At 48.9% G+C, this 115,343-nt stretch carries 111 protein-coding genes, 1 pseudogene and 2 riboswitches (2 of these 114 only partly in view); of the genes and pseudogenes, 46 read left to right on the plus strand and 66 right to left on the minus strand.

The window, feature by feature from the left end; translation table 11 throughout:
* Both P397_RS0115590 and P397_RS17465 read left to right on the plus strand, forming a co-directional pair.
* Positions 1-1,107 carry the 3' portion of a sensor histidine kinase gene (locus P397_RS0115590; RefSeq protein WP_028107115.1) on the plus strand. 258 nt of this gene lie to the left of the window's left edge, so the window shows 1,107 of its 1,365 coding nt (coding positions 259-1,365); its start codon lies beyond the left edge, outside the window; the stop codon is at positions 1,105-1,107.
* A gap of 134 nt (positions 1,108-1,241) precedes the next feature.
* Positions 1,242-3,032 (plus strand): acyltransferase family protein, encoded by a 1,791-nt coding sequence (locus tag P397_RS17465; protein WP_035414273.1) that lies wholly within the window; start codon positions 1,242-1,244, stop codon positions 3,030-3,032.
* A 44-nt stretch (positions 3,033-3,076) separates the two neighbouring features.
* Here P397_RS17465 and P397_RS0115605 read toward each other — a convergent pair whose 3' ends face one another.
* The 7 genes from P397_RS0115605 to P397_RS0115635 all read right to left on the minus strand — a co-directional run bounded on the left by P397_RS0115605 (position 3,077) and on the right by P397_RS0115635 (position 10,079).
* Positions 3,077-4,093 carry a CopD family protein gene (locus P397_RS0115605; protein WP_028107116.1) on the minus strand — a complete coding sequence of 339 codons (1,017 nt, stop codon included), beginning with the start codon at positions 4,091-4,093 and terminating at the stop codon, positions 3,077-3,079.
* Complete coding sequence (locus P397_RS0115610) at positions 4,090-4,665, minus strand: copper resistance CopC family protein (RefSeq protein WP_028107117.1); 576 nt, start codon at positions 4,663-4,665, stop codon at positions 4,090-4,092. The genes P397_RS0115605 and P397_RS0115610 overlap by 4 nt, the downstream gene beginning before the upstream one ends.
* Before the next feature lie 74 nt (positions 4,666-4,739).
* On the minus strand, positions 4,740-6,113 hold the full coding sequence (locus tag P397_RS0115615) for a hypothetical protein (RefSeq protein ID WP_028107118.1): 1,374 nt from the start codon (positions 6,111-6,113) through the stop codon (positions 4,740-4,742).
* Positions 6,114-6,283: 170 nt separating this feature from the next.
* Positions 6,284-6,772, minus strand: a complete 489-nt coding sequence (locus tag P397_RS0115620; RefSeq protein ID WP_028107119.1) for a FixH family protein — start codon at positions 6,770-6,772, stop codon at positions 6,284-6,286.
* Complete coding sequence (locus P397_RS0115625; RefSeq protein WP_035414428.1) at positions 6,765-8,141, minus strand: PepSY-associated TM helix domain-containing protein; 1,377 nt, start codon at positions 8,139-8,141, stop codon at positions 6,765-6,767. Before P397_RS0115625 ends, P397_RS0115620 begins: the two co-directional genes overlap by 8 nt.
* 118 nt (positions 8,142-8,259) lie before the next feature.
* A complete protein-coding gene (locus tag P397_RS0115630) occupies positions 8,260-8,709 on the minus strand; it encodes a hypothetical protein (RefSeq protein ID WP_028107121.1) in 450 nt (149 codons plus the stop codon).
* Positions 8,706-10,079 (minus strand): PepSY-associated TM helix domain-containing protein, encoded by a 1,374-nt coding sequence (locus P397_RS0115635; RefSeq protein ID WP_028107122.1) that lies wholly within the window; start codon positions 10,077-10,079, stop codon positions 8,706-8,708. Before P397_RS0115635 ends, P397_RS0115630 begins: the two co-directional genes overlap by 4 nt.
* 356 nt (positions 10,080-10,435) lie before the next feature.
* Here P397_RS0115635 and P397_RS0115640 point away from each other — a divergent pair, with 356 nt between their 5' ends.
* Positions 10,436-11,806 (plus strand): copper amine oxidase, encoded by a 1,371-nt coding sequence (locus P397_RS0115640; RefSeq protein WP_028107123.1) that lies wholly within the window; start codon positions 10,436-10,438, stop codon positions 11,804-11,806.
* A gap of 99 nt (positions 11,807-11,905) precedes the next feature.
* On the opposite strand, the gene P397_RS0115645 is transcribed toward P397_RS0115640, so the two are convergent.
* Positions 11,906-12,493, minus strand: a complete 588-nt coding sequence (locus P397_RS0115645) for a DedA family protein (RefSeq protein WP_035414275.1) — start codon at positions 12,491-12,493, stop codon at positions 11,906-11,908.
* Between the two features lie 304 nt (positions 12,494-12,797).
* Between P397_RS0115645 and P397_RS0115650 the strand changes: the two genes are divergently transcribed.
* Together P397_RS0115650 and P397_RS17660 are read left to right on the plus strand one after the other, a co-directional pair.
* Positions 12,798-14,009, plus strand: coding sequence for a dicarboxylate/amino acid:cation symporter (locus P397_RS0115650; protein WP_028107125.1), 1,212 nt, complete (start codon positions 12,798-12,800; stop codon positions 14,007-14,009).
* A gap of 177 nt (positions 14,010-14,186) precedes the next feature.
* Positions 14,187-14,972, plus strand: a complete 786-nt coding sequence (locus P397_RS17660) for an NUDIX domain-containing protein (protein WP_051524065.1) — start codon at positions 14,187-14,189, stop codon at positions 14,970-14,972.
* A 98-nt stretch (positions 14,973-15,070) separates the two neighbouring features.
* Here P397_RS17660 and P397_RS0115660 read toward each other — a convergent pair whose 3' ends face one another.
* The gene (locus P397_RS0115660; protein WP_028107127.1) at positions 15,071-15,673 is read right to left on the minus strand and encodes a CPBP family intramembrane glutamic endopeptidase; all 603 of its coding nucleotides are present in this window, start codon (positions 15,671-15,673) and stop codon (positions 15,071-15,073) included.
* 179 nt (positions 15,674-15,852) lie between these two features.
* Here P397_RS0115660 and P397_RS0115665 point away from each other — a divergent pair, with 179 nt between their 5' ends.
* Complete coding sequence (locus P397_RS0115665; protein ID WP_035414277.1) at positions 15,853-16,773, plus strand: Rgg/GadR/MutR family transcriptional regulator; 921 nt, start codon at positions 15,853-15,855, stop codon at positions 16,771-16,773.
* A gap of 324 nt (positions 16,774-17,097) precedes the next feature.
* Here the strand turns inward: P397_RS0115665 and P397_RS0115675 are convergent, their stop codons facing one another.
* Complete coding sequence (locus P397_RS0115675; RefSeq protein WP_028107129.1) at positions 17,098-17,958, minus strand: VOC family protein; 861 nt, start codon at positions 17,956-17,958, stop codon at positions 17,098-17,100.
* A 120-nt stretch (positions 17,959-18,078) separates the two neighbouring features.
* Between P397_RS0115675 and P397_RS17470 the strand changes: the two genes are divergently transcribed.
* From P397_RS17470 to P397_RS18140, 3 genes and pseudogenes are all read left to right on the plus strand, one after another.
* Positions 18,079-18,450 carry a winged helix-turn-helix transcriptional regulator gene (locus P397_RS17470; protein WP_035414279.1) on the plus strand — a complete coding sequence of 124 codons (372 nt, stop codon included), beginning with the start codon at positions 18,079-18,081 and terminating at the stop codon, positions 18,448-18,450.
* An 80-nt stretch (positions 18,451-18,530) separates the two neighbouring features.
* The gene (locus tag P397_RS0115685; protein ID WP_028107130.1) at positions 18,531-19,301 is read left to right on the plus strand and encodes a nucleotidyltransferase domain-containing protein; all 771 of its coding nucleotides are present in this window, start codon (positions 18,531-18,533) and stop codon (positions 19,299-19,301) included.
* 103 nt (positions 19,302-19,404) lie between these two features.
* Positions 19,405-19,612: pseudogene (locus P397_RS18140) on the plus strand (hypothetical protein); the annotation flags it as partial.
* Here P397_RS18140 and P397_RS0115690 read toward each other — a convergent pair.
* Together P397_RS0115690 and P397_RS0115695 are read right to left on the minus strand one after the other, a co-directional pair.
* Positions 19,576-20,505 (minus strand): NADP-dependent oxidoreductase, encoded by a 930-nt coding sequence (locus P397_RS0115690; RefSeq protein ID WP_028107131.1) that lies wholly within the window; start codon positions 20,503-20,505, stop codon positions 19,576-19,578. The pseudogene P397_RS18140 and the gene P397_RS0115690 sit on opposite strands and share 37 nt — an antisense overlap.
* A 101-nt stretch (positions 20,506-20,606) precedes the next feature.
* Positions 20,607-22,079, minus strand: coding sequence for a methyl-accepting chemotaxis protein (locus tag P397_RS0115695; protein ID WP_028107132.1), 1,473 nt, complete (start codon positions 22,077-22,079; stop codon positions 20,607-20,609).
* A gap of 147 nt (positions 22,080-22,226) precedes the next feature.
* Between P397_RS0115695 and crcB (P397_RS0115700) the strand changes: the two genes are divergently transcribed.
* On the plus strand, positions 22,227-22,628 hold the full coding sequence (gene crcB / locus P397_RS0115700; RefSeq protein ID WP_028107133.1) for a fluoride efflux transporter CrcB: 402 nt from the start codon (positions 22,227-22,229) through the stop codon (positions 22,626-22,628).
* On the plus strand, positions 22,625-22,972 hold the full coding sequence (crcB, locus tag P397_RS0115705; RefSeq protein WP_028107134.1) for a fluoride efflux transporter CrcB: 348 nt from the start codon (positions 22,625-22,627) through the stop codon (positions 22,970-22,972). The genes crcB (P397_RS0115700) and crcB (P397_RS0115705) overlap by 4 nt, the downstream gene beginning before the upstream one ends.
* A 65-nt stretch (positions 22,973-23,037) precedes the next feature.
* Here crcB (P397_RS0115705) and P397_RS0115710 read toward each other — a convergent pair whose 3' ends face one another.
* The 12 genes from P397_RS0115710 to P397_RS0115765 all read right to left on the minus strand — a co-directional run bounded on the left by P397_RS0115710 (position 23,038) and on the right by P397_RS0115765 (position 37,070).
* Positions 23,038-23,892 carry a DegV family protein gene (locus tag P397_RS0115710; protein ID WP_028107135.1) on the minus strand — a complete coding sequence of 285 codons (855 nt, stop codon included), beginning with the start codon at positions 23,890-23,892 and terminating at the stop codon, positions 23,038-23,040.
* A gap of 71 nt (positions 23,893-23,963) precedes the next feature.
* Positions 23,964-24,992 carry an aldose epimerase family protein gene (locus P397_RS0115715; protein WP_028107136.1) on the minus strand — a complete coding sequence of 343 codons (1,029 nt, stop codon included), beginning with the start codon at positions 24,990-24,992 and terminating at the stop codon, positions 23,964-23,966.
* Between the two features lie 103 nt (positions 24,993-25,095).
* A complete protein-coding gene (locus P397_RS0115720; protein WP_028107137.1) occupies positions 25,096-26,781 on the minus strand; it encodes a LytS/YhcK type 5TM receptor domain-containing protein in 1,686 nt (561 codons plus the stop codon).
* A 173-nt stretch (positions 26,782-26,954) separates the two neighbouring features.
* Positions 26,955-28,268, minus strand: coding sequence for a hemolysin family protein (locus P397_RS0115725; protein WP_026834150.1), 1,314 nt, complete (start codon positions 28,266-28,268; stop codon positions 26,955-26,957).
* 34 nt (positions 28,269-28,302) lie between these two features.
* On the minus strand, positions 28,303-28,701 hold the full coding sequence (locus P397_RS0115730) for a MerR family transcriptional regulator (RefSeq protein ID WP_028107138.1): 399 nt from the start codon (positions 28,699-28,701) through the stop codon (positions 28,303-28,305).
* A 137-nt stretch (positions 28,702-28,838) separates the two neighbouring features.
* The gene (locus P397_RS0115735; RefSeq protein WP_028107139.1) at positions 28,839-30,971 is read right to left on the minus strand and encodes a (Fe-S)-binding protein; all 2,133 of its coding nucleotides are present in this window, start codon (positions 30,969-30,971) and stop codon (positions 28,839-28,841) included.
* Between the two features lie 187 nt (positions 30,972-31,158).
* Positions 31,159-32,202 (minus strand): zinc-binding dehydrogenase, encoded by a 1,044-nt coding sequence (locus P397_RS0115740; RefSeq protein ID WP_028107140.1) that lies wholly within the window; start codon positions 32,200-32,202, stop codon positions 31,159-31,161.
* Positions 32,203-32,460: 258 nt separating this feature from the next.
* The gene (locus tag P397_RS0115745; RefSeq protein WP_035414283.1) at positions 32,461-33,798 is read right to left on the minus strand and encodes an alkaline phosphatase; all 1,338 of its coding nucleotides are present in this window, start codon (positions 33,796-33,798) and stop codon (positions 32,461-32,463) included.
* A gap of 104 nt (positions 33,799-33,902) precedes the next feature.
* The gene (locus tag P397_RS17475) at positions 33,903-34,343 is read right to left on the minus strand and encodes an NUDIX domain-containing protein (RefSeq protein WP_051524067.1); all 441 of its coding nucleotides are present in this window, start codon (positions 34,341-34,343) and stop codon (positions 33,903-33,905) included.
* Between the two features lie 79 nt (positions 34,344-34,422).
* Positions 34,423-34,842 (minus strand): hypothetical protein, encoded by a 420-nt coding sequence (locus tag P397_RS0115755; RefSeq protein WP_026834156.1) that lies wholly within the window; start codon positions 34,840-34,842, stop codon positions 34,423-34,425.
* On the minus strand, positions 34,832-35,254 hold the full coding sequence (locus tag P397_RS17480; protein WP_233550706.1) for a DUF1934 domain-containing protein: 423 nt from the start codon (positions 35,252-35,254) through the stop codon (positions 34,832-34,834). The genes P397_RS0115755 and P397_RS17480 overlap by 11 nt, the downstream gene beginning before the upstream one ends.
* A 115-nt stretch (positions 35,255-35,369) precedes the next feature.
* Positions 35,370-37,070, minus strand: coding sequence for a glycoside hydrolase family 13 protein (locus tag P397_RS0115765; protein ID WP_051524068.1), 1,701 nt, complete (start codon positions 37,068-37,070; stop codon positions 35,370-35,372).
* A 370-nt stretch (positions 37,071-37,440) separates the two neighbouring features.
* Here P397_RS0115765 and P397_RS0115770 point away from each other — a divergent pair, with 370 nt between their 5' ends.
* The 9 genes from P397_RS0115770 (at position 37,441) to P397_RS0115810 (ending at position 47,201) form a co-directional block, all read left to right on the plus strand.
* Complete coding sequence (locus tag P397_RS0115770; protein WP_028107143.1) at positions 37,441-38,880, plus strand: NAD-dependent succinate-semialdehyde dehydrogenase; 1,440 nt, start codon at positions 37,441-37,443, stop codon at positions 38,878-38,880.
* Complete coding sequence (locus tag P397_RS0115775; RefSeq protein ID WP_028107144.1) at positions 38,877-40,502, plus strand: acetolactate synthase large subunit; 1,626 nt, start codon at positions 38,877-38,879, stop codon at positions 40,500-40,502. Before P397_RS0115770 ends, P397_RS0115775 begins: the two co-directional genes overlap by 4 nt.
* A 4-nt stretch (positions 40,503-40,506) precedes the next feature.
* Entirely contained in the window at positions 40,507-40,833 is a 327-nt protein-coding gene (gene ytxJ, locus P397_RS0115780) for a bacillithiol system redox-active protein YtxJ (protein ID WP_028107145.1), read from the plus strand.
* Between the two features lie 230 nt (positions 40,834-41,063).
* Positions 41,064-42,596, plus strand: coding sequence for a DHA2 family efflux MFS transporter permease subunit (locus tag P397_RS0115785; RefSeq protein ID WP_028107146.1), 1,533 nt, complete (start codon positions 41,064-41,066; stop codon positions 42,594-42,596).
* Between the two features lie 135 nt (positions 42,597-42,731).
* Complete coding sequence (locus P397_RS0115790; RefSeq protein WP_028107147.1) at positions 42,732-43,028, plus strand: metal-sensitive transcriptional regulator; 297 nt, start codon at positions 42,732-42,734, stop codon at positions 43,026-43,028.
* Between the two features lie 12 nt (positions 43,029-43,040).
* Positions 43,041-45,173 carry a heavy metal translocating P-type ATPase gene (locus P397_RS0115795; RefSeq protein ID WP_028107148.1) on the plus strand — a complete coding sequence of 711 codons (2,133 nt, stop codon included), beginning with the start codon at positions 43,041-43,043 and terminating at the stop codon, positions 45,171-45,173.
* On the plus strand, positions 45,170-45,376 hold the full coding sequence (locus P397_RS0115800; protein ID WP_028107149.1) for a cation transporter: 207 nt from the start codon (positions 45,170-45,172) through the stop codon (positions 45,374-45,376). The genes P397_RS0115795 and P397_RS0115800 overlap by 4 nt, the downstream gene beginning before the upstream one ends.
* 86 nt (positions 45,377-45,462) lie before the next feature.
* Positions 45,463-45,687 (plus strand): hypothetical protein, encoded by a 225-nt coding sequence (locus P397_RS0115805; protein WP_026834165.1) that lies wholly within the window; start codon positions 45,463-45,465, stop codon positions 45,685-45,687.
* Between the two features lie 206 nt (positions 45,688-45,893).
* Positions 45,894-47,201: a globin-coupled sensor protein gene (locus tag P397_RS0115810; RefSeq protein WP_026834166.1), complete on the plus strand. Its 1,308-nt coding sequence runs from the start codon at positions 45,894-45,896 to the stop codon at positions 47,199-47,201.
* A gap of 74 nt (positions 47,202-47,275) precedes the next feature.
* Here P397_RS0115810 and P397_RS0115815 read toward each other — a convergent pair whose 3' ends face one another.
* Both P397_RS0115815 and P397_RS0115820 read right to left on the minus strand, forming a co-directional pair.
* Complete coding sequence (locus P397_RS0115815) at positions 47,276-47,899, minus strand: class F sortase (RefSeq protein WP_235184009.1); 624 nt, start codon at positions 47,897-47,899, stop codon at positions 47,276-47,278.
* Positions 47,859-48,656, minus strand: coding sequence for a DUF4397 domain-containing protein (locus P397_RS0115820; RefSeq protein WP_026834168.1), 798 nt, complete (start codon positions 48,654-48,656; stop codon positions 47,859-47,861). The genes P397_RS0115815 and P397_RS0115820 overlap by 41 nt, the downstream gene beginning before the upstream one ends.
* 219 nt (positions 48,657-48,875) lie before the next feature.
* Between P397_RS0115820 and P397_RS0115825 the strand changes: the two genes are divergently transcribed.
* Both P397_RS0115825 and P397_RS0115830 read left to right on the plus strand, forming a co-directional pair.
* Positions 48,876-49,334 (plus strand): Lrp/AsnC family transcriptional regulator, encoded by a 459-nt coding sequence (locus P397_RS0115825; RefSeq protein WP_028107150.1) that lies wholly within the window; start codon positions 48,876-48,878, stop codon positions 49,332-49,334.
* A 3-nt stretch (positions 49,335-49,337) separates the two neighbouring features.
* Positions 49,338-49,922, plus strand: coding sequence for a LysE family translocator (locus tag P397_RS0115830; RefSeq protein ID WP_028107151.1), 585 nt, complete (start codon positions 49,338-49,340; stop codon positions 49,920-49,922).
* Positions 49,923-49,967: 45 nt separating this feature from the next.
* On the opposite strand, the gene speB is transcribed toward P397_RS0115830, so the two are convergent.
* The 3 genes from speB to P397_RS0115845 form a co-directional block, all read right to left on the minus strand.
* The gene (speB, locus tag P397_RS0115835; protein ID WP_028107152.1) at positions 49,968-50,840 is read right to left on the minus strand and encodes an agmatinase; all 873 of its coding nucleotides are present in this window, start codon (positions 50,838-50,840) and stop codon (positions 49,968-49,970) included.
* A gap of 60 nt (positions 50,841-50,900) precedes the next feature.
* Positions 50,901-51,740, minus strand: a complete 840-nt coding sequence (gene speE, locus P397_RS0115840) for a polyamine aminopropyltransferase (RefSeq protein WP_014969274.1) — start codon at positions 51,738-51,740, stop codon at positions 50,901-50,903.
* Positions 51,741-51,882: 142 nt separating this feature from the next.
* On the minus strand, positions 51,883-52,557 hold the full coding sequence (locus tag P397_RS0115845) for an NAD(P)H-dependent oxidoreductase (protein WP_028107153.1): 675 nt from the start codon (positions 52,555-52,557) through the stop codon (positions 51,883-51,885).
* 380 nt (positions 52,558-52,937) lie between these two features.
* On the opposite strand from P397_RS0115845, the gene P397_RS0115850 reads away from it, so the two are divergent.
* Positions 52,938-54,494: a BCCT family transporter gene (locus P397_RS0115850; protein WP_028107154.1), complete on the plus strand. Its 1,557-nt coding sequence runs from the start codon at positions 52,938-52,940 to the stop codon at positions 54,492-54,494.
* A gap of 78 nt (positions 54,495-54,572) precedes the next feature.
* Positions 54,573-55,415 carry a metallophosphoesterase gene (locus P397_RS0115855; protein ID WP_028107155.1) on the plus strand — a complete coding sequence of 281 codons (843 nt, stop codon included), beginning with the start codon at positions 54,573-54,575 and terminating at the stop codon, positions 55,413-55,415.
* A gap of 95 nt (positions 55,416-55,510) precedes the next feature.
* Here the strand turns inward: P397_RS0115855 and P397_RS0115860 are convergent, their stop codons facing one another.
* Both P397_RS0115860 and P397_RS0115865 read right to left on the minus strand, forming a co-directional pair.
* Positions 55,511-56,005 carry a YwhD family protein gene (locus tag P397_RS0115860; protein ID WP_028107156.1) on the minus strand — a complete coding sequence of 165 codons (495 nt, stop codon included), beginning with the start codon at positions 56,003-56,005 and terminating at the stop codon, positions 55,511-55,513.
* A 70-nt stretch (positions 56,006-56,075) separates the two neighbouring features.
* A complete protein-coding gene (locus P397_RS0115865; RefSeq protein ID WP_028107157.1) occupies positions 56,076-56,603 on the minus strand; it encodes a hypothetical protein in 528 nt (175 codons plus the stop codon).
* 168 nt (positions 56,604-56,771) lie between these two features.
* On the opposite strand from P397_RS0115865, the gene P397_RS0115870 reads away from it, so the two are divergent.
* Positions 56,772-56,957, plus strand: a complete 186-nt coding sequence (locus P397_RS0115870) for a 2-hydroxymuconate tautomerase (RefSeq protein ID WP_014969267.1) — start codon at positions 56,772-56,774, stop codon at positions 56,955-56,957.
* A gap of 76 nt (positions 56,958-57,033) precedes the next feature.
* A complete protein-coding gene (locus P397_RS0115875) occupies positions 57,034-57,663 on the plus strand; it encodes an NAD(P)-dependent oxidoreductase (RefSeq protein WP_028107158.1) in 630 nt (209 codons plus the stop codon).
* Between the two features lie 94 nt (positions 57,664-57,757).
* Here the strand turns inward: P397_RS0115875 and P397_RS0115880 are convergent, their stop codons facing one another.
* From P397_RS0115880 to P397_RS0115890, 3 genes are all read right to left on the minus strand, one after another.
* The gene (locus tag P397_RS0115880; RefSeq protein ID WP_028107159.1) at positions 57,758-58,936 is read right to left on the minus strand and encodes a NupC/NupG family nucleoside CNT transporter; all 1,179 of its coding nucleotides are present in this window, start codon (positions 58,934-58,936) and stop codon (positions 57,758-57,760) included.
* Between the two features lie 124 nt (positions 58,937-59,060).
* The gene (locus P397_RS0115885) at positions 59,061-59,912 is read right to left on the minus strand and encodes a phosphotransferase family protein (protein ID WP_028107160.1); all 852 of its coding nucleotides are present in this window, start codon (positions 59,910-59,912) and stop codon (positions 59,061-59,063) included.
* Complete coding sequence (locus tag P397_RS0115890) at positions 59,909-61,213, minus strand: HD domain-containing protein (protein ID WP_028107161.1); 1,305 nt, start codon at positions 61,211-61,213, stop codon at positions 59,909-59,911. Before P397_RS0115890 ends, P397_RS0115885 begins: the two co-directional genes overlap by 4 nt.
* Before the next feature lie 147 nt (positions 61,214-61,360).
* Here P397_RS0115890 and P397_RS0115895 point away from each other — a divergent pair, with 147 nt between their 5' ends.
* Together P397_RS0115895 and P397_RS0115900 are read left to right on the plus strand one after the other, a co-directional pair.
* Entirely contained in the window at positions 61,361-62,185 is an 825-nt protein-coding gene (locus P397_RS0115895; RefSeq protein WP_026834181.1) for a lipoate--protein ligase family protein, read from the plus strand.
* Positions 62,186-62,199: 14 nt separating this feature from the next.
* Positions 62,200-63,048, plus strand: a complete 849-nt coding sequence (locus P397_RS0115900) for a DegV family protein (RefSeq protein ID WP_026834182.1) — start codon at positions 62,200-62,202, stop codon at positions 63,046-63,048.
* Positions 63,049-63,161: 113 nt separating this feature from the next.
* Here P397_RS0115900 and P397_RS0115905 read toward each other — a convergent pair whose 3' ends face one another.
* The 8 genes from P397_RS0115905 to P397_RS0115940 all read right to left on the minus strand — a co-directional run bounded on the left by P397_RS0115905 (position 63,162) and on the right by P397_RS0115940 (position 70,190).
* Entirely contained in the window at positions 63,162-63,572 is a 411-nt protein-coding gene (locus tag P397_RS0115905) for a hypothetical protein (RefSeq protein ID WP_028107162.1), read from the minus strand.
* A complete protein-coding gene (locus tag P397_RS0115910; protein WP_028107163.1) occupies positions 63,569-65,092 on the minus strand; it encodes a flotillin family protein in 1,524 nt (507 codons plus the stop codon). The genes P397_RS0115905 and P397_RS0115910 overlap by 4 nt, the downstream gene beginning before the upstream one ends.
* Complete coding sequence (locus P397_RS0115915) at positions 65,089-65,610, minus strand: NfeD family protein (RefSeq protein WP_026834185.1); 522 nt, start codon at positions 65,608-65,610, stop codon at positions 65,089-65,091. The genes P397_RS0115910 and P397_RS0115915 overlap by 4 nt, the downstream gene beginning before the upstream one ends.
* Positions 65,600-65,851 (minus strand): hypothetical protein, encoded by a 252-nt coding sequence (locus P397_RS0115920; protein ID WP_026834186.1) that lies wholly within the window; start codon positions 65,849-65,851, stop codon positions 65,600-65,602. The genes P397_RS0115915 and P397_RS0115920 overlap by 11 nt, the downstream gene beginning before the upstream one ends.
* 164 nt (positions 65,852-66,015) lie before the next feature.
* A complete protein-coding gene (locus P397_RS0115925; protein ID WP_026834187.1) occupies positions 66,016-67,215 on the minus strand; it encodes a Bcr/CflA family multidrug efflux MFS transporter in 1,200 nt (399 codons plus the stop codon).
* Positions 67,216-67,228: 13 nt separating this feature from the next.
* Positions 67,229-68,362 (minus strand): YfbR-like 5'-deoxynucleotidase, encoded by a 1,134-nt coding sequence (locus P397_RS0115930; RefSeq protein ID WP_028107164.1) that lies wholly within the window; start codon positions 68,360-68,362, stop codon positions 67,229-67,231.
* 58 nt (positions 68,363-68,420) lie between these two features.
* Positions 68,421-69,179 carry a TerC family protein gene (locus P397_RS0115935; protein WP_026834189.1) on the minus strand — a complete coding sequence of 253 codons (759 nt, stop codon included), beginning with the start codon at positions 69,177-69,179 and terminating at the stop codon, positions 68,421-68,423.
* A 153-nt stretch (positions 69,180-69,332) separates the two neighbouring features.
* Entirely contained in the window at positions 69,333-70,190 is an 858-nt protein-coding gene (locus P397_RS0115940; protein ID WP_028107165.1) for a TerC family protein, read from the minus strand.
* Positions 70,191-70,496: 306 nt separating this feature from the next.
* On the opposite strand from P397_RS0115940, the gene folE2 reads away from it, so the two are divergent.
* From folE2 to P397_RS0115965, 4 genes are all read left to right on the plus strand, one after another.
* Entirely contained in the window at positions 70,497-71,402 is a 906-nt protein-coding gene (gene folE2 / locus P397_RS0115945; RefSeq protein WP_028107166.1) for a GTP cyclohydrolase FolE2, read from the plus strand.
* Between the two features lie 134 nt (positions 71,403-71,536).
* Positions 71,537-73,303: a LytS/YhcK type 5TM receptor domain-containing protein gene (locus P397_RS0115950; protein ID WP_026834192.1), complete on the plus strand. Its 1,767-nt coding sequence runs from the start codon at positions 71,537-71,539 to the stop codon at positions 73,301-73,303.
* Entirely contained in the window at positions 73,284-73,979 is a 696-nt protein-coding gene (locus P397_RS0115955; RefSeq protein ID WP_026834193.1) for a LytR/AlgR family response regulator transcription factor, read from the plus strand. The genes P397_RS0115950 and P397_RS0115955 overlap by 20 nt, the downstream gene beginning before the upstream one ends.
* 134 nt (positions 73,980-74,113) lie before the next feature.
* Positions 74,114-75,907 (plus strand): carbon starvation CstA family protein, encoded by a 1,794-nt coding sequence (locus P397_RS0115965; RefSeq protein WP_026834194.1) that lies wholly within the window; start codon positions 74,114-74,116, stop codon positions 75,905-75,907.
* A gap of 76 nt (positions 75,908-75,983) precedes the next feature.
* On the opposite strand, the gene P397_RS0115970 is transcribed toward P397_RS0115965, so the two are convergent.
* From P397_RS0115970 to pta, 8 genes are all read right to left on the minus strand, one after another.
* On the minus strand, positions 75,984-76,427 hold the full coding sequence (locus P397_RS0115970) for a GDYXXLXY domain-containing protein (protein ID WP_026834195.1): 444 nt from the start codon (positions 76,425-76,427) through the stop codon (positions 75,984-75,986).
* Positions 76,424-77,617, minus strand: coding sequence for a DUF2157 domain-containing protein (locus P397_RS0115975; protein WP_028107167.1), 1,194 nt, complete (start codon positions 77,615-77,617; stop codon positions 76,424-76,426). Before P397_RS0115975 ends, P397_RS0115970 begins: the two co-directional genes overlap by 4 nt.
* A 156-nt stretch (positions 77,618-77,773) precedes the next feature.
* Positions 77,774-79,753, minus strand: a complete 1,980-nt coding sequence (locus P397_RS0115980; protein ID WP_028107168.1) for a methyl-accepting chemotaxis protein — start codon at positions 79,751-79,753, stop codon at positions 77,774-77,776.
* Between the two features lie 137 nt (positions 79,754-79,890).
* Positions 79,891-80,190: a rhodanese-like domain-containing protein gene (locus P397_RS0115985; protein ID WP_028107169.1), complete on the minus strand. Its 300-nt coding sequence runs from the start codon at positions 80,188-80,190 to the stop codon at positions 79,891-79,893.
* A gap of 92 nt (positions 80,191-80,282) precedes the next feature.
* Positions 80,283-81,659, minus strand: coding sequence for an amino acid permease (locus P397_RS0115990; RefSeq protein WP_028107170.1), 1,377 nt, complete (start codon positions 81,657-81,659; stop codon positions 80,283-80,285).
* Between the two features lie 223 nt (positions 81,660-81,882).
* The gene (locus tag P397_RS0115995) at positions 81,883-83,190 is read right to left on the minus strand and encodes a nucleobase:cation symporter-2 family protein (RefSeq protein WP_028107171.1); all 1,308 of its coding nucleotides are present in this window, start codon (positions 83,188-83,190) and stop codon (positions 81,883-81,885) included.
* A complete protein-coding gene (locus P397_RS0116000) occupies positions 83,187-83,771 on the minus strand; it encodes a xanthine phosphoribosyltransferase (RefSeq protein WP_026834201.1) in 585 nt (194 codons plus the stop codon). Before P397_RS0116000 ends, P397_RS0115995 begins: the two co-directional genes overlap by 4 nt.
* Positions 83,772-83,844: 73 nt before the next feature.
* Positions 83,845-83,944, minus strand: a riboswitch (purine riboswitch).
* A gap of 66 nt (positions 83,945-84,010) precedes the next feature.
* Positions 84,011-84,997, minus strand: a complete 987-nt coding sequence (gene pta, locus P397_RS0116005) for a phosphate acetyltransferase (RefSeq protein WP_028107172.1) — start codon at positions 84,995-84,997, stop codon at positions 84,011-84,013.
* 343 nt (positions 84,998-85,340) lie between these two features.
* Between pta and hemQ the strand changes: the two genes are divergently transcribed.
* Entirely contained in the window at positions 85,341-86,117 is a 777-nt protein-coding gene (gene hemQ, locus P397_RS0116010) for a hydrogen peroxide-dependent heme synthase (RefSeq protein WP_026834203.1), read from the plus strand.
* Positions 86,118-86,501: 384 nt separating this feature from the next.
* Here hemQ and P397_RS0116020 read toward each other — a convergent pair whose 3' ends face one another.
* A complete protein-coding gene (locus P397_RS0116020; RefSeq protein WP_026830583.1) occupies positions 86,502-86,870 on the minus strand; it encodes a DUF423 domain-containing protein in 369 nt (122 codons plus the stop codon).
* Complete coding sequence (locus P397_RS0116025; RefSeq protein WP_014969240.1) at positions 86,867-87,478, minus strand: trimeric intracellular cation channel family protein; 612 nt, start codon at positions 87,476-87,478, stop codon at positions 86,867-86,869. Before P397_RS0116025 ends, P397_RS0116020 begins: the two co-directional genes overlap by 4 nt.
* 165 nt (positions 87,479-87,643) lie before the next feature.
* Between P397_RS0116025 and P397_RS0116030 the strand changes: the two genes are divergently transcribed.
* From P397_RS0116030 to P397_RS0116045, 4 genes are all read left to right on the plus strand, one after another.
* Entirely contained in the window at positions 87,644-89,272 is a 1,629-nt protein-coding gene (locus P397_RS0116030; RefSeq protein WP_028107173.1) for an ABC1 kinase family protein, read from the plus strand.
* A 136-nt stretch (positions 89,273-89,408) separates the two neighbouring features.
* Positions 89,409-90,260 (plus strand): GRP family sugar transporter, encoded by an 852-nt coding sequence (locus P397_RS0116035; protein WP_028107174.1) that lies wholly within the window; start codon positions 89,409-89,411, stop codon positions 90,258-90,260.
* An 18-nt stretch (positions 90,261-90,278) separates the two neighbouring features.
* Positions 90,279-91,064, plus strand: a complete 786-nt coding sequence (locus P397_RS0116040) for an SDR family oxidoreductase (RefSeq protein ID WP_026834206.1) — start codon at positions 90,279-90,281, stop codon at positions 91,062-91,064.
* Between the two features lie 37 nt (positions 91,065-91,101).
* Positions 91,102-92,073, plus strand: coding sequence for a cation diffusion facilitator family transporter (locus P397_RS0116045; RefSeq protein ID WP_028107175.1), 972 nt, complete (start codon positions 91,102-91,104; stop codon positions 92,071-92,073).
* Between the two features lie 72 nt (positions 92,074-92,145).
* On the opposite strand, the gene P397_RS0116050 is transcribed toward P397_RS0116045, so the two are convergent.
* The 4 genes from P397_RS0116050 to P397_RS0116065 all read right to left on the minus strand — a co-directional run bounded on the left by P397_RS0116050 (position 92,146) and on the right by P397_RS0116065 (position 94,286).
* Complete coding sequence (locus tag P397_RS0116050; protein WP_028107176.1) at positions 92,146-92,886, minus strand: thermonuclease family protein; 741 nt, start codon at positions 92,884-92,886, stop codon at positions 92,146-92,148.
* Positions 92,887-92,958: 72 nt separating this feature from the next.
* Positions 92,959-93,312: a thiol-disulfide oxidoreductase DCC family protein gene (locus P397_RS0116055; protein ID WP_028107177.1), complete on the minus strand. Its 354-nt coding sequence runs from the start codon at positions 93,310-93,312 to the stop codon at positions 92,959-92,961.
* Positions 93,309-93,959, minus strand: a complete 651-nt coding sequence (locus P397_RS0116060) for an SDR family NAD(P)-dependent oxidoreductase (RefSeq protein ID WP_028107178.1) — start codon at positions 93,957-93,959, stop codon at positions 93,309-93,311. The genes P397_RS0116055 and P397_RS0116060 overlap by 4 nt, the downstream gene beginning before the upstream one ends.
* A 57-nt stretch (positions 93,960-94,016) precedes the next feature.
* Entirely contained in the window at positions 94,017-94,286 is a 270-nt protein-coding gene (locus tag P397_RS0116065) for a DUF5327 family protein (RefSeq protein WP_026834211.1), read from the minus strand.
* A 54-nt stretch (positions 94,287-94,340) separates the two neighbouring features.
* Between P397_RS0116065 and P397_RS0116070 the strand changes: the two genes are divergently transcribed.
* Together P397_RS0116070 and P397_RS0116075 are read left to right on the plus strand one after the other, a co-directional pair.
* Positions 94,341-95,309: a Gfo/Idh/MocA family oxidoreductase gene (locus P397_RS0116070; RefSeq protein WP_028107179.1), complete on the plus strand. Its 969-nt coding sequence runs from the start codon at positions 94,341-94,343 to the stop codon at positions 95,307-95,309.
* Between the two features lie 35 nt (positions 95,310-95,344).
* On the plus strand, positions 95,345-97,006 hold the full coding sequence (locus tag P397_RS0116075; protein ID WP_028107180.1) for a glycerol-3-phosphate dehydrogenase/oxidase: 1,662 nt from the start codon (positions 95,345-95,347) through the stop codon (positions 97,004-97,006).
* A gap of 75 nt (positions 97,007-97,081) precedes the next feature.
* On the opposite strand, the gene P397_RS0116080 is transcribed toward P397_RS0116075, so the two are convergent.
* From P397_RS0116080 to P397_RS0116105, 6 genes are all read right to left on the minus strand, one after another.
* Complete coding sequence (locus tag P397_RS0116080) at positions 97,082-98,515, minus strand: amino acid permease (RefSeq protein WP_026834214.1); 1,434 nt, start codon at positions 98,513-98,515, stop codon at positions 97,082-97,084.
* A 243-nt stretch (positions 98,516-98,758) separates the two neighbouring features.
* Positions 98,759-100,048: a DUF2252 domain-containing protein gene (locus P397_RS0116085; protein WP_028107181.1), complete on the minus strand. Its 1,290-nt coding sequence runs from the start codon at positions 100,046-100,048 to the stop codon at positions 98,759-98,761.
* Positions 100,049-100,118: 70 nt separating this feature from the next.
* Positions 100,119-101,066, minus strand: coding sequence for a peptide-methionine (S)-S-oxide reductase MsrA (msrA, locus tag P397_RS0116090; RefSeq protein WP_028107182.1), 948 nt, complete (start codon positions 101,064-101,066; stop codon positions 100,119-100,121).
* Between the two features lie 69 nt (positions 101,067-101,135).
* Complete coding sequence (locus P397_RS0116095; RefSeq protein ID WP_028107183.1) at positions 101,136-101,318, minus strand: hypothetical protein; 183 nt, start codon at positions 101,316-101,318, stop codon at positions 101,136-101,138.
* A gap of 57 nt (positions 101,319-101,375) precedes the next feature.
* A complete protein-coding gene (locus tag P397_RS17485) occupies positions 101,376-103,133 on the minus strand; it encodes a solute:sodium symporter family transporter (protein WP_035414290.1) in 1,758 nt (585 codons plus the stop codon).
* Positions 103,134-103,284: 151 nt separating this feature from the next.
* Positions 103,285-104,763: an amino acid permease gene (locus P397_RS0116105; protein WP_028107184.1), complete on the minus strand. Its 1,479-nt coding sequence runs from the start codon at positions 104,761-104,763 to the stop codon at positions 103,285-103,287.
* Positions 104,764-104,890: 127 nt separating this feature from the next.
* Positions 104,891-105,075: riboswitch (Lysine riboswitch) on the minus strand.
* Between the two features lie 175 nt (positions 105,076-105,250).
* Here P397_RS0116105 and P397_RS0116110 point away from each other — a divergent pair.
* Positions 105,251-105,700 carry a MarR family winged helix-turn-helix transcriptional regulator gene (locus P397_RS0116110; protein WP_028107185.1) on the plus strand — a complete coding sequence of 150 codons (450 nt, stop codon included), beginning with the start codon at positions 105,251-105,253 and terminating at the stop codon, positions 105,698-105,700.
* 189 nt (positions 105,701-105,889) lie between these two features.
* Positions 105,890-106,981 carry a GGDEF domain-containing protein gene (locus P397_RS0116115; RefSeq protein ID WP_235184011.1) on the plus strand — a complete coding sequence of 364 codons (1,092 nt, stop codon included), beginning with the start codon at positions 105,890-105,892 and terminating at the stop codon, positions 106,979-106,981.
* A 132-nt stretch (positions 106,982-107,113) separates the two neighbouring features.
* Here P397_RS0116115 and P397_RS0116120 read toward each other — a convergent pair whose 3' ends face one another.
* Positions 107,114-107,731: a TetR/AcrR family transcriptional regulator gene (locus tag P397_RS0116120; RefSeq protein ID WP_028107187.1), complete on the minus strand. Its 618-nt coding sequence runs from the start codon at positions 107,729-107,731 to the stop codon at positions 107,114-107,116.
* A 194-nt stretch (positions 107,732-107,925) separates the two neighbouring features.
* Between P397_RS0116120 and P397_RS0116125 the strand changes: the two genes are divergently transcribed.
* From P397_RS0116125 to P397_RS0116140, 4 genes are all read left to right on the plus strand, one after another.
* Positions 107,926-108,582, plus strand: a complete 657-nt coding sequence (locus P397_RS0116125; protein ID WP_028107188.1) for an HlyD family secretion protein — start codon at positions 107,926-107,928, stop codon at positions 108,580-108,582.
* Positions 108,583-108,594: 12 nt separating this feature from the next.
* Complete coding sequence (locus P397_RS0116130) at positions 108,595-110,274, plus strand: DHA2 family efflux MFS transporter permease subunit (RefSeq protein WP_028107189.1); 1,680 nt, start codon at positions 108,595-108,597, stop codon at positions 110,272-110,274.
* Positions 110,275-110,396: 122 nt separating this feature from the next.
* Positions 110,397-110,918: a hypothetical protein gene (locus P397_RS0116135; RefSeq protein WP_026834224.1), complete on the plus strand. Its 522-nt coding sequence runs from the start codon at positions 110,397-110,399 to the stop codon at positions 110,916-110,918.
* 105 nt (positions 110,919-111,023) lie between these two features.
* Positions 111,024-111,581, plus strand: a complete 558-nt coding sequence (locus tag P397_RS0116140) for a nitroreductase family protein (protein WP_026834225.1) — start codon at positions 111,024-111,026, stop codon at positions 111,579-111,581.
* Positions 111,582-111,879: 298 nt separating this feature from the next.
* Here P397_RS0116140 and P397_RS0116145 read toward each other — a convergent pair whose 3' ends face one another.
* From P397_RS0116145 to P397_RS0116155, 3 genes are read right to left on the minus strand one after another with little or no spacing between them, the layout of a single operon-like run.
* Positions 111,880-113,085, minus strand: a complete 1,206-nt coding sequence (locus P397_RS0116145) for a CDP-glycerol--glycerophosphate glycerophosphotransferase (protein ID WP_026834226.1) — start codon at positions 113,083-113,085, stop codon at positions 111,880-111,882.
* A gap of 31 nt (positions 113,086-113,116) precedes the next feature.
* On the minus strand, positions 113,117-114,142 hold the full coding sequence (locus P397_RS0116150; protein WP_026834227.1) for a ribitol-5-phosphate dehydrogenase: 1,026 nt from the start codon (positions 114,140-114,142) through the stop codon (positions 113,117-113,119).
* A complete protein-coding gene (locus P397_RS0116155; RefSeq protein ID WP_028107190.1) occupies positions 114,139-114,852 on the minus strand; it encodes an IspD/TarI family cytidylyltransferase in 714 nt (237 codons plus the stop codon). The genes P397_RS0116150 and P397_RS0116155 overlap by 4 nt, the downstream gene beginning before the upstream one ends.
* Before the next feature lie 307 nt (positions 114,853-115,159).
* Here P397_RS0116155 and P397_RS0116160 point away from each other — a divergent pair, with 307 nt between their 5' ends.
* Positions 115,160-115,343, plus strand: partial view of a CDP-glycerol glycerophosphotransferase family protein gene (locus P397_RS0116160; RefSeq protein ID WP_233550710.1) — the 5' portion only. Its footprint extends 1,583 nt past the window's final position; 184 of the gene's 1,767 nt are visible here — the first part of the coding sequence; its start codon is at positions 115,160-115,162; the stop codon falls past the right edge of the window.

A 115,343-nucleotide genomic window follows, 5' to 3' on the forward strand; every position in this document is an offset into this window, starting at 1 on the left:
GCCTCACCCGACTTTCCGCGGACGATGACCCCGAGTCGCTTATTAGCCGCGCAAACGCCGGGTGAACGGGACCCGTCTGACGAATCGGACGTGCGGACGTTGCATCATATGCAGGCGATTAACCTCGGTGAAAGCTCACCCGGTTATTTTCTTTCCATCGAAACGGTCACGCCCCGCCTGAATCAATACCAGGTCGGCAATTCAACAGCGTTTTTCTTTCTACAATTAGGTTTGTTCATCTTATTTTTATTTGGCATGACCCGCTGGATCGCCGGTCTATTCCGCCAACTCGAGACGCGGCTCGAACGGCTCGTCGAACCGGACCACGCTGTCAGCCCGCTGAGTCCGGTCAAAGGGCCGCGTGAGTTCAAAACCTTTGCCCATTCGATTGAACGGGTCGGCGACGAACTGGATGTCCTCCGACGAAACGAGCAGGAACGTTTTACGGAACAACTCCGCCTGATCACCAGTCTGTCGCACGATCTGCGAACCCCCCTGACATCGATTCAAGGATTCGTTCAGTGGTTGTCTGAACATCACACGACATTATCCGATCAGGAACGGACCGATGTGCTGGCAATCGTCAGCCGGCAATCGGAGACGCTTGCGTCACGAATCGATGAGCTGTTCATGCTCGCAAAATTGTCGAATAAAGATTATCCGGTGCACATGACGTCACTGGATTTCGTGACGCTCCTGCATCAGGTCGCTGAACAACATCCGGAAACGACTTATCAGTACACGGGACCGGCTCATCTGACTGTTCAGGCTGATCCCAACCTGTTGCGGCGCTTGATCGAAAATCTTGTACGCAATGCGACACTTCACGGAACAGGTGATTTGTCGTTCGAAGTGCTCCAAGAAAGCGGTCACTTGACCTTCCGTTGCTCCAATGCCATCCCGGAGACCTTAACGCCGCATCAACTCACGGAACTGGCAACCCCTTTCGTCACGTCCGACATGTCACGGTCCAATGGTGGATCCGGCATCGGTCTGTCGATCATCGAACAAATCGTTGCCCGGCACAACGGGACGATGCAACTAACGTCGGACCAAAACCGGTTTATCGTCTCGATTGTCTTGCCGGATGCTTTTAAAGAGGGATGACGGTACAGGATGAACTCAAAAAAATTGAGTTCATCTTTTTTCGTTGTTACTGGTTCGACACTCCTTCGGAAATGGAATTCGATACACTAGAGAATGTCATTCTTTAGGCACAGCCATGAAGGAGCTCCTTACTTATGAAATCATTCAACCGTTCGACCACATATATGCCCGGACTCGATGGTCTGCGTGCGTTCGCTGTCATCGCTGTCATTTTGTACCATCTGTCAGTACCGATGCTGACCGGCGGGTTTCTCGGCGTGGATGTGTTTTTTGTCCTGTCGGGTTATTTGATTACCGGCTTGTTGCTCAGTGAGTGGCAACAGACCGGTCGCATCGACTTAAAACGGTTTTGGGTGCACCGGTTCCGTCGGTTGTTCCCGCCTCTGTTCGTCCTGCTTGTGCTTGTCCTCAGTTATGTCACGTTGTTTGAACGGGACTTGTTGCATTCGCTTCGCCAGGACAGCGTGGCGGCTCTGTTGTATACGACGAACTGGTGGTATATCGTCCATGACGTCTCTTATTTCGAATCGTTCGGCAAACCGTCGCCGATTCAAAACCTGTGGTCGCTTGCAATCGAGGAACAGTTTTACTTGATATTTCCGATCGTACTCAGTTTTGGACTCGGATCAAAACGGCTGTTGCTCCGGGGAATCGGACTCCTTGCCCTGCTGTCCGCACTCCTGATGGCGATTCTGTTTACGCCGGGTGCGGATCCAAGCCGTGTCTACTACGGGACCGATACCCGGTTGTTTGCCCTGTTGATCGGCAGTCTGCTTGCCTTTGCCTGGCGACCGGAACGGTTTAAGAAAGAGATTCCGTCACGGGGTGTCCGCTTATTGAACGTGACCGGTGCCGTGATTGTCCCGGTGCTTGTTGTACTGATGCTCGTGACGAGCGAGTACGGTCGTTTTCTGTATTATGGCGGGTTTGTATTCGTCGCTGTCCTTGCGGCGTTACTGATTGCCGTCGTTGCTCATCCGGCGTCCTTGTGGAGCCGGTTGTTCGCAGCCCAGTGGCTGATTGCCGTCGGGAAACGGTCATACGGTCTGTATTTATGGCATTTCCCGCTGATCACCTTGATGACGCCCGTTGAACAAACCGGAACATTTTCCTGGCTCCGGAGTCTCGGGATTCTCATCATCCTGATCGTCGTGACAGAACTGTCCTATCAGTTCGTCGAACGTCCGGTCCGCCGGCTTGGTCTGCTTGGATACATCCGGCAATTTCAGATTCATCCGCGGACCTTCCGGCAGTTTTCCCGGACGAAGTGGGTCTCTGTTTCCCTTGCCAGTCTGCTTCTCCTCAGCTTCATCGGGAATTTATCGATTCTTGCCGTCTCGGACGAACCGGCTCAACAATCGATTCCGACAGTCGCGGCGCCGCATTCCAAACCGGCACTTCTCAAAAAGCCGGCAACCCCGGTGCCGGAGAAACGTACACGGTCGATGTGCCGCCCGACGCTCGCCATCGGCGACTCGGTGCTGCTCGGGGTTGAAGATTACCTTGGCAGTACGCTTCAGCAAGTGACGATTGACGCCAAGCTCGGACGTCAGCTCCGGGAAGCCATACCGCTCAGCACGAAGTATGCGGCGTACAATCACACCGACCATCAAGTCCTCCTCCACCTCGGGACAAACGGCAGTTTCCGTCCCGAACAGTTAGAGGAATTACTCGACCGGTTCGCCAATGCCGATCAGGTGTACCTGGTGACGACACGGGTGCCGCGTCCGTGGGAACGAGAGGTCAACACGATGCTGAAGCAAGCCGCTGAACGCAAACGGGTGTCGCTCATTGATTGGCATGCCGTTGCCGTCAAACATCCGTCCTACTTCGAACAGGACGGCGTCCACTTGAACATCAAAGGTGCCCGCGCCTATTCGAAGCTGCTCGCCAAAGCGACAGGGTGTGCGACCACAACAAAATGACACAACACAGCCACCATTCTCCGTCAGTCGAGAAGGTGGCTGTTTTAGAGCGTATAAACGAGTCCGATGTAGAGCAGGCTGACACCGAGCAGACTGAACAGGCAGCCGAGCACCAGCGGCAATCGCTTTTGGTACGTGAACACCAACAGAAGGACAGAGCTGATTCCAAGAGCAAGGACAAGCCCGTTTGACCACAACCACGTTTCCGCTTCAATCAGTGGTAAGACCGGCTGCTCTAAATTACTGAGTGTTGCACTGGCCAAAAATACGCCGAAAATCATGACACTTTCGAAGCGCAGACCGAGCCGCGGATCAAACGGTTCTGTTTTCTGAAGACGTCGCTTGACGAGCGTTCCGTTGATAAAGGCATAACCGAGCAACGGGATGAGCAAGAGGTGTTTCAGCAACAACGCTTGCCCGTATGGCAGATTCCATACATTGCGGTATTCGCTGATTGGTATGCTCGGACGCATCAAAAAGAAGCCCGTCACGACAACACCGACAAAGAGCACTTGCGCCAATGGACTGAACCAGCGTAAAAAGGCCGACCAATGTGCCGCATCCCGGGCACCCCATCCCACAACGAGCACCACTCCAATCCAGAGCGCCATCAGACTAAAATGACCGGTCTGCAGCATCAGACCCGGTACGCCGTGTTTGGCTGCCGCATGACTGGTGCCGGCAATTCCGAAAAACAACGGAATCGTTAAGCCAACAAGCAGCCACCGTTTGATGAAGGCAAATCGTTTTATACATACGATGATGATTGCCATCAGCACTGAAAAATACACCAGTAAAAAATAGTGTCCGACCCGGACGTCAAACAGACTGGCCCGCAAGGCGTCTCGCACCGGCAAGTCGAGTTCGTGACGGAAATAGTCAAACACCCGTCCGAGCGGCAGACTGGTTCCGATGACGACGCTGATCAAGGCGACGAGTGCCAGTCCGTCGAGTGCCCCCAGGGATGGTTTTTTATCCGGTGCAACAAATAGAAGCACGAGTCGTCCCGCCCACAGCGCCCCGCCCAGGTAGACGAGCAGTTCACTGACGATGCCGATCATGACCGTTTGCGGCGACGAAGTAATAACAGGGTCGCGACGATTGCCAGGACGAGTCCTGCAACGACCCACGGTAAGACGGTCGGGACGAGACCCGGTTTAACGGATTCCGTCGATTCCGTTGATTCCGTTGATTCCGTCGGGACGATGCTCGCCTGTTCGGTGTCGACGGTTGGTGCAGCTTCTTCGACCGCTTCCGGTTGAACGGTTTCTTCCGTTGCCGGCATCGCTTCAAAACGAATCGTCCCTTCGACCGGATGACCATCTTCGGAAATCAACTTCCAGATAATCAAGTAGGTGCCTTGCTCAAGTTCCTGCTTCAAGACCGCGCTTAACTCATTTCCGATGATCAACGGTTTTTCCAAGGGAACGGTTTCTCCTTCGGCTGTCTTCAGTTCGAGTGTGCTTGTTTTTTCAATCGGTGCATCAAATGTCAGGCGGATCCGTTCCACGTTTTCTTTTAAGACGGCTCCCTCTTCCGGATTGGAATTCGTCAGACTCGTGTGAGCTGAAACCGAAAACGGTTGAACGACGAACAAGACGAGAACGAACAACACAAACCATTTGATTTTCATCCTAAACTCCTCCTTTAACTAACAGAAAATGTGTAGAAAAAGACCCGCTGTTTCCAGCGGGTTCGGTTGTCCGATTAGTGTTGTGAACGACGTCCGCGAAGTCCGAAGAATCCGAGGATGGACGCAGCGGCGATTCCGAGTAAGGACCAGAGGATGCCGGCTGAAGATTGTGCTTCAGCTGCTCCACCAAGACCCGTATTCGGCATACCGGCTGGTGCGCCTTTGAATTTATCCGGGAACTGATCGACGATTGCGGTTGCTGTTCCTTCACCGACACCGTACATATGACCGTAGGCTTCACGGATTGCCGGGTACGTTTTGTCGTAATCTTTTTCATTGTAGCTGTTGAACGCCAGTAACAGTTGATCGATGTGAACCTTGAGTCCTTCTTCCAAGTCTTTCGACTTCAGGCGTCCTTCTGTTGCGGCATCCAGGAAGGCCGCTTGTTCGACACGGTACTCATCCAGTTCTTGAACGGCCATGTCGCGTGCTTCGTCGTCTTTTGCACCGGTCGCTTTGACATAATCGACGAAGTAACCGATATGGCTCGACCAAATTTTCTTGAACTCTTGGGCCGCTTCGCTGCCGTAAACAGAACCGATCGACGCTGTCAGATCATCCGTGTTCTCACCAAGCGCTCCTGCTGCTGCATCAAAGTCTTTTGCTCCATCAATCCCTTTTTGCATCGCCAGAACGGCCAGTGCGGCGTGTTCCGAGAAGTTTCGATTTAAGCCGGCACGAAGGTCAGCCGCTGGTGTATCGACTTTCGTATTTTTGAATTTGTCCGGGTATTGATCGACGATGGCACCGGATAAGCCTTCTCCTACCATGTACATGTGCTCGATGGCGATACGGAGATTGCTGTAGGCGGCGTCATAATCACCGGCGACATAGCTGTCAAATGACGTCAGCAATTGCGTGATGTGAACTTTTAATCCCCCTTCTAAATCCGCTGCTTTCAGGCGGCCTTCCGTTGCCTTGTCGAGGAAAGCGGCTTGTTCGACGCGGTATTCATCGAGTTCTTTTAACGCTTTTTGTTTGGCGTCTTCATCCTTGGCACCAGTCGCTTTGACGTAATCGACGAAGTAACCGATGTGGCTCGCCCAAATTTCTTTGAAGGCTTCGCCTGCTTCATCCCCGTAGACGGATCCGACAGCCGCGGATAAGTCATCCGTGTTTTGGTTTAAAGCACCTGCTGCTTGTTCGAAGTCTTCTTTTCCGTCGATACCTTTTTGCATCGCGACGACCGCTAAAAACGCGTGTTCAGATAAAAGCTGATCAAGCGTCGCTCGCAAATCCGATGCGGGAGAAGAGACATCCAGAGAGACTTTACCCGAGCTGTGTGACATCTTGCTGTGATCTTCATGACCATGGGCACTGACGCCTGCTGCTGGAATCAATAATGCGGCACTGAGTGGGACGGCGAGATACGACTTTTTCATCTTCATCTTGTGAACACCCCTTTATTTTTTTGGACTACACACAGATAACGTAAGAAGTTCACTAATAGTTTTATATTTTTACATTTTTTATTATAAATATTTTTTATATCAAACTATTCACGAGATCGAACTAAAAAAAGCATCTTTTTGCATGAGCGCAGCAAGATGCTTTTTCCTTAATGATGATGACCGCTGTTCCCGTTTTCCGGTTGCGCACCGTCTTGTAACATTTTAAGATCTGCCTTGGAAAGTTCACCGATGATAAACTGTTTCGTCGGCATGATCATCGTACTGTTAACACCCGCATGAACCTTCACATAATACAGTCCTGATTTTGGCAACGTCTTTTGAATGGAGTAAACCCCATTTTGTTCTGTTTCAGCCGGTTCCATACTGTATGTCAGCGTCCCGTCCGCCTTCCAAATCTCGAAGTGAACAAAGTCGACCTGACTGAGTTGTTTTTCATTTTGCCAGACCGTCGCTTTGAACGTATGACTTTCCCCTTCTTGATCCGGTTGCTTGTTTTTCGGCAGTTCCAGCTGTACCGACAGCGGCTTGGCGACCGCGTATTGATCTGCCGCATCCGATGCCACCGTACATCCTGTTAAAGCACTGCCCGATATGATACTGATGAATATGCCCAGTCCAATTACGTGTTTACGCATTTAAAAACCTCCTAACAGCCGGAATCCGTCGAATGATCAGGAAATCAACCAGCCAAACGATGATCAACGACAGACCGACGAGCGGGAACAAAATCCCCAGCAGAATCAACACGAGGATAAACCACTTGATTGACTTCGCCGGCGGTCCTTTCGGTGCGCCCATCCCTTTGCCCGGTTTTCGTTTAAACCACAGATAAAAGCCGCTGACGGCGACTAAGATGATTCCAAGACAAATCAGCAAACTGATCAACTGATTGATCAAACCAAATTCCGTTCCTTTGTGCAAGGTAATCCCGAGCGCAACGGCTTTACCGACAAGACCATAGTTATCAAAACGATAGTCTGCCAAAACGGCACCCGAGTATTGATCGAGATGGATCGTTGCTTCGTCCTCCGCTTTCGCCGGATAAGCCGACAATGTATACACCCCTGTCGGATCGCTTGGAATACTGATCGCATAGCTCGGGTCCATCCCTTGTTGTTTCGCAATCGACACGATATCGTCCATCGACGCCGGCACCAACCCTTCGACGTTTGATTTCGGCACGTCGAGCGTTTCCGCCGCCCAAGGAACTTCCGCCACATCTTTTGTTTGAACGGCTGACACCGGTGCCTCGCCTCCCCAGATCGATGGTGGATAACCAAGCCCTTGGTTGGTCGCAAGCGACTGGAAGTTAGTACCCCAAAAACCGGACCACGGAAGACCCGTCAAGATCAGGAACAACATTCCGGCCGTCATCCAAAACGCCGGGACAGCATGCAAATCACGCCGGAAGATCTTTTTCCCTTGCCGTACGCGTGGAATGAAGACCCCTGACCAACCGGTTGTTTTGTTGCGCGGGAACCACAAGAACAATCCTGTCACAATCAAGACGATTGCCCAACACGCAACCAGTTCGACGATGCGGTCACCAATCGTCCCGGCCATCAGCTCACCGTGAATCTCTTCAATTTTATTCATGATTCGGTCGTCATCCGCCAATTCACCGATGATTTTCCCAGTGTAGGGATTGACGAACACAGTCGCTGACGCAGCAGCTGTCGCAATTTTCACTTCGCTGGACCGGTCGTCGGATTCCCCCGGCCGGTATTTCGTGATGCTTGCGTCCGGATATTTCGCTTTGACGGCATTGATTTGTTCTGTCGCCGACATCCGTTCGTCTTGCGGTGTAACCTCATAATAGTGTTGATATAAGTTCTGTTCGATTTGCGGTTTGAATAAATAAACCGATCCGGTCACAGCCAGCATGACAAGGAACGGTGCAAAGATAATACCAGCATAGAAATGCCACCGCCAAACCGTTCGGTAGAAGGAAGACGCTGTCTGTTTCGCCGACTTGGCTTGCGTCGATGATTCCGTAGATTCCATTTGATTCATATATTCCCCTCGATTCCTGACATTAATATTTCAGTAACTTACCTAGTTTAGCGCACGCGATGACGAAACAAAAGAACATGAGGCGGAATCTACCGCCCCATGCTGCTTCTTAATGATGTCCACCATGTCCGTCATGCGCTGCCGGTGCTTGCGACTGGTACATCGCTTGCGCTTTTTCAAGCTCTGCTTCTGAAACGTCACCCACCTGAACGAGTGACTTCGGTGTATAGACTTTTTCACCCACATGGACCATCCCGTTCACGACGTAGACGCCTGATTTTTTAAACGGAATGCTGCTTACGTAATGCCCCTCTTTATTTTCCGTTTCAAACGTCTCCGTGTCCTCACTTCCAATCGGCGTGACTTGTACATGGACGACATCAATATCTTGCGGATTCTCAATTTCGACAGCGACCGTCGTGCGTGTATCGGCTGCGATTTTTTCAGGTGCGTACAGTCCAACCTTCATTATCGGCGGTGCTGCTTTCGTTTCAAACTGGCATCCGGCGAGTAAAAGGACACTGCCGATCAATGCTCCTGTCATGAACAGTCGTTTCATGCAGCTACCCCCTGACTTTTGTTGCGACGACGGCTAAAGATCAACAAATCGAGCACGATGATGGCAATGACCGACAAGGCGGCAAGCGGCATCGTCAAGCTGATCAGTAAAATTAAACCGGCCACGATTTTTTTGACACGTTGGTCGACGGCACGTTTCGGAGCAGTTAACTTTCCGGCTCCGTTCCGGCGTTTCCACCACAAGACGACTGAGCTGATAACGATGAAAATCAAGCCGAGACAAAGTGCCAGCCCCACCAGTTGATTCAACAGACCAAACAGCTTCCCTTCATGGAAACCGATCCCCATCGAAATCATTTTCGCAAGCAGTCCATAATCACCAAACGTCACGCTCGATAACACCGTCCCTGAATATTGATCCAGGTGCATCGTCTTTTCGTTCATCGGATTACTGTGTAAGGATGAGATTGTATACACGCCTTGTTCCCCTTGTGGGAGCGTGATTTGATACGGTTTGACGATGCCCAGTTGTTTCGCCTCGGCATCGGCTTCCGATACGCTCATCGTCAGGGGCTTCGCCGGTCCGGAAGTCGGCACGACATCATTTTGTGTCGCCCATGGTATGTCTGTCGCAATGTCTTTTGTGACGATTTGTGACGTCAAGGTCTCATCCGGTCCAAACGCATATTGCGGAAAGTTCGAGTTGGTTTTCGTCGCGACGGTATTGATCCATTCTCCGGCAACACCCGACCAAGCGAGACCGGAACCGATGATGAGGATAAGACCAAGCGTCGACCAGACGGCAACCGAACCGTGAAGGCCTTTCCAAAAATTACGCGATCCGTCCTTCTTTTTGAAAGACGGGAAAAACACCCGTTTGAAGCTTCCCTGTTCGCCGCGCGGCCAAAAGAGATATGTACCGGTAATCAATAAAATGATAGCCCAACTTGCTGCGAGCTCGACGAGCAGATTGCCGGCTTTCCCGGCAAACAACTCACCGTGAATCGTTTTGATGAAGCCAAGCGGACCTTCCCCCACCCGCTTACCCGTTACTTCTGCCGTATACGGATCCACATAGACGAATCCGGCTTCTTCACCAAACATCGCCCCCATCCGTGTTGTTCGGTCAGCTTCTTCAAATTGCCCGATGGACGAAACCGTTGCTTCCGGATACTTCTCTGTCACGGCCTGCACTTGTTTTTCTAAAGCAACACGTTCCCCGGATCCTTTGGTAAAGACCATTTCGCTGTAAAGCCTGTCTTCAATCTGTGGTTTAAATAAGTAAATCGACCCCGTGACGGCAAGAATAATAAAAATAGGTGCAAAAATAATGCCTGCATAAAAATGCCACCGCCACATCGATTGGTACCAACTCCGCTGTTGTTTCGGAGTTTGATTCCGTCCCTTCATCATGAATCCCCCTTATCCCCTAAAAAATATGTCCACCTTGTGAACACAGGATAAGTATAAGCGTTTACATGACACGCAGACCGATGCCACTATGGCGATTTTTTGCCAATCCGGTGATATCTCTGCGTATTAATTAAGTAAGATTATGAGTTCTTTCTCCACAATTACTTCATAGCTTTCATATGATAGTACTTACTTTTTCTACAAGTTCCCTAAATGATTTTGAAATCTTTTCATATTTTTTAATCTTTTTTAAATCCAAACGAAATCCGGGTGCGTATGCTGTTCAGAACGATGAGGAAATGAATTACCAAATTGGTTAAAATACACACCCAAATTTGAGAGGATGAGACAAAATGAAAAACACGAAAAAATTCGCAGCAACAGCAATGGCAGCAGCACTCGTATTACCAGGAACAGCAGCATTCGCTTCTGGTGGCGGAGATGAGATGAAACATGAGGACGGCGCGAAAAACGTCACGGTCAAAACAAAAGCCGCTGATCTTCGTGCAACACTTGATCAACTACTCTCTGAGCACTTCGTGCTTGCCGTCATGGACATGAAAAAACAATATGACGGATCAAAAGACGCAAAATATTACGAAGCGGCTCTCAAACAGAACGCACTCGACATGACACCAGCGATCGCATCGGTCTACGGTGAAGAAGGCGCGAAACAGTTCGAGAAAATCTTCGTCGACCATAACAAATACACAACAGATCTCGTCAAAGCCGTCAAAGCCGACGACCAAGACGGCATCAACGCTTCAAAAGCGGAAACGGAAGAGTTCGTCCAAGACCTCTCGAGCTTCCTTGATACAGCAACAGAAGGTAAACTGCCGAAGGCAGCAGCAGAAGAAGTGCTCCGTGCCCATGAAGCGGACGTCTATAAAACATTCCAACAATATGCAGCCGGTGACTACGAAGGATCGTACAACACGTTCCGCGAAGGATACAGCCGCATGTATGACATCTCGAAAGCACTCTCAGTCGCAATCACAACACAAATGCCTGAGAAGTTCGACAACACAAAAGCGGATACAAAAGCAGCTGACCTCCGGTCAACACTCAACAGTCTGGCAGCAGAGCACGTCGCACTGGCTAACATCAGCATGACAGCAGGCGTCGATCAAGCGAAAGACTACGATGCAGCAAACTGGGCAGAAGACATGCACACAGCTGACTTCAAAGCGGCAATGAAATCGGTTTACGGTCAAGCAGGCGCGGATCAGTTCGAGCAAGTTTGGACGAAAAACCACATCGAAGCACAAGCAAACCTCGTCACAGCAGCAATCAATGACGACAAGAAATTGATGGGTGACGCACAAGAGATGCTCAAAATGTTCTCAAATGACTTCGGTGCGTTCCTTGGCGCAGCAACGGAAGAAAACCTTCCGACAAAAGCAGCACAAGAAGCCGTATCTGGCCACGAGACGTACATCCAAGATACATTCATGCAGTACACGGAAGGCGACTACAAAGGATCAGTTGATACGTTCCGTGAGTCTTACGCTTACATGTACGGCGTGGGGGCAAACCTTGGTGACGCAATCGTCAAACAATCACCAGAGAAGTTCATGGACGGTACACCAGGCTCAATGCCAAACACAGGTAACGGCGGCATGAGCGACAACAACACAGCAGCAACGACTGGTGCGATCGCACTCTTCGGTCTCGCACTCGGTGCAGCCGGAATCGTCCTCGCTCGCAAACGTCAAAACGCATAAGACTAATGGATGAACAAAGACCCCTTCAGAATTCGTTTCTGAAGGGGTCTTTTTATGTAAATAAGACAACACCTGTCCACTTCTCAGTGTTCAGTTGTCTTATTCCGTCACGTAACTTTCTTCTTTTTTAATACGTTGCCGACGTTTCGCATGCACGAGACTTGAAACAACTACCGTTAACAAAACAGCTAAAATTAGCAGCACCATACTCGGGTTTTGAGTTAACCACATCCAAAGCTCGGACCATGTGACCGCCTCCCCGATTCGAACAATCAAAAACGTCCATAACCCGGTGTAGAGACCTGCCGCTGCGAATGTCATCGCCAAATAGCGCGGTAACGGATAACCGAGCAACCCGGCGACGTAATGAATCGGGTGTCGGACACCCGGTAAAAAGAACGATAACCCGATTGCCCACAACCCGCGGCGTTCCAAAATCGATTCGGCCTGCTCCAGAAATTTGGATTTCATGAAACGTTTCACGAGCGGAATCTCCCGGAAAAAACGTGCGAGCAGATAAAACCAAGTAAACGCAATAAAAAAGACCGGCCATGCCGCAAGCCAAATCAAAATCGGATGAATGCCTTCCCGTAACCGTAATGCAACGTGTCCCATCATCAGCACATCATCCGATAAAGGGGTAAACATAATGCCGCCCGCTAACCGGACCAACGCCATAAAATCCATGATTCTCTCACTTCCCTCTTTTTTCTCTCTATAGTTCAAGTATGCCCTTTTTTTCTATAGTTGAGCCCTTTTCTTTTCTTAACTAGTTCTTATATTTTCACGATGCACTTAAAAAATATGATTTTGAATCCGTACATTGTCGCGATTACAAGTGTCTGTACTAAAGTAATCAAGCATTTTTTCGGGAAATCCTGCAATCGGTTTCTGTTTTCGGAATAATCGGAATGATTCAAACACGGTGGTAATACCATTTTGAATGTGCGAAAATAGCACCTATTCAGATTTACTACTCTTTTGAGAAAGGATGATTGGTTTGAAGTTTAACATTGGTCTACTGGGACGTATCGTGATCGCCATCGCATTTGGAATTATAGTAGGTAGTCTCGTCACCGAACGCTTCGATTGGATCGTCCGTTCTTTTGTAACGTTTAACGGCATATTTGGTCAATTCTTATCGTTCGCCATCCCACTCATCATCCTCGGCTTTATCGTTCCCGGGATCGGAGAACTTGGGAAAGGTGCCGGAAAGCTGGTTGGCATCACCGCCCTCATTGCTTACCTGTCAACGGTTACCGCCGGACTCCTCGCTTATGGAACGGCCGTCAGCCTCTTCCCTAAAATGTTAAGCGGCTCATTCGGCAAGATGGAAAACCCGGAAGAAGCGTTGCTGAAAGGCTTCATGGAAATCGAAATCCCGCCGGTCTTCGGCGTCATGACAGCTCTTGTCATGGCATTCGTGTTCGGCATCGGGATCGCTGCCGTCAAGAGTGATCGCCTCTTGGAACTGGCGGTTGATTTCCGCAGCATCATTGAACTCGTAATTGCGAAAGTCATCATTCCGTTACTTCCATTCCATATCGCGGGAATTTTCATGAACATGACGTATGCCGGTCAAGTCGCAGAAATCCTTTCTGTTTTTGCCCTTGTCTTCGTCGTCATCATCATCTTGCATTTTGTCATGTTGACACTTCAATATGTCATCGCAGGCATCGTCAATAAAGAAAATCCGTTTCGCCTCCTCAAGACGATGATGCCGGCTTACTTCACTGCCATCGGGACACAGTCTTCGGCAGCAGCGATTCCGGTTACGCTGCGTCAAACGAAGGCGAACGATACCGATGAGGAAGTCGCCAATTTCGTCGTCCCGCTCTGTGCGACGATCCACCTCGCCGGTTCAACGATTACATTGACCTCTGTCGTCATTGCGATTCTTTACTTGAACAATCTGCCGGTGACATTTGGTCAAATCTTCCCGTTCATTCTCGCTCTCGGCGTCACGATGATTGCTGCACCGGGCGTTCCGGGCGGAGCAGTCATGGCTGCGACCGGACTGTTTGTGTCGATGCTCGGATTTGATCAAACGATGGTCAGTCTGGCGATTGCCCTGTATATCGCCCAAGACAGCTTCGGCACAGCCGCTAACGTCGCAGGTGATGGTGCCATCGCGAAAATCGTGCATGCCGTCAAACGCAACACATCCATTCTCGACGAAAAAAAGCCGCGTGAAATTGCTTGATGCGGATCTCAGCGGTGCCTCAAAAAAAGATTAATTGAACGGAATATTCCAAACGACTTCGCATGACGCGGAGTCGTTTTTTCGTGAACGGATTCCGGCGAAAAGCAGGGATTTCGTTTCGCGTCCGAGAAGGTAGTCTAAGAACATAACTGCTGAAACGATAGAGGAGGAATTTCCATGTTACATCGCCGGAAGACCTATACGATTCGCCCGGAACGACTGCAGGAATTTACCGAGTTCTTTCACACGTATCTCTACCCGTTACAAATCAGCCACGGCGCCCGTCTTGTCGGTCGCTGGGTAAACGAAGCAGAAGATGAAGTCATTGCAATCTGGGAATACCGTGATCGTGAACATTACGAACAAGTCGACCGGGACGTCCGTGGCAGCACGCTGCGCCGCGAAGCGATGAAAAAACGCGCCCGTCTCGGAAAAAACCTTTATATTAAATCAACGGAAGACTTTTTGACAGCGACCGGTGTTTATGCCCCGCCGCGTGCCATCGTCAGCGTCACCGCTTATATCACGAACGAAGCCGGAGAAGTTCTGCTTGTCCGCAACCTCCATCGTGGGGACACGTATGAAATGCCGGGTGGTCAGGTCGAAAATCATGAATCGATTCTTGATGCCATCAAGCGTGAAGTTAAAGAGGAAACCGGCGCAGATGTCACAATCGACGGCATCACGGGGATTTATCAAAACATCTCAAGCCACGTCCTCTGCGTTGCTTTCCGCGGCACGTACACAAGCGGAGAACTCCGTCCGCAAGAAGGGGAAACGGCGGAAGTCGGCTTCTTCCCGCTGACGCGCGACACTATCGACACGTATATCAAGCGGGAACACTTCCAATTGCGGACACTCGACGCGATGGAACCTCATTACTTCCCGCATGCCTTATATAAAGTCAGACCGTATGAACTGATCAGCCGTTATGACGGAAATGCAACGTCATCTTTCCGTTAATTAACGTGTAATTCATTCGTACTCAACAAAAAAATCCAGTAGTAGACTCTATACGTCTACTGCTGGATTTTTGAATTTAGGTTCAGACATGCATTTTGTTAGAGGGAGAGTGCAATCAGGTCGACAATCACGTGCGCAATCCAGGAACCCCAAATACTACGACCTGTTTTAATATAGAGGTAGTTGAAGATTACTCGAGCCACACCTTGCAGAAGAAGAACATGCAAGAGTGTCGATACGAATGAACCATCCCAGTATGACGGAATATGCATGAGACCGAAGACGACAGCACTTAACAGCGTACTCGTCCACATTGATAATCCTTTACTCCGTGCGCCTTCAAGAATACCGATCCCGAGCAATTCTTCACCCATCAACATGAACGGCATGATAAAAATGATTTGTCCCAGATGACCGGATACCGGGTTCGCCGCCCATTCCATTCCTGCCATGCCCGATAATACCCCGATCAGCAGACCCACGACAAAGTAAAGGATGACGCTAAGGGGAATCATCCAAATCTTTTTCGGAAACGAAAGTACTTGAAGACTATCCTTTTTAAAAGCTACTGCCCATGCGATAAGCCCACAAACAAATAACGCTGACCATGCTGACTCCCACTGTACTAATGCTCCAAAACCAATTAATAATAAGATTGCTCCTATTAATAAGCCACTGTTTGTCGTCCGCATCGTTTTCATGACATGTTCCTCCTTGAGTAGTTACACGATGTCTAAATCGTGTTTGATTTGATACTTGAAGTATAAGACGTACATTCGGGAATAATTCCAATAGTCTCCTATTTAGTACCTGTCCTTTTTAGGAACGTTTATTCTTTTGTCTTGTTCTTTTCTCATTGGGAAACAGCAGTCCATTGACTATGAACACAGGAGGGATTTTTATCTTATCTCACGGAGAATTACTGAGGGAATTGCGGATCAAAAAAGGCGTCACACAAAAAGAACTGTACAGTGACGTCATGTCCAAATCCTATGCGATTCGATTCGAACAGGGAAAACATGAGATTTCGTTTCATCTCATTCAATTACTCCTCGAACGGCTTGGTATAGAACTTGATGAATTCCTGTACATTCAACATGAATACAAGGAATCGCTCGTCGAACAATTTTATGATGAGTATGGATTAAAGGGAAATGCGAATGATATTAAAGGATTGATGGCGTTACGGGAGACCTATCGCGATTTTCCTGATTCCTACCAAAATGATTTACGGATTGCCGAACTGAATGCTCGTATCGAGCAACTTTCCTATTTCAATCAATACGGTGTGCTGTCGAAAGAAGCGGTCTCACAAGAGACGCGTGATACGATTCATGACTACTTGGACCAGATTCAAACTTGGACGATTGGCGAACTACGTTTTTTTGCGAACACGCTTGATTTCATTGACTATGAGCGGAAAACAGAATACTTCCGCAGCATTCTCCCCTCCCTGCATCGTTACAAGCACTTTAAGCGCGGACGGACCGTCATCTGTACTTTGCTGATTAATGAAATCCATGAATTGATCATGAGTTCTGAGCTGAATATGGCGCAGACTTTACTCATCCAACTCGATGAATTTTCACAAGGGATCGAAACGATGTTTTATCGAAATACTCATCTCTTTTATACAGGCCTCCTCCTGATTGCCCAAGGTGAGCACAACACCGGGAAACAGGACGTCGAGCGGGCGTTGATGATCTACAACGTACTCGGCTACCATCACCAAGAAGAACTCTCCCGTTCTTTTTTTGTCACCCTTCTCGGAGAAGAAGGACCGGATTCAGGTATCAAATAAGCGACTTTTTACGTTCGTTCCTCTTGATGTCGATAAAGTAAAGCTATATCAAATAAGAGGACGGTGACTTTTTTGAAAAAAACACGTTATTCGGGAAAGATGCTGCTAGAACGCGTTCTGATTTCCGTTATTTTACTTTGGCTCGCTTACATGTACATGCAGACGCATTTATTCGGATCAAAGCTAATGATACCGTTATCCGGATTCCTATCGGTTCAACTGTTTTTGCTTTAAAATCAGTCTCCCCTTATCTTTCAACCCAAACATCCCCCGCGACACGACATCGTCATGTGGCGGGGGATATTGTTTTATCTGCAGTGTCGATCACTCAGACGGAGCCAGAGCCAATCGAACGGTGATCCCGGCGTCATCCGTCACGTAAATAGCGTCGCCCGTCCGGTTCATCTCATACGACGTCTGTTCGATTGCCGAAACTGCTGCTTCACGTGATGCTTCAGTCGGATAAATCAGTGTCCAGTATGAAAGTCCAACGGCGTCCGATGGTGTTTCCGGCGCATCAACACCTGCCCAGACGTTTGTTCCGATATGGTGATGATAACCACCGGCAGCAAGGAATAATGCCCGCATCCGGGAAGCATCCGCCGCGACATCAAAGCCGAGCGTCTCGACATAAAACTTCCGCGCCGCTTCCAGCGATTTGACGTGGAAATGAACGTGTCCCATGACCGTATCCGCCGGCATTCCGTACCACTCTTCCTCACCCGCTTCCACGAGCATGCTTTGCCAATCAACCGGATCGGTCGTCATCTTGACGTCACCGTTCGCTTCGTAGGTCCACGTCTCGCGTGGACGATCGGCATAAATTTCAATGCCGTTCCCGTCCGGATCCGACAAATAAAATGCTTCGCTGACAAGATGATCGCCTTGTCCGAGTTCAACTCCTTGGGCAATCAGATTACGGATGACAAATCCGAGCTCTTTTCGGTTCGGCAATAAAATTGCGAAATGATACAAGCCGGCCACCGAATTGTTCGGCAGTTGTTTTGCCGTACTGTGCTGGTCGAGCACTACGAGCGGTGTCGTTTTGGCACCGAGTGTGGCCGTCTGTTCGTCTTGTGCCAAGACCGTCAAGCCGAGTGAATCACGGTAAAAGGTAATCGATTGAGCTAAATTCGTAATCCGTAAACGGACGGGTCCGAGTGTAATGTTTGGGTCAATGTTCATCTTTTTTCCTCCTCATGGATTCGCTTCGTGTGTTCATTATCCATCAGGAGCGACCGGAACGGAAGTAGGCACTAAAAGGTGGTATAGTATCCTAAACGATACCACGAAGGAGGCACCATGATGGAACAGACACCCAGCTGTCGTGTCGAGACCGCACTAGAAATTCTGACTGGAAAATGGAAACCGTCGATTTTGCTCGAATTAATTACCCATGACACCCTTCGCTTCAGCGAGCTGAAACGGCATCTGCCGAACATCACGCAAAAAATGCTGACGGCCCAGCTCCGGGAACTGGAACTGAACGATATTGTCCACCGGGAAATTTATCAGGTTGTCCCGCCCCGTGTCGAGTATTCACTGACTGATTATGGCAAGACGCTCATTCCAGTCCTCCACGCCATCAACGCGTGGGGTGAAAAACACGTCGACCATTTGGCGCAGAAAGAAATGCTACAAGAAACCACTGCTTCTAGTGCAAGCGATTCATTTTAATCGAATCGCTCTTTTTTATGGAATAATATCCCTAATTTCACGTATACTGACGGAATAGACTACTTAAGGGAGCGAAACCAATGCGTCAACTTTATGCGATTGAACAGTTGCTTGAAAGCTTAAAACAAGATCCGGCCGTCGAAGCCGTCTTTCTGAAAGGATCATTTGGCCGTGGAGAGGAAGATGTCTATTCAGATATTGACCTTTATTGCCTAGTCGCCGGTAACACAATGCCCGATTTTTTGACACGCCGGATGGATCATCTGTCTGCTTACCGCCCCATCATCTGGAAAGACGACATCTTCATCGTCGCCCCGCAGTTGATTGCCGTCTATGACGACCTCTTACATATTGATTTGTTTACGGTGACACTCGATTCCTTGAATCACCACGATACGATCCGTGTTCTGTACGATCCGGCCGGACAACTCGAGCGCTATACCGACACGTCCTCTTTAGCACTGAGTACACAAGAAGCAGAAGACGAAGCGATTGATGCGATCTGGTTCCTGTTCCAGTACCAAAAAGCGGCCGGACGCGGCAATGCCTTATGGGCGGTTGAAATGTTGCGGAGTGCCTTGACGAAATTCGCCAAAGTGTTGCTGCACCGTTACGTCCCCGACCGGGCCCAACTCGGTTTAAAGACGATTCCTGATTATTTACCGGACGCTCCACGCCTGCGCCTGGAAGCGATTTATGCGGTCCTCGTTCCGTCCACGCATGGCGAAGCAGCTCGTCTCTACCGGGAATTTCTGCAGGCAGAATTACCACACCTGCAACAGATGCTGGTCCGTCAGCCGGATACGTTACAGTTACTCGACCGACTGTTGGCATCCGAACAGGTCTATTGAGACCATTAAATCCAGCTTCGTGCAAAAAGCCGATCCCTCCTCTTTAAAAAAAGAAGGGATCGGCTTTCTTGTGTGATTTTCAGGAGATTACTAGAGAAGCAGGCAAGACGAAGACTCCTACGGGAAAAGCGGAACCGGTGAGACCCCGCAAGTCGCGCAGGCGACGAGGAGGCTCACGTTTCGCCCGAGGAAAGCGAAGTCTTGCCTGTGTATCTCATGGATTACGTAAGGATATTGACTTTGGTCTATTTGAGAGCGCGTTCTGTTTTCTTGCTCACTTCACTTTAATGACGATTTTCCCTTTGGCATGACCTTCTTCGCCGTAATCATGCGCTTCTTTAATCTGGTCTAAATCAAAGATCCGGTCGACGACCGGTTTCAATTCACCTCGTTCAACGGCTTCGGCGATATGTTGCAGCCGCTCGCCTGTCGGTTGCATGAAGACATAGGCGACGCGTGCCTGTGCTTCCTTCGCTTGATCTTCGTCGGGTGGTGTCGAAATCGAGACGAGCATTCCGTTTGGTTTAAGCATGTGGTACAACTTCGCTTGTCCGTCGCCGCCCATCGTATCAAATACAAAATCAAGATCACGGACACGATCCGCCGGGTCTTCCTGTTTGTAATCGATGACTTCGTCTGCTCCGAGCGCTTTAACCCAGTCGACGTTTTTTGTGCTCGTCGAGGTGATGACATGCAGCCCGTGTGCTTTCGCGAGTTGAATCGCGACTGTTCCGACGCCGCCTGACCCGGCACCGATAAAGATTTTGTCCCCCGCTTTCGCGTCCATCACTTCAAACATGACCTGCCATGCCGTGTGGGCGACGAGCGGGAGTGACGCTGCCTCTTCGAACGTCAGCGCTTCCGGTTTCTTGACGACAAGATGAGCATCGACTGCGACGTATTCCGCATAGGTCCCTTGACGGGCGATATCCGGACGGCTGAACACTTCGTCGCCGACTTTTAAGTCCGTCACGTTCGCCCCGACTTCTTCAATGACACCGGACACGTCCCAACCGATGACGAGCGGCATATCGTAACTGAGCATTTCTTTTAAGTATCCTTCACGCAACTTCCAATCAACCGGATTGACACTCGCGGCGTGCACTGCAATCAAGACGTCATCCGCTCCGATACCCGGACGGTCCAGTTCCCCCACTTTAAATTGCTCCGAACCACCGTACTGTTCAATATAGGCTGCTTTCATGTCATTTCCTCCTCTGCTTGTTGTACCTCTTAGTTGTTCCCGTTCACCACTTGCGACAAACGAAAAAAGTGTACCGACTCGTCAGAATCGGTACACCGGTGTCAGGCATGAGCTGTCTGTTGCAGTGTTGATGCCGTGGCATTTAATGTATGGATGGCCTGCTGTAAATCAACGATTTGTTCGACTTGCGACCGTGTCAATCCGGACAGTTGATCACTGCTCGTCAGTAACAGATCCATGAAGGCATCAAGCTGTTCCGTCGCCTGTGCGATGTTCGTCAGACTGTTCGTGATCGTCACGAATTGCTGTTGTGCACCGCTGATCGCCTGCACGGAATCATTCGAGTCTGTCGCAATCGTCTGTAACGCAGTTTGACTCCGTTGCATCCGCGCCTCCTGCTCCCGCAGCAAGCTGGTGCTGGCATCAATCGAGTTTCCGGTGTGCATGACATCACGATCAACCCGTTCGATGATCTGATTGATTTCCGTCGAAGCCGCTGCCGTCTGCGCGGACAGATTCCGGATTTCCTGAGCGACGACGGTGAACCCTTTCCCGAACTCACCGGCACGTGCCGCTTCAATCGAGGCATTTAAGCTCAACAGATTGGTTTGTGTCGCAATCGCATTGATGCTCGAGGTGATGCTGACGATCTCTTTGAAGCGTCCTGCGAGCTGTCCAAAGGCCGTGACGGATTCATCCATGCTTTCGGTTAATTGTTGTAACGACTCGCCGGCTTCGCTGATCGTAGCCTGACTTTGCTCCGCGGTGACTTTTGATGACGAACTGAGGGCAAGTGCCCGATCGACGGCTGTTGCCACATCTGCCATCAACTCGACGTTATCGGTGTTCATCCGTTTAATCTGTCGGACGGATTGGGCATTTTTCGAAGAATTGTCCGCCAGCATCTGCATTGCTTGATCAATTTTCTCAAATGAAGCTTTTGCCGTATCGACCGTTTCACTCATCTCTTCGGTGAACGTCGTGACATCCGTTGCGGTCGCCGCTGACTGACGAAGCGTCAGTTGAGACGTCTCTGCATAATGCTCGGCTTTTTCTTGTTGGCGCTTCACTTCCCGCATGACGTTTCGCCCAAATACGGCGACGAACGTCGCTGCCGAAAAGACCATCAAGTAGATGACGAAAGCAACGATCATGTCAAACGTGTTCGTAAAGACGATGGTTCCAAGCATCGTAAAGAGAACCAGTTCAAACAATCCGAGGACACCTGCGAGTACGACCAGGTGCGGGATAAGATAAACAATCGAGATTGTCAGATAGAGATAGGCAATCGTCCAGATGCTTTGGGACGGTAAGGTGACAAGCACCAGTGCCAGGACAAGGTACGTCAAGACGATTTGAATGTATTTCCCGCTCGGCTTTTCACCAAAAAACTGATTTCCGGCAAGCAACGCGACTGTTAATAACAGCCCGCCGGCTAAAAACTGATAAAAGACACTCATCGGGACATAGCCGATTTGTGCAAAAATAAAAATCAAGGGATGGGCAATTGTAATCAATACAGGAATCAGACGAGAGAGTATTTTTGAACTCAATCGTTCAAGCGGTGAGATCATCTGCAAAACTCCTTCTGTTGGATTCGTACACTTTTCTTATCGTCCGATTTTGAGATGACGTTTAGTCTTCATGTAAATTTTCATGACTTGACGCTTGATTTCCGAAAAGCGTATGGTGGATACAAAATGAGTGAAAGGAGGCTCCTGATGCTCTATCTATTAGTCGGGCTCGCCGGTATACTCGGTGCCTCTGCCCGGTACGGTCTTGGTCTTCTCATCGGACACGTTGCAGTGGGTGTGTTCCCGTGGACGACGTTAAGCATCAATTTAATCGGTTGCTTCGTGCTTGGCTACGCGACACATTTTTTATTTAAGACAACCTTGCTGCATCAGTATGCGATGACGGCACTTGGAACCGGTTTTGTCGGTTCCTTCACGACCTTCTCGACGTTCAGTGTCGAATCGGTTGAATTGTTGCGGGCTGGTGTGTACAGTTATGCGTTCGCCTATATCAGTCTCAGTTTGTTTGGCGGCCTGTTGTTGTCTTACGTGGGTTACCTCCTCGGAACACGCCGGTTACGCCGCTTTCAAAAGGAGGAGGTCTCATGAATCTCCTTGCTCTTGCGACCGGTGCCTTTTTTGGGGCAATCAGCCGCTTCGCCTTAAGCCAGTGGATGAAAACAGTGTGGAAACAGGATTTTCCGTTGGCGACATTCCTCATCAATGTGCTCGGTTCGTTTTTACTCGGTCTTGTCATCGGCTCCCACCTCGATTCGACCTGGACGTTGTTGCTCGGGACCGGATTCCTCGGCTCATTTACGACGTTTTCGACCTTTAAGCTGGAAACGCTACAACTCGTTCAGAATCAAAATCGAAAGACATTGGTGCTGTATCTCGGACTCAGTTACCTCTGCGGGATCGGTGCCGCTTTTTTAGGAATCATTCTTGCCTGATCGACATAAAAAAACCAGAATCAATTCCCTGCCTCAAGGAATCGATTCTGGTTTTTCGTTGTGTTTTAGTCATTCAGCCAGAACAAGCCGACTGTTTCTGCTCCGGCGTGTGTTCCGATTGCCGGACCGAACGTCCCGTCGAGCACCGTCAGTTCCGGGAATTTTGCTGCGACTTGTGCGCGCAAATCAGCTGCCATCTCTGGTGCCATCGTCGTTGCGACATAAATCCGGTTTTTATAAAACGTATGCTGACGCATCGCTTCTTCGACCTGTTTAATGATTTCGATGTACGCCTTTTTCAGCGACCGCGCTTTTTTAAACGGGACGATTTTTCCGGATTCGTCCGTCGTGATGATCGGTTTGATGCTGAGCAGGTTGGCGAGGAACAAATCACCGGATGAGACACGTCCGCCCCGGCGCATCGTCTCCATGTTTCCGACGATCATGTAGAAATGCGTTTTCTTCGCCAGTCCATGCAAGGCTGCCGTAATTTCTTCGACTGACTTGCCTGCTGCTTCAAGTTCCATGCCGTAACGGATGAATTCCTGTTGGTTTTCAAACGCCGTATGGGAATCAATGATATGGACCGGGAAGCTGGCTGCTTCCGCTGCCGATGCTGAACTTTGCACCGTACTCGACAAACCGTTCGTACAGTGGACAGCAATCGCACAGTCATATCCTTCTTCTTTTAATCGTTCATACGTCCCGACGAATTCCCCAAAAATCGGTTGCGAGGTTTTGGCGACCAACTTCTTGTCTGCCTCAAGCGCGCGGAATAACCGTTCGACGGTAATCGTATCTTCGTTATATGCTGTCTCACCGAGCAAGATTTGAATCGGTACGACATTGACGCCGATTGCTTCTGCCTCTTCCTTTTTGAAATAGGCCATACTATCGGTCACCCATGCTATTTTAGTCATTTTCCTATGCCTCCGTTAGATTCTTCTCGCTTTATCCTACCATACTCGCTTAGGATGTTAGCAAAAAAACGTTACTGCATCCGACTAAATTGGAAGGTCGTCCGTTTTTCATAGACCTCGTCTGCCCGCAAGACGACAGACGGAAAATCCGGCTGATTGATGGCATCCGGCAACCCCTGGGTCTCAAGACAAATTCCAAGATACGGTGTTGCGCGACGTCCGGCAATCGTAAAGTCTCCCGCCAGATGATTGCCCGTATAGACGACGACGCCCGGTTGATCGGTCTCGACACGCAGTGTCCGACCGCTGACCGGCTCTTCCAATACAATTTCCCCGCCTTCTTTTAATAGGAACGGGTGGTCGACGCCGCTGCCGGCCTGACGTAATGCTTCATCGCTCGCATGTGTCACTTCATACAGAGAACGCGCTGTCCGGAAGTCAAAGACAGTCTCATTGACGGATAAAATCTCACCCGTCGGAACCGATTCCTCATTTAACGGAATATAAAACGGTGCATCCATTCGCAAACGGTGCTGCTCAATCGTCGTTTTTGCATTTCCCGTCAAATTGAAATACGTGTGGTTCGTCGGACTGAACGGTGTCGAAGCCGTCGTCGTCGCATGGTAGGTTAAAATCAACGCATCGTCATCGGTCCAGTCAATCGTCAACCGGACATCAAGTTGTCCCGGATAACCGTTTTCGCCATCCGGACTCGTCAACAACAGGTGGAGCGTGTCGCCGTCGATTTCATGTTCAAAAAATCGGTTCGACCAGTTGACGCTGCCGCCATGCAGATGATGATCGCCTTCGTTTTGTTCAAGGATATAATTCATCCCTTCGAGCGCAAATGCTCCGTTGGCAATCCGACCGCCGACCCGTCCGATCGTCGCCCCTAAATGATGGGGATCTTCTAAATATTCTTCGATATCATCAAAGGCCAAGACGACATTTTCGATCGTTCCCTGTTGATCCGGAACGCGGATTGCCGTGATTTTCCCGCCTAAATTGAGTAGCTCTACGCTGTGTCCGCTGCGATTCATCAATGTAAAAGCGATGATCGGTTGCTCGCCGGAATACCCGACTTCTTTTGTTGTAATCATGCGCCTTATCCTCCTGTATCAATCTGCTCTTGCTTTCATTTTTACCCAGGATCAGCTAAAAAAAAACAATCGTCCGATTCCAGCACGCGGAATCAAACGATTGTCAGGTCCAGTCGGTTTCCATCGGCAGGACGATTTTGATCCGCGTCCCGTTCCCGGGTCGCGAATGGATCGTGCACTGAGCGGTGGTTCCATATCGCCGGATCAAGGCCCGGCGCAATAAAAAGAGATTACTCGTTTCAAGCTTTTTGTCCTGCTCCCATCGTTTCAAGAAGTCTAACGGCAGTCCCGTTCCATTGTCCGTCACTTCCAACACCCAATGGGCTTCCTCCTGAAATGCCCGGACGTCGATCCGGTGATGAGGTCCACTTTGCGGAAAGGCATGCCGTAACGCATTATCGACCAGTTGCGTCACGAGCAGCGGAAAAACAAAATGTTCTTCGACAGCCGTCTCGATGTCGAGATCGATCGTGACGGCAGCAGATGTCAACGGATGATGCCGGCGTATCCCTTCAAGCGATAAATACGACTTCAGCGTCAGCAACTCCTCGCGCAGCGGATGGAGATCCATCCGGCGAGCCGTCGTCAACAGTTGCCGTAACGCACCCAGCTGATGTTTGACGGGGCTGTCCGGATCCGCCGTTTGGTGGATTTCGTCGACGATGCCAAGCAGATAATTCATGCTTAAAATCGGTTTGATCGTTTGGTTCGGAGAGTGCTCGAGTTGCTCGTCTTGATACAGCGCCAGTTCCCGAGCCAACAGTCCGACCAGTTGTTCCATTGTCTGTTCCATCGTATCGTCAAACAGATTAGCCGGGAACCAACAGACGATGCCGGCTTTTTTCCCTTCGATCTGGAACGGGTGGAACGAGACAATTTGATGCGTCAGTGCATCCTCCGACCGGTGGACTACTCCGGCTTCCACCCACTCGATAATCGTCTGATGTTGAAACAAATCGGCGGTGTCGTGTCCCGTTCGGACATCCGCCAGAATCCCGTCTGCGCCGAGCAATACCACACGGTTAATCTTCGTCTCGGCCAAAATCGTCGTGCCGATCTGACGGGCAACGTCGACCGTCAATCCATGTTTCCGTAACGGACGGATCGCATCAAGCAGGCGATATGCGCGTGCCGACTCGCGGACAAACAGTTCATGTTCAAGCTTTAACTGGGCTCGCAGAATTGCGATGAACACACTGATTCCGACAGCATTGACGAACAACATCGGAAAGACGGCCTGGCGTGTCAATTCCAGGACAAGGGCTTGGTCTGAAGCTAACAGCAGGGCAATCCCAATATCAAGAATGACGGCACTCAAGACAATCCCGATCGGTTGGAGCAAGGCATACTGATCCTTCATCCGCCAGTGCCGGCTGTACAATCCGCTTAACAATCCCGCTAAAACGGCGATGATCCAACCGGATTCCGCACCAAACGATCCGAGCCAAAATCGGTGAAAACCTACGAGCAAACCGGTCACTCCGCCAACAAGCGGTCCGCCGAGCAGACCACTCGTCACGATAATCGTCAGTCGGGTATCGACGACCCATTGATTGGGCGAGACTGCAAGTCCAAGCAACGGATCAATCGTCTGGTCCGCCGACAAGCCGATGCCGGCATAATTCATCAGGATGCCGGATACAACAAACACGCTTAACAACACCAGGTGATGGGCACGTCGCGAAGACGTCTGGAACAGGTGCCGTGACGTCCGCCACTGCGATAATAAAAAGGCCAGTAAAGCCAACATGCCTAAGCGGCTGAGTAAAAACGGAATTTGCTCAAGCACCGGAAACCTCCCTTCTCATGAACCCTCTATTTGTCTTGTTACCTCTTTCCCGGTCGCTTCACCGTTTCCCTACCAACTGAAATATTCTTTACACATTCGCCGTGAATTTCAATTTCCGACTGATCTTTTCCCGAAAAAAAGCGCCTTCCGCACAGGGCGAAAGACGCAACAGGTTATTCCGCTTGTTCAAGCGGGTGCAACCATAATTTAATTTGATTGATCTGATAGTTTTCCATCTCGATCACTTCGACTGAGAAGGCTTCCGTATCGATGTGTTCTCCCGGTTGTAAATCGATGTTGTGCATCTGAATCCAACCGCCGATCGTATCGACGTCCTCATCGTTCGTAAACGTCAAGCCGAATCGGTTTTCAAGATCTTCCAGCAATACAGTACCGGCAATCAGATACTCATTGTTCGGCAACTCTTGGATTTCTTCGACTTCATCCGTGTCAAACTCGTCACGGATTTCACCGACGATCTCTTCGAGCAAGTCTTCCATCGCGACGATTCCGGCTGTTCCGCCGTATTCGTCGACGACCAATACGATGTGAGAGCGCGTTTTCTTCATTTTCCGCAACGTGTCTTGGAGCGATGTGACTTCCGAGACGACCGGTAAATCTTTCACGTAATGTGTGACCGGATGGTTATTCCCGTTGGCGAAGTCCGTCAACATCTCTTTGACGTTGATGTAACCGAGAATCCGGTCTTTATCATTTTCTTCTGTGACCGGATAACGTGTAAACGGATTATCCATGAAGATTTCCATCAATTCGTCTTTTGACAACCGTTCTGAGATCGTCGCCATCCGCATCCGCGGAACCATCAAATCTTTTACGACATGTTCGTCAAACGCAAAGACGTTCTGCATGAGCGCAAGTTCCGTCTGATTGATTTCACCGCTTTGGAAACTTTGTGCCATGATGATTTTCAACTCATCTTCTGAGTGGGCTTGTTCGTGTCCAGCCGGTTTGACACCGAATAATCCAAGGAACAGTCGGGCCGAACCATTCAGCAACCAAATGAACGGGTACATGATTTTCCCGAAAATATACAGTGGACGGGCAAACAATAAGGTCATTTTTTCCGCATACTGAATCGCAAGTGTCTTTGGTGCCAATTCTCCGATAACGACGTGTAAAAACGTCACGGAAACAAAGGCAATCCCGAATGACAATAAGGTCGAAACGGCAGCCGACACACCAAATTCATCAAACACCGGGTGTAAGATTTTTTCGACGGTCGGTTCACCGAGTGCCCCAAGACCAAGTGCCGTTACCGTGATTCCAAGCTGACAGGCAGACAAGTAATAATCGAGGTCGCCGGCAATCTTTTTCGCCAAGATGGCACTTTTGTTTCCTTCCTGAATCATTTGATCCAGACGCGACATCCGTACCTTCACGACAGCAAACTCTGATCCGACGAAAAACGCGGTCAACGCGATCAATAACACCACTAAAAATAAATTGATAAATAATATAGTATCCAAAATCCCCTAAACAGGGGTCACCTCCATTTTTTTGTTACAGCTGAGCAATCAACGAAGCAATCAATGTTAACCGACGCGACAATTCAAGCCGAATTTCTTGTTTCTCAAAATCCGTCGCCTGCATCAAACGCTGTTCGAGTCCCGTGACCGTGTTTTGAAGCTGCTGTACTTCCTGATAAATGGCGTCACCCGTTTTGACTTCACGCTCCGTGAAGAAAGCAAGAATCTCTTGCAGGGACAGCCGTTGTGTTTTTAAATACTCAATCTTTTGAATATGTTGAATGACATCTTCCGTATACAAACGATAGCCGGATGCTGTGCGCTCTGTTGTTAATAAACCGAGCGATGTATAGTAGTCGATCGTCCGTTTTGATAAGCCGGTGGCCTCCGCGACCTGACCGATTTTAAGCAACGCCTTCCCAAAGATCCTCACCTCCCTCTCATTAAATAATGCTTTTATCATACCACGGTTAAACCGTACACAACAACGTTATGCTTATTAGGCACCTAAAAAAAACGCCCCCTCTTTCTTAGAGGAGACGTTCCGTTTGCTCAAGCTATTTTTCAGACTTAGTTTGTTACCGCTTCCTTCATCGGTGTTCCGACAATCGACCGTTCGAGCAGTTCAACGACGTCATAGGTCGCAACCTGTTCATCGACTTCCTTCGCTTTTGTCCCGTCGCTGAGCATCGTCAGGCAGTACGGACAAGCCGATCCGATGACGGATGGTTGAACCGTCAACAACTGCTCGGTCCGGGCGACATTGACACGTGCCCCGACTTTTTCCTCCTGCCACATCATGCCGCCTCCGGCTCCGCAACACATCCCTTTTTCCCGGTTGCGTTCCGTTTCGACAAGCGTGATTCCCGGAATCTTCTCTAAGATGTAACGCGGTGCATCATAAATATCATTGTAACGACCAAGGTAACACGAATCGTGATAGACTACCCGTTCACTGACCTCATGGATCGGTTTGATCCGTTGATCGTCAATCAACCGGGCGAGCAATTCCGTATGGTGGTACACTTCGACGTCCGGACTGAGACCAAAGTCCGGGTACTCATTTTTGAACGTATTGTACGCATGCGGATCGATCGTGACGATTTTTTTGACGCCGTATTTCTCAAACGACTTGATGTTCGCTTCCGCCAGTTCCTGGAACAGAACCTCATTCCCGATGCGGCGTGGTGTATCGCCGGAGTTTTTCTCATCGTTGCCGAGAATCGCAAACGAGATGTCCGCTTCATTTAAGATTCGCGCAAACGCCATCGCGATTTTTTGACTGCGGCTGTCATATGAGCCCATTGCTCCGACCCAGAAGAGGTATTCGAACTCTTCGCCGGCTTTTTTCTTTTCTTTTGCAGTCGGCACGACCAACTCTTCGCGCGTTTTGCGCCAGTTTTCGCGTTCTTTCCGGTTCATTCCCCATGGATTCCCTTGACGTTCGATGTTCGCCATCGTCCGTTGCATCTCGGGATCCATTTTTCCTTCCATCATCACAAGGTGACGACGGAGGTCGATGATTTTATCGACGTGTTCGTTCATGACCGGACATTGATCTTCACAGTTCCGGCATGTCGTACAGGCCCAAATTTCTTCTTCTGTGATGACGTTGCCGATCAGCGAATCCGGCACAACATCCATCTGACCTGCCGCAGCAAGCGACGCGATTTGATTGCCTTGTGATCCTTCAAAGGCAAACGCCGGTGCCCACGGAGATTTTTGAGTGATCGCTGCCGTCTTCATATTCAGGTGATCACGCAGTTTAACGATCAAGTCCATCGGTGACAGCATCTTTCCGGTTCCACTCGCCGGACACATGTTGGTACAGCGACCGCATTCGACACAGGCATACAGGTCAACGAGTTGCTTCTGATTAAAATCTTCAATCCGGTTGACACCAAAGCTGAATTCCGCTTCGTCGTCTTCCGCTTCTTCCATGACCGATAAATCGATCGGTGTAATCCGTCCGACTTTTGATGTCCGTCCAAGCCAAACGTTGGCGGTTCCGGCAATCAAGTGCGCATGTTTTCCTTGTGGAATATAGACCATGAAGCTCAGCAGGAACAAGAGATGGACCCACCAGAAGAAGACAAACAGACCAAACGCCACTTGTTCCGGTACCCAGCTGAATAAAAAGGCAATCGCTGACGCCACCGGTTCTCCGAACGTCGAATGATTTTCATAGACCAGGAAAAATCCGTTTCCGAACAGAACGGCGACCATTAACCCGCCGATGAAAATCAACGCCAGTCCGGCCATGAAGTTCCGTTTCAGACGAACCAGTTTTTCAACATAGCGGCGGTAGAATCCCCAAACGACAGCCACTAAGATGACGAGCATGACGATTTCTTGGAAAAATGTAAAGATCGGATACAGTGGTCCGAGCGGGACGTGCGGAAAACGTTGTCCGACCGCAAGTCCTTTCCAGATAAAATCAATCGCTCCAAATTGAACGAGTAAAAATCCATAAAACATCATGACGTGAATCGTGCCACTTTTCTTATCCTTCAACAGTTTCTTTTGACCGAATACGTTGACGAGAACTGCATTGAGCCGTTCTTTGTTCGTCAGCGTCCATTCCGCCTTTTTCCCCCTGCGAATCGCCTCATACCGACTTTTGACAAGCGTGACGAACAAGTAACCTGCATAACCTGCGACGAGCAGGAAGGCAATCCAGTTAATCAGTAAAAACGTCCCCATGAAACAAGCCCCTTTCCCCCTAAAGCCATTATTTGATATGAGTATAGCATATAATGAATGGCTATTCATTCATTATTTTAATGTTTTTTCTGAGACGCTGTTAGATGAAAGACCACACAAAAAACGTATTGTTCTCTCTCGCTTTACTCAGGCGAGTGAAAACAACACGTTTTACCAATCACGTTTTTTAATTTTGATCCGGTATTAATACGATTTTCCCGAGCTTTCCTGTCTCTTTAAAATACGTCTGGGCTGCCGCTGCTTCTTCCAGCGGAAATGTCCGGTCGATGACGGGTTCCAGTTTGCCGGCAGCAATCGCGTCAAGCATCCGTGCAAATTCAGCACGTGTTCCGAGGACAGAGCCGTAAAACGTCAAATGCTTTAAATACAGCGTCCGGAAATCCAAGTTGGTCTGCTGACCGCCGGCAGAACCGGAAATGCAGAACTTCCCGCCATTTTTCAAAACAGTCAGCGCCGTCTTGAACATCGGATCCCCGACCACGTCGAGCACAGCGTCAATCGGTCCGCCGTTAACGGCGATGATCTCGTCCGCCAATTGTTCCGAGTGGTACGACAAGACATGCGTGGCGCCAAGACGTTTGAGTGCCTCTTCCGTCTTCAAATCTCCGACCACGGCAATGACGGTCGCCCCAAACACGCGGGCGGCAATCTGGACATTCAAGGAACCGACGCCGCCGTTTGCGCCTGTAACGAGGACCGTTTGTCCCGGTTGGAGTTGCACTTGTTCGTTCATGTGCCATGCGGTTAATCCACTGACGGAGAAAACAGCACTTTTCGTGTAATCGGTTAGCGGCATCGCATAACACAGTTCTGCCGGCCAAACGACATACTCGGCATATCCTCCGTCATACTCTGATCCGATGAACGCCATGTCTTCACTGATATGTTCCGTTCCCGTCCGACCGCCTGAAGTGAACGGAAACAAGACGACGTCTTGACCGTTGCGTGCCTCGTCGACCCCGCTTCCGACTTGCACGATTCGTCCACTGATGTCAGAACCGGGGACACGAGGAAACTGAACGCCTTCCGGTTTCCAGCCTGATTGGGTGTCCGTTCCGTAGGCGCCTTCCCGCATCCAGATTTCCGTATTGTTGATGCCACATGCTTTCACTTCGATCAGAACTTCTCCGGCGCGCGGTTTCGGTACTGAACGTTCGACGACTTCGAGTTGCTCGACACCGCCGTATCCCTTCACTTGGACAACTTTCATAGAATCAGCTTCTTTCTCTTTTTATGGTGATGCTTTACCTTTTCCTCTCTTCTTTTTTCTCAAAACCCGTTCACCCATCCTTCTAAGAAAAGAGGAGCTGACACAAAAAAGAACCACCCGTTCTTTCACACGCAGCTCCTGCAGGAGTTGCGTATGAAACGAGTGATTTTTTTTAGACGGGACAAGGACGACAACTGAACATCCTCGTTTGTGTCCGGATGAATCGTTGCGTTCATCTCTTTGTTGCTGATTGTTGTCTTATTTCTTGAGTTTCATCGCATTGGCAATTAAACCGGGTAAGTCCGTATTGTCATGTAAACCGGCAAACTGATCGCTGTGGGGACCGTATGCATACAACGGAACATCTACACCTGTATGAACAGTTGTCGTCCAACCGACATAGGCCCGCTTACTGATCATTTCATTCAACAGCATGACACGTTTTTTAGAATCAGCAGTTTGGAGCGTCTTGACTTCTTGAGCAGTCAAATCAAATGATGTTTCTTGTTTGACGATTTCCGCGATATTCGTCAAATCATCATTAAATTGACGGACCATCTGGTCACCGGTTGCTTTGACGTTCTTCAAGACTTCCGGCTTTGCCACATACTCATCATAACCGCCAACCGTCATCCCTCCTGTTTCATGATCGCCTGCTACGACGACCAACGTGTTTTTATCTTTTGCCGCAAAACGCATCGCTTCTTTTACGGCTTTGTGGAAGGCGTCCGAATCCTTCATCGCCCAGGCAGCATCATGTGCATGACCTGCCCAATCAATCTGACTGCCTTCCACCATCAGGAAAAATCCTTCTTTATCTTTATTCAGCGTTTGAATTGCTTTTTTTGTCATCGTCGACAAACTTGGTTGTTTCGTCAATTCTCGATCGAGTTCCGGTGCCATTCCTTCCTCGGCAAACAAGCCGAGCACTTTTCGCCCATCGGTCTCCTGAAGACTTTCCAGCGAGTCGGCATATTGATATCCGGCGCGTTCCGCTTTTTTGACGAGGTTTCCTGCTTCTTGTACGCCACCATTTTCCTTATCAAAGAAATACTTTTGACCGCCGCCAAGCAAGACATCTACTTTCATCTCATCCATGTATTGTTTTGCGATGTCTGCTTCGTTGGCACGTGAAGCGACGTGGGAAGCGAAGACAGCCGGCGTCGCATGTGTGATGGCAGATGTCGCTACCAGTCCCGTTGATTTGCCGACACGGTCCGCCCGGTCAAGGATTGATTCAACTTCCTGCCCACTTGGATTCATCCCGATCGTGCCGTTGTTCGTTTTTGTGCCCGTTGCCATCGCCGTTCCTGCCGCAGCAGAGTCCGTTACTTTAGAACTCGCGGAATATGTCCGCATCATGCCCTTGAGCTGACGATCCAGTTCCGTCTCGTCACCGCCGTTGTACCAACGATAATTTGTTGCGTATGACGCAGAATAACCGTCCGGAATCATCATGATGACATTTTTGACCTTTTTCTTCGACTCCGTCTGTGGTTTTGCCTCGACGTGTCGTGGTGCTTCATATGTATACGCCGTGACACCTGCCACTAATGTCATTCCCAGTACGCTTGTCGTGATCCATGTTTTCTTCATGATTGTAACTCCTCCTCAAATCTGTTCTGTCTTCATCGTAGAAGACCGATGTAAACGGATGATGGAGAAGACTTTAATAAATGTAAAGATTTAATGTCACACTGTTACCATGTCATCTTTTCGAATACGTAATACGATCTTGATGCTTCCCGCAAGTGATCCCGCAACGGTCCAAGCACGTCACGATTCAGGAGATAGTCCCCCAGCTGTTCGATCGGCACCCACTGACAGGCGACGACTTCTCGGTCAGGGTCATTTGGTAACAATTCGCCTCTGGCCGTACACTCAAAATAGGTAACGAGACTGTGGGCATCAAACTGTTCGATGAAGTTTTCTGTCACGTATGCCAGTTGGAACGTCTCGACGGACAGTCCGGTTTCTTCTGCCATCTCCCGTTTTAAAGCGTCCGCCAGCGTCTCGCCGGCTTCAATCACACCACCCGGCAGACTCCAGATCGATTCCGCTCCATCCGCCTGATTTTTGACCAACAACAACTGATCCCCTTGTCTGACAATCCCGACGACAATCCGGTATAACGTTCTCATGCTGATTCCCCCTTTGTCATGAACACAAAAAAAGCAGCCCGTTCAAATATCCTTTGAATGGAACTGCTCCGGCACATACTTATTCTAATCCAAGCGATTGCGGTAATTTCACGGCACGTGCATATGCTGTTTTGTAATCTTTTTTCGACACGGCCTGTTCGACTTCCCGGATTGCCGGATGATTTTCTTCTGAAAAGGCACCTAAGATCGTCAAATAACGTTCGTAGACCGAATCATCTTCTTTTCGTGAATGAAGTAACGCCGTATACAGCATGACCGTATCTTCACCGTACAAGACCGGTAAGTCTTCGTTAATCAATAATAAGGAATCAATCGCGTCCGAATCGACTTTCGAATTGTATTCCGTCATGACCTGCTCTGCAAGCGCCTCAAGTTGATCGCGCCATTCGTTGTATTTCGGCTCATCATTTTCCAACCACTCGAACCAATCTTCTTCGAGCATCTGTTCCATCTCTTTTACCGTTTGTTCAAATGCCATCTGTCTCACTCCGTTCCCAAGTTAATTCAATCGTATACGTGCCGACCGGCTGATGGTTCATCATCAGGTCGTACTGGAATTGCATGCGTTGTTCTGTCATTTCGATTGTTGCCGTTTCCGTCTCCATGACCATCTGACCAAACTGGCTCTCATAACCACTTTTCGTCTTTTGACCCAGTATGAAGACATGATGCATCGAGACCGGACCTTTTCGGTTCAACGCCACCTGATCGAGTGACCATTTGATGGTCGTGTCAATCGGTTGATCGTCCTCTTGAATGAACTTCAGGGCAAACCCGTCCTTCGTTTCGAACAATGTGCCATCGGTTTCAAGCTCGACAGATTCTCGCATCGCTTCATCTTGAATCGATGTGACTTGTCGCAACCGCACCGGATAACGTGTTGGTTTCACTTTTTATCACCTCACCGTCTAGCGTACACGATTTTCTGATGTCCTGCATCTTCTGCTTTCTGTACGCCAAAACAAAAAAGACCGGATTCAGCATCTGCCAAATCCGGTCTTCTTCTCAGCGTACGCGGTACAGACGTGCTTCGAACGGCTGAAGCGTCAATTCTGTTCCTTCGTGATACGTCGTCTCGTAGTTCGCGAGCATGACGTTATCCGAGTGAAGAATGATGTCGGTATCGACTTCCGCCACTTCATCTTTTAGATTCGTCACGATCAGGAATTGTTCATTTCCGAGTGTTCGTGTGTAAGCATACACTTTTGTATCCTCAGGAAGGATTAAGTCGTATTCTCCGTAAATTAACGTTTCTTCCATCTTTCGAATCTGAATCATCCGTTTGTAGAAGTTCAGGATCGAGTCTTCATCTGTTTGCTGGGACGCGACGTTAATATCCGCGAAGTTCGGATTGACGCCGAACCATGGCGACTGTTCCGAGAACCCGCCGTTTTGTTCATTCGTCCACTGCATCGGTGTGCGGGAGTTATCACGGGACGAGTTCCAGATGACTTCCATGATCTCTTCATGTGTTTTCCCTGATGCCAGTTGCATGTTGTACATGTTTTTCGTCGCGACATCATCGTAGTCGGAGATGTCGGGGAACTGAACGTTTGTCATCCCAATCTCTTGCCCTTGGTAGATGAACGGCGTCCCTTGCATGAAGAAGTACATCATCGCAAGTGACTTCGCGCTTTGTTTCCAGTATTGTCCTTCATCACCCCAAAGCGAGACGGAGCGGACTTTATCGTGGTTTTCAAGATACAGTGCGTTCCAGCCTGTTTCTTCAAGTCCTTTTTGCCATTTCGTCAAAACTTGTTTCAGTTTGACAACGTCGACGCCTTTTTCGGCGTCAGCCCGCCACAGATCCATGTGTTCGAACTGGAAGACCATGTTCATTTTGCCGTTTTCTTCTCCGACCCAAAGATCGGCTTCTTCCGGTGTTACACCGTTCGCTTCACCGACTGTCATGATGTCGTATTTGGAGAACGTCTCATTCTTTAATTCTTCGAGATATTCGTGAATCCCTTCGACATTCATATGCATCTCAAATGAAGGGACGTGCGGCATACCGAGTGGATTTGGCAAGTCGGCATACGATTGATCCTTGTTGATGTGGCTGATGGCATCGATCCGGAAACCGTCGACCCCTTTATCAAGCCACCAGTTGATCATCGTGTAGACCGCTTGACGCATGTCTTTATTCCGCCAGTTCAAATCGGGTTGACGACGTGAGAAGACGTGCAGGAAATACTGCTCGGTCTTTTCATCGTATTCCCAGGCTGAACCGCCGAAGATGCTTTCCCAGTTGTTCGGCTCACCGCCGTTGACTGCATCCTTCCAGATGTACCAGTCACGTTTATCGTTGTCTTTTGACGAACGGGATTCGAGGAACCACGGGTGTTCGTCCGACGTATGATTGACGACTAAATCCAGCAGTACTTTAATATCGCGTTTATGTGCTTCTTCCATTAATAAATCAAAATCGGCCATCGTTCCAAATTCGTCCATGATGTCTTCATAATCACTGATGTCATATCCGTTGTCATCGTTTGGTGATTTGAACATCGGGCAAATCCATAACACATCGACTCCGAGATCTTTCAGATAATCCAATTTTGCGATGATACCCGGGATATCGCCGATTCCATCGTTGTTTGCATCATAAAAGCTGCGTGGATAAATTTGATAAGCAACTGCTTCTTTCCACCAAGCTCGCGTGAGTGTTTTTTGTGCCGTTTCCGGACGCGGTATCATTTGTGTCATTATGGATAAATCCTCTCGTATTTCAGTCTTTGTTGTCCGTTTTTTTATACAAATTCTCGACGTTTTATACTATTCATCGGTTTAGTTTTTTATAGCGCAACCGATTGCGCAAATACCCTATCTTTATCTTATCAAACCCAGTTGGAATGTCAACGATTCGAGGTTGATTCCGTTACTTTACACAATTGCCGAATTTGATTTTCAAACAAAATTTTTCTAACAGAAATACATTACATTTACTGAATTATCCTACACTGTTTATCGGTCAATTTCTAGCCTTTTGCACAACCTTTTCCCGGAAAAATGAATCTTTTTTTCAATCTTCGGGTATATCCTTAACAATGCGAATAAAAAAGGGGGATTTTGTAAGATGGACGGACAGTTTTTGATTAATGGACAATGGCTCAATCATGAGCGGGAACGAACCGATGTCAAAAATCCGGCGACCGGGGAAGTCGTCGGGAGTGTACCGAACGGAACAAAGTCAGATGTCAACGATGCCGTCGAAGCCGCCCGTAAGGCTTTTCCGGAATGGTCGAAACGAAGCGTATACGAACGCGCTGCCTTACTTGAAAAATTGTATGCGAAGATGCTTGAGAAAAAGGATGAATTGGCACGGCTGATGACACTCGAGATGGGAAAACCCCTCGCCGAGTCGGAAGGCGAAGTCGAGTATGCGGCGAACTTCGTCAAATGGTTTGCGGAAGAAGGAAAACGCGCCTACGGTCGGATCATTCCGTCACATGATACAAACAAACGACTGCATGTCATCAAACAGCCGGTCGGTGTCGTCGCTGCGATTACACCATGGAATTTCCCGGCAGCAATGATTACACGTAAGTTGGCACCTGCACTCGTCGCCGGCTGTACGTTTGTCTTAAAACCGCCAACAGCTACTCCGTTGACCGCACTCCGCCTGCTTGAGCTCTGTCAGGAAGTCGGCATTCCGGACGGTGTCGTCAATGCCGTAACGGGCAGCGGTAAAGACTTGGGGGAATCGCTTGCGACCCATCCCCACGTCGATAAGATCACCTTCACCGGTTCAACTGAAGTCGGTCGGACATTGATGGCTCAAGGTGCCGAGACGATCAAGGCGATGTCCCTCGAACTTGGCGGACATGCTCCGATCCTTGTATTTGATGACTGCGATTTGGATCTTGCTGTCGCTGAAACGATTAAATCGAAGTTCCGGAACGGCGGGCAAACATGTGTCTGTGGGAACCGCATTTATGTATCCGATTCGATTTACGACGCTTTCGTCGAAAAACTGGGTCAAGAAACAGCTAAACTGAAAACCGGCAACGGACTCGACAACGACACGAAAATCGGACCGATGATCAACAAGTCCGGCTACGACAAAGTCAAAAAACATGTCGATGACGCCACATCGGCCGGTGCACGGATCGTAACCGGCGGAACAGGACAAACCGACGAGGATCAGGATGTCTACTATTATGAAGCAACGGTTCTCGCTGACGTCACTCCACAGATGCTGATCATGAACGAAGAGACGTTTGGTCCGGTCGCCCCCGTCCAACGGGTCAGTTCGGATGAAGAAGCCGTTCATTATGCCAATCAGACGCCGTTTGGTCTGGCGTCTTACGTCTTTACGAACAACTATGCCCGTGCATTCCGGGCCATCGAAAATCTCGATTATGGAATCGTCGGTTGGAATGACGGTGTTCCTTCGGCGGCTCAAGCACCGTTCGGCGGCATGAAACAGTCCGGTGTCGGACGTGAAGGCGGTTCTGAAGGACTTGAAGCTTATCTTGAAACGAAGTATGTCTCGATTGGCGGTCTCGACCAATGAACGCCGCTGAACGATTCGTCGATTGTCTCAAAGCAGAAGGTGTGACACACATTTTCGGTGTGCCGGGGGAAGAGAACATTACGTTACTCGAAGCGATCAGTAAGTCAGACATCACCTTCGTGACGACACGTCATGAAACAAACGCGGCATTCATGGCCTCGATGTTCGGCCGATTGAGCGGACGCCCCGGCGTCTGCCTTTCGACGCTCGGACCCGGTGCAACAAATATGATGACCGGTATCGCCAGTGCGACGATGGATCATTCTCCGGTCGTCGCGATTACCGGGCAAGGGGCGACGTGGCGGCAACATAAAGCCTCGCATCAGATGTTCGATTTGGTTGAGATGTACCAACCGATTACAAAATCCAGTACATCGATTTCTTCCGGTGAAGTCATTTCAGAAGTCGTCCGTCAGGCGTTTGCTCAAGCTGCTTCCGAAAAACCGGGCGCGACCCACATCTCCTTCCCGGAAGACATCGCTAAAGCTGACGTCGATGCCAAAACTCCTTTGCTTGTGGATAGTGCTCCAACGTATCTGCATCCGACCTCGGTCAAGGACAGTGCTGTCTTGCAACAGATCGAGCACGCGACAAAACCTGTTGTCATCGCAGGATTTGGCATCAACCGGAGCGGAGCGACGGATGCCTTTCGTCACTTCGTCGAACGTTTAGGTGTCCCCGTCGTCGAGACGATGATGGGAAAAGGAACGATTGCGTCCGACCACGAGCTCGCTGCTCACACGATCGGCCTGCCAAACGCTGATTATAATCAACGCATCATCGACCAAAGCGATCTAATCATCGCAATTGGTTATGACATTACGGAACTGCCGCCGTCGAAATGGAACCCGAACCGGACACCGGTCCTCCATATCGACACGAATCAACATGAGGTGGACCAGTATTATCCGGTCGTCGCCAATTTGATTGGTTCGTTGCCGGATACGTTACGGTTACTTGCCGAAGACGTGCCGAATCGTGCCTGGTCCGGTTGGCAACAAGACCGTGATCGATTACGCAAGGAAATTCAGGCACCCTACTCGATGGCACTGCCGCTTCACCCGCAAAGTATCGTCCGGGAATTGGAACAGGCGATTGGTTCGGACGGGATGGTCTTTTCCGATGTCGGCGCGCATAAAGTTTGGCTCGGACGGCATTTTCAAACGACACGCCCGAATCAACTGTTCATTTCGAACGGCTTCTCTTCGATGGGGTACGGGTTATCAAGTGCCATCGCCGCGAAACTGCTTTATCCGGACCGGCGTGTCCTCTGTGCGTCAGGTGACGGGGCCTTTTTAATGAATGGTCAGGATCTTGAGACGGCTGTTCGGCTGAAATTGCCGATCGTCGTCATCATCTGGCGTGACGGGACGTATGGACTGATCGAATGGAAACAACAGCAAGCTTACGGACGGGCACCTTATATCGAATTCGACAATCCGGACCTCGTGCAACTCGCTGTCGCCTTTGGCGCACTTGGTCTGCGTGTCGGAGAACACGGCACACTTTCCGCTTGTCTCGAGCAAGCTTTCCTGAGTGACGGACCCGTTTTAATTGACTGTCCGGTCGATTACAGGGAGAATCTGAAGTTAAGTGACCGTTTACGAACTTATGGAGGATGATAGAATGACACAGCTTAGAAAATTACAATCGCTTTCCGACTTTGATCAATTTGTTTCAGAACATACGACATTCGTCATCTGTAAACACAGTACGACCTGCCCGATCAGTTCGGCTGGTTTTTCCGAGTACACGAAGTATGCTGATACGACATCCGTTCCGACTGCTTACTTGTTGGTTCAGGAAGCACGGACCTTGTCGAATCACATCGCAGAACATTACAATGTCCGGCATGAGTCACCGCAAGTGCTGTTTATTCAGGACGGACGCGCTGTTTGGACGACATCGCATTACGACATTACGATGGATGCCCTGAAGACACACGTCGGATAATAACGTGCATTTTATTAAAGCGTCACTCCTTTTGTTTTCAACAAAGCAAAAGGAGTGACGCTTTTTTTATATGAGACGATCCCTCTTATCAATTCATCTTGTTTACAAAAAATAAAATTATCTTTCTTAGCTATTAATATTTGTAATTCAAGTTGAATCAGATTAAGATAGACAACAGATAGAACGACCGTATAGAAATGTGTACTGCCAGTTCATTAAGGAGGAAACCCATGCAACACGAAAAATCTGCTTCCGCTCGTCCCCCCTATGGCATCATTGCCGTACTGATGATCGGTGCCTTTATTGCTTTTTTAAATAACACGTTACTTAACATCGCCCTACCTTCGATCATGAAGGATTTGAACATTGAAACCTCGACCGTTCAGTGGTTGTCGACGGGTTTCATGCTCGTTAACGGGATTTTAATCCCGACTTCCGCTTTCTTGATTCAAAAATTCTCAGTCCGCCGCCTGTTTCTGCTGGCGATGACCTTGTTCTCGCTCGGGACGATTCTCGCCGGCTTTGCGGATGCCTTCCCGGTCCTGCTTGCCGGTCGGATGATCCAGGCTTCTGGATCTGCCATCATGATGCCTCTTTTGATGAACGTCATGCTTGTCAGTTTCCCGATTGAAAAACGCGGCACCGCGATGGGCTTCTTTGGTCTTATCATGATGGGCGCACCGGCTATCGGTCCGACATTATCCGGCTGGATCATCGAGCATTATGATTGGCGGATGTTGTTCCATTTCATCACGCCGATCGCCTTGATCGTTCTTGTGACCGGATTTGTTTTACTCCGTGACGTCAAAGAACGGTCCAATGCCAAGCTCGACTTTACGTCGGTCGTCTTGTCTTCCTTTGGATTTGGAGGTCTGTTGTACGGCTTCAGTTCTGCCGGTTCTAAGGGATGGGACAGTCTCCATGTCATCTTGGCCTTGATCATCGGAGTTGTTGCCCTCGTCACGTTCATCCTGCGTCAATTGAAGATGGAACGTCCGATGCTCAACTTTAAAATTTACCGGTATCCGATGTTCGCCCTGTCGTCGGTCATCTCGATGGTCGTGACGATCGCGATGTTCTCCGGGATGTTGCTCTTACCGATCTACGTTCAGACGATTCGCGGCATCTCTCCGCTCGATGCCGGTCTGATGTTACTGCCGGGAGCCATCTTGATGGCTGTCATGTCGCCAATCAACGGAAAATTGTTTGATAAGATTGGCGGACGTCCGCTGGCGATTACCGGACTGTTCATCACGGTTGTCACGAGTTACTACTTCAGTCAGCTTGAGATGGATACGACGTATACGCATTTGATCATCCTGTATTCGCTCCGGATGTTCGGGATGTCGATGGTCATGATGCCGGTTTCGACGAACGGCCTGAACCAGTTGCCTACCCGTTACTATCCGCACGGGACAGCGATGAACAATACGTTACAGCAAGTCTCCGGTGCGATCGGAACTGCTCTGCTCGTCACGATCATGTCGACCCATGCAAAAACACGCGGGACAGAACTCGCGCAGGAAGCAGCGAAAAACATGACGAGTCAACCGACTGCCGAGGCTGCGGCTGCCATGAAACAGCAAATCGTCATGCAGGCGACGCTCGACGGCATCAACTATGCCTTCTTCATCTCGACGTTTATCGCCGGTCTTGCGTTTGTGCTCTCGTTCTTCATCAAACGAGCGACACAAGCCGAAGATATCATCAGCAACCGGTCGTTGAATGAACAAATCGTCAAACCGCAAGTCTCAAATCAGTAAATCAATTAGTTCTTACGACCGCTTTGTCCTTTTGGATGAAGCGGTTTTTTTTATTTTCAATCTTTATACTGGTACCCCCCATACCTATATGGTATAGTCGAACCAGACAAAGAAACCAAAAGGAGGTGTCCTCTCATGGCACATGATCACCCGCTTGTTCCCCGCTCATCCGAGGAACAAGATGCCTTAACGAAACGCTTAAAACGAATTGAAGGTCAAGTCCGCGGCATTGCCAACATGGTCGCGGAAGACCGCTACTGCATTGATATCTTGACCCAAACCGCATCGATTCAGGCCGCACTCCGGCAAGTGGAACTGCAGATCATCGAACGTCACGTCAAAATGTGTATGCACGATGCTGCAACCGGCAACGAGGACACGGATGTGTATGTCGATGAACTGATGGCCGTCATCGCGCGTCTCAAGAAGTAAGGAGGGATTCAGATGTCGAAAACGATTGAACTCAACATCGAAGGCATGACCTGTGCTGCCTGCTCCGCACGGATTGAAAAGGTCTTAAATCGGATGGACGGTGTCGAAGCGACGGTCAACCTGCCCCTTGAGACCGCTCGAATTGCTGTTCCGGACGACATGGAAGAGCAGACGATCCTCGATAAGATAAAAAAAGTCGGCTACAGCGCCACGCTTAAGACAACTCCGCACGAACAGGTTCAAAACCGCCGGATGCTCTACCGCTTTTGGATCGCCGCCTTGTTGTCCTTGCCGTTGTTGCTCAGCATGGTGTCACACATCCCGAATAGCCCGATCCATTTGCCATTCCTGATGAATCCGTGGCTCCAGTTCACGCTGGCGACACCGGTCCAGTTCATCATCGGTGCTCCGTTCTATATCGGAGCCTATAAGAGCCTGCGCAGCGGAAGCGCCAATATGGATGTCCTCGTCGCCCTCGGGACATCGGCTGCCTACTTTTATTCGGTCGCGGAAATGCTGATCCATCCGGCGATGCCGAATCTCTATTTTGAGACCAGCGCCGTGTTGATCACACTTGTCCTTCTTGGAAAAGTCCTCGAGGACCGTGCCAAACAACAAACGACGGGTGCCATTAAAAGTCTTCTTTCCTTACAGGCGACCGATGCGGTTGTCCTCGAACAAGGCGTCGAACGGACGGTCCCGATGGATCAGATCCAAACCGGGATGCAGCTCGTCGTGAAACCGGGACAAAAAATCCCGGTGGACGGACAGATTGTATCCGGTGATGCCTATCTCGACGAATCGATGTTGACCGGCGAACCGCTTCCGGTTCATAAAACGAACAACGATACCGTCATCGGCGGCACCTTGAACACGAACGGACATCTCGTGATCGAAGCGACAAAAGTTGGTCAGGAGACGATGCTTGCGAACATCATCCGCGTCGTCGAACAAGCGCAGACGGAAAAAGCGCCGATTCAGCGGCAGGCTGACCGGATTTCCGGTGTCTTCGTGCCGATCGTCGTCGCCATCGCCTTGCTGACATTAGTGGTCTGGTGGTGGACGACCGGTTCGTTCGCAGAAGCGATTCGTCCGGCAATCGCCGTACTTGTCATCGCCTGTCCGTGTGCCCTTGGACTTGCGACACCGACTTCCATCATGGTCGGAACGGGCAAAGGAGCCGAACATGGTGTGTTATTTAAAGGCGGTGCGCAACTCGAGTCGTTACAGCATGTCGACGCCGTTGTCTTTGATAAGACGGGAACGTTGACAGTTGGTCGCCCTGTCGTCGTCAAGACGTTTGGTCAGGAGGAAGCCCTTGATTTTGCGGCAGCACTTGAGAAAAAATCGGAACACCCGCTTGCGCATGCGATTACGGAGGAACGGGATGTCGTCTTTGACATCGACCGCTTCACCGTTGATGCCGGACGAGGTGTCAGCGGAGTGATTGTAGGGCGTGACGTGATCGTCGGATCGGCACGCATGATGCGGGAACGTAACCTCCCTCTCCCCGACTGGTCGGCTGCCGGCGCTACATTCGTGTATGTCGCAGTTGATCAGGAAATCAAAGCCGGTTACGCCATCCGGGATGAACTGAAACCTACCACCAAGCAGGTCATTCAAGAACTACAACAAACAAAAGCAGTCTACCTGTTGACCGGTGACCGGCAGGAAGTCGCGGACCAGTTGGCAGTCGAACTTGGTATTCCGCAAGATCACGTCTTCGCTGATGTGTTACCGGTTGAAAAAGCCGACCACGTCAAAGCATTGCAGGCAACGGGACGACGGGTCGCCATGGTCGGGGACGGCATCAATGACGCGCCGGCACTGGCGACGGCAGACGTCGGGATTGCGCTTGGCAGCGGGACAGACGTCGCACTCGAAGCGGCAGACGTCACTCTGCTTGGGCATGACCTGCAGCAAGTCGTCACCGCCGTTCGACTCAGTGAACAGACGATGAAAAACATTCGGCAAAATCTGGTTTTCGCCCTCGGATACAACACGATCGGGATTCCGATCGCCTGCCTCGGCCTCCTCGCCCCTTGGGTCGCAGGTGCTGCCATGGCATTCAGCTCTGTTTCCGTCGTCACAAATGCGTTACGCTTAAAACGTATTCCATTATCTAAAGGAGGACATTTATCATGAAAGAAACAACTATTCCTGTCATCGGGATGACATGTAACCACTGCAAAGCGAGTGTCGAATCGGCACTAAATGAATTGGACGGTGTAACCAACGCAACGGTCTCACTTGCTGACAACAATGTCACGGTGACACACGAAGACGTCACGACAGAACGTCTTGTCGACGCCATTGAAGAAATCGGATACGACGTTCCATCCGCTTAAATATTTCGAGCCAAACTGTCTGAAACACGCAGTTTGGCTTTTTTATTTTGAAAAAAACGGGAATGGTTCTACAAGGAGGGGTTCGTATGGTACCGAAAATCGAATTCGTAGAACACTTCGATGACAACAAAGGAAAACGATTTAAAATCGAACTTTGGAATCTCGGAACCTTCACATTCAGCGCTGAGTCAGCCAAAGGACCTGTCACCCGCTTTACGTCGATCGACATTCAGTTCGTTCAAGGTTGTGTCAGCCGGATGCGGACAATCGTCGACGCCAAAAAAGCCTTTCAAGAGGATCAACCTGTCTAATTATCGTTTGACACATATAGCACGTACCCTTCATTTCAGAAGAGGTCATTTCACTCATGGTCCAAGACCGTGAGTTTTTTTGTTTCAGGTCAATGTTTTATCAGCCAGAACTAAATTTTATAGAAAACGATTATCGGATTTCCAGAAACAGCCGATAACAAACAAGACACTAAAAATCTTAATTCCAAGAAAATCGGGGGCAAATCGTGCGCAATCCATTTAAAACTAAATCATCGACGTCGACCTATCAGGCGACAATCGGATTTCCAGACAAACGACTCATTACGAAAACAAGTGATCCGAGCTTAACAGGACGCTTAGAATACATGGGCTACACGGAAGAACACCTGCAAACCTTAAAAGCGATGGCACCTGTCGTCAACAGCATCTTGGATGAAGTCCTCGAGCAAGTACTCGATCATTTGCTTCTGCATCCAGAGATGGTCCAGATTGCTCAAAACTCATCGACACGGGAACGGTTGAAAAAAGTGTTTGCTGACTACTTCGGCAGTTTATTGACCGGTAACATGGATGATAAGTTCTTGGCGATGCGGACCCGCATGGGGAAAACGCATAACCGCAACTTCGTCCCGGTGACCTGGTTCATCGCGTCTTACGCAGCGTTTAATACATTGTTGATTCCGAAAATCGTCGAGCATTTCCAACACGATCCGGCTCAGTTGTCGAATGCCATTTTAGCGCTCAACCACGCGATGAATCTCGATGCGCAAATCGTGACGAGTCAATACGTCGATGCCCGTTTACATGAAGTCAGTGCGGCAAACGAATCACGGAGCCGTCTGTTACAAGACGTCGTGCGTGTCAGCCAGGAAGTCGCAAGCACTGTCGAACAGACGGAAGGTGCGATCTCGGAAACGAGTCGTCGCGCGACACAAATCTTATCTGAAACCGATCAAACGGAAAAGACGAGCCGCAATCTGGTCGGATTGACATCAGAAAATGAAACGCAGATGGAAAAAATGGAGCAACAATTCGTCCAATCGACGGAACAAGTCAGCACGTCGTTGACGAGCATTCAGCAACTGAAAACGACGTCGGATGAAATTGTCAAGATGACGCAAGGAATTGAAGACATCGCGAATCAGACGAACTTGCTTGCCTTGAATGCGTCGATTGAAGCCGCCCGGGCCGGTGAACACGGGAAAGGTTTCTCCGTTGTTGCGATCGAAGTCCGCAACTTGGCGGAAAACGCGAAGTTACTCAGCAGCAGCATCAATACATTAATTCAAAAAAACAACGGCAACATCAACGAATTGGTGTCACAGATGGAGGACATCACCCGTTCGAACTCCGCTTCCCGCAATGAGTTGCAACAAGTGAAAGTCGGGATCCACACCGTTAAAAAAGAGATGGAAAATTACTTAGACATGTTCGGACGTAATAAAAATGATTTAAGTCAAATCGTCCAAACGATCCAAGGCATCAGTCAAACGACACAAGGGTTGTCTGCTTTAACAACGGATCTCGTCGCGGCTTCTGAAGTCAACGCCTAATTCCGCCGGCAATCGTTTTTCCAATCCGTTTTGACTAAACAAAAGGACCAATCCGTTATGAATTGGTCCTTTTGCTATTTCTCCTGTTCCGCCGTCACGACCAATCGTTCATCGTACCCTTTCGATTGGGTGAACGTTCCGATACAAGTAATCAAGGTTAAACGTTGTGCAAGTGTCGCACCAAAAATCGATCCGACAGGTGCTTGATCAACGGGATAAGACTTCACGTTTGTCACCACGTATGAGACTTTCTCACCCGTTTTTGAACTTACTTCAATCCGCTGCCCCTGCTTGACCTTCGCTAAATCATAAAAAACTGCCGGTCCATCCGTATCATCTAAATGACCCGCCAAAATGACATTGCCGGTCTGGTTGGCTTTCGCCCCATACTGGTACCATCCGACTTGATCCGTCTGTTTTGGTACGTCCATTCGCCCTTTCGTATCCTTCCCGACGACTTCTACTTTTGTATCCACGTCGATGGTCGGAATACGTAAACGTGCTGGAACAAATGGTTCCGTCTGTTTCTCAGTTGATTTTGGCTTCGGTTGCTCAACGACAGGTGATGCCGGTTCCTCTGACTGTGGTACGGACGGAGCAGCCGGTTTCTCTGCTCCTCCACACCCAGCGAGCATCACGGTACAGAATAAAAGGAGATTACGCGTTTTCTTTACGACGGACGACATAGGCTGTCCCAACAAGCGCTGCTCCAGCAAGTGCTACGAGTGCCCAAGTTGTTGCCATTGAAGAGTTTTCCGTTGTTCCGCCGAGACCAGTGTCCGGCATTGCTGCCATTTCACCGCCATCTGGAATCAAGAGGACGTCGAAGGCTGGTTCTCCTTCAAGTAAACCAATTGCAAGTGCTGTATAGTTTTTGCCACTGTCGAGCTTGATACCATCTAGTGCTTTGACGACATCTGTCGCACCGGCTGGGCGTACTTCAAGATCATACGTGCCGGCATCCAGTGTGCCATAATCTGAGACTTTCGAGAATTCGAGGTCGCTGAAGAGTGGATCTCCACCTTTTGGAGCGACGTCAACTGCTGGTGCATCCGGTGCAAAGTGAGCGACACGGACCATTGATTTGCCGTCTTCCCCTTTGCCGTTATCTTCCATAACAGCAAGTTTGATGTCTGCTAATTTACCGATTGCCGCAACAGAATAGAATTTTCCCGCTTCGATGTTGAGTGTTTGAGAAAGTACAGGATCTTTTGTTGTACCTGCTGCGAAGACTTCTACTTTATGTTCTCCTTCTGGGAGAGTGAGATAATCTGTGACTGCTTTAAACTCCGCTCCTGACACGGCTTTTTTGCCGTCGACAGCGATGTCAACTGCTGGAGCATCCGGCGAAGCATGAATTACACGTACCATTGCCTGATGGTCCGCTGCGCCTACTGGGAGCACAAAAAGTGCGAATAGCAGAGCAGCTGTAACGAAAGATAAAATCTTTTTCATCTTTTTTTCCACCTCTCATGTCATGATGTATTCCGCTCTCAAACCAACATTTCGTTTTACACTTAGAACATTTCCCTTGTGGTGACATCTTAAACTTAAAGTAAATCACAACCTCTGTAAATGTTTGAGTGTGCTGTTTTTTCAAAAATTGCATATTGCGATTTTATTTCAAATGAAATAAATTATAATTAAAAACAATAGAAAAGAAGGTTTTTGATTATGAATTCATTAGATATGAAGATAATTAAGTTACTTATGCAAGACGCTCGAATGAAGTGGTCGACCCTTGCAAAGCACATTGGCTTATCGGCTCCCGCAACAGCTGACCGCGTCAACCGTTTACAAGAACAAGGGATAATTCGTCGGTTCGAGACGGTGCTCGACCCTGCGCGGCTTGGCTACGATCTCGGCGCATTCGTCGCCGTTTCTCTGGAACGCCCCGAACACCGTGATCCTTTTTTACAACGGATTCAGGAGTTGCCGCATGTCCTTGAATGCCATCATGTCGCAGGAGAAGATGATTATCTGCTGAAAATCCGGTGCCGCAATACCGAAGAATTGGACGATATCATCACGAACCAGATCAAAAGTCTGCACGGCATCTCCCGGACGAAAACGACGATCATCATGCGGACATTAAAAGAATCGACGGCTTTACCTCTGCTTCCGGAGGATTGATCCATGGTAATAAACGGTTTTCTGATCGGCTTCGCCATCGCAGCCCCGGTTGGACCAATCGGGTTACTCTGTATCCAACGGACGCTTCAGTTCGGTAGACGTTTCGGATTCGTTTCCGGTTTAGGCGCTGCCACAGCGGATTTAATTTATGGATTGATCGCTTTATCCGGCTTATCACTGATCCAGCTGTTTGTGACACATACCGTTCCGCTTCAATTCGTCGGCAGTCTGTTTCTCTGTTATTTCGGTGTGAAGACACTTAAGCAGACACATGCGGTTCCGTTATCGAGGCCAACTACCTCATTAGCAGTAGCGTATGGATCGACCTTACTGCTCACGTTGATGAATCCGATGACGATTCTTGCCTTTTTAGCCATTCTTGCCCGTTTTCAGGAGACAACAGCATCGCCACTCAGCTTACTGCTTGGTATTTTTCTTGGTTCAGCCAGTTGGTGGCTGTTTTTAAGCCAACTGATGCATCTCGTCAAAAAACAAATTTCCCCTGCTCTCTCCCGCTCCATTCAATATTTGTCGGCTTTCTTGTTGCTGGGTTTTGGTGGATACGGATTGTATGAACTTCTGATATGACGAAAAAAGGTCAGATCCTGAAAACCGGATCTGACCTTTTCGTTTTTACTTGATGAATCCAATCATCATTTCACGTAAGACTTTGGCAGCTGCGATTGCTGTCATGTCAGACTGATCATACGCCGGACAGACCTCAACCAAATCGGCTCCAATGACGTCGACATCCGCACGTGCAATCATATGAACGACTTCGAGTAATTCTTTTGTCGTCACACCACCGATTTCCTGCGTCCCGGTTCCGGGTGCCGCCGAAGGATCGAGCACATCGATATCGATCGTCACGTAGACCTTTTTACCGGCAAGCTTCGGTAAAACGGCTTTTAACGGTTCGACGATTTCATATTTAAACAAGTTGTAACCGGACGTCTTCGCCCATTCAAACTCTTCTTTCATTCCTGAACGAATACCGAACGAATAACAGTTTTCCGGTCCGATCAAGTTCGCAATTTTTTTGAGTGGTGTCGAGTGCGACAACGGCTCTCCTTCATATGAATCACGTAAGTCCGTATGTGCATCAAAGTGCAGGACAACAAAATCATCATAATGTTTGTCAAAGGCTTTGACGACCGGCCATGTGACGAGGTGTTCGCCTCCCATACCGAGCGGGAACTTTCCTGCCGTCAACAACGAATCGACGTATTCTTCGATCATGTCGAGTGACTTTTGGGCATTGCCGAACGGCAACGGGATATCGCCAGCATCAAACAATTTGGCATCGGCGATATCGCCGTCAAGATACGGACTGTATTCTTCGAGTCCGAGTGACACTTCACGGATCCGGGCCGGACCAAATCGTGAGCCGGGACGGAAACTGACCGTCCAGTCCATCGGCATACCGTACAATACACCTTTTGCATCTTCGTGAGTCGGTTGACTCGCGATAAACACTTTACCTGAATAAGCTTCATCAAAACGCATCATTATTCCTCCAGTCATAGAAAGGAGTGCCCCTAAAAACGGAACACTCCTGACGTACAATTAAATCGTTAAATCTTTGACGAACTTCGGTAGCGCGAATGCTGCTGTGTGAAGTTCCGGTGTATAGTACTTCGTTTCGATCTCGTGGAAACGCTCTGGTGCGACAGCGAGAGGATCATGTTTTTTCGATCCAATCGTGAATGTCCACAGACCGCTCGGATAAGTCGGAACGTTGGCAATGTAGAGTTTCGTGATCGGGAAGATCTCTTTGACATCGCGTTGGACATCACGGATCAAGTCTGGTGTGAACCATGGGTTATCCGACTGTGCGACGAAGATACCGTCTTCTTTTAATGCTTTTGAGATTCCTGAGTAGAAACCTTTTGTAAACAGGTTAACGGCAGGACCAACAGGTTCTGTCGAGTCAACCATGATGACATCATATTCATTGACTGCTTCTGCGATATGCATGAAGCCGTCTCCCACGATGACTTCAACACGTGCGTCGTCGAGACCACCTGCGATGTTTGGTAGATATTTCTTCGAGTATTCGATGACTTTTCCGTCGATTTCGACAAGAACAGCCTTTTCGACTGATGGGTGTTTTAACACTTCGCGGATGACGCCACCGTCTCCTCCACCAACAACCAGAACCGATTTTGGATTCGGGTGTGTGAAAAGTGGAACGTGTGCGACCATTTCGTGATATACAAACTCATCTCGATCTGTCGTCATGACCATTCCGTCAAGCAACAACATCGTACCGAACTCGTCCGTCTCAACCATCTCCAGGCGTTGAAACTCCGTTTGTTCGCTCTCATAAACGTGGTTGACACGGAATGTGATACCGTAATCTTCCGTTTGGTGTTCCGTGAACCATAACTTTAATTTTTGTTCCATTTGCGATAGAACCCCTTTCTTTCATCAAGACAAAAGTTGTTCGTATGCGAGTGGCGTTTACGGCGCTTCTTAATCATACAAATGCGAGTATACCGGACTTTGAAAGAAACTTCTATATAATTCGAAAATTTTCAACCGTTTTTTAGTCGATGAATGTGACGATTTCATCCAGGGACCGCCGCTGTTTTTCACGTTTTGGCTCGTCCGACCGATAACCGAAGGCAACCATGACCGGGACGGTAAAAACAGATCGATCCAGCAAATCATGCTGTTCCAAAAGTTGTTCGACCGCCTGCTGATCAAATCCTTCGATTGGACAGGAATCAATCCCGATTTGTGCTGCCGTCGACATCATGTTTCCGAGCGCAATGTAAGCCTGTTTTGCTGACCAATCTGCCATCGCTTTTTCATTGCGACCAATCTGAAAGTCTTCTTCGAGGAACAAGCCATATCGTTTCGTCCGACCGGCTTTCGCTTCGTCCGTTAAACCGAGCACATCCATCATATGTTGCACATGTGCCCCGTCCGGTTGCATCTGTTCGCCTGTCCGGGCGAGGAAGATGACATAATGGCTCGCGGTCGGCAGTTGACCTTGCGCCCCCCACGAGACGTTCCGGATTTCGTTGCGGAGCGCTTCGTTTTGAATGACAAGCAGATTCCACGGCTCATAGCCAAATGAGCTTGGTGAAAGACGTGCCGTCTCCAAAATAAATGAAAAATCTTCTGATGTTATTTTTTTCGTTGGATCAAATGACTTGGTTGCATGGCGGAACTGAAATGCTTCTAAAATCTGTTGTTTCGTTTGCTCGTGATGCATGGTTGATTCCTCCTGATTAATGTAGTGACTATTTGATACGATATCAAACCCTTTTCAACACGTCTGTTATTTTGCTTCGTTGATGTGTGTTACAAAAAAGCAGGAACGGGAAATAATAAATATTCTTCTTGCTTTCGCCCTTAACAGCAGGAGGTCTGAACCGCGCCATCAAGGGATTTTCACTGAAAACACTCAATGTAATTGAAGCCCTTCCACTTTTAGTCATTACCCATTGTGATTTGCCAGTTACCTCCAAAGTTTGTTACGGTAAGAACTTGCGTGATAAGGTTTCGTTTTCGAAGAACGCGGGAATCATTAATGTCGTTGTCTAAAAGAAAAACAAAACTACATGTAAAATTCGAAAGAAGGTGTTGATCACGATGGAAAATAATCGAAAAAGTAAGATCACGAACGTCTTTATTGTATCCGTCATTTTCTGTGTGCTCTTTACCATATGGGGAATCTTGCCTGAATCACTCATTGGTGCCGCAAATCTTGGCAATGTTACAGGAATCGCTCAAAACTTTGTCTCAAACGGCTTCGGCTGGCTTTATCTCATTGGTATGAGTGCCTTTTTATTAATTGCTATCTTCTTAATTTTCTCCCGTTTCGGTTCGATCCGACTCGGTAAAGACTCGGACCGTCCGGAGTACGGACTCATTTCCTGGTTCGCAATGTTATTCAGCGCCGGCATGGGGATTGGTCTTGTGTTCTGGGGTGTTTCGGAACCACTGACCCACTTCCATACACCTCCCGTCGCAACAAATGATCCAACGGAAGCTGCCTCGCTCGCGATGCGCTACTCGTTCTTCCACTGGGGGCTCCATCCGTGGGCACTTTATGCGATTGTCGCACTTGCCATCGCCTACTCGACGTTCCGTAAAGGACGTCCGGCAACAATCGGCGACACGGTCGCCTCACTGATGAAACCGAAGTACGAAGCAGCAGGTAAAGGAACGGTTGAAGTACTCGCCATCGTCGCTACTGCATTTGGTGTTGCAACGTCACTTGGTCTTGGTGCCCAACAAATTTCTGGAGGGCTTCATTTCCTCGTCGGCAGTATTCCGAACTCCTTCTTCACTCAATTGATCATCATCTTGGTCGTATCTGTCCTTTACATGATCAGTGCCGCTTCCGGTCTTGATAAGGGAATCGTCCGTCTCAGTAATGCGAATCTCGTACTCGCAGCACTCTTGATGATTTGTGTCCTGTTCCTCGGACCATTCAGCTTCATCATGGATTTATTCGTCCAGACGACAGGTGCCTACTTGCAAAACCTGCCGATCATGAGTTTCCGGGCATCCGCTTTTAATCCGGATGAACGACAATGGATTAATGATTGGACGATTTTCTACTGGGCATGGTGGATTTCTTGGTCTCCATTCGTCGGAACGTTCATCGCCCGTGTTTCGAAGGGACGGACGATTCGTGAGTTCGTTCTTGGTATTATGCTCGTGCCAACGATTTTCGGTTTGCTGTGGTTCTCCGTCTTCGGCGGATCTGCGATCTGGAACGAATTGTTCAACAACGTTGATCTCATTTCAACGGTCAATGACAAAGGTGTCGAAACCGGCATGTTTGCCTTGTTCGAGACGTTTGGTGGTCTCGGAACCGTCCTCAGCATCATTGCCGTCTTCTTGATCACAACATTCTTCATCACGTCTGCCGACTCGGCGACTTACGTCCTCGGGATGTTGTCTTCCGGTGGTAGCTTGATGCCGAGTCTGCGCATCAAATTGACATGGGGCATCATCCAGTCATCCATCGCTGCCGTTCTCCTGTATGCCGGCGGGCTCAGTGCCTTGCAGGCAGCAGCCGTTCTCGCGGCCTTCCCGTTCATCTTTGTTGTCGGGATGATGGTGATTGCCCTGTTCATGGATCTTTCCAATGAACCGGATGCTGCGAAAGCAACAGATGATTTGAAAAAAGAAGCGTAACTGTAGTCAGACCCTGTCTCCCTCATGCGGAAGACAGGGTCTTTTTGGTATGCTGAAGATAAGAAAAGAGGTGGGGACTTGCGTCTCAAAAAAAAATGGTTTATTCCACTCGGGATTCTTGCTCTCAGCAGTTGGTTTTTGTACCGGGAAAACAATCAAATCGACACGACGGCAGTAACCGTTCAATCGGATAAACTGCCTGCCGCGTTTGACGACTATAAAATCTTGCAGATTGCCGATTTGCACGGGAAATCGTTTGGTTCCCGTCAGACACATCTTTTGAAAAAAATTGATCAGCTCCAGCCCGATCTCATTTTAATGACGGGTGACTTGATTGACTCACGACGTGACGGTGAAGCAGATGCTCTTCTGCTGATGGAAAAATTGACGGCAGACTATCCTGTCTATTTTGTCACCGGCAATCATGAAGTCCGGCGTAATTTCACGATTTTGCCGAAGCTTGAACAGCTCGGCGTAACGGTTCTGCGAAATACATCCGTTCCGCTTGAGCGGGAAGGACAGTTCATTGAATTGCTCGGAATCGACGATCCGACGACGACCCGCTGGAGTGAAGGGTTGCAAGAGCCGGACGGAATCCGTCAAAGTCTCGATCAAGCTCAGTCAGCAGTCGACACCAGCGCCTTCCAACTGTTGATGGCGCACCGGCCGGAATACTTGCCGTTGTATGCTGAACGAAACATGGACCTCGTCCTGTCCGGACATGCTCACGGCGGACAAATCCGGCTTCCGTTGACTGACGGGATGTATGCACCGGGTCAAGGATTTTTCCCGGAGCTGACAGCGGGACAACACACCATCGAGCAGACAAAGATGATCATCAGCCGCGGACTTGGCAACAGCCTGTTTCCGTTCCGGATTTTCAATCACCCCGAGCTGATTGTCGTGACATTACGCACGTGATCCATCAAAAGGGGCAGACGTAAAACAAGGGTGGCAGATTATCATTCTGCCACCCTTGTCTTTGGAGAGACTGACTTTTGAGTCAGCCCCTTGTTTTAAGCCAATGCTTCATGTAATTCCGGTTCTGCATTCTCCCACATCTCCGGTTTATGTGTTTGCAGGAATTCACGCAACAATTGTTTCGATGTCTCATCCATATGACTGACGACGATCCGACCTTTTAACGATTTGTCCATTTTGTTGACATGATCCGCCAAAATCTTAAAGCCGCGTCTCGCTTCGACATCGACTAACAGGTCACACGCTGCGACGCCGCCGTAATAAAAGCCTTCCGGTTTCCGACCGACCGTCACCCAGACGATCCAGTACGGTTTCCCGTTTGGTGTATCCGCTTTGTCCGTCGTGAACTTAATCCGTTTTTCGATTGCCGCTTTGGCATGCATGGCGCCCATATCGATATAAGCTTCACCATCTTCCGGTGAGATGATGACTGGTGACATGCTGTTTAGGCTCAACGTTCCGACACCAAATCCACCGTGTCCGTCTGTTGAGTTATCTGAAATGATATTAAAGTTAATTTTCTTTTCCATCGTTTACTCGTCCCCTTTTACCGCTGTTGCTTCTATCATACCGCATCCAACAGTCGGCGCAAGTCTTCGTTTATCGTCTCAGCGTCTCCAGCTGGTCACGTGTGACACGACGAATCGTCGGTAAGCGATGACACTCAAGGGAAGTCAGCTCTTCGTGGGCGGGAGGATTCAGCTCTTCCAACTGCACTAAGGCCTGATCATACAGCGTTTGCGCACCGCGTCCAAACAAGATGACCCGCTCGAGTGACGAACATCTTGAGCGGATGGCCCGCAATTGTTTGGCCAGCTCCCGAACGCGCTCCGAAATTTCTTCTTCAATTTCCGGCGTTGGTTTCCGATTTTGAAAAATCGGCTTAAATCGGACATCATCACGTAACAATGTCAGCATCCCGTATCGTTTCGCTTCCTCGTTGCCGACAAGTACAGCCAGTTCCTTGTCCGTCACGAGCCGTCCAAACGGAATGTTTTGTCCGAACAACACTTCCGCGACCTCGAGACCTTTTGCCCCTGACAGGGGGTACGTATCATCTTCTGGTAAAGCGCGGTCAAAAATCAGTAGCGTATGGATTTTTTTACGAATCACCGGTTCCATCTCCATGCCTTCACCTCATCCTCATCATTTGTTAGTGTAAGTACTTCTTGCTTACGACAGGCTACTCCTGTCTTATACCCTTCTTTTTCGATTTCCATGTGCGGTTTGACGCAACCCGGGTGACGTACGGTATACTGATGGCGTGTTGAACTTATGCCAGAAGGAGGAATAGAAATGCCTTACGTTACAGTCAAAATGTTAGCCGGACGCACGGTTGAACAAAAACGTGCTTTGATCGAAAAAGTCACGGCAGCTGTGTCTGAGTCAGTTGATGCACCAAAAGAAAACGTTACTGTCTTCATCGAAGAGATGGAGAAAACCGATTATGGTCAAGCTGGCGTGATGTTCGCTGATAAATAAACACTTTTCAGGAGGAACGATTCTACCGTATCGTTCCTCCTGTTCCATATACTTACCGGAGAAAGGATGAATTATCATGGCAACATTCAGCTTACTCGGCGCTACCGGGAGAACGGGACGACCATTACTCGACTTACTGCTGCAAGAAGGACACGAGGTGCACGCACTCGTTCGTTCTGAGCAACACGGTTTGCCTGACCATCCCCATCTGACAGTCATCCAGGGTGATGCCACCGACGTCGATGATCTCGAACGTGTGGTTCAAGGAACTTCGGCTGTCTTCAGCTGTCTCGGAACCGATCAAAAACAAATTCTTTCAGTAGCGATTCCCCACCTCGTCACAAAAATGAAAGAACAACAGATCGACCGCATCGTTTTTGTCGGCACGGCCGGCATTCTGGATGCTTCCGATGAACCCGGCAAGTACCGGTTCCAGTCGAGCGAATCCCGTCGTCGTTCGACTGTCGCGGCCGAAGATCATCTGAAAGCGTATCTGACGCTGAAAGATGCCGACGTCGATTACACCGTCATCTGCCCGACACAACTCGTTGAAGAAGAGGCGATCGAGGACGTATTGATTGAATCCAACCGTTTTACGCAAGATACCGGTCCGATTCCACGGATTAATGTCGCCCGCTTTGCGTATGAAGTCTATACGGAAGATCTTTTCCACCGGGAACGGGTCGGGATTGCTTCGCGCGGTTAAAGCAATGAATATGAACAACAAAAAAAAGAAGGACCTGATTTTAAAAATCAGGTCCTTCTTTGATTGAGCGACCGGATCGTCACCCCAATTTAAATTACAGTAACACGCTGACGACGATTGCCGTCAAGACGCTGACCAGTGTTGCTCCGTAGAGTAATTTCAGACCAAAGCTTGCTGCGACACTACCTTGACGATCGTCAAGTCCTTTGACCGCACCAGCAATGATTCCGATTGAAGAGAAGTTCGCGAACGAAATCAAGAAGACGGAAACGATTCCGAGTGTCCGCTCTGAGAATTCTTTTGCGTATTCAGGCAAGCTGAGCATCGCGACGAATTCGTTTGTGATCAATTTCGTTGCCATGATACTACCTGCACTGACCGCTTCGGCCCATGGAATCCCCATGATGAAGGCGAACGGTGCGAAGATGTAACCAAGGATGTCTTGGAATGAGATGCCGAGTACCATCAAGAAGATGTCATTGACCATTCCGATCAAGGCATTGTATCCGATCAACATCGCTCCGACGATGATCGCAACTTTGAATCCGTCCATGATGTATTCGCCGAGCATTTCGAAGAACGTTTGTTTTTCTTCAACGATTTCCAAAATATCTTCTTTTGGATCAACCGTATACGGATTGATGATCGAAACGATCATGAATCCACCAAACAGGTTCAAGACGATGGCTGTGACGACATATTTCGGTTCAACCATTGTCATGTACGCTCCGACGATTGACATCGACACCGTCGACATCGCGGACGCACATAACGTATACAGACGGTTCGGCGGTAATTTACCGATTTGTTTTTTAACCGTGATGAAAACTTCTGACTGACCGATTGCAGCTGACGCTACGGCATTGTATGACTCAAGTTGTCCCATGCCGTTGATTTTTGAAAGGACTAAACCGATCCCACGCATGAGGAGCGGTAAAATTTTCGTGAACTGTAAAATCCCGATCAAAGCCGAGATGAAAACGATTGGTAACAGGACGTTGATGAAGAATGGTTGCGACCCTTCGTTCGCTAATCCGCCGAAGACGAAGTTGATACCGATTGCTGCATAACTGAGCAATTTATCAAAGACTTGGGCGATCCCTTTAATGATGATAAAACCGAACGACGTATTCAACAGGATGAATCCAAGAACAAGCTGAAGCACTAGCATGACCGCAAGCGGTTTCAATTTGATGCCTTTACGGTTGCTACTGACAAGGAATGCCAAGCCGAACACGACGACAAGTCCAAGTATTGCGATTAAATATTTCACGAACTATCCCTCAATCCATAGTGTATTTTATCAGTTGTACATAAGTACGAGGTCTGACGTTCAATCTCTTTCCCAAGTACTAGAATAATCAACATTCGGAAGAACTGCAAGGGGTAAAGTTCATTTAGTAACCGCTTTCGTCATTTTCATAAACTTTCAATACAATGTTTTCCATCCGTTCCCGAACATTGGCCTGACTGATGTTCGCCTTCCCATATGCTTTCCAACCGGGATACACATCGATTGTCTCAGGTTCAAAATCAAAAACAGCCGTTAGATCCCACTTTCGGTCATACGAAAATCCGCTCAATTCGATATATTCAGCTAAAAATTGCTCTGCTGCCTCGAGTGATTCGAGCAGCGCCAGATTTAATCGGCAATGGGCGACGTCGACTTCGATCGGACCCACACAGGCATTGATCCAATCGACTACGTTATACTTTTCAGCTGATTCGTATAACACATTGACCGGATGGAAATCACGGTGAATGAACCGGATCTGCCGACTCTCTGCCGGCGGTTCTGCTACAGCTCGTTGCCATACTTCAGTTTGTTTCGCCCAAGACGGAACCATTCGTTGCGTCGCATACGGAGCATACTGATACCGGCGTTCCGGGACCGGCAGTTGATGAATCCTCACTAACGTCTTCGCCAGTTGTCTGAGATAGGACTGATCGAGCGGCTCGAGTCGAATGGTTCCCGGCAGATGCGTCATTTGGATCCATGGCGGAATGTCGCCCTCCTGCGTCAATTGATAATTCTCAACATCCGGTCCAAGATGACCTGCGGCCTGTAACGCAAAAACCTCGTGCGCGACGAGGTCCGGTTCCTGCTTGAGCCATGCAGCGTTTGTATGAATTCGAAAGACACTCTCCCCCGCTCGAAACACATGCGAGGAAGTGGCGCCTTTTAACGGTTCAATCAGTTCTTGCTCCAACCCGACACGTCGTAAAATGGTCGCGATGATGTCGTTCATGACTCTTCTCCAAGTAACAATTGGTCGATTTGCATCTTCTCATTCGCAAATTCGCGTAAGTCGTGCAAGATTTCTTGGGGGTAAAACAGCTTCTCGTCCGTCTGACGCGAATTGGCAATCGCTTGAACAAGAGGCGAGACTTGAGAAATCTCTTTCATCTGACCGCTTTTCATCTGGAGCATGATCGGTTGTTTGCTGATTTCTCCATTGTCCCCGTACAAGTCATACGGCAGGCGGCTGAGCTTGTCTTCGAGCAGATAATAGGTTGGATCAAGACCAATCTGTTCAAATAAGGAACAGAGTTTTTTATGAACACGCGCCCGTTTATCAGCCGGGTAATCGACATATTTAAATAATTTCCGGTCGACGAACCGACGTGCCAGATCGCTTAATACCACGTCTTCCTCCTCCGCCCACTGTTGGAAGTAGAAGTAGACGATTGTCTCGTCGAGCGCCAAATAGTTTTTTAAGGACATCTGTTGTGTAAAGAGTGGACTTAAATGAATCGGATCAATCGCAAATTCGTAATCGCCCGTATACAGTTCTTTGGCCCGTTCCAGAATCGCTTTTAATAAATAATCACTCGATCGCGTGACGGGATGGAGATAGACTTGCCAGTACATCTGATAACGCCGCATGATGTAATCTTCGATCGAGTGCATGCCGGACTGCTTGACGACCATCTGATTCGGTGCCGGACGCAGGACACGCAGCATCCGTTCGAGGTCAAACTTCCCGTAACTGACACCGGCGAAGTGCGCATCCCGCAACAGGTAGTCCATCCGATCGACATCGAGCTGGGAACTGATCATCGTCACGAGCAATTGGTTCGGGTGGGTTTTATTGATGATCGACGCCACTTCTTCCGCAAACCCTTCACCGACTTGATCCAAAACCTGCTTGATTTCTGTATCCCCCAAGATGATCCGTTCCGTCCATTCCTCATGATCGACGCCAAAGACGTTCTCAAAGGCATGGGAAAAGGGTCCATGTCCAACGTCGTGCAGCAGTGCCGCGACAAGCGTCAATTCACGGTACTGATCGTCCCAATCAGCCCGACCGTTAAAGACGTCAATCAATTGCCGCGTAATCTCATATACGCCGAGCGAATGGTGGAAACGGGTGTGCTCGGCCCCATGGAACGTCAAAAACGATGTTCCGAGTTGTTTGATCCGGCGCAAGCGCTGAAATTCCTTTGTTCCAATCAATTGCCAGATCAATTGGTCACTGACGTAGATGTAACGATGAACGGGATCCTTAAATACCTTTGTTTCTTTTAATTGCCCCAGTGACTGATACATACGCTCTCTCCTTTAATGGTTCGTTCTCTATCGTTCTATTTCGGTCTGAAACGGTTTGTTCCTGTTCCTTCACTTGCTTCTTACAGAAAGTTTACATCGCCTTATGCTATAATGATGTCGCAAATCCAGAAAAAAAGGAACGAGCCTATGGGAATCGAACTCTTAAAACAAGAACATTATCGTATTTTTGATCAAACGTCACTCGGAAACGCCTTTCATGCGACACAATCGTTTGCGATGGACGATACATTATGCGCCTCCGTCGCTACAGAAGGTGCGGCCATCCGCTCGTGGGTCCACCACGAAACCGTTGTCCTCGGAATCCAAGATGCACGTCTTCCTCATCTCGATCAAGGAATTGACGTTTTGCATGCCCATGGTTTTCAACCGGTCATCCGGAATTCCGGCGGCCTTGCCGTCGTCCTCGATGCCGGCGTCCTCAATGTCTCGCTTGTTCTTCCGGAACGCGGCGGGATTGATATCGACAGCGGATATGAAGCAATGCTCGCTCTTGTCCGCCGTATGTTCGCCGAAGAAACCGATGCGATCGTCGCCGGAGAGGTCGTTGGTTCGTATTGTCCCGGATCGTATGATTTATCGATTGCCGGTAAAAAGTTTGCCGGCATCTCACAACGACGTGTCCGCGGAGGCGTCGCTGTCCAAATTTATCTCTGCGTGAACGGCAGTGGCAGTGCCCGAGCGCAACTTGTCCGTGATTTTTACGCTGCCGCCTTACAAGGAGAAACAACTAAATTCGTGTATCCGACCGTCGTCCCGGAAACGATGGCTTCCCTTGAAGAGTTACTGCAGCTTCCGTTAACGGTCGAATCATGTCTCTTGCGTGTCTATCGCTCCTTGATGGAACTCGGCGCGACACTCACACCGTCCGTCTTGAGCGAAATCGAGAACGAACGCTTCGGTGTAAACCTGGGTCGGATGTTGGATCGAAATGAAAAAGTCCTAGGTGAATAAAGGAGAGAACGAACATGATACGTTTTATTACAGACAGTGGTGCCGATGCACCAAAAGAATTACTGAATGCCTATGACTTTACCGTCATGCCGTTTGGCGTATTGATTGGAGAAGATACGTTTTTTGACGGGGAATCCATTTCGCCGCTCGAACTCTACGCCAAAATGCGGGAAGGTGCCGCACCTAAAACGTTCCAAGTCGAGGTGTCACGGATGGTCGAGGTCTTTACGGCGCACTTTAAACAAGGTGACCCGTTTATCTATCTGGCGTTTTCCAGCGAACTGTCCGGTACTTACCAAACCGCGACGATGCTTGCAGCAGAACTCGCTGAAACCTATCCCGATGTCCCGTATGCGATCATCGACACAAAAACCGCTTCGACCGGTCAAGGACTGTTCGTCTTAGACGTCGCTGAATATGCAAAGACGCATTCATTTGAGGAAACGAAGACCTATACGGAACAAAAAATCAGTACCGTCCGACACTTATTTACGGTCGAATCGCTCGAATACTTGATGCGCGGCGGGCGTGTCTCGCGGGCAAGTGCCTTCATCGGCGGTTTGTTGTCGATTCTTCCGCTGTTGACGGTCGAAGACGGGAAACTGATCCCAAAAGAAAAGATCCGTGGTCAGAAAAAGGTCATGAACCGGATCGTCGAATGGATGGAAGAAGCACGTCCCGCCATCGACGGACACCGGATCATCATCGGTCACGGCGACTCGCTCGAACGGGCGGAACAATTAAAACAATTGATCGAAGCCCAGTTCTCTCCAAGTGAAGTCTTGATTACGATTGCCGGAGCGGCCATCGGTTCGCACACTGGACCGGGACTGCTTGTCATCGGCTATGATTTGCCGGCCTGACAGCCGCTTGATTTTATTCACATTAAAAAAATCCGAATGATCCCCCTCTTCTTGATCAGGAAAGGTTGGATCATCCGGATTTTTTTACTTTTAAAGCCTGTCATTTCACGGTTTCATCGTCTCGATGCATACGGTGTCCGCTCTGTTCCCGGTTCAAAAAGCCCGAGTACCAAAAAGCGGAACAACACATATACAAACAAGAGCAACGTCACCAGTTCAAAGAACAAATAGCCGACGTCTTGCAAGGACAGTCCTGTCCGGATTCCGTTCCACAAGTAGGGAAGATCTATCGTCAACAGACCGATCAGACCGGCAGCCAGCGCTTCCGCCCGCGTCAGCGGATGGCGAAGCGAATAGGAAACCCGCTTGACGTTAAAGATGTTCTGGATTCCGTCCTCTGATGTATAGCCTTTGTACAGCCCGAACGCCGCAGCGATTGCTACGAGGAAAAGTGTCGAAAGCGGGGCAACGAGATTTACGATGACCAGCAGGAACAGCACCGTCAAGACAACGTTCGGTTTCATTCAGACTTCGTTCCCGACGCGACCGGTTCTCCTTGGTTCAAGTTGACCGTCAACGGTTTCGTTGTTCCTTTGCCCGAGAAGTTTTCGATCAAGTCTTTCACATCGATGCCGGATGACGCTTTGAGTGTTTCCTGCAACGATGCCATCAAGTCAGTGGCGTATCCGGTCACCCGGTTTGCTCCGCCACCTTCGCCGCTTCCCGTATCGACGACTGTAATCTTGTCGATGTTGCTGAGCGGTGTCGCCACTTGTTTCGCATATTCCGGCATCATCCGGACGACCATATCGAGAATCGCCGCTTGTCCAAACTGTTCGAACGCTTGAGCGATTTTTTCTTTTGCTTCGGCTTCTGCAAGACCTTTCAGACGGATGATATCGGCTTCCGTTTCCCCTTGTGCCCGCTCCGCTTCCGCTTTGGCCAGACCATCAAGACGAATTCGTTCAGCGTCGGCTTTCGCGGACGCTTCAATCCGGTATTTCGTGGCATCGGCTTCCGCGTATTGTTTCGCCCGGTCGGCTTGTGCCGCCTGCTCGATCGAGTACCGGTCGGCGTCCGCCCGTTTTTTGACTTCCGCATCATATTGTTTCTCGCGACGGAGAATCTCACGTTCTTCCAGTTCGATTTGCTTCTGACGTTCGATGATTTTGATTTGCATTTGTTGTTCCGTGACTTCCTGTTGGGCACGCGCATTTTCGAGATCATACGCTTGGTCGGCTTTCGCTTTCGCGATGTCCTGCTCGCGGCGGTAATCGGCCATCTTCAGCTGATTTTCTTTTTCCGCTTCCGCAATTTCCGTCGCCCGTTCGAGCTCTGCTTTTTTGGCATCTTTTGAGGCTTCCGCCCGTTTGATCCGTGTTTCTTTTTCCGCATCAGCCGTCGCGATGTCTGCATCACGGCGAACCTGGGCAATCCGCGGTTTCCCGAGTGACTCCAAATAGCCGTTTTTATCCCGGACATCTTTGATCGTAAACGATACGATGACCAGTCCCATCTTCGCTAAATCCTGAGACGCGACACGTTGGACTTCTTGCGAGAATTTATCGCGGTTCTTATAGATTTCTTCGACCGTCATCGAACCGAGGATCGAACGCAAATGACCTTCAAGGACTTCACGGGCTTCGCCTTCCCGGTCTTCCTTTGATTTACCGAGAAATTGTTCGGCTGCCGTCGCGATTTCAGAAATCGAGCTGCCGATTTTAATGATAGCCGTTCCGTCCGCCATGACCGGAACCCCTTGCTCCGTGTAGACTTCGGGCGTTGTCACTTCGAGTTTGCTCGACAGTAAACTGAGTGGTGATGCTTGTTGAAAGACCGGTAAGATGAAGGCTCCGCCGCCGCGAATGATCTTGACCCGGTTGCCGGATTCATCGGTGTTGACGGTCGGACTATTTCCGAGGTAACTCCCGGATACGATTAAGGCTTCTTCCGGTCCGACTGTCCGGTATTTTGTTACGAATAAAGCAATCAGCGCCAAAATCAGAGCGCCGGCAATGATGGCTACGATAATAATCGGATTCATGAAAACATCTCCTCTTTCCACTGGATGGGATAGGTCATGACATGAGCCACGCCTTGTTTAATTTCAATGATGATGACTTTTGTTCCTTGTTCTAAAGCAGGACCTTCAAAAAGAACGGCTGATTTGGCAATTCGTCCTGATACATCATCGACGAGAATTTCACCGTACCCCGCTTCCGGAATCGGGACGATGACGATCGCACTGCGTCCTTCTAATGTCTGTTCTGAAAAACTGATTGATTGCTCCGCCTTTGCCAAGGGAACAAAAATAAATAGATGCAATAAGGACGTGACGACAAGGCTGATTCCGGCACTGATCAGCAAAATAACGAGTGAACCCAGTGCTGTCAGATGCTCCAAAGCAAAGCCGAAAGCTGACGTCACGATCACAAAGGACAAAATCAACGTCGGATGAAAGATTTGATCGATACCCGGAATCAAATCGGAAAAAACAACGGACAATAAGACGCCGCAAGCAGCGGCTGCCAGTGCATAAAGATACAGTGTACTAACGTCCATCTTCGGTCACCTCGACGAACGGACTCGATCCGTAGAGTTGGCGGTAAGCTTGAAGATAGGCATACCGGTTTTCTTCATATAACAATCCGGCCAGTTCCCGTTCCCGAGGACTGTCCGCTTCGCGGCGGCGCCTGTCATACTTTTTTTGTGCCGCATAATGCCGTGCCAGCAGACTTTCAAGTGTCCGTTGATCACGAAGTTCAGGTACCGGCCGTGTACCTGACATGTGTCGTTTTTTCATCCGCCTGCTCCTTTCCTGCGTGCTGAGCTCACTTTTATTTACGGTCTCTTTTTGGAAATAGTTTCAAAATCCACAGAATCCATTTTGACTTTTTTCTGGAATCTGAGTGTATCCGCAACAAAAAAGCCGATTCAACAGGAATCGGCTTCGTTGTCATGATCGGCTTATCCTTTTTTTCGAACGATCAGCAACATGTAGACGAGCAGTGCCAAACAGTCAAGCGTCATGATGATCAATCCCATCGGAAAGGCTGAGTCTTCGCCCATCACACCCACAAGCGGAGAGACGAGTGAACCGACAAGCATCGGCAACAAACCGAGCAACGCCGAAGCACTTCCTGCCGTCGACCCATAATTTTGCATGGCCAAGGTGAAACCAAGCGTCGAAATCATCCCGACACTCGAGACGACAAAGAATAATGGAATCATGACCAGAATCAAGGAACTCGACAAGGTTAAGGCAAGGAAAAGACCGATGCCCGCAAGCGCAACGACCGTTAACGCAATCCGCATCATCTTCTCACTGTCGACCCGTCCGGCCAGTCGTCCCGCGGTTTGTGCCGCGATGATGATTCCGATTCCGTTGATTCCAAACAAAAAGCTGAACTGTTGTGGACTGGCACCATAAATATTTTGTAAGACAAACGGCGAGCCGGAAATATAGGCGAACATCGCTCCCATGACAAACGCTTGGGCGAACGCGTACCCGAGGAACGTCCGGTCCGATAACAACCGTCCGAATGTCTGGAACGTCGTTTTTAAGTTCCCCTCCACCCGATGATGAACCGGGAGTGTTTCCGGTAACCGGAAGGCGACGGCAATCAGCATCAGTGTACTGAGAATGGCAAGAAGGTAAAAGACAACCCGCCAGTCTCCGAACCGTAAGATCTGTCCACCGATGATCGGTGCCAAAATCGGTGCCGTTCCGTTGACAAGCGACAACGCCGCAAAAAATTTCGTCAGTTCGGGTCCTTCAAATAAATCGCGGACAATCGCTCGCGAAATGACGATTCCCGATGCACCTGCCGCCCCTTGCACAAACCGTAAGGCAATCAAGACTTCAATCGTCGGTGCAAAGGCACAGGCGAGTGAGGCGAGCAAGTAGGCGAACAACGCCATCAATAACGGGCGTTTTCGTCCGCGTACGTCACTGAGCGGTCCAACGATAATCTGCCCGAGCGCCATCCCGAGCATACAGGCGGTCAAGCTCAGTTGAATTGACGAGGCACTGGCACCAAACGAGCGCGACATGTCGGGAAACGCCGGTAAATACATGTCAATCGACAGCGGACCAAGTGCCGCGAGTGATCCTAAAATTAAAATGAGCGTCAATCGTTTCGTTTGAATCGGTGAGGCGTTTGTCATCGTCTTCCTCCTTTTAGGATGTCACGTAATCCAAGTCATGTAAGACATAGGCAAGGAAAAAGACTACCGATGGATTCTCATAAGCCGTTTGGACTTTCTTTAATTGTGCCCGGTAACCCGTCTCGTATTCGACGCCGTTCAGTTTCCGCTCCATGTTCATCTTAATCAACGCATCGAGTTTGTCGACGACATCGACCATCTGTCCTTCATACGTTTCATCTTTGGCTTCAACGACAAACCGGTGAAACTCACGCTGCATCGATGCCGGAAGCAGATGAATCAACGCTTCCCCTTCCGTCCGCTCATACGCTTCAAAAGCCGCTGCCGTGACGGGCGTCGCATGTTTGACGGGACCGAGAACATCGCCTGTCGTTCCTTCGACCAAATCGTGACAAAGCAGACGCGACACGACTTCCGCCGTATCGATCTCCACGCCGTACTTCTTCGATTCAATCAAGCCGTTGAATAGCCCAAGCGATGCAGCACGGAACGCATGCGTCGCATCGTTATCATCAATCGTATTAAAACGGCCTTTCCAGCGCCGGATCGTATCCATCATCAGGACGTTGTCGATGAAGCGCGACATGGCATCTTCCGCAAAAACGGAATGGGTCAACGTCCGGATCGCATGTATAGGATGATCTAAAAGCACTGTCTGCAATTCCGCCGTTTTGGCTTTAAAGAACGTCGACCCGGTCATGTCGGCTTCCCGTTTCGCAAACAACATCGCATCAAACGTATCCACCGCCTCGACCATCTGTCCTTCCGGCGAATCATCTTCCGCAAAGACGAGATAGTTCGTAAAATCCGGTTGCAACGACTTGGACAGCAATGCGACGAGTTTTTCACTCGCTTGTTGTTCCATCGCCTGAATATGCGCATGCAGCGTCGGTTCTTTTTTCGTCCGGTGTTTGATCGGTCCCGTGATGACTTCGTTCATGTCGTGAAACAAAGCTTTTCCGAGTAACGACAGACGATCCAACTTGACGCCGGTCGCCTCCTCTTCGATATAACTCGCCATCAAGCTGAATAACGCGACCCGAAAGCTGTGACTCGCCGCATTATCCGGAAAACGCGGAGCGTACTCATCCCAGCGCGGAACATTTTGCATCCGTGTCAACATCCGAATGAAATTACCGTTTTGCATCGTCATCTCTCCTCATTCAAAAACGGACAGGGGAATGATGACCCTTGCCCGCTCTTCTTTATTGTTTTTCTGTTTTTGTACCACTTCTAAACCAACCTAACACCAAAATCAGTGCGAGGACAACCCAGAAAATAGTTTGCCAGAGTGTACTCTCCGGAAATTCATGTGGTAACACGTCAATCGATGGATGAGCAAGCGTCATGACGACTAACTTCACCCCAACCCAGGCGACGAGCCAAAAGGCAGCTTCTTCAATACCCGGTCGTTTCTGTAACAAGACGACGAACCAGCTGGCGAAGTAACGCATGATGACCAGTCCGATGATTCCGCTGAAGAAGACGACCCAGAATTGTCCGGTGTTCAATCCACCAATCGTTCCGCCAATCATCGGTAGCGTCGTCGCCATGGCAACCGCTGCCAGCGTCGAGTCGACGGCAAATGCCAAATCCGAAAACTCGACTTTGACGACCGTCCACCAAAAATTAGGGGACGCTTTTTGTGATGCCATCGCGTCCGGCACTTGATGTTTATTCGATCGTGCTTCCACAATCCCTTTGAAGGCGACATAAAACAGATAAATCGCCCCAAGTGCCTGGAGTTCCCAAACCGTCGCCAAGTACGAGGCGAAGAAGATGGCGACAAAACGTAAGACGAGGGCCCCAATCAATCCATAAAACAAAGCTTTTTTCCGTTGCTCATCCGGTAACGGACGAACGAGGACAGCCATGACCATCGCGTTGTCCGCAGACAACAGCCCTTGCAAGATGATCAAGACGAGCCCAACGGTCGCATACTGCGTAATTAATCCAATATCCATAAAACGAATCCCCTTTTTGTTCAGTAAGTTTATTATAATGCGGCTTACCTAAAAGAAAAAGACTGAAGGCTTGAGGATGATTGTTCTTTTTACCCGGTCCGGAGGATTTTCAGACAAAAAAAGACTCTCCATTTCAGGAGAGCCTCAGCTTTCTTATAACTCTTTTTCGACTTTCTTTTCTGCATCTGGATTTGATTTCGTTTTTGGAGATGAGAACCAACCCCAAAGTGCAAGACTGACCATCACTGTCCAGAAGAAGATTTGCCATGGTGTACTGTGAGCAAAACCTTCCGGAAGTTTCATTGCTTCAAAAATCGTTCCTTCGATCGATGCATGGTAGTTCGGGTGTTCGAGTGCGAGGACTGCGAGTTTTACCCCGACCCAAGCAACGATGGCGAAAGCGGCTGTTTCAAGACCAGGACGCTCCGCGAGCAATTTAACGAAGACACGTGCTGCGAATCGCATCAAGACGACTCCCATCAGTCCACCCGTTAAGATGACGACGAAGTGACCTGTGTTTAAGCCACCAATTTCTCCAGTTCCCCAGTTCGGAAGAGCAACAGCCAGTGCGACGGCTGCCAAAATCGAATCGACGGCAAACGCAAGGTCAGCGAATTCGATTTTTGCGACGGTTCTCCAAAACTCTGCTTTTGAGACCGGTTCTTCTGATTTTGGTTCTTCGTCAAGTTCATTTTCGGCGCCATGATTTTCACCAATTCGCCGGGCCTTGACGGTTTTGTAGATATGCCGCAGTCCCATGATCAAGAGATAGGCGGCACCAAGTGCTTGAATCTGCCAAATGTCGACGAGGAATGAAATTGCGAATAATGCCGCGAATCGAAGCACAAATGCTCCTGCCAATCCATAAAATAAAGCCTTTTTCTGTTGCTCGCCCGGCAAATGTTTTACCATTACTGCCAAAACAAGCGCGTTATCTGCCGAAAGAAGTCCTTCTAGAGCGATTAAAACAAGGACGACCCAGGCATATTGAAGTACTAACTGCCAATCCATCTACTTCATTCCTTCCTATACAATATAAGCTAAATTAAGAATTCACACGACACGATAGTTTACACGTTCACATGAACACATACTATATGATAGTATACCCGATTGCAAGCAAGTTATTCCATCAAATCAGCAAACTGTTTCTTTCGAGACTTGCGAGTTTCGTTTTGGGTCGTGTTCGTGATAAAATTCATAGCAACGATATGTCGCGAAACACATTCACGGAATCATCAGACTTGCTCGTCTCTAGCATTCCTGTCATGTTATTACTACTTGCACTACTACAAAAGGACAAAGGGGCCGATCTGAATGTCTACCTACCCGATTACACTGCCAACCAAAGAAGAGCGTCACAAGCTTTTTGGTTCTGTTCCCCCTATTAAAGGAACAAAACCAACTGAAAAAGATAAAATGGTCGATCTGCAAAATACACCAAAGAATTTCTTATTTGCACTGGATGCAGTAGGAATCTCCAACGTGAAACATCCGGTTGTCATTCAAGATGGCGAGACGACACAAGCAACCATCGCGACGTTCGAACTGTCGACTTCGCTTGTACAAGACCGTAAAGGGATCAACATGAGTCGTTTGACAGAACAACTCGACCAGTACCATAACGAAGGCTGGGTCGTCACAAATGAATCACTCATTCAATTCGCTCGTGATCTCGCGGAGCGGATGGAGCAATCAGAAGGACAATTAACAATCCGTTACCCGTGGTTCTTCACACGTAAAGCTCCGGCAACGGGACTCAGTGGCTTGATGAATGCCGAAGTGTGGCAAACCGTCAGTGTCAACACCGAAACAAACGAAGCCACATTGTCGGTCGGTTTGACGATCAATGTGACGACACTTTGCCCATGTTCAAAAGAAATCAGTGAATACAGTGCCCATAACCAACGTGGTTACGTCACGATGGAAGCTGCTTTACGCGACGAAGCGGATGACTTCAACTGGAAACAAGAGCTCCTCGACGCTGCAGAATCAAATGCTTCAGCACCGCTTCATCCGGTCCTCAAACGTCCGGATGAAAAACGTGTCACAGAAATGGCATACGAAAACCCACGTTTCGTCGAAGACATGGTGCGCTTAATTGCTGCCGATCTTTACGAAATGGATCCAATCGCGTCCTTCTTCGTCGAATGCCGAAATGAAGAAACTATCCACCAACACGATGCGATTGCTCGGATCACGTTCGACAAAGACGCACAATAATCAGGAACATCAAGGAGCTGGCTTCAAGTCGCGCTCTTCATAGAAAAGGATGACGGACTTTAAAATCTGTCATCCTTTTTTTCGTTGTCCTCTTTTTCGGTAGCGTTTACACTTAAAGCGAATGGAGGGATGTCATGCTGGAACTCATCCCCTTTTTACTGGAGCGTTTGGGGATCATGATCATTTTGGCGTTCATCCTCGCCCAGTGGGGACCAACACGTCGTGTGCTGAAACAACCGGAAGCCGGTTGGCAATTCGGTTTACTGATTTTATTTTTCGCTACATACGGCATACTCAGCAACTACACCGGTGTCAAAGTCGACTTGACCAAGTTTTTACCGCATACCTGGCTTGATGAAGTGAACGGAACGTCTGCCATCGCAAATACACGGACGATGATCGTCGTCATCAGCGGCTTGCTTGCCGGTCCTGTCGGCGGCACGATTACGGGACTGCTCGTCGGAATCCACCGGTATACACTCGGTGGTTTTACCGCCTTCGCCTGCGCCCTCGCGACCGTGATTGCAGGTGGTGTCAGCGGGTGCTTACGCGCTTATTGGCGTGATCGCTTGGGGAGCCAAGCGCTGCTCCCGATTTGTTTGACCGGATTTTTAATGATTTTTGAAATGTCACTGATTCTTCTGTTGTCTGATCCCTTTCCGGCTGCGATCGAACTCGTCCAGTTCATCTTCATCCCGATGACGATTGTTAATGTTCTTGGCGTCTGGCTGTTCTTATCGATCATTCGATTGGCGGCGCGGGAGGAAGAACATGTCCGGGCACGGGAAGCGGAGCGCTCGCTGCATATCGCCGACTTGACGTTACCGTACTTAACACGCGGCTTGAATATCCAAACGGCCGAAGCCGTCGCGGACATCCTGTTGCAACAAACGCGTGCCGACGCGGTCTCCTTGACCGATCAATCCGTCATCCTGGCGCATCTTGGCGTCGGCAGCGACCATCATCAAGCGGGTGGTCAATGGACGACACGTCCGACCGAACATGTCTTGAGAGACGGACAACTCCGACTCGTCACCGACCGCGATGACATCGGCTGTCCGAAATCAGATTGTCCGCTTCAAGCCGGGATCATTGCTCCGTTGACAATCGGCGGAACAACCGTCGGAACACTGAAAGTCTACTATCCGCACCCTGATGTACTCGATGCGGTCGAAGTCGAACTGATTGAAGGGTTAGCGAAATTATTTTCGACGCAACTCGCACTCGGTAATGCGGAACGACAGGCAGGTTTGCTGAAGGATGCGGAAATCCGCGCCCTTGAAGCACAAATCCATCCGCACTTCTTGTTTAATGCCATCAATACGATTTATGCTTCCTGCCGGACGGATGTCGAACAAGCACGGAGCTTGTTACTCGAATTGTCGACTTTCTTCCGCAGTAATCTGCAGGGCGCCCGTTCGACGAAGATTCCCTTACAAAAAGAACTGGAACATATCGAAGCCTATATTTCACTCGAAGCGGCCCGATTTCCCAATCGCCCCTTCGTCGATATTGATCTCGCGGACGGGAGCGAACAGTTACTGGTCCCACCGTTCATCCTCCAACCGCTCATCGAAAACGCGTTTCAGCACGCCTTCTCTCCCGGACAGACCGGCTACGTGGGAGTGACCGCTTGGACAACGTCCGATCAATTGGTCTTGGAAGTCGTCGACAACGGATGCGGCATCGCACCGGACCGACTGGCCCGCTTGGGTCGTGAAGTCGTCGCGTCAAACGGAACCGGAACCGCGATCTTTAATACAGCAGAACGAATCAAAAGTCTTTATGCGGAAAAAGGGACCTTCCGATTGACCAGTCAGCCCGGGGAAGGAACGACCATCACCATCCATCTTCCGCTCGAAACAGGAAAGGAGATGCTTCATGCGCACGATTCTAATTGAAGATGAACCGCTTGCCCGCGACGAACTCCGCTATCACGTCGTCCGGGCCGGACTCGATGTCGTCGCCGAGACCGGACACGTCCTCGAAGCGGAGCAACTCGTGCGAACACTCCAACCGGACCTCGTTTTTCTCGACATCGAATTGATTGACGGGAGTGGTCTCGACATCGCCAAACGGTTGCAGTCGATGCCTCACCCTCCGGCCATCTTGTTCGTAACCGCTTATGATGCGCACGCACTCGAAGCTTTTGAACTGAATGCGTATGACTACATCTTAAAACCGTACGATCCGTCACGGATTGTCCGGGCCATTGAAAAAGTCATGCGAAAACCACTCGCCAAAGCGCCGCGTGTCGAACGGTTGGCGGTCGAGTCGGGAGATCAGTTGAAGCTGCTCTCCCCGCGAGAGGTCGATTACATCGTCGCCGAAAACGGTAAAACCAAAATCGTCACCCGCTCGGATGCTTATCCGTCGAATGATACGTTACAAGAACTCGAAAAAAAATTAGCCGACCATCGTTTCTTGCGTGTCCACCGGTCTTATCTCGTCAATTTAGCCGCCATCGAAGCGATCGAACCATGGTTCAACGGTGCCTATACGATTAAAATCCAACAAATTGATGTTCCGGTCAGTCGGACGTATGTCAAAATCTTAAAGGAAGCACTCGGCATCTGAGTGCTTCTTTTTCCGTTCATCGCCCCTTTCCAACGTGTCATCCTTCAAAAACAACCACTTGTCCTCAAAACAAAAGAAAGCGTTTTCATTTAACGTACACTTTCCTTATACCAATTTACGAGGAGGTCTAACGAATGAGCGCTACCCCGATTGTCATTGCTGTCATTTGTATTTTATTAATCGTCTATCGTCTTTACGGCACGTTCATGGCCGTTAAGGTCCTAAAAATCAAAGAGGACCGGGAAACCCCGGCCCATAAATTTGCCGATGGAAAAGACTATGTCCCGACGAACAAGTGGGTTTCGTTTGGTCACCACTTCGCCGCGATCGCAGCTGCCGGACCGCTTGTCGGTCCTGTACTCGCCGCTCAGTTCGGTTACTTACCCGGTCTGCTTTGGCTCTTGATTGGAGCTGTCATCGGCGGTGCCGTCCACGATATGGTCGTCCTGTTCGCTTCGATGCGCCAAGACGGTCAATCGTTATCGGAAGTCGCCAAAAAAGAACTCGGACCGGTCGCTGGTTTTTGTGCCGGTCTTGCGATGCTCTTCATCATCACAATCACGATGGCCGGCTTGTCGATGGTCGTCTTGCATGCCCTCGAACATAACCCATGGGGAACGTTTGCTGTCTTCTCGACGATTCCGATCGCGATGGCAGTCGGTATCTACTTACGCAAAGGCGGAAATCTCGTGTTCGCATCAATCGTCGGCTTTTTACTGATTCTTGCCGCAATCGGTTTTGGTCCGCAGCTGACAGATACGTTCATCGGCAGTTGGTTTGATTTATCGTCCCGCCAACTGGCAATCGCTTTACCGATCTATGCCTTCTTTGCTGCGGCGCTGCCGGTTTGGCTGTTGCTCGCTCCACGGGATTACTTATCAAGTTTCATGAAGATCGGGGTTTTCCTTGCCTTGATCATCGGGGTCTTTATCATCAATCCGGATATCCGCTTCCCGGCCTTCACGAAATTCGTGGATGGTGGTGGTCCAATCATCGCCGGTCCCGTCTGGCCGTTCATCTCGATCACGATCGCGTGTGGTGCGATTTCCGGTTTCCATGCTTTTGTCGGTTCCGGGACGACACCCAAGATGATCAATCGTTGGAGCGACATCAAACCGGTTGCCTTTGGCGCCATGCTCGTCGAGTGTCTCGTCGCCGTCATGGCTTTGATTGCCGCGACGTCACTCGAAGTCGGTGACTACTTCGCGATCAACTCGACACCTGAAGTATTCGCAACACTTGGTATGAGTACGGTCTATCTTGACGAAATGTCGCGGGAAATCGGTCTTGATCTTGCCGGACGGACCGGCGGAGCGGTTTCCCTTGCCGTCGGGATGACGTTCATCTTCCGGGCGATTCCATGGTTCCGGGAAATCGCCGGCTTCTTCTTCCAATTCGTGATTCTTTTCGAAGCCGTCTTCATCTTAACGGCAATCGACGCCGGAACACGGGTTGCCCGTTACCTGATTCAGGACTTCTTCGGAGAATTCTACAAACCGTTAAAACGGGTCGACTGGATTCCGGGTGCGATTTTTGCCAGTGCACTCGGTACGTTCTTCTGGGGTTATCTGCTGTTCTCCGGTGACATCGGATCGATTTGGGCATTGTTCGGCGTCTCGAATCAATTGATGGCATCCATCGGATTGATTATCGGAACGACGATCATCCTGAAGATTGCCGACAAAAAGGTGTATGCCTTAACGACATTCATTCCGCTCGTCTACTTGCTCGTGACGGTGACGTTCGCCGACATCTGGATGGTGGCAAACGTCTATGCCAATCCGGCATCTGCCGGCTTCAGCATCCTCAATACGGTGCTTTCGGTCACGATGGGGATACTCGCGATTGTCATCACAATCTCTGCTGTCCGCAAATGGATTGAGTTGCTCAATTCACCGCGTTGGGAAAAAGTAAAAAAATCAGCATAATCATAAAACCGCTTGGATCATCACGTTTAAAGGTGATGGTTCCAAACGGTTTTTGTGTTTTTCTGAGTCCAACCAACTACTTCCGGACCAACAATTCAGTCGCCCGGACTGTTCCCCAAGGCGAAACATCGGCTTTGACTTCCAGTTTTTTTGCATCCTCATATCCTTTACCGGTGCCTTGTTCGACATAGTACTGGGTCAGTTGGGGAATCGTCACGTATTGATCGTAATAGTCACCGGCAACAGACCCGAAAAAGCGTTCATTGGAGATCCGGTCGATCTTCGCATAACCGTCCGCATCTGTCGTAAACGTGACGTAGACCAACCCTTTCTTGACGGAGTCCTCCGGTTTTAAGTCCGGATATTGCAACATGACATATTCTCCGTACACAGGACTAAACGGATCAAAGGGTTCCGCCCGGAAACGATAGCTGTCACCCAACCAGGAAATCGAATAAAAGCTCAGAATCACACCTAAGACGACGATGATTTGCAGAACCGGAAACAGATACCGTTTCATGACGTCACTCCTCCCTCACGACGTTTTCGGATCCACCACAAGATACCGGCAATCAGGAATACGAGCACTGCTCCGACCAAGAAAAACAGCGACATATCAAGCCGGTTCCAGGCATAGATGAAGTAGATCGTCAGCTGGACGGCGATGAAATAGAGGAATGGGATCGTCAATCGGCTGCCTTGGCGTTCCCGTTCAATCAAATAGACAAAGGCAAGGATTTCAACAAGCGCCGCGATTAAAATCGCCTGTTCATCAAACCATAACAATCCGAACAGACCGAGCGGCAAAATCCAAAGCAACGGTTGAAACTTCCGGTAGACGAGGTAACCGATTCCGATCGTGAACACCACAAGGGCAATCGCTTCCCCCCAAGGAATCGAGGAATCCGTCGTCTCGGCACGGACCGTCAGATAAATCAAGGAGTTGATCGCGGCGACGACCAGGTAGAGATGGTATAACACCTGACGATGCGCCTCTTCTTTAACGACGAGTAACAGCGGAACGAGCACAAATAACGTCCAAATCGGCCACAGGACACCGTCATAGGAGACAAGGGCAAACAGTTCGAGACCCACCAGATAAAGAAACAACCAACTGAGGATCAAGGACGGGAAAGACTGGCTGAAATAAAACCAAGCGAGCGAGACGAGGGCGAGAAAAACGATTGATGTCCAGTCTAGAAACGTCGCCTGTTCGCTTCCGAATCCCCCGACGCCGGTAAAGATGTTCAGACCGGCGATGAAAGCAAGAATCGCGTATGCCGGATGACGCCAAGTGAAGAAATGACCGAGCGCCGCCAAAAATACGGCCCACCCGATGAAGGATCCTTGCATCGACATGTGAAAACTTTGGACGGTGACAATGAGGGCTCCCGCAAACGCGATGATACCGAGAATGCGAAAAGCAACAGGATTCCAGATCGTCCGTCGCTCCGATAAATCGGCGAGGACGTAACAGCTGACCATAAGGACCAGGACTAACCCAATTTTAATGAGTGCGGGAATCGCTTGCCAATTTGCTGCTAAAAAGCTGAGTAGGGCCAGACCCACGAAGGTCAGGCCGACAATCAACAAAAGCGGGACACGGTTCTTTTTTTGCCGGTGTGTTTCGTAGTCTTTGATCCGGTTGATGGTCTCCGCATCAATCAGACCCGCTTGTTGCCACTCCATCAATTTTGTCAGTCGTGCCATCGTCAACACCTCCCGATTATGAATGACCAGGCTATAGTTGTATTTTCCCGTTTCAGGGGACGTTCAAGCAAAAAACACCGGAAATCCCGTCGGAAACAAGACCTTTTTCAGAGACAAAAAAACGACCGTCACCCGCAGGGACGATCGTTTGAAGGATTAGACTTTAAAACGTGAAACAAGGACTTGCAGTTCTTCTGCCATATTGGATAATGTTTTGGCCGACTGCGAAATATCTTCCATCGAACCAAGCTGTTCTTCTGTTGTCGCAGCGACACGTTCTGCTGCTGAAGAGTTCTCATCGGCGATATGCGCGATTTCCGTCGCAGAGGCGGACACTTCCTGGACGTTTGCGGCAATTTCTTCGACTGTTGCCGTGACATCTTCAATGCGCGGTGTCATCTCTTGTGTCCGCAACATGATTTGTTCGAAACGGACTGCCGAATCTTCCGTCGTTTCCAGTCCCGCTTTCGTATGATGCGACACTTCTTTCATCAGGAAGACGGATCGTTCCGTTTCTTGTTTGATATTTTGAATCAAGTCGGAGATTTGTTTCGTCGAGTCCTGCGATTGTTCCGCGAGTTTACGGACTTCACTTGCGACGACGGCAAATCCTTTCCCGTTTTCGCCTGCTCGTGCCGCTTCGATGGCCGCGTTGAGCGCAAGCAAATTCGTTTGTGTCGCAATACCGTTGATGACATCGACAATCTTCCCGATTTCATTTGAACGGTGTGCAAGCGACTGGATGACTTCTCCGAAGTTTTCGACCGAGGCATCAATCGCTTTCATCTGTTCGACGTTTTTGGCAACGGCTGCTGTTCCGTCTTCCGCTTCTGTTGCCGTCGCGCGTGACAGCTCGGACACGTTGGTCGAACTTTCAGCAATTCGCATGACGCCGGAAGTAATCGCTTGTAAGGAGACGGCATTCCCGTCAAGTTGACGTTTCGATTGACCGGCACCTGCCGCCATCTCTTGGATCGAGCCGGCGATTTGTTCAGACGCTGCCGTCGTTTGTGTGGCATTTGCCATCAACTCCTCCGAAGAGGCGGCAACTTGACCAATCGATTGATCGAGATTCGTGATGATCGACCGGAGCGATCCAATCATGACGTTAAAGCTTTCCGCCACTTGCCCGATTTCATCGTTGGATTCGACGACGACCTGCTCCGTCAAATCACCTTCTTGAATCCGTTCCGCACTCTTCGTCAGTCGACTCAGCGGGCTGATGATTGACCGTAAGATAAAGAATAAGAGCACTGCCGCCAAGACGAATGTCGCGGCGATGACGCCGAGTGTCGTCCAAAGGATACTCGATGATTCATCCGTGATTTCATGGTCGTACAGTGTGCCGGCGACCTTCCAGCCCGTCAGACTGTTCGTCATGAAGTCCATTTGTTTTTCTTCATTTTCAAACAGATAAGAAAATTGTCCTGCTTTGCCGGCGTAGATTGAATCGACCCAGTCTCCTGAGGCTGTTTCACCGGGTTTTAATGTCGGGTGACTGACGAATTTTTTATTAGAATCCAAAATCGTCACGTAACCTTCTTTCCCGATTTTGATTTTCTTGGCGATTTCCGCGATTCGGTCGACATCGACGTCCACCGCGATGACACCACGTCCGTTGCCTCCGGTTTGAGACAAGGTAACCATCATTTTTCCTGAAGAAGCGTCGACGTAAGGATCGGTGATGACGACTTTACCGCTCGCATCTTCTGCTGCCTGATACCACGGACGGTCCCGTGGATCATAGTCTTCCGGCATCGACTGTTCCGGATATATCGTCATTTCCCCCGTCGTCGTCGCATAATAAATGTTGGCGGCTTGCGGGTGTGTATCTAAGTATTCGGTCATTTTTTCTTTTAAGTCGAGGTTCTGCTTGCCCGATTCATATAACGTTCCGTCGATGCGATCCGCAAAAAACGCGACATCCCGTCGCATTGGATCAACGATGTTCATGATTTCGTCATTCATCCGGTCGACACCGGCGTGGGCGGACTGAAGAATCTGGTCCGTGATTTTTTGTTTGGCTTGACTGTATGAGACAAAGCCGATTAAAAGTGACGGAATCAATAATAAGAGCATAGAGGTCAAAATTAGTTTTTGTTTGATGCTTAACGTGCGTTTTTTCTTTTCTTTCATCTCTCTCTCCCATTCTCGAGTACGATGACTCGTTGTTCTATTCTTTTTATCGGCTAGAATGTGTATTTTTTCACAGCAAATAAAAAAAGAAGAAAATTCCTTTTTGTAAGGAACCTTCTTCTTTTCACTCATTTCAGTTAAGCTTCTTGATCGCCCTTCCAGTTCATCATGCCGCCTTCGACATTAATGATGTCGTAACCGTACTGTTCAAGGAAACGTCCGACGTTCTCACTTCGGGCCCCTGCTTTACAGATCAGATAATACGTTTCGCCTTCTTGCAGTTCGGTATAGCGCTCACCGATTTCCGACATCGGCAGGAAACGGACGTTTGGAATATGACCGGCGTCGTACTCGTCTTGTTCCCGGACATCAACGACGTGTAACGCTTCGCCCGCTTCAAGCTTTTCTTGTAATTCATCGACATGGATCGTCTTCATAGTAGTTCCTCCTCTAATTTCATCTTTGTTCAGTGTAGCAAAACTGACGTCGAAACAGAACAAAAGAGACCAGCCGAAGCTGATCTCTTCTGTCATTCTCCTGATGCTTGATCCAGCGATTGACGTTTTTCCTTATGCATGCCCCGTGCATAATAAACGGCAATCAAAATCACGTACCAGAGCGGACCGACGATCAATGCGATCCGTGTGCCGGCATCAAACGCCATCAAGACGATGACACCTGCGAGTGCGGCTAACGCAAGATAGTTCGCAATCGGGAAAAACGGAACGGCGAATTCAGCCGTACCATGCACTTTTCGTGCCCGCATTTGAGCAATCAAGATCATCGCCCATGTCCAGACGGCTCCGAATGTCGCGATGCTCGTGACGATCGCAAACACATCTTCCGGCAAGAAGTAGTTCAAGGCCACGCCGACTAACAATGCGACGCCCGAGAGAATCGTTGCCAATGCCGGGACACCATTTTTTGAAATCTTCGCGAATCGTTTTGGTGCTTCCTGGTTTTGCGACAAGTTCATCATCATCCGTGCCGTCGAGAAAATCCCTGAGTTACACGACGACAGTGCTGCCGTCAAGACGACAAAGTTGATGATACCGGCCGCTGCCGGAATATTAAGTGAATCAAATAATAACACGAATGGACTGCTGTTATTCTGTCCGACTTCATTCCATGGATAAATCGACAGAATGACGAACAACGCTCCGATATAGAACACGAGAATCCGCAAGAAGACGTTGTTGACCGCCTTACGGATCGTTCTCTTCGGATTTTTTGCTTCCCCTGCTGTGACCCCAATCACTTCAATCCCTAAGAAGGCAAACATGACCATCTGCATCGCAAGCAAGACACCACCAAAGCCGTTTGGCAAGAATCCACCATTCGACCAAAGATTTGAAATCCCGACCGGTGTTCCACCGTTTCCGAAACCGATGACAATCGTCAATGTTCCAAGTACAATCATCGCAATGATGGCGATGATTTTAATCAATGCAAACCAAAATTCAAACTCACCGTAAAATTTAACGGCAATGAAGTTGATGCTCGTCATTAAGATGAGTGCACCAAGTGCCCACATCCAGGTCGGTGAATTCGGGAACCATTCTTGCATGTAGATCCCGACTGCCGTGATTTCCGCCATACATGTAAAGATCCAGAGCAACCAATAATTCCAGCCTGTCAGGAATCCGGCTAACGGACTGACATATTTTCGTGCATACTCGGCAAAACTGCCGGATACCGGCTCCCGAACAGCGAGCTCCCCAAGTGCCCGCATGATGATGAAGATGATGATGCCTCCGATTAAGTAGCCGATCAATATACCTGGTCCTGCCAGTTGAATCGCTTTCGCTGATCCCAAGAACAGTCCGACACCGATTGCCGCCCCCAGCGACATCAGCGTAATGTGACGTTCTTCCAGCCCGCGATTCAGTTCTGTCTGTTGTTTCATCTGTACGACGTCCTTCCCGTCTCTGTTTGTTTCCTAGCAGTTCCCCTAACCGCTACGTTGTCAGTATAATGAAATTGTGTCCGTTTTGTAAACGTTTTCAAGTGATATTTTTGTTCAAGAACACATACTCGAAATATTCTGATTTATGTAACGCAACGAGAAAGGAGCAACCGGCTATACCTAGTAGTATAGATGACCGCTCCCCTCTGAGAAGTTACAAACCTTATTCAACTTTGGCGAGACGTGATTTCTCCGTGTACTGTCTCTTTTCGGTCAACCGGAATAAACCGTTTAACAGAAGGGCCGTCAACGATCCGGCGACGATCGGACTGTCCGTCAAGACGCGGACTTGTTCCGGCAGTGACGCGACGATCGCCGGATTCATGCTGATGCCAAGCCCGACACCAAGCGCTAAGGCAACGGTAATCACATTATCATTTTTAGCAAAATTGACACGGGATAAAATCCGAATCCCGCTCGCTGCAACCGTCCCGAACATGACGAGCATTGCTCCACCGAGAACGGGTTTTGGAATCAAGGTCGTGAACGTTGCGACTTTTGGTAAAAAACCAAGCAGAATTAAAAAGAATCCTGCAAACACGATGACTTTCCGTGTTTTGACACCCGTCAGTTGAACCAGACCGACATTTTGGCTGTACGTCGTATACGGGAAACTGTTAAAAATCCCGCCGATGATCGTCGCTGCCCCTTCCGCGCGGTAACCGCGCGCCAAGTCTTTGTCCGTCAACTTTTTATCGGTAATTTCTCCAAGCGTCAAGAAGACACCTGTCGACTCGACCATCGAAACAAGTCCAACCAACGTCATCGTCAGAATCGCTGTTGCATTGAACGTCGGCACACCAAAGTAAAATGGTGTCACCATCTGGAACCACGATGCCTCGGCAACCGGACTGAAATCAATCATCCCCATGCCGAATGCGACCAATGTACCGATCAAAACAGCAATCAACACCGCCGCGGCTTTTGAAAAAACGGTCCCGTATCGGTTGAAGACCAGAATCAAGACAATCGTCAACGTTGCGAGTCCTAAGTAGCGTAAGTCGCCAAAATCCTTTGCCCCTTGTCCCCCACCGATATCATTGATGGCAGCCGGAATCAGCGAAATGCCGATGATCGTGACGACTGATCCAAGAACGACCGGCGGAAACAAAACGGCGATCCGGCTGAACACACCGGAAATCACCAGGATAATCAGTCCACTGGCAATCAAGGCACCGTAAATCGCTGTAATGCCTTGCAGACTCCCGATGGCAATCATCGGACCGACTGCGGTAAACGTACAGCCGAGGACGACCGGTAAGCCGACCCCTGTATATTTCGTCACGAAGACCTGCAACAACGTCGCGACACCACACATGAATAAATCAATCGCTACGAGATACGCCAGTTCTTCACCGGATAAACCAATCGCACTACCGACAATCAAAGGAACAATCGCAGCTCCGGTATACATCGCCAACACATGTTGCAGACCAAGGCTTGCTGCCTTGACGTTCGATAATGTCTTCATACGTTCACCCGGTCAACAAACGTCGCTTGTCCGGCTTCCAGTTTTTTAATCCGTGCCAACGATTCGACGCGGAACCCGGCATCCAGTAATTTTTGACGGCCCGGTTGGAATGATTTTTCAATGACGATTCCGAAGCCTGCCACTTCAGCTCCCGCCTGTTCAACAAGTTTCGCCAGACCAAAGGCGGCTTCGCCGTTCGCCAGGAAATCATCGATGATCAACACCCGTTCGCCTGCCTGCAGATACTTTTCAGCGACGGTGATCGTGCTTGTCTGTTGTTTCGTAAAGGAGTAGACTTCGGCTGAAATCGTCCCTTCGTTCAGCGTCAACGACTTGGTTTTCCGGGCGTAGACCATCGGGACGCCAAGACGTAAGGCTGTCATCATGGCGGGGGCAATCCCGCCTGCTTCAATCGTCAAAATCCGGGTGATTCCGGCATCTTTAAACCGGTCCATGAATTCATAGGCGATTTCCCACATCAAAGTCGGATCGACCTGATGGTTTAAAAAGGAATCGACTTTTAAGACTTGATCCGATAAGACCAGTCCTTCTTGTGTAATCATATCTTCCAAACGTTTCATAACTGATTTCTCCTTTTTGACGAAAAAAAACGTACAGCCGCTACCCGGGGGCAGCCACTGTACGCTAAAAAGAGAGCAGTAACTCACCACCCGTAGTCGGACCGTTACGGCGATCCGGTAGAGACTCGTGGGCCAATTCCCACTATTATACGAGCGTTGCTATACGTTTATTCGTTGATGCGTGATGTGTTCCATTTTACGGAGTTCACTGAAAAAGTAAAGCCTTTTTCGAAAATGGCTTATCCTTGACGTTCTTCAACCGCTTGAGCTGCTGTGATGATTGCCAATTTGTAGACGTCCTCTTCGTTACAACCACGTGAAAGGTCGTTGACCGGTTTGTTGAGACCTTGGAGGATCGGACCAATCGCTTCGAAACCACCGAGACGCTGGGCGATTTTGTAGCCGATGTTTCCAGACTCAAGGCTTGGGAAAATGAAGACGTTCGCTTGACCCGCAACATCTGATTCCGGTGCTTTTGATTTCGCGACACTCGGAACGAATGCTGCGTCGAACTGTAATTCGCCGTCGATTGCAAGTTCCGGCGCCCGTTCTTTCGCAAGACGTGTCGCTTCGACGACGCGTTCTGTTTCCGGTGATTTCGCCGAACCTTTTGTTGAGAAGCTGAGTAACGCAACTTTCGGCTCGATGCCGAATGTTTTCGCTGTTTTGGCAGAAGCGATGGCATTTTCAGCTAAATCGTTAGCGTCAGGTGCAATGTTGATTGCGCAATCGGCGAACACGTACTGCTCGTCGTCACGGACCATGATGAAGACACCTGATGTCTTTTTGTACCCTTCTTGCATCTTGATGATTTGAAGTGCCGGGCGTACCGTATCGCCTGTTGCGTGCATCGCACCAGAAACAAGACCTTCTGCTTTTCCTGTGTGAACGAGCATCGTACCGAACGTGTTGACATCTTTGAGAATGACTTCACGCGCCTGCTCGGCTGTCGCTTTTCCTTTACGGCGCTCGACGAATGAGGCAACCAGTTCTTCAATTCCATCATATGAAGCCGGATCGATGGTTTCGAGATCCGTGACATCGATTTGGTTCGCAGCCGCTGTCTCTTCGATTTTAACGCGTGGTCCGATGACGATCGGTGTCACAAGACCATCTTTTTTCAAACGGACAGCTGCACCAAGAACACGTGCGTCGATTCCTTCAGGGAAAACGATCGTTGGTTGGTGGGCTTTTACTTTTGTCTCAAGCATTTCGAATAATTGCATGATATTAGCTCCTTTTATGGCGAATAAGTGTCGGTTTTTGTTGTACGTTCATTCCAGTGTTCATTATACACAGTTCTGTTTCGTTATTAAAACAATTTGCAAAAAAGTGTGTTTTTCATTCCTACGACTGACTTTTCGAATACTATTACAGTATTTTTTTCATATAGTACAGTTCCGGACATTCTGAAAATCTCACACCCTTTAAGAGCATACCCTGTTCCTTCGGGATATATGTCCGGTCCGCTTGTGAAATGAACCGTTTTCTTACGGGCAATTTGAAAAGATATGGTAAGATTGAACATGGATCAACCCGTTTACCATTCCAGATTCAGGAGGTTTTCTTATGCAACATCAATCATCAGAACCAACCGTTACGCAACAAGCCGCCGAAACACTCGACGGCTGGTATACATTCCATGATTTTCGCCGGATTGACTGGAGCCGTCTCAAGCAAGTCGAAGCTACGGTCCGCACAAAGATGGTTCATGAATTCCAAGCTTTCTTGAGTGAACTCGCACAGGTCGAAGAACAAAAAGAAGGAAGTCATGCCCTTTATACGATCATCGGTCAAAAAGCCGACCTCGTCTTGATGGTGCTTCGTCCGACGATGGAAGACATTCAAGCCGTCGAAGTCAAAATGCAGAAACTTGATCTCTACGATTACCTGATCCCCACCTATTCGTATGTGTCTGTTGTCGAACTGGGGACATACCGTGGTTCAGGAGAAGGCAATCCGTATGAAAATCCATACGTCCGTGACCGCTTGTATCCAATCCTGCCGAAATCGAAGCACATCTGTTTCTATCCAATGAGTAAATCACGCCGCGACGGCGATAACTGGTATACCCTGTCGATGGAGAAACGGAAAGAGCTGATGTACCGTCACGGGATGATCGGTCGGAGTTATGCCGGCAAGATTCAACAAATCATCGGCGGATCAACTGGATTTGACGATTGGGAATGGGGCGTCACGCTTTTCGCCAACGATATTCTCCAGTTCAAGAAAATCGTCTATGAAATGCGCTTTGACGAAGTCAGCGCGAAATACGGCGAATTCGGTGAGTTCTTCATCGGGAATCGTCTGGAGTCAACCGATCTCGAAGCACATTTCGCACTTTAATCTGCTAAATCACGTTTCATAGAAAAACCCTACGGGAATATACTCTTTGCGGCCACAAAAACTGTCAGATTTGTACCTGAAGGAGGAATTACCATGGGGAATGCTATGAACCGATCAACGCGATCGCGTGAATTGCAATTCGCTGTGCTTTCAAAAGAGCTAAAGCCAGTCGCGGAACGTGTACTGGATCGCTATGAGCAAGCATTATCGAAGCTAAATAAAACACAACCTGCAAAGCGCTGAGGCATCTGCTTCCATCGCTCTATATCGTACCGGTGAACAGACGATGTTCTGTTTGCCGGTTTTTTTGCGTTCATCAAAAAAAGGATCTATCCGCTTCACGTTGCTCTGTTCGAGTCACGTGAAGCGAGTAGATCCTTACTGTTACAATCCTTTATATGCCCCGATGGCGACAAAAATCCAAGCCGCGATGAACAGGACACCACCAATTGGTGTAATCGCTCCCAGCTTCGTCACTCCTGTCAACGCCATCACGTACAGGCTGCCGGAGAAGAAGACGATTCCGGCGAGCATCAACCAGCCGGCCAGTGAAAATTGTGATATCGACACTTTTAATAGCATGCCGCCCAGTGCCAAAATGCCAAGCGAGTGAACCATCTGATAGAGGACACCGGTTTGCCAGTTCGCGAGCATCCGCTCGGACAACATATCTTTTAACGCATGGGCACCAAACGCCCCGAGTGCCACTGCCATCATCATCGACAGTGCCCCAATCATGATTAAGATTTTCATTCTTTTTCTCCCCCTAAACGTCGTGCTGGTAAATTCCATTCATAATAATAGGATAGCATACGTAAAATCGTGATCAGCCCCAGTAATGTGAACAAATGGAGAGGATTGGTCAGTTCAAACCGATCGATGACGAGTGCCGCCATGACGGCCCACATCGCATAAATTTCTTTATGCAGGACCAGTGGTTTGCGACCGGCGAGTAAATCGCGGATCACCCCGCCGCCGACTCCCGTCAAGACAGCTGCGGAAATCGTTGCCGATAATGGCAATCCTTTTGCGGAAGCCATCAACGCACCTTGAATCGCAAACGCCGATAAACCGAGTGCATCAGCGAGCACTCCCCACCGTGTCCAGTGCGGTAAAAATAATTGCGGTAAAACGAAGATCAGCAAAGCGACTAAAATTGCAATCAAAAACAGACCGCCTTGCGACCAGAGCGCGGAAACCGGGACCCCAATCAGCAGGTTTCGGATGGCGCCGCCGCCAAATGCCGTGATCAACGCGAGTAACCACACACCAAACAAATCATATTTTTCTTCCATCGCGACAATCGCGCCACTCATCGCAAACGCAACCGTTCCAATGATATTTAATAAGTCCCAGGACATACGCACATTTCACCTTTCCCATTAGAAATTCCAATACTTACTATACGCTCTTTTTTGATTCCGGCAAGCTTATTTTTTCTGTCACCGATTCAACCGTTTGTAAGTGACGTTTTTAGGTAAAGTAACCTATACTGAAACAAACTGTACAGGAAGCTAGGTGACCGTATGAAACGTTGGGCGCTTTATCGGATTTTCATCATCGTAACGATGTTCGCTCGTTACATTTGGACGATTTATCGATTCACCCGGAAGAACCGACCCGGTACGAATAACGAAGAATTCGAGCGGATCATGATTACGATCGCCCGTGATTATAAGAAAAAAGCCCTTCGTCTCGAAGGACTCCTCATTAAACTCGGACAGTTCCTGTCGATTCGGGCAGACTTGTTTCCTCCGTCTGTTTTAATGGAACTGACGGAACTCGTTGATAAAGTCCCGTCCAGCAAGCTTGGCGAATCCAGAAAAATCATCGAGGAGGACTGGGGAACGACAATCGAAGACATTGTCGACGATATCTCTCCTCGACCGATTGCCTCTGCCTCAATCGGTGAAGTCTACAGCGCGACCCTCAAATCAAACGGTCGCAAAGTCGCGATTAAAGTGCAACGACCGAACATCGAACAAATCATCAAAACCGATTTCCGGGCGATGCGCCTCGTCATCGCCATGCTCCGCCGGACATCACTCAACAAATCAACCGATTTACAGAGCCTCTACCGTCAGATGGTCTTCGTCATCGGAGATGAGCTGAACTACCGGACAGAATTGAAAAACGGTCTGTACTTCAAAAAGATGTACGAAACGAATCCCGTCATCTATATTCCGGATTACTTTGAAGAACATTGTACGAACCGTGTGCTTGTCATGGAGTGGATCGAAGGTACACGGATCACGGATCTCGAGTATTTAGAAAAACATAACATTGACCGGGACGAATTAGCCCGTAATCTGTTTTTAAATGCCGGTGAACAGCTGTTGTTCGGCGGAAAATTCCACGCCGATCCCCATCCGGGTAACGTCCTCGTCCAAAGTGACGGCCGCATCGTCCTGCTGGATTTCGGAATGATCGGGGCGACGACCGCTGATGATATGCGGGCTATTCAACGCATCCTCCAGTCGTTCGTCACGCTCGATTACGATGCAATCGTCGACGGGCTCGAAGATTTACGGTTTTTATTACCAAACGCCAATAAACAAAACATCCGGCAAGCGATTGAAAAAGCGGTCACCTTCTATCTTGAAAGTGACATGGAAAACGTCGATACGAAGTTGATTGAAAAAGTATTATCCGATATTGAATTACTCGTTCGAAACGAACCGATTCAACTCCCGGCCGAGTTTGCGTTTTTCGGTCGGGCCGCCTCGACGATTCTTGGCATCCTGCAAATTTTATCGCCACAGATTAATTTACTGGACCTTGCGAAACCGATGGTCCGAAGATGGTTGGATGAAGAAGGAAAAAACCAAAATCGTTACTTACAAATCGCCGGTTCCTACGCAGCACGACTGCTTGCTTTCCCGCGCCTCGTCAACGATGCGCTCAGTGAGCCGACCCGCTGGCGTCTGTTTGAACAACAGAAGTTTTCTCGGGTCGCCAACATGGAATCGCTGAAGATCCGCCAGTGGACCAGTTCCCTCGTCGGAATCGTCAGTTTACCCGTCAGTTATGCCGGCTACTTCTTGGCACAGTATGATTTGATGGGCGCATCGCTCACCATTGCCATCATTGCGTTATGGAATGCCCGGCGCATCGGACGTCAGATTGTCCGGATTGCCGATGAACCGTTTAAATAACCGCCACAACGTCCTTTTAACAGGACGTTTTTTTATATCGAAATAATACTTTTCCATTTTGGCATGTTTTTCGAATCTGTTCCCGGGGTACATCTTCAAGTAGATAGATACAAAACCAGAAGAGGTGAAACACTTGATTGATATCTTAATTGCGCTCGTACCGGCCTTAATGTGGGGAAGTCTTCCTTTAGTCGTCTCTAAAATCGGTGGTTCGACGGAGCAACAAATTATCGGAACGACACTGGGTGCATTGATTTTTGCCATCATCACCTTCTTTTTTGTCAGTCCTGAACTTTCCACAACGGCTTGGGTCGCCGGCTTCTTCTCAGGTGCTTTTTGGGCGCTTGGTCAGATGAACCAGTTTGCAGCTTTCAAACAGATGGGTGTCTCGAAGACGATGCCGATTTCAACCGGAATGCAACTTGTCGGGACTTCTTTGTTTGGTGTCCTCGCCTTCGGTGAATGGTCGAATCGGACCGCTTTAATTCTCGGCATCAGTGCGCTCGTCCTGATCGTCGCCGGAGCTGCTTTTACTTCCTATAAAGAAGACAAGAGCAAACAGGATGAGAACATCGGAAAAGGATTACTCCTGCTGTTAATCTCGACGGTCGGGTATGTCGGGTATGTCGTCATCGCCCGTTGGTTCAACATCAATGGTTGGGAAGCGGTGTTACCGCAAGCAATCGGAATGGTCATCAGTGCGATTCTGCTGTCACTTCGTAAAGGGAACTTGTTCACGAAGAAAACAGCCGGTAATACGATTGGTGGTCTCATGTGGGCCGTCGGGAACATCGCTTTACTGTTCGCTACAGCCAAAGTCGGTGTGGCAACCAGCTTCTCATTATCACAAACCGGAGTCGTCATCTCGACGATTGGTGGTGTCGTGCTCTTAAAAGAAGCCAAGACGAAAAAGGAAATGACGTTTGTCATCATCGGCTGTATCTTGGTCGTCGTTGGCGGAATCATGATTGGATTCACGAAACAATAATAAGGAGGAATTGATTTTATGTATAACAGTCTAAAAGGAAAAGTCGCCATCGTCACAGGCGGTTCAATGGGAATCGGTGAAGCCATCGTCCGCCGTTATGCGGAAGAAGGCATGCGTGTCGTCATCAACTACCGGAGCCACCCGGAAGAAGCGACTAAAATCGCAGACGCCATCAAGCAAGCCGGTGGTGAAGCCATTACCGTTCAAGGTGATGTGTCAAAAGAAGACGATATGATCAATCTCGTCAAGCAGGCGGTCGAGCATTTCGGACAACTCGACGTCTTCGTCAACAATGCTGGTGTCGAAATGCCGTCCCCGTCTCACGAAATGTCACTCGAAGATTGGCAAAAGGTCATCGACGTCAACTTGACCGGTGCTTTCCTCGGAGCACGTGAAGCACTCAAATACTTCGTTGAACACAACGTCAAAGGAAATATCATCAACATGTCGAGTGTTCATGAAATCATCCCTTGGCCGACATTCGTTCATTACGCTGCCAGTAAAGGCGGCGTCAAACTGATGACCCAGACACTGGCGATGGAGTATGCTCCAAAAGGGATTCGCATCAATGCGATTGGTCCCGGTGCCATCAATACACCAATCAACGCCGAAAAATTCGAAGACCCGAAACAACGGGCAGATGTCGAAAGCATGATTCCCATGGGAAACATCGGCAAGCCGGAAGAAATTTCAGCGGTCGCCGCATGGCTTGCTTCAGACGAAGCGAGTTATGTCACAGGCATCACGCTGTTCGCAGACGGCGGCATGACACTTTATCCATCATTCCAAGCTGGACGCGGGTAACCCCCGCGTTTCTGCTCTCTAAAGGGAGGAACCCCTCATGTCGAATTTTTTTACGCTGTTAAGGCGCGGAAATAAATCCGCCCTCGCTGCCGCCATCGTCAACACCATTATTGCCATTATAAAATTCGTCGCTTACATCTTAACCGGGAACATCGCCATGTTTGCGGAAATGATGCATACGATCGGTGACGCAGCCAACCAGTTTTTCGTGTACATCGGATCAGCTTTAAGTAAAAAAGCACCGACCAAACGGTTTCCGAACGGTTTCGGTCGCCTCGTCAACCTTGTCCTGCTGGCAGCGATTCTCGTCGTCGCAATCCTTGCCTATGAAACCATCCGCGAAGGGATTTTGCACATTCTGCATGCCCCGGGCGACAAGACAAGTGGTCTTTGGATCATTTTGACCGCTCTCGGAATCGGTGTCGTCCTTGAAGTGGGTGTCTTCTATAAAGCGATGATTGAAGTCGGTCATGAAACCGGTTTGAAATCACGTGGCCTGACGTTAGTCGGTCAAAGTTTTACGAACTTGTCGCAAGCAAAACCTGCGACACGTCTCGTCTTTATGGAAGATTTAGTAGCGACGCTTGGTGGTATCATCGCCATCATCGCGGTCTTGATTTCACACTACACCTCGTTTTATCAAGCAGAGGGAATCGCTTCGATTCTCATCGGTCTGATGATGTTTTATGTCGTGTATAACGTCTTTATTCAAAATGCGGCCGGTGCCCTTGGCGAGATTGATGAAGTCTTGACGGCAAAAATCGGCGAAATCCTGATGCGCGATCCAGATGTGCGGGATATCGAAAAGCTGGAAGTCATCAAAGAAGGCGATCACTTCCATGTTGAAATCGAACTCGAAGTCGATCCGGGACTGACGATTGCTCAAGCAGACGATATTAAAGACCGTCTCGAGTTGCAAATCCGTATTCTCAAAGGCATCACCGATGTGACGATTGCCTTTGATGAAGATGATAAGATTCAACAGTATCAACCCCCGACGCAGCCTTGATCACAACAGTAGCGTACATGTCAAAGAGGTACCTCCGATTTTTTCGGCAGGTACCTCTTTTGTGATGAACGTTTAATTGGCCGCCCGGATAAATCCTGCTTCTTTCGCTTCCTGTTCACTGCAAAATATCTCTTCCGGATTCACTTCTTCGTATGAGCGTCCCCCTTCGACGTGATAGATTTTTTTCCCTTGACGGTTGATGTTGCCTTTGATGTTTTGACAGTCATCCGTTTGCTTCACCGGCTTCTCGGTCAGGACGGAAGCATCAAATCCACGCTCAGTCGCATAACCGGTCGTCTCCCAAACGCCGATCTTCTCTCCTTTTGCTTCTGCTTCAATCTCTTGGAACGTCTCGACGTAACGCGTATCCGGTTCATAAATATAGGCGACACGCGCCAGACCCTGTCGAAGCAATTCCTGATTGATCATCTTTCCGTCTGCCCAGACATACGCGAGCAGCCGTCCGTATCGATCTGTTTTCGATTGATCCCGTTCAATCAGGACATCACTGCCGGCAGGCAAGGCGTCTTTCGTAAAACGCGAGGCTTCTGGTCCATACGGTTGAACCGGTTTTTCCGGATTAACCGTTTCTGGTGTATCGATCAACAGCAGGCGGACATCTTCTGTCTGACCATTTTCCAGCCGGACTTTGACCGTATCGCCATCGATGACACGTTCGACGGTCGCTTGTGTCACCTTCTCCTCATCCGGCTGTTGAATCCCGGTCTGTGCATCCGGTTCCGGGTCAAGTGCACAGCCGGTTATGAACATGACGCCGATTATGAATAATATATAACTAATCCATCTTTTCATCTGAAAGTTCCTCTCCTATCTGACGAATCATGAAAAAAACGCCGACATGAGACACGTCGACGCTTTATTTCCTCAATTGATCCGGCAATCCGTCGTACAGCTGACGGGAATGACCCGATTTTTAGCGACGCGGTCATAGATTGCTGCACCGATTCCGAGACGAATCGATAACGAGACAAACGGATACGCCGGTCGTAGAAACGGCAACGTCTTTGTCAGTAAACGAATACCATGAATCCCGGCATACCGGACACCTTGTTCGGTTTCGACATGCATCCGCTCGAGTAAAGCCGGCTGTTCAAACGTCCGGACTTGCCGTGCATCGATGAACGTCAACTGTTCAAACCGATCCAGCTGTTCCAAGAACCGCTTGGATTTCTGACAAAGCGGACACCATCCGTCAAAATAAACCGTCAACGTTCTCATTCGGCAGCCAGCACTTTTTCCACGTCCGTTTTGTTCGTATACAACGTATAGAAGGCTTCAGCCACGTTTTTCGGATCAAGCGCCGTTCCGCGTTTGACTTCACCCGCAATCGTGACCGTACCGACGTAAACGTTGTCGTCTTTTAACGTGTCGTGCAGCATATGCGTCAATTGACGCACGCCTGCTTTCCCGATCGAGAGACCCGGTAGTGATTTGATGGCGTGAAGAGCGGCACCACCGCCTGTGATGAGGATTGCCCCGTCTTTACGCGCAATCATATCCGGTGCAACGATTTGTGCGGCATGTAACGCCCCGAGCACATCGATTTCGAATTCTTTTGTAATCTGTTCTGCCGACACCTCAAGGACCGATGCTTGATGTAAAATCGAAGCGTTGTAGACGAGGACATCGATTTGCCCGTACTGATCTTTTGTCCATTCGACAAGCGATTCCAGATCCGTCCGGCGTGACGCATCACATTCGACGCCAACGGCTTCAATGCCTTGTTCCTTCAATTCCGTGATGACGGCAGCCAGTGTTTCTTGCGTGCGCGCGGCACAGACGACTTGAAAGCCTTCTTTTCCGAATCGTTTACTGATTTCTGCTCCGTTTCCTGGACCTGCTCCGATGACGATGACTGTTTTCATAATCTGTTCCCCCTTGTTTTTTCCTTCTACTCTATTCCCGGAATCAATTTGATTTACTCAAAAATCGAGTAAAGACGGTCCTTTTTCCTCTTTTTCCTGAGCCACTCCCATGAATCGGGCCAGCATCGGGTCAACTTCCGGCGTTGCCGGCTGGGATGTCGGCATCATGACAGATGCAGTCGTTTGTTCTGTCTGCGGTTGCTCCAATAACAATTCACAGTAGGCTTTCATGGCCGCAATGTGTCCCGTTTGATCGGTGCCGCTTGTCTGTTCAATCTTCGTCATCGTCTGTCGCATTTTTTCGATGACCTGCTGTTCTGTAATCATCTTTCTCACCTCGTATGATAAATTGAATGTATTAACCGAAAAGGAAGTGTCCTTATGATCCGTACTGCTCTAGTTGGTTTTGGGCTTGCCGGCGAACATCTGCATGCTCCGTACATCACTGCTCCTGATTATCAGCTCGTTGCCGTCCAATCCAGTCGTCCGGAAGCCGTTGCCGGAAGTTATCCGGATGTGCCGGTCTATTCGTCACTCGAACAGTTATTGGCGTCGGAAACGATTGATCTTGTCGTCATCGCGACACCCAACGCCGAACATTATCCTCTCGCCCACACGGCCCTTTTGGCAGGGTGTCACGTCTTGGTCGAAAAGCCCTTTACCGTCACCTTGGCTGAAGCCGAACAGTTGACGGATCTAGCAAAAAAACAACAGCGTGTACTGACAGTTTACCATAACCGCCGTTACACAAAAGACTTCCGGACCTTACTCCAACTGCTCGAAGACGGTGAACTCGGACGTGTTCAGACGTTGGAAGCGCATTACGACCGGTATCGTCCGACCGTTCGGGCACGCTGGCGGGAACAAGACGTTCCCGGAGCCGGTCTGCTTTACGATTTGGGGTCACATTTGATTGATCAAGCACTGATGTTGTTTGGCGAGCAGCCCGACCGTGTCTTTTGTGACCAGACGATCCAACGCCCTGATGGTCCGGTCGAAGATTACACGCATCTGATCCTGACCTTCGGAACCCGTCGTGCCATCCTGCACATCGGATCGCTTGTGCCGGCTCCCGGTCCTTCGCTTGCCGTTCATGGGACAAAAGCCAGTTATTTCGTCGATCATGTCGATACGAAACAAGAGACATACACGTGGGGCAGACCGGAGCAACCGCTCGAAGCCCGTCCCTTCCTTGAATCCGGCTTTCAGAACTATTATCTTGATCTGGCAGCCGCGCTTCGAAACGAGGCACCACTGGCTGTTACGACAGAGCAAGCCCTGCTTGTCATGAAAATCATCGATTGTGCTCAAAAAAGCGTAAAAGAGGGTAAATGGATAGAAGTAGAATAAATTAATCCATTTCAGACGAACAGGGGGAAATATGCATGTTTTCAAGTACGGAACGAACAGCATGGCTAGAAGAGATGGGACAGGAACTGCTCGATGTATTGGTCATTGGCGGCGGAATCACCGGGGCCGGGATTTTACTGGACGCTCAAAGCCGGGGCATGCGGACCGGGTTGATTGAGATGCAGGATTTCGCAGAGGGAACATCAAGCCGTTCGACGAAACTCGTCCACGGCGGCTTACGTTACCTGAAACAATTTGAAATCAAGTTAGTCGCAGAGGTCGGGAAAGAACGGGCAATCGTGTATGAGAACGCCCCGCACGTCACGACACCCGAGTGGATGATGTTGCCACTTGTCGAAGGCGGGACGTTCGGCAGTTTTTCAACGTCAATCGGTTTACGTGTCTATGATCAATTGGCAGGAGTCCGGCGACATGAACGACGGACGATGTTGTCAAAAGAAGAGACGCTTCGTTATGAACCTCTTCTCCAATCGGAACACCTCGTCGGCGGCGGACGTTACGTCGAGTATAAAACGGATGACGCCCGACTGACCGTCGAAGTCTTAAAGGCGGCTGTCGGATACGGTGGACGCGCCGTTAACTACACGAAAGCGGAGTCGCTCGTCTACCATAACGGAAAAGTCGTCGGGGTCGAAGTCCAAGACGTCTTAAGCGGTAAGACGTACACGATTCGTGCGAAAAAAATCATCAATGCAACAGGTCCATGGGTGGATGAGTTGCGCGAAAAAGACGGTTCAAAAGCCGGGAAATCACTTCACCTGACAAAAGGGATTCACCTCGTCATCGATCAGGCCCACTTCCCGTTGCAACAAGCGGTCTACTTTGACGTCGCGGATGGACGCATGATTTTTGCGATTCCACGCGAAGGCAAAACGTACGTCGGAACGACCGACACGAACTACCAAGGGGATATTTTGGAACCTGGTGTCACGGAAGAGGATCGCGACTATATCCTCGATGCGACGAACCAGATGTTTAATGTCGAACTTCGTCCGGAACATGTGGAATCGACCTGGTCCGGATTACGTCCGTTGATTCATGAAGACGGAAAAGATCCGAGCGAATTATCACGGAAAGACGAAATCTTCGTCTCAAAATCCGGATTGATGTCTATCGCCGGCGGTAAATTGACAGGTTACCGGAAGATGGCCGAGCGGATCATCGACATGGTCGCGGATCAGTTCAAAGAGGAAGAAAATCGGATTTATCTGGCATCGCGGACCCATGACATCTTACTCGGTGGTGGCCATCCCGACGGCAGTAAAGGATTTGCCCGTTATTTAAAAGAACAGCAGCCAAAAGGCGAAGCCCTTGGACTGTCGCCGAAAGAAGCGACTTGGTTGATTCAACGCTACGGCACCGACGTCGAACGCGTCTTTGAATTGATTCGTTCGCGCGGCAGCGAAGCCGAACGGTATCAGTTGCCGTTACACTGGTTTGGCGGACTCTTGTACGGACTCGAAGCGGAACTCGTCATGCAACCGGGTGACTTCTTGAACCGCCGCGCTTCTGCCGTCTTCTTTGATTTCCCGAATGCCGAAAAACATGCTGACGGTGTACTCGCCTTGATGCGGAGTGAACTTGGTTGGTCAGCGGAAGAGGAAGCCAAAGCCAACGAAAGCATTCAGCGGGAGTTTGACGCCGTTCGAATTAAAAGCTCGATTCCAGCACTCTGATGCATCATTGGCGGACTTCTGCTTTGGTTGAAGTCATCACAGAAAAAATGCGACCCCTTTCGGGATCGCATTTTTTTATTTGTCGTCCGAAGCTGCGAATTCAGCTGCCGGCATATTTTCTGGAGACAATTTTGAATTCTTTCGAGCAAACGCAAAGTACAGGACAAGTCCAATCGCAAGCCAGATGAGGAATGCAATCCACGTCTCGAGTTTCAAGTTGAACATCAAGAAGAGACAAGAAGCGATTGCTGCAATCGGCACATACGGCATACCTGGACATTTAAATGCCCGTGGAAGATCCGGTTGTGTTTTACGAAGGATCAAAACAGCGACTGAGATCAAGACGAACGCTGCAAGGGTTCCCATGTTAACGAGGTTGGCGATGACGTCAAGTGGGACAAGCCCTGCGACGGTCGCACTTCCGAGACCAATCATCCACGTTGCTTTGAATGGTGTTTGGTATTTCGGATGAACTTCTGAGAACACTTTCGGGAACATTCCGTCACGTGAGATGGCGAACGCCAAGCGGACCATTCCGTATGTCATGACGAGAATAACCGTTGTAATCCCGAGGATGGCACCTAGATCGATGAATCCTGCAACCCAGTTTTGACCTGCCATTTGAATGGCGAGTGAGACCGGGTGATCGACACCAGCAAACTGTTGGTAAGGAACGATCCCTGTCATGATGGCGGCGACGATGACGTAAAGTACTGTACACACTGCCAATGAACCGATGATTCCACGCGGTAAGTTCTTTTGTGGTTCCCGCACTTCTTCTGCTGCTGATGTAACGGCATCAAAGCCGATGTACGCGAAGAAGACGATGGCGGCTCCTGAGAAGACGCCACCCCAACCGAATGGTGTGAACGGAGCCCAGTTCGTCGGTTCGACATAGCCGACACCAACGACGATGAACAAGACGACGACGGCAAGTTTAATGACGACCATGATATTGTTGACACGTTTTGTTTCTTTAATTCCCATCGATAAGAGAGCTGTAATCGCAAGTAAAATCAGGAAGGCCGGTAAGTTAAAGAATGTTCTCGCTCCCTCCACTGCACCGGGAGCTGCTGAAATGGCTGTCGGAAGATGAATCCCGAATCCGCCGAGTAAGGATTGGAAGTAACCGGACCACCCTGCCGCGACGGCACTGGAGGCAAGTCCGTACTCCAGTATTAAGTTCCAACCGATGATCCAGGCAAAGATTTCACCCATCGTCGCATACGTATACGTATAGACGGATCCACTCACGGGAATCGTCGAAGCAAACTCCGCATAAGCGAGCGCTGCTAACCCACAGGCAATGGCAGATAAAATGAAAGAAACAATAAGACCAGGTCCTGCTGTCAATGCTCCTGTTCCGGTTAGGACGAAGATTCCCGTACCAATGATGGCGCCAATTCCTAAAAACGTTAAATCCATTGCGCCAAGATTTCGAGCAAGTCCACTGTTACGTTGACTCGCAGCAATCATAGCGGAAACATCTTTTTTCCGCGTCAAACTCATGATGATCTTCCCCCTGTTGTGTGTTTAGTTCGTATTACAAAACATGTTTCGCAATTACTTAAACCAAAATTTACGAAGTTTTCAGATAAATTGATGTAGGTCATTTGTACTATTTGCAAATTGATATCCGCTTACATAATTTCCGGTCACTAAAAAAAATTCTTTCCGCAACCCTTTAACCAGGCTTCCAGAAAGAATTTTTCAGATGAAATAATCTTCAGACACAGAGAGCAAATATAGGAATCACCGATTAGCTAACCAAGTTAAAAACACTTGGAAATCAAGGGTTGTGCGTGCCGCATAGGCACTTGACCAGCGTTGGATTTGCCGGGTGAATTCTGCATCGGATACTCCGATCGATTCGATGATGACGACGTCCGCATGATGCTTTAAAATATCAACATCAATTCCGGCATCCATGTCTGCCCGCGCATGAATTTTGGCGGTAATTTGACCTTGAATCGAAAGGACGTTTTCGAGGTCTTCCTGGCTCTTGATATGCTTTGCTTTTAATTTCTTTTTGTAAGGAGAACGTTCGCGGAGGTAATATTCTTTTCCATTCATCGTCACATATCCAAGATAAGGATCTTCATGCGCCTGCATGGCTTTTTGCGACGTCACGACACGGCGTCCTTGATGGACCGCTTCGACGTCTTCCAAATAGACGGGCAGAAAGAGCGCCGGCACTGGCGATTGCGCTTGTTTCATCTCTAAAATCAAATCTTCATGTTCGCCGCCCTTTCCTTCCACGAGGATGTAATACCGTTCGAGACCAATTGATGCCGTGCCGCTATCCAGTTTATAGACGATATCTTTAATCTCGTAAAATCCCTCTTTCTGCCGGTCTTCTTCATCAATCGAAGCGATGTAATCCGGCCAAATCGATTCAATGGCGGCATACGTCGCTGCATCGACTTGCTTCATGTCCGGTAAATCGGCAAATTTTCGTTGTCCTTCGACGACAGTGGTCCGTTCCCCCAACAAGTCCGCCTTCTTTTTCTCTGCCTTTTTGATCAGTTTACGAATCGGTCCTTTTGTATTATCGATCGTAAAACACACTTTGCTTGGATTTTTACCTTTGGCATATTGCCGTAAGTCATCTAAGTAATGGTGGACATAGGCAGCGATTGCCGGTTCCGGATCGTATCCCGCTTCCTTCGCAAACAGTTGGACGGAGACGGCCATTCGGATCACATCGTACAAATAAGAACCGAGATACCCTTCATCAAAATCATTGACGTCATAAATGATTTCGCCTTTGGCATTCCCATGAACTCCGAAATTTTCGAAGTGTAAATCACCCTGAATCCAAGTCGGCGTTTCACTTGGTGTATCAAATCCCAACGGAATTCGGGTCAGATCGTAATAAAAGAGATGGGAGCTGCCACGGAAAAAAAGAAACGGGCTGGTACTCATCTTTTGATACTTCACTTGTCGTGCTGTTTCATCCAGTCCCCGAATTTCGTGATCGTAAAAATCGAGCACCTTTGCAATCGTTAACTGTCGAATTTCTTCATATACACGTGTGAACATGGAAAACCCTCCTTTTTAAAATTAGTAAAAAGACAGCAAAACGAATCCGCTTTGCTGTCTTTTGTCTTCATTATTCGAAGTGTTTTTTATATTCCCCATATCCCGCAGTATCAAGCTCTTCTAACGGAATAAATCGCAGGGCTGCTGAATTGATGCAGTAGCGTAAGCCACCCAACTCTTTTGGACCGTCATCAAAAATATGACCAAGATGACTGTCTGCATTAGCGGAACGGACTTCTGTCCGCGTCATGCCGTGCGTCGTGTCGAGTTCGACTTCCATTTTGTCTTCAGAAATCGGTTTTGCGAAACTCGGCCATCCGCAGTTCGAGTTAAACTTGTCTTTTGACGTAAAGAGTGGTGTTCCATCGACGATATCGACATAAAGACCCGGTCGTTCCTCATCCCAGTATTCATTGCGGAAAGCCGGTTCTGTACCGTTTTCCTGTGTGACTTTATACTGGATCGGCGTCAGACGTTGTTTTAATTCCTGTTCCTTGCCTTGATCCTTCCAGGCTTCTTTGACGAACTTCGCCCGACCGGAGCCGACACTATACATCTGATAGCGGAACGGATTTTTTTTGTAATAATCTTGATGGTACTCTTCCGCCGGCCAGAATGGTTTCGCCGGACGAATGTCGACAGCTACCGGTCGTGAGAAACGGCCGGATGCGTCAAGCGCCGCTTTTGAACGTTCAGCTGCTTGTTTTTGTTCTTCATCAACATAGAAAATGGCTGGTTCGTACGATTGACCGCGGTCGTTAAACTGCCCGCCGCCGTCCGTCGGATCGATTTGGCGCCAAAAAATTTCAAGTAATTCCTCATACGTAATGACAGACGGGTCATACGTAACTTCTACGGCTTCTAAATGTCCTGTTGTTTCTGAACAGACCTCTTTATAAGTCGGGTTTTCTGTATGACCACCTGTATAACCGGAAATGACTTGTTCGACACCATCATATTTATGAAATGGCTTGACCATGCACCAAAAACAGCCACCTGCGAATATTGCTTTTGCCATCTAGCTTCCCCTCCTCTGTATATGCCTATTTTAACGCGTTCCGTCCCACTCCCCTACTATCTTGCTCAGTCAATCTTCGGGATTCACTTTTAAGCGCCGCATGACAAAATAAATCGCGGCAAACACTAAGATCAATCCACCAAACGAATACCAGATGTTGTTCATGCGATAGAGCATCTGATAAATCGCCAGCGTTACAAGCAAGATGGCAATCGGGATGAATGCCCGTTTAAAGTGATACCAATAATTCACTGGGGTCGCCTCCGTTTTTTCTTTTATCTTACTTGATTTCCCGACCCCGTAGTGACATTATTGCGCACGTTTGTATTCTTCGAGATATTCCGCATAACGCGTATTCCATGCTTTTAAAGCATACCGCCACAAAATCACTGTTGTTACGACCAACAGAAGCGTGATCGGCCAGAACCAATTCGATACGATGCCGTCCGGATAAGCGACACCAATTTTTGAAAATAAGACATACATCCAGACGATGGATGACGTCAGCAGGACCGAGACCGGGATCGCATATTTCCAGGGCGTCAATTCGACATTGCCGCGACGGTACATTTTCTTCGTCGCTGTCGCCGGTCGGTATTTCCCCATCACGATCATAAACAGGACTTCAATCACAAGCAAAATGCCGTACCCGTGAATATAGCTGATGCCGTGATCCCATCCAAAAATCTGTTTGAGACCAAACACAAAGAAGTAATAGGCAATGACGTGGAACACGATGACGATTTTAGCGGCAATCGGCGGGATTGTCCGCATAAACATTCCCATCAGGACAATGACCAGAATCGGAATGTTAAAGAATCCTGTAAACTGGCGAATTAAGCTCCACAGACCGTCCGGTGCATACATGAGAAAAGGCGCGACGATGAACGAAATCAATGCCACGACGGTTCCGAATATCTTACTGACCCGGATCAACTGCTTTTCCGAAGCGTCTTTGGCAAACACCGGTTGATAGATATCGAGAACGAATAACGTCGCAATGCTGTTGAGCAACGAATTAAACGAACTGAACACAGCACCTAGCAACACTGCCAGGAAAAAGCCCATCAAGGAGACCGGCAGGAGTTCCGTGATCAGTTTCGGATAGGACAAATCGCCGCTTGCCAAGCTGCCACCATACAAGTGAAACGCGATGATTCCCGGAAGCAACATGAAAATCGGCACCAGTAACTTTAAAAAACCGGTCATTAACACACCTTTTTGTCCTTCTTTTAAATCCTTTGCACCGAGTACACGTTGAATGACATATTGATTCAACGACCAATAAAATAAGTTGGCGAACAAAATTCCGGTGAAAATGGAGAAAAAGGGTACCGCATCATCCGATGAGCCGATGGCATTTAACTTTTCCGGATGGACGGTTGCGATTTGTTTCATCCCTGCCAGCATATTGCCGTCTCCTAAAGCAAAGAATCCAAGAATCGGTACTAAAAATCCGATGATGACTAAGCCGATGCCGTTTAATGTATCCGATACAGCAACAGCCCGTAATCCACCGAAAATAGCGTAGACGGCTCCAATAATACCGACAATCCAAATCACAATCCAAAGTGACTCCGTGTATCCAAGACCGAACAAAGCCGGTACGTCAAACAGTTGTAAGACTGCAATCCCTCCGGAATACAGCATCGAAGGAATCGTGACACACATATAGCCGAGCAAGAACAGTAAGACTGTCATACGCCGTACGGTCTCATCGTAACGTTGACTCAAAAACTCCGGTAACGTCGAGATCCCCATCCCGAGAAACTTCGGAAGTAAATAAATCGCCATGATGATAGCTGCAAAACCGGCCGTTACTTCCCACGCCATACTCGACATATTGCCGACGAACGACTGTCCATTCAAGCCGATTAACTGCTCTGCTGATAAATTCGTCAACAGCAAAGATCCGGCAATGAATACGCCGCTCAACCCGCGCCCCGCCAAAAAATATTCATCGATTCCTTCCGTCTTTCCCCGCGTCATCCGGTAAGAGACGTAAGCGACAAGCGCCATAAAAAAGGCTGCCGATCCCAGCGTCAAAATTAAATCATATGTATTCATTGTTTTCTCCCCTTCTCCCCTTTTTAAGCCAAACAATTGTTTATATGATTCCTTTTTTTTACCTCTCCAAAACAATATTTCAGAATTATATTGATTCTATTGATTATTTTATACAAAAAAAAGTCATCCCTTTAAAAAGGATGACCGTTGATCATGGACGCGGATGTTCCGGGAAGTCCATTTCTGCATAAGGAACAACCGATGTCCGGTTTTTAAATTTATGACCTAACCAGAAGGCAAGGAACAACGGGATACCGATATACGTCGCAGCGATTCCGACCCAATCAATTTGATCCGCGAGGAACGCGGCGTAGTTTTGACCAACGATGACAAGGAAACAAAGTCCAAAGGCAAACAGTGGTCCAAACGGGAATGCCGGCGCAACGTACGGCAAGTCGCTTAACGAATGTCCTTGAGCAAGGAATCCTTTACGGAACCGGTAGTGACTGATTGCGATTCCAAGCCACGCGATGAAACCGGTCATACCTGAGGCATTCAACAGCCAGAGGTAGACTTGACCGCCAAACATCGATGTCAGGAAGCAGAGTGCGCCGATGGCTCCGGTTGCGAGCAAGGCATTACGTGGTACACCGTTTTTCGAGACTTTAGCAAACATTTTTGGTGCATCGCCTTGACGTGCCAGTGTGTACAGCATGCGTGTCGAGGCATACATCCCCGAGTTCCCGGCTGATAAGACGGACGTCAAGATGACGGCGTTCATTAAGGCTGCTGAAAACGCGAGTCCGGCTTTTTCAAAGACGAGTGTAAACGGGCTGACGGCTACATCCGTAATATCATTCGACACTAAGTTCGGACTCGTATACGGAATCAACATCCCGATGACAAAAATCGCGAAGACGTAAAACAACAGGATCCGCCAGAAAACTTGTTTGACAGCTTTCGGAACGTTCTTTTTCGGATCTTCCGACTCTCCTGCGGCGATTCCGACGAGTTCGGTTCCTTGGAAGCTGAAACCGGCGACGAGGATAATTCCGATGACGGCAGGAATACCACCGACGAACGGTGCATCACCTAATGCAAAGTTTTTAAATCCGACCGGTGCTTCCGATGTGAAGACACCAAAAATCATTGCAACACCGACAATCAAGAAAATGATGACAGTCACGACCTTGATCATCGCAAACCAATATTCTGCTTCTCCGAACCCTTTAACGGAGAAGAAATTTAAACCAATCATCAACAATAAGAAAATGGCACTGAAATAGAAACCAGGTACGCCGGGGAACCAGTACGTCATGACGATTTGTGCCGCAACGAGTTCAACCGCGATCGTAACCGCCCAGTTGTACCAATAGTTCCAGCCTAAGGCAAAACCAAACGATGGATCGACGAATTTCGCACCATACGTCGAGAACGAACCGGCGACCGGCATGTAAGCTGCCATCTCGCCCAAGCTCGTCATTAGGAAATACACCATCAATCCGACGATAGCATATGACAACAGGGCACCGCCCGGACCTGCAGCGGCAACAGATGCACCGGATGCGATGAAGAGTCCGGTTCCGATGGCACCGCCAATCGCAATCATCGACATGTGACGGGCTTGCAGACCACGTTTTAAGCCTTCTTCAGTTGAATCAAGTTTTCTTTGGGGTTGTAAAGTATTCATGTGATTCGCTTCTCTCTTCTTAGATTTTTTGAGAGGACACTTTTTGGAAAAAACAAAAAGCGCCCTCATCTTCCAGAAGGAAGATGAGAACGCAACATAGTAAAAGGATGCGCCTCATTCTACCGTCGTGAAAGATAGCTCCCCACAAGTCATAGATGACCTGTGACAGTATTAGACCTGTTTGATCTAATCCCAATCGATCATCTTCAAAGCGATGATTGATTTCGGCAATTCTTCCTTTTCAGTCACCTCATCTGCCGCTTGACGACATCCGTAACTGTACTCATAAGAACCGCAACCTCCATCCCACTGGTTGAGTGAGAACTAATTAAGTTAGTGATTAATTTCGTAATTACCTCGTCATGTTACACAAAACGTCTTTAAATTGTCAATTCTTTTTTTGAATTGACGGCTCTTCATGGTAAAATTCCGTAATTTTTAGTACACTAAACAATAGAAGTTAACCGAGAGAAAGGATGTTGCTTGAATGCCACAAGAACGTGATCAACTGACTTACCGATTAGAGGAACAAATGCGTGTCATTCTCCGGACATTACGTCGTGAACTGAACCGACTGTTTGAAGGAACCGCGACGCGAAGTGAATTTTTCATCTTACGCAGCCTGTCCGAAAATGGTCCCCAACGTCCGACTCTACTCGCAGAACAGTTTGAGCTTGCGACAAGTCAGGTAACGGCTTTAACCGACCGTCTGTATAAAGCAGGCTTCGTCACTCGGACCCGTTCAACAGATGACCGGAGATCGATTGTCCTTGCTTTGACGGATGAAGGAGAAGCGGCGTTTCGTGAACTCGAAGTCGTCCGCCGGAAATACCTGCAGGAACGGTTCGGCACATTGACGGAAGAGGAACTGAATGTCATGGTTCGCGTCTTCGATAAGATTCTTTTGACGATGGATGAAGAAGCCGTTTCTTCCTAAAAAATGTGTGTAAAAAATATTCAACTTATTTTTCAGGCAAAGTTCACTTGACTGTGTACTTTGTCTTTTTTGTCGATTTTTCCTGTTTTACTTCACATTTTTCCATTTCTTGCCGTTAGTAAAATGAGTATACTGGAAGTATGTTACGGAAATGCGTTTACGAGGAGCTGGGAGGATTTGTTGTCCATCATGAATAATTTCATCATCAATTTTTGTCTACTGTTCACAACGATCACTCTTTTGTTTCTACCCTTTCGAAACCAACCGAGGATCACCCCTAAAACAAATGTAAAAACACGACTTTTCTTAGGAGGAGCCGCCGGTTTAATCGCTGTTCTCTTGATGTTCAACAGCATTCAAATTGATGTTGCACGGGTTGACTTACGAATTATCCCGGTCGCCATCGCCATGATGTTCGGTGGATTAACGAGCGCCGCCATCACCGGTCTGATGATCATCGGGGCACGGTTTGCGATTACACCGCTCGACCAAATTGATGCGGCGATTCTTTCGGCGATTGTCATCAGCGTATTTATTGTCACGATTAGTGTCGTCAGACGCTACGTCCGCATGACATTTTGGAATTTTGAGTTGATGATCGGCATCGGAATCCTGTATTCCTTACCCGCCATCTATCTATTGACCCATAGTTGGTCAACATTCTTTAAAGTATCGGCAGCATATATCTTCTTTAATCTGATTGCCGGTTTTGTGACGTATCAGTTACTCACGGAACTGCGACGCCACTTTGAGAACATTCAGTACCAACAAAAACTCGCGATGACGGATGCCTTGACCGGTCTCGCCAACCGCCGTCGACTGGATGATTCCTTATCCCTTGTCGGTTCTGCGGAAGACGGTTACTCCCTCGTCTTAATCGATATCGACTTCTTTAAACACGTCAACGATACATATGGTCATGATGCCGGCGATGATGTTTTGCGTCAACTCGGTACGACCCTTGCTTCCCTCGCCCGTCCGGACGATTTAGTCGGTCGTTACGGCGGTGAAGAGTTTTTAATCATCTTGCCGGATACGTCCGCTGCCGAAGCGAAAAAAATCTCCGAGCTCGCCCGGATGACGGTTGCCCGGAATCTGTTCCCGACGACGAGCGTCCCTGATCTGCAAATCACGATTTCACTCGGCATCGCGCATTCGAGTGGTTCTCATACGTCACTTGAAGCGTTGCAACAAGCAGATAAGGCGTTGTATCATTCTAAAAAATCAGGACGCAACCGCAGTACGATCTATACAAAAGCACTTGAACTCGAGCAGGCCTGACCCCAACTGGTGCTGATTCAAAAATTAATTTCTATAAGACAAGGGTGGCAGAGGATAATTCTGCCACCCTTGTCTCGTTCCCAACGACGATTCGCTTCACAAGTGCAGGCAACAGCAAACAAAACCCGATTTTCAAACCGTATCTTGCGTACGATTCGGAAAACCGATACTCTCGACTGTTCCAAACACGATCATCCGACTGAGCTGGTCGGCCATGTAGGTTGCCGAGTAAGGACGGTCATTGCGTAACCAAGAAATCAATAACCCCAGTTGTCCCCCAATCACATAGTTTAACAACAGATCCTGATCCACCTGTCTCGTTTCACTGACGGTATGCGCTTTAAACACGAGGCGGTAGTTTTCCTTTAACGTGTCCAGGAAACGGGAAATAAACGTCTTGATCGGTCCTTGCAACAACATCGTCCGGTAAAACTGTTCGTGTTGCTCGATGTGGATAAAGAGCCGTTCAAAATAACGGCTGACCTTTTCAACGGAGGGAGACTCGGGTGGAACTACACCGTGAATCCGAATCGCGTCGACGAGTAACCGCATGTGATCCTCGACAATCTGATCCATCAAATCGTATTTATCCGTAAAGTGGGCATAAAACGTCGAGCGATTCACGTTTGCCCCGTCCGCCAGCATTTTTACGGTGATTGCTGAAAACGGATGCTGTTCAAGTAAATGAAACAATTCTTTTGTGATACGGTCACGTGAACGTTTGGGTCGCGGATCGGATGCCGGATTCATCTGCTCTTCCCCCTTTTTTTTAATAGTGTATCCGTTCTCATCGACTTTTCCAACACTTTGTCGGAAATTGTCGGTTGTATGTTGGTTATACGACCATATAATTAACTGTATTAACTACTCCTCCCCCCAGAGGAGTCTTTTTTATGGCTGACGGGGACAGTGGAGTAGACGTAAGAAAGGATGCATCTCATATCATGAACATGAAAAAAGTATTGCTGATTAACATTTTGACGTTGGTCGTGTTGATTGGTGGCGGCGCGATCGGCTACTACTATTACGACCAAGCGACGAGCTACGTCAAAACAGAAAATGCGAAAATCGACGGAAAGATGATTACGATTGCCAGCCCGGGTGCCGGTAAACTGACCGATTGGACCGCTAAAACGGGTCAAACACTGGACAGCGACGCGACGTTAGGTCACGTCATGATGGCGCAAGCCGGTCAAAAACCTGTCAGCACCTCAATCGTCATGCCAACTAAAGCAACGGTCGTTCAGTCGATGGCGACAGAAAACGGTGTTGTCGGTGCGGGGACACCACTGGCTTACGGTTTTAACTTAAACAATCTCTGGGTCACGGCTAACATCGAAGAAACGGACATTGACGAAGTCAAAGTCGGACAAACCGTTGATGTCTACGTCGACAGTTATCCGGATACGACGTTATCCGGCGAAGTCGAACAAATCGGGATGACGACGGCTGGAACGTTTTCAATGATGCCGTCTTCGAACGGCAATGCAAATTATACGAAAGTCGCCCAAGTCATTCCGGTGAAGGTTTCCCTTTCACAAGAAAAATCACTCGACATTCGACCTGGTATGAATGTGACCGTCCGCATTCATAAGGATTAAGGAGGGACTTGTATGTCTATGACCTTCCTGTTCGGATACATGGCGTTTATGGTTGTCGTCCTCATCAGTGTCAATCTGATCGCCCGGCGCTCCCGTCCGTCCCGTCTTGCCGGAGCAACCGATGGATCGCTTGAAGTGGCTCTTGAAGAATCGGCGACGTTGCGTCCACCGGTTCAAGAACGGACACCACTCGCGACAGCGGACATCAGCATTCCGAAAGTCTTGACTGTGTTGTTGATCGGGATGTTTATCGCCATCTTGAACCAGACGTTGATCAACGTCGCTTTACCGGTCTTGATCAACGATTTTAACGTCTCGACATCGACGGCACAATGGTTGACGACAGGCTTCATGCTCGTCAACGGTATCTTGATTCCAATCAGCGCGTTTTTAATGCGAAGCTATACGTTTCGTCAATTGTTCCTCGTTTCAATGACGCTGTTCTTTTTTGGCTCCGTCATCTGTTCGATGGCAATGAACTTCCCTGTCATGATGCTTGGACGTGTTGTCCAGGCGGCCGGTGCGGGTATCTTAATGCCGCTTGGCTCCAACGTCTTCATGACCCTCTTTCCGCCGCACAAACGTGGTGCCGCCATGGGGATGCTTGGAATTGCAATGATTCTTGCCCCTGCGGTCGGTCCAACGGTGACAGGTTATGTCATTCAGAACTACGATTGGCACGTTCTGTTTTATGGCATGTCCTTCTTTGGACTAGTGACGCTTTTCCTTGGACTGGCATGGTTTAAGCTTGTTCAACCGTTGTCGAAACCAACATTTGATGCACTCGGTGTCATCTTCAGTACGATCGGCTTCGGGAGTTTGCTGTATGGATTCAGTGAGGCCGGAAATGACGGATGGGACAGTCCCGTCGTCATCAGTACGATTGTAATCGGCATCTTGGGCATTGCAGCCTTTGCGTTGCGTGAACTCTCCATGGATGATCCGATGTTGAATATCCGTGTGCTCAAAGTCCCTGAGTTTTCGTTTACCTTATTCATTAATGTCATCGTTACGATGGCCTTATTTGGCGGAATGTTATTGCTTCCGATTTACTTGCAGAGCATTCGGGGTTTCTCACCCGTCGATTCCGGTCTCTTATTATTACCCGGATCACTGATCATGGGAATCACCGGTCCGATTGCCGGTCGTCTGTTTGACCGCTTCGGCATCCGCCCTCTGGCGATTTTCGGGCTGACCTTGATGACGTACGGGACCTGGGAACTGACTCAACTCGATATGGATACGTCATATCATTCCATCATGGGCATCTATATGCTCCGGTCGTTCGGAATGGCTTTCATCATGATGCCGATCATGACGGCCGGGATGAACGCCTTGCCGATGAAGATGATTCCGCACGGAAATGCGACGCAAAATACGTTGCGTCAAGTGGCCGGTTCAATCGGAACGGCGATCCTCGTCACGGTGATGACACGCCAGACAACAGCCCACCTTGCAGACGATGCCAACCAGTTCACGACACTTGATCCTGCGCTTTCGCAACATATAGGGGATCTTGGTCAACAATTAGGAAGCTCGCAAGCGGCTTCGCTCAGCTGGTTCTCCCAGTTGACGAAACAAGCGACGATCACCGGCATCACAGATGCCTTTTGGGTCGCCACCGTCTTGTCTGCCCTTGCCTTAGTCTTGTCCTTCTTCCTGCACGGGAAAAAAGAACCGAATCTTGATTAATGTTTGACTGCTCCCGTTGACGGCACATCGTCAACGGGTTTTTGAATCGTTCGCCTTTGCACTTCTTTTATAAAATCGCTACACTAAGGTCATTGAGTTCCATATCCAAAAGGAGTTGCTTTATGGTTGCCTTTCTACAGTTCTATGCGTTCATTTTTGCTTGTTGTTTTGCGTGGCAAGTCGGACGCCCTTCGTCTTGGTCCCAAAAAGTCACCCGTGCCTTTTTAACGAGTATCAACAGCTTGTTCATCTTTTTCCGGGCTTCGGTATCGATCTTCCTATTGATTGGACCGCTTCTGCTCGTCTCTTATGTCCTGTTCCCGAACTTGATTCAATTCGCAGGTCCCTTGTCAATCATCATCAGTGTTCTTGTCATCGGTCTCCTTGATCGGCTCGTCAGTTTAGTCGTCCTGCCGATTGCACGGTCATTCTTCCTGAAAAAAAATCGGATGATGCCGCAGTTACTGGAAGCGTCGCTTTACACCCTTTCAATGGCATTGTTGCTCTACCTCAATTTGACGGTTGTTCCTGGTGTTCAGCTTAGCAGTGCGATGGCTCTGTTCTTTGGGTTTACGATTTATTTTGCCCACTATCTGTTCGCCTTGTTCCGAATTCGTCAGCTGAAGAAAAAACTATCTTCTTGATCTAAAAAAGCGCTGAATCGATTCAGCGTTTTTTTAATTAACCATTGACAATGATAATCGTTATCAATTATATTCTAAGAGTACTTACGTCAGGAGATGATCACGATGAACGCACGACAACTGATTTTGGAACGTCGCTCGGTTCGTGCCTATACGGATCAGCCCATTCCAAACGAAATGATTGAAGAAATTTTAGAAGCTGCCATCTATGCCCCGACGCATAAATTACGTGAGCCGTGGCGGTTCGTCCTGGCAAATGAGGATGGACAAGCACGTTACGTCGATCAGCTGATGAATTTGCTCGCTGCACGTGGTCAACTCGATCAGAAAACAGACGAGCAACGGCAACTGATGCGTCAGAAATTTGCAGACGTCCCCGTTTATCTGACTGTTTTATATGAGGTACAGGGAACGGAAGATCAGCAGATGGAAGATTTACTCGCAACGGCCGCGATGATCCAAAACATTCAACTGCTGGCGACTGAACTTGGTTTAGGTTGCTGTTGGAAAAGCGGCAAACATTGGTTTACCGATGGATACGCCGAATTGATCGGAGCAACGGAAACGGAGCGTGTCGCAGGTGTCATTCAACTCGGCTGGCCTGCCGTGATCCCGCCGCTGAAAAAACGGACGGCTGCCCGTGACAAGTTAACGCACTTCTAACCCGGTGCGCATTTTGCGAGCTACCCCTGCTCGCGCCAATCAAGCCCCATTAAAATCGAAGAGTCTACTTTTTCATTCCCTCCCCAAACGGAATCGTAAAAGATAGGCTCTTTTTGTTGTCAGAAAGCGTGCGAGACGGCGTAGGTCGATTTACACTTGTTCCTTTAGAAGTCTTTGTGTATCCGCGATTTTTTCAAACTAAAAAGCAGGCAGGCGGATATTGAAATCCACCTGCCTGCTTTGTGAAAAACCGATTTTAAAATCAGCTTGGTTAGAACTTGTTGAAAGATCGTTTTTGTCAGACGGTCTTCATTTCTTCCTGATAAGCCGCATCCGGAAGCGCACCGGTCAGGATATGATCGACGATACGTTTCGTCGCCTGTCCATCTTGATACGTAAAGAATCGGGCCGCGAAGTCTTCGATTTGTTCCGCTTCGTATTGATTGGTTTTGATCCACGTGATGACATCATCAAACGATGACACGATCGGTCCCGGAACAAAGGATTCATACGGGAAGTAAAAATCACGTTCTTCCTTGTACGCATTCAAATCGTTGACCAAAAAGATGATCGGTTTTTTCAGCAAGGCAAATTCAAAAATGACGGAAGAATAATCGGTCACCAAGATATCTGCAATCTGCATCAAGTCGTTGATATCCGGATAATCCGTCATATCGATGATTTGATCAGCAAATTCTGCCGGAACGACAGGACGATTCAAGACAAACGGATGCATCCGTAACAAAAGAATATGATCAGGTCCGAGCTGGTCCCGGAATTGCTGGAAATTCAGTTCTTGATCATAATGAGCGGTCGTCTGTCCGTTACCGCGGAACGTCGGTGCCAGCAAAATGAGTTTTTTTGCGCGCCATTCCGGATATTGTGCATACAGCTTGCTCTCAACCTGAAGTTGCCGTTTTTGATTCAACAGCTGATCCGTCCGCGGAACACCGAGTGGATGAATCCGGCTCGAATCCATTCCAAAGGCTTCGGCAAACGGTGCGATACACGCTTCGCCGGACACGTAGACCTTTGCGTAGTTGCGGTGAATCGCCACCATCTTCAAGTAATCATCGTCCGGTGAATACGACTTATCGAGCACACTGTAGCCGAATTTCTTGAAGGCGCCACACGCATGCCACAATTGAACGACTTCGGTTCCTGGACGCAACCGCGAGACGTAGACCGGATAATAGTAGTCATCAATGATGAAATAACGTGCTGTCGCCAGCTCATAAGTCGCCCGCATCATATGAAAAACATATTTGATCTGACCGAATACATTTTGCGGGAACCGTTTTAATAAAAAGACATACTGAAAACCGAGTTCCCGGCTTTCCAGTTCGTCATAGACGGCGCGGAAGTTATCGACGAGCTTGTCGGAACGATACGTCGCGAAAACCACTTTTTTGTGTTGGAGTGGAAAAAATTTCGACACCCAATACGTTAACAAAAGTAGATAATGAACCGTCCGTCGTTGAATCAAACGTAATTTCTGTTTCATAAAGCGATCCCTTCTCTTTCCGGTCTCATCCTCACATACACCATTCCATGACAGTTTTCCCGAAACGGTTCGTCAAATCACTCTCAAACGCTTGATGGATATCTTCGATTTGTCGAATTTGGAAAACACCCGAGACCAAATTCGAGAGGTATGCCGGAATATCCGGATACAGTTGATACAGTTCCATCGTCCGGGCAAAATCAGCCGGTGTACTGCGGCTTGATCCATACACACGCAATCCTTTTTCAAGAATCATCCGTGTGTTGACCGCAACGGGTTCTTCCGAGACACCAAGCAAGGCCATCGTGCCTTCCGGGATGATGTAGTCGATCATCTGATTGATCGCATATTGACTGCCGATTCCCCCGACACATTCAAATCCATGATTAAAGGACACGCCTTCCGGAATTTGATCGATGTGGTACGTCTCGTCCGCAAACGAGAAATAATCCAGTTTCGATTGGGTTTTTCCGAACACAAGTAATTTTGCTTCCGGATACAGTTTCCGCAACATCAAGGCGGTAATGAATCCAAGATTCCCGTCGCCCCAGACGCCGAATGTTTCCCGGCGGCTGTGTGCAATCTGGTCGAAACGCGTCATCGCATGCACAGAGACGCTGACAAGTTCTGTGAATGCCGCGACTTCAGGATCCAAGTCAGCCGGAACGACGACGAGCCGGTCCGGTTTAATGAAGACATAATCCTGCATATACCCGTCGTATCCGCTCGAACGGAAACGGCTGGTCCGCAAATAATTTTCACCGATGATCTCATCCGTTTCCGATGGCGTGTTCGGTACCATCGCCACTAACGTACCGATCGGGAATGTTCCCGATGGATCATGGACTACTTTCCCGATCCCTTCATGAATCATCGCCATCGGCAGCTTTTTCGCCAACACTTCCGCACTGCGGCTTCCTGTGAAGTATCGCTGATCGGCATGGCAAATGGACAAGTAAGTCGGACGGACGACAACCCGGTCTGAATTGAGTGACCGTTCGTCATACGTCACCTCGATTTGGCGTGGCGCCACGAGTTGATAGACTTGGTTAATCATTGGTGAATCCGCTCCTTCAGAATTGCATTGGCGATCCGCAAGTCATACGGGGTTGTGACTTTGATGTTAAACAGTTCACCCGTCACGAGCGCAACATCTTCGCCTTTTAGCAACAAAATTTTACAAGCATCCGTTAAGATGGCACGTTCTTCTGCTGACAACGCTTCGTAATGATTTTTGAGTTTCGTGATTTGGAAACTTTGTGGTGTCTGTCCTTGGTACATCTGATCACGAACCGGAATCTCGGAGATGGTTTTCCCGTCCGTTGAAGCAACGATCGTATCGATGGCCGAGATGACGGTATCGCAAGCCCCGTATTCCAAAGCAGTCGAAATATTTTCTTTGATGATACGGTGTGTCAAGAAAGGACGGACCGCATCATGCGTGACGATGATGTCTTCATCCGACAATCCATTTTTATCCTCAATCCAATTGATGGCAGCCATGATGGATTCGTTTCGATCGTTCCCGCCTGCCGTAATGACGATGCGTTGGTCTTTGCCGATATACTTCTCTAAGATATCGCGGGTATAGTTGATCCACGCTGTCGGGGTCACAATGATGATCTGATCAAAATCTTCATGTAGTAAAAATTTTTCGACGGTATGGACGAGAATCGGACGTTCTCCAATCGAGAGGAATTGTTTCGGACGATCCACGTTCCCCATTCTTGTGCCTTTTCCACCTGCTAAAATTGCTGCATAAATCATCTTGTAACGCAAAGGACTCATCCCTAAACGACGGCGCTGTCATGAGTTCCCCTGCTTCCCTCCCTTGTCAAAAAGAATTTTTTGTTTCCACTTGCCAGCGATGTGGGTATGTCTTCAAATATGGTCTTTTTTTTCGACGATTTTGTTCACCGAACCAAAAAAAATAGACAAAGTTCTATTTTTTTTGGTTCATCACGATATAATGATGGGTGATTTCTAATATCACTATACTATGTTCATGTTGATTTTAAAAATCTGTCATTATTGTGTAAATGCATTGTAACCATTTAAGCGAGGAGAGATTGTTTTGACAGAAGAAACACAGATGCCGATTTTACAGGCACAGGTTGATTATCTAGAGCTAGCCGGAACGAAATTCCGCTTTGAAGCACGTCTTTTTGGATTAACTGATTTTCTTCAAGCCGAGCAGTTACTTTTTGAAAATCCAGCGACTCCCGAACTGACAGAAGACACACAGCCGGAGGATGGAT

The sequence above is a fragment of the Exiguobacterium undae DSM 14481 genome, assembly GCF_000620805.1.
In the GTDB taxonomy this organism is placed as follows: Bacteria; Bacillota; Bacilli; order Exiguobacteriales; family Exiguobacteriaceae; genus Exiguobacterium_A; species Exiguobacterium_A undae.

What these genes read in the sequence shown, in the direction of transcription:
- P397_RS17465 (WP_035414273.1), top strand. Translation starts at nt 1,242, where the DNA reads ATGAAATCATTCAACCGTTCGACCACATATATGCCCGGACTCGATGGT.
- P397_RS0115605 (WP_028107116.1), bottom strand. Translation starts at nt 4,093, where the DNA reads ATGATCGGCATCGTCAGTGAACTGCTCGTCTACCTGGGCGGGGCGCTG.
- P397_RS0115610 (WP_028107117.1), bottom strand. Translation starts at nt 4,665, where the DNA reads ATGAAAATCAAATGGTTTGTGTTGTTCGTTCTCGTCTTGTTCGTCGTT.
- P397_RS0115615 (WP_028107118.1), bottom strand. Translation starts at nt 6,113, where the DNA reads ATGAAGATGAAAAAGTCGTATCTCGCCGTCCCACTCAGTGCCGCATTA.
- P397_RS0115620 (WP_028107119.1), bottom strand. Translation starts at nt 6,772, where the DNA reads ATGCGTAAACACGTAATTGGACTGGGCATATTCATCAGTATCATATCG.
- P397_RS0115625 (WP_035414428.1), bottom strand. Translation starts at nt 8,141, where the DNA reads ATGGAATCTACGGAATCATCGACGCAAGCCAAGTCGGCGAAACAGACA.
- P397_RS0115630 (WP_028107121.1), bottom strand. Translation starts at nt 8,709, where the DNA reads ATGAAACGACTGTTCATGACAGGAGCATTGATCGGCAGTGTCCTTTTA.
- P397_RS0115635 (WP_028107122.1), bottom strand. Translation starts at nt 10,079, where the DNA reads ATGAAGGGACGGAATCAAACTCCGAAACAACAGCGGAGTTGGTACCAA.
- P397_RS0115640 (WP_028107123.1), top strand. Translation starts at nt 10,436, where the DNA reads ATGAAAAACACGAAAAAATTCGCAGCAACAGCAATGGCAGCAGCACTC.
- P397_RS0115645 (WP_035414275.1), bottom strand. Translation starts at nt 12,493, where the DNA reads ATGGATTTTATGGCGTTGGTCCGGTTAGCGGGCGGCATTATGTTTACC.
- P397_RS0115650 (WP_028107125.1), top strand. Translation starts at nt 12,798, where the DNA reads ATGATTGGTTTGAAGTTTAACATTGGTCTACTGGGACGTATCGTGATC.
- P397_RS17660 (WP_051524065.1), top strand. Translation starts at nt 14,187, where the DNA reads ATGTTACATCGCCGGAAGACCTATACGATTCGCCCGGAACGACTGCAG.
- P397_RS0115660 (WP_028107127.1), bottom strand. Translation starts at nt 15,673, where the DNA reads ATGAAAACGATGCGGACGACAAACAGTGGCTTATTAATAGGAGCAATC.
- P397_RS0115665 (WP_035414277.1), top strand. Translation starts at nt 15,853, where the DNA reads ATGAACACAGGAGGGATTTTTATCTTATCTCACGGAGAATTACTGAGG.
- P397_RS0115675 (WP_028107129.1), bottom strand. Translation starts at nt 17,958, where the DNA reads ATGAACATTGACCCAAACATTACACTCGGACCCGTCCGTTTACGGATT.
- P397_RS17470 (WP_035414279.1), top strand. Translation starts at nt 18,079, where the DNA reads ATGGAACAGACACCCAGCTGTCGTGTCGAGACCGCACTAGAAATTCTG.
- P397_RS0115685 (WP_028107130.1), top strand. Translation starts at nt 18,531, where the DNA reads ATGCGTCAACTTTATGCGATTGAACAGTTGCTTGAAAGCTTAAAACAA.
- P397_RS0115690 (WP_028107131.1), bottom strand. Translation starts at nt 20,505, where the DNA reads ATGAAAGCAGCCTATATTGAACAGTACGGTGGTTCGGAGCAATTTAAA.
- P397_RS0115695 (WP_028107132.1), bottom strand. Translation starts at nt 22,079, where the DNA reads ATGATCTCACCGCTTGAACGATTGAGTTCAAAAATACTCTCTCGTCTG.
- crcB (WP_028107133.1), top strand. Translation starts at nt 22,227, where the DNA reads ATGCTCTATCTATTAGTCGGGCTCGCCGGTATACTCGGTGCCTCTGCC.
- crcB (WP_028107134.1), top strand. Translation starts at nt 22,625, where the DNA reads ATGAATCTCCTTGCTCTTGCGACCGGTGCCTTTTTTGGGGCAATCAGC.
- P397_RS0115710 (WP_028107135.1), bottom strand. Translation starts at nt 23,892, where the DNA reads ATGACTAAAATAGCATGGGTGACCGATAGTATGGCCTATTTCAAAAAG.
- P397_RS0115715 (WP_028107136.1), bottom strand. Translation starts at nt 24,992, where the DNA reads ATGATTACAACAAAAGAAGTCGGGTATTCCGGCGAGCAACCGATCATC.
- P397_RS0115735 (WP_028107139.1), bottom strand. Translation starts at nt 30,971, where the DNA reads ATGGGGACGTTTTTACTGATTAACTGGATTGCCTTCCTGCTCGTCGCA.
- P397_RS0115740 (WP_028107140.1), bottom strand. Translation starts at nt 32,202, where the DNA reads ATGAAAGTTGTCCAAGTGAAGGGATACGGCGGTGTCGAGCAACTCGAA.
- P397_RS0115745 (WP_035414283.1), bottom strand. Translation starts at nt 33,798, where the DNA reads ATGAAGAAAACATGGATCACGACAAGCGTACTGGGAATGACATTAGTG.
- P397_RS17475 (WP_051524067.1), bottom strand. Translation starts at nt 34,343, where the DNA reads ATGAGAACGTTATACCGGATTGTCGTCGGGATTGTCAGACAAGGGGAT.
- P397_RS0115755 (WP_026834156.1), bottom strand. Translation starts at nt 34,842, where the DNA reads ATGGCATTTGAACAAACGGTAAAAGAGATGGAACAGATGCTCGAAGAA.
- P397_RS0115765 (WP_051524068.1), bottom strand. Translation starts at nt 37,070, where the DNA reads ATGACACAAATGATACCGCGTCCGGAAACGGCACAAAAAACACTCACG.
- P397_RS0115770 (WP_028107143.1), top strand. Translation starts at nt 37,441, where the DNA reads ATGGACGGACAGTTTTTGATTAATGGACAATGGCTCAATCATGAGCGG.
- P397_RS0115775 (WP_028107144.1), top strand. Translation starts at nt 38,877, where the DNA reads ATGAACGCCGCTGAACGATTCGTCGATTGTCTCAAAGCAGAAGGTGTG.
- ytxJ (WP_028107145.1), top strand. Translation starts at nt 40,507, where the DNA reads ATGACACAGCTTAGAAAATTACAATCGCTTTCCGACTTTGATCAATTT.
- P397_RS0115785 (WP_028107146.1), top strand. Translation starts at nt 41,064, where the DNA reads ATGCAACACGAAAAATCTGCTTCCGCTCGTCCCCCCTATGGCATCATT.
- P397_RS0115790 (WP_028107147.1), top strand. Translation starts at nt 42,732, where the DNA reads ATGGCACATGATCACCCGCTTGTTCCCCGCTCATCCGAGGAACAAGAT.
- P397_RS0115795 (WP_028107148.1), top strand. Translation starts at nt 43,041, where the DNA reads ATGTCGAAAACGATTGAACTCAACATCGAAGGCATGACCTGTGCTGCC.
- P397_RS0115800 (WP_028107149.1), top strand. Translation starts at nt 45,170, where the DNA reads ATGAAAGAAACAACTATTCCTGTCATCGGGATGACATGTAACCACTGC.
- P397_RS0115805 (WP_026834165.1), top strand. Translation starts at nt 45,463, where the DNA reads ATGGTACCGAAAATCGAATTCGTAGAACACTTCGATGACAACAAAGGA.
- P397_RS0115820 (WP_026834168.1), bottom strand. Translation starts at nt 48,656, where the DNA reads ATGAAAAAGATTTTATCTTTCGTTACAGCTGCTCTGCTATTCGCACTT.
- P397_RS0115825 (WP_028107150.1), top strand. Translation starts at nt 48,876, where the DNA reads ATGAATTCATTAGATATGAAGATAATTAAGTTACTTATGCAAGACGCT.
- P397_RS0115830 (WP_028107151.1), top strand. Translation starts at nt 49,338, where the DNA reads ATGGTAATAAACGGTTTTCTGATCGGCTTCGCCATCGCAGCCCCGGTT.
- speB (WP_028107152.1), bottom strand. Translation starts at nt 50,840, where the DNA reads ATGCGTTTTGATGAAGCTTATTCAGGTAAAGTGTTTATCGCGAGTCAA.
- speE (WP_014969274.1), bottom strand. Translation starts at nt 51,740, where the DNA reads ATGGAACAAAAATTAAAGTTATGGTTCACGGAACACCAAACGGAAGAT.
- P397_RS0115845 (WP_028107153.1), bottom strand. Translation starts at nt 52,557, where the DNA reads ATGCATCACGAGCAAACGAAACAACAGATTTTAGAAGCATTTCAGTTC.
- P397_RS0115850 (WP_028107154.1), top strand. Translation starts at nt 52,938, where the DNA reads ATGGAAAATAATCGAAAAAGTAAGATCACGAACGTCTTTATTGTATCC.
- P397_RS0115860 (WP_028107156.1), bottom strand. Translation starts at nt 56,005, where the DNA reads ATGGAAAAGAAAATTAACTTTAATATCATTTCAGATAACTCAACAGAC.
- P397_RS0115865 (WP_028107157.1), bottom strand. Translation starts at nt 56,603, where the DNA reads ATGGAGATGGAACCGGTGATTCGTAAAAAAATCCATACGCTACTGATT.
- P397_RS0115870 (WP_014969267.1), top strand. Translation starts at nt 56,772, where the DNA reads ATGCCTTACGTTACAGTCAAAATGTTAGCCGGACGCACGGTTGAACAA.
- P397_RS0115875 (WP_028107158.1), top strand. Translation starts at nt 57,034, where the DNA reads ATGGCAACATTCAGCTTACTCGGCGCTACCGGGAGAACGGGACGACCA.
- P397_RS0115885 (WP_028107160.1), bottom strand. Translation starts at nt 59,912, where the DNA reads ATGAACGACATCATCGCGACCATTTTACGACGTGTCGGGTTGGAGCAA.
- P397_RS0115890 (WP_028107161.1), bottom strand. Translation starts at nt 61,213, where the DNA reads ATGTATCAGTCACTGGGGCAATTAAAAGAAACAAAGGTATTTAAGGAT.
- P397_RS0115895 (WP_026834181.1), top strand. Translation starts at nt 61,361, where the DNA reads ATGGGAATCGAACTCTTAAAACAAGAACATTATCGTATTTTTGATCAA.
- P397_RS0115900 (WP_026834182.1), top strand. Translation starts at nt 62,200, where the DNA reads ATGATACGTTTTATTACAGACAGTGGTGCCGATGCACCAAAAGAATTA.
- P397_RS0115905 (WP_028107162.1), bottom strand. Translation starts at nt 63,572, where the DNA reads ATGAAACCGAACGTTGTCTTGACGGTGCTGTTCCTGCTGGTCATCGTA.
- P397_RS0115910 (WP_028107163.1), bottom strand. Translation starts at nt 65,092, where the DNA reads ATGAATCCGATTATTATCGTAGCCATCATTGCCGGCGCTCTGATTTTG.
- P397_RS0115915 (WP_026834185.1), bottom strand. Translation starts at nt 65,610, where the DNA reads ATGGACGTTAGTACACTGTATCTTTATGCACTGGCAGCCGCTGCTTGC.
- P397_RS0115920 (WP_026834186.1), bottom strand. Translation starts at nt 65,851, where the DNA reads ATGAAAAAACGACACATGTCAGGTACACGGCCGGTACCTGAACTTCGT.
- P397_RS0115925 (WP_026834187.1), bottom strand. Translation starts at nt 67,215, where the DNA reads ATGACAAACGCCTCACCGATTCAAACGAAACGATTGACGCTCATTTTA.
- P397_RS0115930 (WP_028107164.1), bottom strand. Translation starts at nt 68,362, where the DNA reads ATGCAAAACGGTAATTTCATTCGGATGTTGACACGGATGCAAAATGTT.
- P397_RS0115935 (WP_026834189.1), bottom strand. Translation starts at nt 69,179, where the DNA reads ATGGATATTGGATTAATTACGCAGTATGCGACCGTTGGGCTCGTCTTG.
- P397_RS0115940 (WP_028107165.1), bottom strand. Translation starts at nt 70,190, where the DNA reads ATGGATTGGCAGTTAGTACTTCAATATGCCTGGGTCGTCCTTGTTTTA.
- folE2 (WP_028107166.1), top strand. Translation starts at nt 70,497, where the DNA reads ATGTCTACCTACCCGATTACACTGCCAACCAAAGAAGAGCGTCACAAG.
- P397_RS0115950 (WP_026834192.1), top strand. Translation starts at nt 71,537, where the DNA reads ATGCTGGAACTCATCCCCTTTTTACTGGAGCGTTTGGGGATCATGATC.
- P397_RS0115955 (WP_026834193.1), top strand. Translation starts at nt 73,284, where the DNA reads ATGCGCACGATTCTAATTGAAGATGAACCGCTTGCCCGCGACGAACTC.
- P397_RS0115965 (WP_026834194.1), top strand. Translation starts at nt 74,114, where the DNA reads ATGAGCGCTACCCCGATTGTCATTGCTGTCATTTGTATTTTATTAATC.
- P397_RS0115970 (WP_026834195.1), bottom strand. Translation starts at nt 76,427, where the DNA reads ATGAAACGGTATCTGTTTCCGGTTCTGCAAATCATCGTCGTCTTAGGT.
- P397_RS0115975 (WP_028107167.1), bottom strand. Translation starts at nt 77,617, where the DNA reads ATGGCACGACTGACAAAATTGATGGAGTGGCAACAAGCGGGTCTGATT.
- P397_RS0115980 (WP_028107168.1), bottom strand. Translation starts at nt 79,753, where the DNA reads ATGAAAGAAAAGAAAAAACGCACGTTAAGCATCAAACAAAAACTAATT.
- P397_RS0115985 (WP_028107169.1), bottom strand. Translation starts at nt 80,190, where the DNA reads ATGAAGACGATCCATGTCGATGAATTACAAGAAAAGCTTGAAGCGGGC.
- P397_RS0115990 (WP_028107170.1), bottom strand. Translation starts at nt 81,659, where the DNA reads ATGAAACAACAGACAGAACTGAATCGCGGGCTGGAAGAACGTCACATT.
- P397_RS0115995 (WP_028107171.1), bottom strand. Translation starts at nt 83,190, where the DNA reads ATGAAGACATTATCGAACGTCAAGGCAGCAAGCCTTGGTCTGCAACAT.
- P397_RS0116000 (WP_026834201.1), bottom strand. Translation starts at nt 83,771, where the DNA reads ATGAAACGTTTGGAAGATATGATTACACAAGAAGGACTGGTCTTATCG.
- pta (WP_028107172.1), bottom strand. Translation starts at nt 84,997, where the DNA reads ATGCAATTATTCGAAATGCTTGAGACAAAAGTAAAAGCCCACCAACCA.
- hemQ (WP_026834203.1), top strand. Translation starts at nt 85,341, where the DNA reads ATGCAACATCAATCATCAGAACCAACCGTTACGCAACAAGCCGCCGAA.
- P397_RS0116020 (WP_026830583.1), bottom strand. Translation starts at nt 86,870, where the DNA reads ATGAAAATCTTAATCATGATTGGGGCACTGTCGATGATGATGGCAGTG.
- P397_RS0116025 (WP_014969240.1), bottom strand. Translation starts at nt 87,478, where the DNA reads ATGTCCTGGGACTTATTAAATATCATTGGAACGGTTGCGTTTGCGATG.
- P397_RS0116030 (WP_028107173.1), top strand. Translation starts at nt 87,644, where the DNA reads ATGAAACGTTGGGCGCTTTATCGGATTTTCATCATCGTAACGATGTTC.
- P397_RS0116040 (WP_026834206.1), top strand. Translation starts at nt 90,279, where the DNA reads ATGTATAACAGTCTAAAAGGAAAAGTCGCCATCGTCACAGGCGGTTCA.
- P397_RS0116045 (WP_028107175.1), top strand. Translation starts at nt 91,102, where the DNA reads ATGTCGAATTTTTTTACGCTGTTAAGGCGCGGAAATAAATCCGCCCTC.
- P397_RS0116050 (WP_028107176.1), bottom strand. Translation starts at nt 92,886, where the DNA reads ATGAAAAGATGGATTAGTTATATATTATTCATAATCGGCGTCATGTTC.
- P397_RS0116055 (WP_028107177.1), bottom strand. Translation starts at nt 93,312, where the DNA reads ATGAGAACGTTGACGGTTTATTTTGACGGATGGTGTCCGCTTTGTCAG.
- P397_RS0116060 (WP_028107178.1), bottom strand. Translation starts at nt 93,959, where the DNA reads ATGAAAACAGTCATCGTCATCGGAGCAGGTCCAGGAAACGGAGCAGAA.
- P397_RS0116065 (WP_026834211.1), bottom strand. Translation starts at nt 94,286, where the DNA reads ATGATTACAGAACAGCAGGTCATCGAAAAAATGCGACAGACGATGACG.
- P397_RS0116070 (WP_028107179.1), top strand. Translation starts at nt 94,341, where the DNA reads ATGATCCGTACTGCTCTAGTTGGTTTTGGGCTTGCCGGCGAACATCTG.
- P397_RS0116075 (WP_028107180.1), top strand. Translation starts at nt 95,345, where the DNA reads ATGTTTTCAAGTACGGAACGAACAGCATGGCTAGAAGAGATGGGACAG.
- P397_RS0116080 (WP_026834214.1), bottom strand. Translation starts at nt 98,515, where the DNA reads ATGAGTTTGACGCGGAAAAAAGATGTTTCCGCTATGATTGCTGCGAGT.
- P397_RS0116085 (WP_028107181.1), bottom strand. Translation starts at nt 100,048, where the DNA reads ATGTTCACACGTGTATATGAAGAAATTCGACAGTTAACGATTGCAAAG.
- msrA (WP_028107182.1), bottom strand. Translation starts at nt 101,066, where the DNA reads ATGGCAAAAGCAATATTCGCAGGTGGCTGTTTTTGGTGCATGGTCAAG.
- P397_RS17485 (WP_035414290.1), bottom strand. Translation starts at nt 103,133, where the DNA reads ATGAATACATATGATTTAATTTTGACGCTGGGATCGGCAGCCTTTTTT.
- P397_RS0116105 (WP_028107184.1), bottom strand. Translation starts at nt 104,763, where the DNA reads ATGAATACTTTACAACCCCAAAGAAAACTTGATTCAACTGAAGAAGGC.
- P397_RS0116110 (WP_028107185.1), top strand. Translation starts at nt 105,251, where the DNA reads ATGCCACAAGAACGTGATCAACTGACTTACCGATTAGAGGAACAAATG.
- P397_RS0116115 (WP_235184011.1), top strand. Translation starts at nt 105,890, where the DNA reads ATGAATAATTTCATCATCAATTTTTGTCTACTGTTCACAACGATCACT.
- P397_RS0116120 (WP_028107187.1), bottom strand. Translation starts at nt 107,731, where the DNA reads ATGAATCCGGCATCCGATCCGCGACCCAAACGTTCACGTGACCGTATC.
- P397_RS0116125 (WP_028107188.1), top strand. Translation starts at nt 107,926, where the DNA reads ATGAACATGAAAAAAGTATTGCTGATTAACATTTTGACGTTGGTCGTG.
- P397_RS0116130 (WP_028107189.1), top strand. Translation starts at nt 108,595, where the DNA reads ATGTCTATGACCTTCCTGTTCGGATACATGGCGTTTATGGTTGTCGTC.
- P397_RS0116135 (WP_026834224.1), top strand. Translation starts at nt 110,397, where the DNA reads ATGGTTGCCTTTCTACAGTTCTATGCGTTCATTTTTGCTTGTTGTTTT.
- P397_RS0116140 (WP_026834225.1), top strand. Translation starts at nt 111,024, where the DNA reads ATGAACGCACGACAACTGATTTTGGAACGTCGCTCGGTTCGTGCCTAT.
- P397_RS0116145 (WP_026834226.1), bottom strand. Translation starts at nt 113,085, where the DNA reads ATGAAACAGAAATTACGTTTGATTCAACGACGGACGGTTCATTATCTA.
- P397_RS0116150 (WP_026834227.1), bottom strand. Translation starts at nt 114,142, where the DNA reads ATGATTAACCAAGTCTATCAACTCGTGGCGCCACGCCAAATCGAGGTG.
- P397_RS0116155 (WP_028107190.1), bottom strand. Translation starts at nt 114,852, where the DNA reads ATGATTTATGCAGCAATTTTAGCAGGTGGAAAAGGCACAAGAATGGGG.